The sequence below is a fragment of the Frankiales bacterium genome, from assembly GCA_016125335.1.
In the GTDB taxonomy this organism is placed as follows: Bacteria; Actinomycetota; Actinomycetes; order S36-B12; family CAIYMF01; genus Longivirga.
This window is the reverse complement of record WGLY01000017.1, coordinates 229,985-343,069: the sequence shown is the minus strand read 5'-3', so window position 1 is coordinate 343,069 and position 113,085 is coordinate 229,985. Positions and strand designations below refer to the sequence as shown.

Annotated in this window: 97 protein-coding genes (1 of these 97 running past the window's edge); 39 read left to right on the top strand and 58 right to left on the bottom strand. The window is 73.8% G+C overall.

Annotation, left to right across the window (positions count from 1 at the left end):
* Positions 1-18 precede the first annotated feature (18 nt).
* The 3 genes from GC157_11420 (at position 19) to GC157_11410 (ending at position 1,946) form a co-directional block, all read left to right on the top strand.
* Positions 19-333, top strand: coding sequence for a hypothetical protein (locus GC157_11420; protein MBI1378073.1), 315 nt, complete (start codon positions 19-21; stop codon positions 331-333).
* Between the two features lie 509 nt (positions 334-842).
* A complete protein-coding gene (locus GC157_11415) occupies positions 843-1,166 on the top strand; it encodes a hypothetical protein (protein ID MBI1378072.1) in 324 nt (107 codons plus the stop codon).
* A gap of 87 nt (positions 1,167-1,253) precedes the next feature.
* Positions 1,254-1,946: a hypothetical protein gene (locus GC157_11410; protein ID MBI1378071.1), complete on the top strand. Its 693-nt coding sequence runs from the start codon at positions 1,254-1,256 to the stop codon at positions 1,944-1,946.
* 749 nt (positions 1,947-2,695) lie between these two features.
* On the opposite strand, the gene GC157_11405 is transcribed toward GC157_11410, so the two are convergent.
* Together GC157_11405 and GC157_11400 are read right to left on the bottom strand one after the other, a co-directional pair.
* A complete protein-coding gene (locus GC157_11405; GenBank protein MBI1378070.1) occupies positions 2,696-3,007 on the bottom strand; it encodes a hypothetical protein in 312 nt (103 codons plus the stop codon).
* A 32-nt stretch (positions 3,008-3,039) separates the two neighbouring features.
* Positions 3,040-3,681 carry a dihydrofolate reductase gene (locus GC157_11400; GenBank protein MBI1378069.1) on the bottom strand — a complete coding sequence of 214 codons (642 nt, stop codon included), beginning with the start codon at positions 3,679-3,681 and terminating at the stop codon, positions 3,040-3,042.
* 304 nt (positions 3,682-3,985) lie between these two features.
* On the opposite strand from GC157_11400, the gene GC157_11395 reads away from it, so the two are divergent.
* Entirely contained in the window at positions 3,986-5,512 is a 1,527-nt protein-coding gene (locus GC157_11395) for an amino acid permease (GenBank protein ID MBI1378068.1), read from the top strand.
* A gap of 68 nt (positions 5,513-5,580) precedes the next feature.
* Here the strand turns inward: GC157_11395 and GC157_11390 are convergent, their stop codons facing one another.
* The 4 genes from GC157_11390 to GC157_11375 form a co-directional block, all read right to left on the bottom strand.
* A complete protein-coding gene (locus GC157_11390; GenBank protein MBI1378067.1) occupies positions 5,581-6,519 on the bottom strand; it encodes a TIGR03619 family F420-dependent LLM class oxidoreductase in 939 nt (312 codons plus the stop codon).
* 31 nt (positions 6,520-6,550) lie between these two features.
* Entirely contained in the window at positions 6,551-7,429 is an 879-nt protein-coding gene (locus GC157_11385) for an FAA hydrolase family protein (GenBank protein ID MBI1378066.1), read from the bottom strand.
* A gap of 62 nt (positions 7,430-7,491) precedes the next feature.
* Entirely contained in the window at positions 7,492-8,388 is an 897-nt protein-coding gene (locus GC157_11380) for a catechol 1,2-dioxygenase (protein ID MBI1378065.1), read from the bottom strand.
* A 1-nt stretch (position 8,389) separates the two neighbouring features.
* Positions 8,390-9,859 carry an aldehyde dehydrogenase family protein gene (locus GC157_11375; GenBank protein ID MBI1378064.1) on the bottom strand — a complete coding sequence of 490 codons (1,470 nt, stop codon included), beginning with the start codon at positions 9,857-9,859 and terminating at the stop codon, positions 8,390-8,392.
* A gap of 98 nt (positions 9,860-9,957) precedes the next feature.
* On the opposite strand from GC157_11375, the gene GC157_11370 reads away from it, so the two are divergent.
* Positions 9,958-10,662 (top strand): gamma-glutamyl-gamma-aminobutyrate hydrolase family protein, encoded by a 705-nt coding sequence (locus tag GC157_11370; protein MBI1378063.1) that lies wholly within the window; start codon positions 9,958-9,960, stop codon positions 10,660-10,662.
* Positions 10,663-10,692: 30 nt separating this feature from the next.
* Here the strand turns inward: GC157_11370 and GC157_11365 are convergent, their stop codons facing one another.
* Together GC157_11365 and GC157_11360 are read right to left on the bottom strand one after the other, a co-directional pair.
* Positions 10,693-11,130, bottom strand: coding sequence for a MarR family transcriptional regulator (locus GC157_11365; protein ID MBI1378062.1), 438 nt, complete (start codon positions 11,128-11,130; stop codon positions 10,693-10,695).
* Between the two features lie 248 nt (positions 11,131-11,378).
* Positions 11,379-12,086 (bottom strand): aminotransferase, encoded by a 708-nt coding sequence (locus GC157_11360; GenBank protein ID MBI1378061.1) that lies wholly within the window; start codon positions 12,084-12,086, stop codon positions 11,379-11,381.
* A gap of 185 nt (positions 12,087-12,271) precedes the next feature.
* Between GC157_11360 and GC157_11355 the strand changes: the two genes are divergently transcribed.
* Entirely contained in the window at positions 12,272-13,615 is a 1,344-nt protein-coding gene (locus tag GC157_11355) for a glutamine synthetase (GenBank protein MBI1378060.1), read from the top strand.
* Between the two features lie 120 nt (positions 13,616-13,735).
* Here the strand turns inward: GC157_11355 and GC157_11350 are convergent, their stop codons facing one another.
* The 3 genes from GC157_11350 to GC157_11340 form a co-directional block, all read right to left on the bottom strand.
* The gene (locus GC157_11350) at positions 13,736-14,107 is read right to left on the bottom strand and encodes a hypothetical protein (protein ID MBI1378059.1); all 372 of its coding nucleotides are present in this window, start codon (positions 14,105-14,107) and stop codon (positions 13,736-13,738) included.
* Between the two features lie 271 nt (positions 14,108-14,378).
* The gene (locus GC157_11345; protein MBI1378058.1) at positions 14,379-16,019 is read right to left on the bottom strand and encodes a DUF222 domain-containing protein; all 1,641 of its coding nucleotides are present in this window, start codon (positions 16,017-16,019) and stop codon (positions 14,379-14,381) included.
* 160 nt (positions 16,020-16,179) lie between these two features.
* Positions 16,180-17,040 (bottom strand): bifunctional 5,10-methylenetetrahydrofolate dehydrogenase/5,10-methenyltetrahydrofolate cyclohydrolase, encoded by an 861-nt coding sequence (locus GC157_11340; protein MBI1378057.1) that lies wholly within the window; start codon positions 17,038-17,040, stop codon positions 16,180-16,182.
* Between the two features lie 279 nt (positions 17,041-17,319).
* Here GC157_11340 and GC157_11335 point away from each other — a divergent pair, with 279 nt between their 5' ends.
* Complete coding sequence (locus tag GC157_11335; protein ID MBI1378056.1) at positions 17,320-17,937, top strand: hypothetical protein; 618 nt, start codon at positions 17,320-17,322, stop codon at positions 17,935-17,937.
* A 261-nt stretch (positions 17,938-18,198) separates the two neighbouring features.
* On the opposite strand, the gene GC157_11330 is transcribed toward GC157_11335, so the two are convergent.
* From GC157_11330 to GC157_11310, 5 genes are all read right to left on the bottom strand, one after another.
* Positions 18,199-18,567: a hypothetical protein gene (locus tag GC157_11330; protein MBI1378055.1), complete on the bottom strand. Its 369-nt coding sequence runs from the start codon at positions 18,565-18,567 to the stop codon at positions 18,199-18,201.
* 73 nt (positions 18,568-18,640) lie between these two features.
* On the bottom strand, positions 18,641-19,441 hold the full coding sequence (locus tag GC157_11325; GenBank protein ID MBI1378054.1) for an acetoacetate decarboxylase: 801 nt from the start codon (positions 19,439-19,441) through the stop codon (positions 18,641-18,643).
* A 63-nt stretch (positions 19,442-19,504) separates the two neighbouring features.
* Positions 19,505-20,560 (bottom strand): Rieske 2Fe-2S domain-containing protein, encoded by a 1,056-nt coding sequence (locus GC157_11320; protein ID MBI1378053.1) that lies wholly within the window; start codon positions 20,558-20,560, stop codon positions 19,505-19,507.
* Between the two features lie 10 nt (positions 20,561-20,570).
* Positions 20,571-21,545, bottom strand: coding sequence for a 2Fe-2S iron-sulfur cluster binding domain-containing protein (locus GC157_11315; protein MBI1378052.1), 975 nt, complete (start codon positions 21,543-21,545; stop codon positions 20,571-20,573).
* 1 nt (position 21,546) lies between these two features.
* Positions 21,547-22,809 (bottom strand): cytochrome P450, encoded by a 1,263-nt coding sequence (locus GC157_11310; GenBank protein ID MBI1378051.1) that lies wholly within the window; start codon positions 22,807-22,809, stop codon positions 21,547-21,549.
* Positions 22,810-23,054: 245 nt separating this feature from the next.
* Between GC157_11310 and GC157_11305 the strand changes: the two genes are divergently transcribed.
* The 4 genes from GC157_11305 (at position 23,055) to GC157_11290 (ending at position 26,989) form a co-directional block, all read left to right on the top strand.
* Complete coding sequence (locus GC157_11305; protein ID MBI1378050.1) at positions 23,055-23,474, top strand: hypothetical protein; 420 nt, start codon at positions 23,055-23,057, stop codon at positions 23,472-23,474.
* Complete coding sequence (locus GC157_11300) at positions 23,471-24,502, top strand: phosphotransferase (protein ID MBI1378049.1); 1,032 nt, start codon at positions 23,471-23,473, stop codon at positions 24,500-24,502. The genes GC157_11305 and GC157_11300 overlap by 4 nt, the downstream gene beginning before the upstream one ends.
* Positions 24,503-24,603: 101 nt before the next feature.
* Positions 24,604-26,208 carry an MFS transporter gene (locus GC157_11295; GenBank protein MBI1378048.1) on the top strand — a complete coding sequence of 535 codons (1,605 nt, stop codon included), beginning with the start codon at positions 24,604-24,606 and terminating at the stop codon, positions 26,206-26,208.
* A 166-nt stretch (positions 26,209-26,374) separates the two neighbouring features.
* A complete protein-coding gene (locus GC157_11290; protein ID MBI1378047.1) occupies positions 26,375-26,989 on the top strand; it encodes a hypothetical protein in 615 nt (204 codons plus the stop codon).
* A 7-nt stretch (positions 26,990-26,996) separates the two neighbouring features.
* Here GC157_11290 and GC157_11285 read toward each other — a convergent pair whose 3' ends face one another.
* The 12 genes from GC157_11285 to GC157_11230 form a co-directional block, all read right to left on the bottom strand.
* Positions 26,997-27,734: a hypothetical protein gene (locus GC157_11285; GenBank protein ID MBI1378046.1), complete on the bottom strand. Its 738-nt coding sequence runs from the start codon at positions 27,732-27,734 to the stop codon at positions 26,997-26,999.
* 71 nt (positions 27,735-27,805) lie between these two features.
* Positions 27,806-28,300, bottom strand: a complete 495-nt coding sequence (locus GC157_11280; GenBank protein ID MBI1378045.1) for a MogA/MoaB family molybdenum cofactor biosynthesis protein — start codon at positions 28,298-28,300, stop codon at positions 27,806-27,808.
* A complete protein-coding gene (locus GC157_11275) occupies positions 28,297-29,523 on the bottom strand; it encodes a molybdopterin molybdenumtransferase MoeA (protein MBI1378044.1) in 1,227 nt (408 codons plus the stop codon). Before GC157_11275 ends, GC157_11280 begins: the two co-directional genes overlap by 4 nt.
* 21 nt (positions 29,524-29,544) lie before the next feature.
* Positions 29,545-30,864, bottom strand: coding sequence for a VWA domain-containing protein (locus GC157_11270; protein ID MBI1378043.1), 1,320 nt, complete (start codon positions 30,862-30,864; stop codon positions 29,545-29,547).
* A gap of 13 nt (positions 30,865-30,877) precedes the next feature.
* On the bottom strand, positions 30,878-31,804 hold the full coding sequence (locus GC157_11265; GenBank protein MBI1378042.1) for an AAA domain-containing protein: 927 nt from the start codon (positions 31,802-31,804) through the stop codon (positions 30,878-30,880).
* 11 nt (positions 31,805-31,815) lie between these two features.
* Complete coding sequence (locus GC157_11260) at positions 31,816-32,745, bottom strand: YHS domain-containing protein (GenBank protein ID MBI1378041.1); 930 nt, start codon at positions 32,743-32,745, stop codon at positions 31,816-31,818.
* A gap of 3 nt (positions 32,746-32,748) precedes the next feature.
* Positions 32,749-35,142, bottom strand: a complete 2,394-nt coding sequence (locus GC157_11255) for a carbon-monoxide dehydrogenase large subunit (protein MBI1378040.1) — start codon at positions 35,140-35,142, stop codon at positions 32,749-32,751.
* Positions 35,139-35,624, bottom strand: coding sequence for a 2Fe-2S iron-sulfur cluster binding domain-containing protein (locus GC157_11250; GenBank protein MBI1378039.1), 486 nt, complete (start codon positions 35,622-35,624; stop codon positions 35,139-35,141). The genes GC157_11255 and GC157_11250 overlap by 4 nt, the downstream gene beginning before the upstream one ends.
* A gap of 1 nt (position 35,625) precedes the next feature.
* Positions 35,626-36,495: a xanthine dehydrogenase family protein subunit M gene (locus GC157_11245; protein ID MBI1378038.1), complete on the bottom strand. Its 870-nt coding sequence runs from the start codon at positions 36,493-36,495 to the stop codon at positions 35,626-35,628.
* A 189-nt stretch (positions 36,496-36,684) separates the two neighbouring features.
* The gene (locus tag GC157_11240; protein MBI1378037.1) at positions 36,685-37,350 is read right to left on the bottom strand and encodes a hypothetical protein; all 666 of its coding nucleotides are present in this window, start codon (positions 37,348-37,350) and stop codon (positions 36,685-36,687) included.
* 185 nt (positions 37,351-37,535) lie between these two features.
* On the bottom strand, positions 37,536-38,549 hold the full coding sequence (moaA, locus tag GC157_11235) for a GTP 3',8-cyclase MoaA (protein MBI1378036.1): 1,014 nt from the start codon (positions 38,547-38,549) through the stop codon (positions 37,536-37,538).
* Complete coding sequence (locus GC157_11230; GenBank protein ID MBI1378035.1) at positions 38,546-38,968, bottom strand: molybdenum cofactor biosynthesis protein MoaE; 423 nt, start codon at positions 38,966-38,968, stop codon at positions 38,546-38,548. Before GC157_11230 ends, moaA begins: the two co-directional genes overlap by 4 nt.
* Before the next feature lie 80 nt (positions 38,969-39,048).
* Between GC157_11230 and GC157_11225 the strand changes: the two genes are divergently transcribed.
* From GC157_11225 to GC157_11215, 3 genes are all read left to right on the top strand, one after another.
* A complete protein-coding gene (locus GC157_11225; GenBank protein MBI1378034.1) occupies positions 39,049-40,155 on the top strand; it encodes an XshC-Cox1 family protein in 1,107 nt (368 codons plus the stop codon).
* Positions 40,156-40,187: 32 nt separating this feature from the next.
* Positions 40,188-40,751 (top strand): NTP transferase domain-containing protein, encoded by a 564-nt coding sequence (locus GC157_11220; GenBank protein MBI1378033.1) that lies wholly within the window; start codon positions 40,188-40,190, stop codon positions 40,749-40,751.
* Positions 40,752-40,973: 222 nt separating this feature from the next.
* Complete coding sequence (locus GC157_11215) at positions 40,974-41,381, top strand: helix-turn-helix domain-containing protein (protein MBI1378032.1); 408 nt, start codon at positions 40,974-40,976, stop codon at positions 41,379-41,381.
* 92 nt (positions 41,382-41,473) lie between these two features.
* On the opposite strand, the gene GC157_11210 is transcribed toward GC157_11215, so the two are convergent.
* The gene (locus GC157_11210) at positions 41,474-42,526 is read right to left on the bottom strand and encodes a hypothetical protein (GenBank protein ID MBI1378031.1); all 1,053 of its coding nucleotides are present in this window, start codon (positions 42,524-42,526) and stop codon (positions 41,474-41,476) included.
* A gap of 238 nt (positions 42,527-42,764) precedes the next feature.
* On the opposite strand from GC157_11210, the gene modA reads away from it, so the two are divergent.
* Genes modA through GC157_11195 form a run of 3 tightly spaced genes read left to right on the top strand, consistent with a single transcriptional unit; the run spans position 42,765 to position 45,459 of the window.
* Positions 42,765-43,568, top strand: a complete 804-nt coding sequence (gene modA / locus GC157_11205; protein MBI1378030.1) for a molybdate ABC transporter substrate-binding protein — start codon at positions 42,765-42,767, stop codon at positions 43,566-43,568.
* A complete protein-coding gene (gene modB, locus GC157_11200; GenBank protein MBI1378029.1) occupies positions 43,565-44,374 on the top strand; it encodes a molybdate ABC transporter permease subunit in 810 nt (269 codons plus the stop codon). The genes modA and modB overlap by 4 nt, the downstream gene beginning before the upstream one ends.
* A 35-nt stretch (positions 44,375-44,409) precedes the next feature.
* The gene (locus GC157_11195) at positions 44,410-45,459 is read left to right on the top strand and encodes an ATP-binding cassette domain-containing protein (protein MBI1378028.1); all 1,050 of its coding nucleotides are present in this window, start codon (positions 44,410-44,412) and stop codon (positions 45,457-45,459) included.
* Positions 45,460-45,538: 79 nt separating this feature from the next.
* On the opposite strand, the gene GC157_11190 is transcribed toward GC157_11195, so the two are convergent.
* The 4 genes from GC157_11190 to GC157_11175 form a co-directional block, all read right to left on the bottom strand.
* Entirely contained in the window at positions 45,539-46,396 is an 858-nt protein-coding gene (locus tag GC157_11190; protein ID MBI1378027.1) for a xanthine dehydrogenase family protein subunit M, read from the bottom strand.
* Positions 46,393-48,771, bottom strand: a complete 2,379-nt coding sequence (locus tag GC157_11185) for a molybdopterin-dependent oxidoreductase (protein MBI1378026.1) — start codon at positions 48,769-48,771, stop codon at positions 46,393-46,395. Before GC157_11185 ends, GC157_11190 begins: the two co-directional genes overlap by 4 nt.
* A gap of 4 nt (positions 48,772-48,775) precedes the next feature.
* Positions 48,776-49,246 (bottom strand): 2Fe-2S iron-sulfur cluster binding domain-containing protein, encoded by a 471-nt coding sequence (locus tag GC157_11180; protein MBI1378025.1) that lies wholly within the window; start codon positions 49,244-49,246, stop codon positions 48,776-48,778.
* A 177-nt stretch (positions 49,247-49,423) separates the two neighbouring features.
* Entirely contained in the window at positions 49,424-50,662 is a 1,239-nt protein-coding gene (locus GC157_11175; GenBank protein MBI1378024.1) for an NAD(P)/FAD-dependent oxidoreductase, read from the bottom strand.
* A 104-nt stretch (positions 50,663-50,766) separates the two neighbouring features.
* Between GC157_11175 and GC157_11170 the strand changes: the two genes are divergently transcribed.
* Positions 50,767-51,723, top strand: coding sequence for an HD domain-containing protein (locus GC157_11170; GenBank protein MBI1378023.1), 957 nt, complete (start codon positions 50,767-50,769; stop codon positions 51,721-51,723).
* Between the two features lie 18 nt (positions 51,724-51,741).
* On the opposite strand, the gene GC157_11165 is transcribed toward GC157_11170, so the two are convergent.
* From GC157_11165 to GC157_11155, 3 genes are all read right to left on the bottom strand, one after another.
* Entirely contained in the window at positions 51,742-54,204 is a 2,463-nt protein-coding gene (locus tag GC157_11165) for an FdhF/YdeP family oxidoreductase (GenBank protein ID MBI1378022.1), read from the bottom strand.
* A gap of 80 nt (positions 54,205-54,284) precedes the next feature.
* The gene (gene rsgA, locus GC157_11160; GenBank protein ID MBI1378021.1) at positions 54,285-55,337 is read right to left on the bottom strand and encodes a ribosome small subunit-dependent GTPase A; all 1,053 of its coding nucleotides are present in this window, start codon (positions 55,335-55,337) and stop codon (positions 54,285-54,287) included.
* A 242-nt stretch (positions 55,338-55,579) separates the two neighbouring features.
* Positions 55,580-56,071: a MarR family transcriptional regulator gene (locus tag GC157_11155; protein MBI1378020.1), complete on the bottom strand. Its 492-nt coding sequence runs from the start codon at positions 56,069-56,071 to the stop codon at positions 55,580-55,582.
* Positions 56,072-56,133: 62 nt separating this feature from the next.
* On the opposite strand from GC157_11155, the gene GC157_11150 reads away from it, so the two are divergent.
* The 8 genes from GC157_11150 to GC157_11115 all read left to right on the top strand — a co-directional run bounded on the left by GC157_11150 (position 56,134) and on the right by GC157_11115 (position 66,002).
* Complete coding sequence (locus GC157_11150; protein MBI1378019.1) at positions 56,134-57,075, top strand: ATP-binding cassette domain-containing protein; 942 nt, start codon at positions 56,134-56,136, stop codon at positions 57,073-57,075.
* Positions 57,068-58,660: an ABC transporter permease gene (locus tag GC157_11145; GenBank protein ID MBI1378018.1), complete on the top strand. Its 1,593-nt coding sequence runs from the start codon at positions 57,068-57,070 to the stop codon at positions 58,658-58,660. Before GC157_11150 ends, GC157_11145 begins: the two co-directional genes overlap by 8 nt.
* Positions 58,661-58,858: 198 nt before the next feature.
* Entirely contained in the window at positions 58,859-60,697 is a 1,839-nt protein-coding gene (locus GC157_11140; protein MBI1378017.1) for an acyl-CoA dehydrogenase, read from the top strand.
* Between the two features lie 257 nt (positions 60,698-60,954).
* A complete protein-coding gene (locus GC157_11135; GenBank protein ID MBI1378016.1) occupies positions 60,955-61,416 on the top strand; it encodes an AraC family transcriptional regulator in 462 nt (153 codons plus the stop codon).
* An 86-nt stretch (positions 61,417-61,502) separates the two neighbouring features.
* Positions 61,503-62,471 (top strand): threonylcarbamoyl-AMP synthase, encoded by a 969-nt coding sequence (locus GC157_11130; protein ID MBI1378015.1) that lies wholly within the window; start codon positions 61,503-61,505, stop codon positions 62,469-62,471.
* Positions 62,472-62,534: 63 nt separating this feature from the next.
* Entirely contained in the window at positions 62,535-62,981 is a 447-nt protein-coding gene (locus tag GC157_11125; GenBank protein MBI1378014.1) for a MarR family transcriptional regulator, read from the top strand.
* Between the two features lie 5 nt (positions 62,982-62,986).
* Positions 62,987-64,249: an MFS transporter gene (locus GC157_11120; protein MBI1378013.1), complete on the top strand. Its 1,263-nt coding sequence runs from the start codon at positions 62,987-62,989 to the stop codon at positions 64,247-64,249.
* Between the two features lie 22 nt (positions 64,250-64,271).
* Positions 64,272-66,002, top strand: a complete 1,731-nt coding sequence (locus tag GC157_11115) for a hypothetical protein (GenBank protein MBI1378012.1) — start codon at positions 64,272-64,274, stop codon at positions 66,000-66,002.
* 233 nt (positions 66,003-66,235) lie between these two features.
* Here the strand turns inward: GC157_11115 and GC157_11110 are convergent.
* From GC157_11110 to GC157_11100, 3 genes are all read right to left on the bottom strand, one after another.
* A protein-coding gene (locus tag GC157_11110) for an IS3 family transposase (protein MBI1378011.1) occupies positions 66,236-67,515 on the bottom strand; the annotation gives its coding sequence in 2 pieces (ribosomal slippage) (positions 66,236-67,242 and positions 67,242-67,515; 1,281 coding nt in all).
* A 56-nt stretch (positions 67,516-67,571) separates the two neighbouring features.
* The gene (locus tag GC157_11105) at positions 67,572-68,018 is read right to left on the bottom strand and encodes a DUF2019 domain-containing protein (GenBank protein ID MBI1378010.1); all 447 of its coding nucleotides are present in this window, start codon (positions 68,016-68,018) and stop codon (positions 67,572-67,574) included.
* Positions 67,934-73,540 carry a hypothetical protein gene (locus tag GC157_11100; GenBank protein ID MBI1378009.1) on the bottom strand — a complete coding sequence of 1,869 codons (5,607 nt, stop codon included), beginning with the start codon at positions 73,538-73,540 and terminating at the stop codon, positions 67,934-67,936. Before GC157_11100 ends, GC157_11105 begins: the two co-directional genes overlap by 85 nt.
* Positions 73,541-73,595: 55 nt before the next feature.
* On the opposite strand from GC157_11100, the gene GC157_11095 reads away from it, so the two are divergent.
* Positions 73,596-73,853 (top strand): hypothetical protein, encoded by a 258-nt coding sequence (locus tag GC157_11095; protein MBI1378008.1) that lies wholly within the window; start codon positions 73,596-73,598, stop codon positions 73,851-73,853.
* Positions 73,854-74,551: 698 nt separating this feature from the next.
* Here GC157_11095 and GC157_11090 read toward each other — a convergent pair.
* From GC157_11090 to GC157_11065, 6 genes are all read right to left on the bottom strand, one after another.
* The gene (locus tag GC157_11090; GenBank protein MBI1378007.1) at positions 74,552-75,058 is read right to left on the bottom strand and encodes a hypothetical protein; all 507 of its coding nucleotides are present in this window, start codon (positions 75,056-75,058) and stop codon (positions 74,552-74,554) included.
* Entirely contained in the window at positions 75,055-76,311 is a 1,257-nt protein-coding gene (locus GC157_11085; protein MBI1378006.1) for an AI-2E family transporter, read from the bottom strand. The genes GC157_11090 and GC157_11085 overlap by 4 nt, the downstream gene beginning before the upstream one ends.
* Before the next feature lie 49 nt (positions 76,312-76,360).
* Positions 76,361-78,229 carry a redoxin domain-containing protein gene (locus tag GC157_11080; protein ID MBI1378005.1) on the bottom strand — a complete coding sequence of 623 codons (1,869 nt, stop codon included), beginning with the start codon at positions 78,227-78,229 and terminating at the stop codon, positions 76,361-76,363.
* A gap of 44 nt (positions 78,230-78,273) precedes the next feature.
* Entirely contained in the window at positions 78,274-78,882 is a 609-nt protein-coding gene (locus GC157_11075; GenBank protein ID MBI1378004.1) for a hypothetical protein, read from the bottom strand.
* A 129-nt stretch (positions 78,883-79,011) separates the two neighbouring features.
* Positions 79,012-79,785: a carbon-nitrogen family hydrolase gene (locus tag GC157_11070; protein ID MBI1378003.1), complete on the bottom strand. Its 774-nt coding sequence runs from the start codon at positions 79,783-79,785 to the stop codon at positions 79,012-79,014.
* 67 nt (positions 79,786-79,852) lie between these two features.
* Positions 79,853-81,304, bottom strand: coding sequence for an AMP-binding protein (locus GC157_11065; GenBank protein ID MBI1378002.1), 1,452 nt, complete (start codon positions 81,302-81,304; stop codon positions 79,853-79,855).
* Between the two features lie 45 nt (positions 81,305-81,349).
* Between GC157_11065 and GC157_11060 the strand changes: the two genes are divergently transcribed.
* Together GC157_11060 and GC157_11055 are read left to right on the top strand one after the other, a co-directional pair.
* Positions 81,350-82,225 carry a maleylpyruvate isomerase family mycothiol-dependent enzyme gene (locus tag GC157_11060; GenBank protein ID MBI1378001.1) on the top strand — a complete coding sequence of 292 codons (876 nt, stop codon included), beginning with the start codon at positions 81,350-81,352 and terminating at the stop codon, positions 82,223-82,225.
* 179 nt (positions 82,226-82,404) lie between these two features.
* Positions 82,405-83,151: a DUF805 domain-containing protein gene (locus tag GC157_11055; protein ID MBI1378000.1), complete on the top strand. Its 747-nt coding sequence runs from the start codon at positions 82,405-82,407 to the stop codon at positions 83,149-83,151.
* 16 nt (positions 83,152-83,167) lie between these two features.
* Here GC157_11055 and GC157_11050 read toward each other — a convergent pair whose 3' ends face one another.
* The 5 genes from GC157_11050 to GC157_11030 all read right to left on the bottom strand — a co-directional run bounded on the left by GC157_11050 (position 83,168) and on the right by GC157_11030 (position 89,114).
* Complete coding sequence (locus GC157_11050; GenBank protein ID MBI1377999.1) at positions 83,168-84,271, bottom strand: serine hydrolase; 1,104 nt, start codon at positions 84,269-84,271, stop codon at positions 83,168-83,170.
* Positions 84,272-84,353: 82 nt separating this feature from the next.
* Positions 84,354-85,823: a 2-oxo acid dehydrogenase subunit E2 gene (locus GC157_11045; GenBank protein ID MBI1377998.1), complete on the bottom strand. Its 1,470-nt coding sequence runs from the start codon at positions 85,821-85,823 to the stop codon at positions 84,354-84,356.
* Between the two features lie 86 nt (positions 85,824-85,909).
* A complete protein-coding gene (locus GC157_11040; protein ID MBI1377997.1) occupies positions 85,910-86,893 on the bottom strand; it encodes an alpha-ketoacid dehydrogenase subunit beta in 984 nt (327 codons plus the stop codon).
* The gene (gene pdhA / locus GC157_11035) at positions 86,893-87,975 is read right to left on the bottom strand and encodes a pyruvate dehydrogenase (acetyl-transferring) E1 component subunit alpha (protein ID MBI1377996.1); all 1,083 of its coding nucleotides are present in this window, start codon (positions 87,973-87,975) and stop codon (positions 86,893-86,895) included. Before pdhA ends, GC157_11040 begins: the two co-directional genes overlap by 1 nt.
* A gap of 155 nt (positions 87,976-88,130) precedes the next feature.
* Positions 88,131-89,114 (bottom strand): LysR family transcriptional regulator, encoded by a 984-nt coding sequence (locus GC157_11030; GenBank protein MBI1377995.1) that lies wholly within the window; start codon positions 89,112-89,114, stop codon positions 88,131-88,133.
* A 147-nt stretch (positions 89,115-89,261) separates the two neighbouring features.
* Between GC157_11030 and GC157_11025 the strand changes: the two genes are divergently transcribed.
* The 5 genes from GC157_11025 to GC157_11005 all read left to right on the top strand — a co-directional run bounded on the left by GC157_11025 (position 89,262) and on the right by GC157_11005 (position 93,977).
* Positions 89,262-90,668 (top strand): FAD-binding protein, encoded by a 1,407-nt coding sequence (locus tag GC157_11025; GenBank protein ID MBI1377994.1) that lies wholly within the window; start codon positions 89,262-89,264, stop codon positions 90,666-90,668.
* A gap of 370 nt (positions 90,669-91,038) precedes the next feature.
* Entirely contained in the window at positions 91,039-92,493 is a 1,455-nt protein-coding gene (locus GC157_11020; protein ID MBI1377993.1) for an MFS transporter, read from the top strand.
* 124 nt (positions 92,494-92,617) lie between these two features.
* On the top strand, positions 92,618-93,163 hold the full coding sequence (locus tag GC157_11015; GenBank protein MBI1377992.1) for a hypothetical protein: 546 nt from the start codon (positions 92,618-92,620) through the stop codon (positions 93,161-93,163).
* A gap of 88 nt (positions 93,164-93,251) precedes the next feature.
* A complete protein-coding gene (locus GC157_11010; GenBank protein MBI1377991.1) occupies positions 93,252-93,659 on the top strand; it encodes a hypothetical protein in 408 nt (135 codons plus the stop codon).
* Between the two features lie 114 nt (positions 93,660-93,773).
* Positions 93,774-93,977, top strand: coding sequence for a hypothetical protein (locus GC157_11005; protein ID MBI1377990.1), 204 nt, complete (start codon positions 93,774-93,776; stop codon positions 93,975-93,977).
* 13 nt (positions 93,978-93,990) lie between these two features.
* On the opposite strand, the gene cydC is transcribed toward GC157_11005, so the two are convergent.
* The 4 genes from cydC to GC157_10985 are packed head-to-tail and all read right to left on the bottom strand — an operon-like array spanning position 93,991 to position 99,846.
* Positions 93,991-95,688, bottom strand: a complete 1,698-nt coding sequence (gene cydC, locus GC157_11000; protein ID MBI1377989.1) for a thiol reductant ABC exporter subunit CydC — start codon at positions 95,686-95,688, stop codon at positions 93,991-93,993.
* Complete coding sequence (gene cydD, locus GC157_10995) at positions 95,685-97,346, bottom strand: thiol reductant ABC exporter subunit CydD (GenBank protein ID MBI1377988.1); 1,662 nt, start codon at positions 97,344-97,346, stop codon at positions 95,685-95,687. The genes cydC and cydD overlap by 4 nt, the downstream gene beginning before the upstream one ends.
* Before the next feature lie 9 nt (positions 97,347-97,355).
* On the bottom strand, positions 97,356-98,417 hold the full coding sequence (gene cydB, locus GC157_10990; protein MBI1377987.1) for a cytochrome d ubiquinol oxidase subunit II: 1,062 nt from the start codon (positions 98,415-98,417) through the stop codon (positions 97,356-97,358).
* A 19-nt stretch (positions 98,418-98,436) separates the two neighbouring features.
* Entirely contained in the window at positions 98,437-99,846 is a 1,410-nt protein-coding gene (locus GC157_10985) for a cytochrome ubiquinol oxidase subunit I (GenBank protein ID MBI1377986.1), read from the bottom strand.
* A 391-nt stretch (positions 99,847-100,237) separates the two neighbouring features.
* On the opposite strand from GC157_10985, the gene GC157_10980 reads away from it, so the two are divergent.
* Positions 100,238-101,158: an EamA family transporter gene (locus GC157_10980; protein ID MBI1377985.1), complete on the top strand. Its 921-nt coding sequence runs from the start codon at positions 100,238-100,240 to the stop codon at positions 101,156-101,158.
* A gap of 22 nt (positions 101,159-101,180) precedes the next feature.
* Here the strand turns inward: GC157_10980 and hisC are convergent, their stop codons facing one another.
* On the bottom strand, positions 101,181-102,302 hold the full coding sequence (hisC, locus tag GC157_10975; protein MBI1377984.1) for a histidinol-phosphate transaminase: 1,122 nt from the start codon (positions 102,300-102,302) through the stop codon (positions 101,181-101,183).
* A gap of 126 nt (positions 102,303-102,428) precedes the next feature.
* On the opposite strand from hisC, the gene GC157_10970 reads away from it, so the two are divergent.
* Together GC157_10970 and GC157_10965 are read left to right on the top strand one after the other, a co-directional pair.
* Positions 102,429-103,601 carry a SpoIIE family protein phosphatase gene (locus tag GC157_10970; protein MBI1377983.1) on the top strand — a complete coding sequence of 391 codons (1,173 nt, stop codon included), beginning with the start codon at positions 102,429-102,431 and terminating at the stop codon, positions 103,599-103,601.
* Positions 103,553-105,100 (top strand): DUF2510 domain-containing protein, encoded by a 1,548-nt coding sequence (locus GC157_10965; protein MBI1377982.1) that lies wholly within the window; start codon positions 103,553-103,555, stop codon positions 105,098-105,100. The genes GC157_10970 and GC157_10965 overlap by 49 nt, the downstream gene beginning before the upstream one ends.
* A gap of 87 nt (positions 105,101-105,187) precedes the next feature.
* Here GC157_10965 and GC157_10960 read toward each other — a convergent pair whose 3' ends face one another.
* The 3 genes from GC157_10960 to dnaB all read right to left on the bottom strand — a co-directional run bounded on the left by GC157_10960 (position 105,188) and on the right by dnaB (position 111,068).
* Positions 105,188-108,016, bottom strand: coding sequence for an HAD-IC family P-type ATPase (locus GC157_10960; protein MBI1377981.1), 2,829 nt, complete (start codon positions 108,014-108,016; stop codon positions 105,188-105,190).
* 130 nt (positions 108,017-108,146) lie between these two features.
* Positions 108,147-109,622: a cryptochrome/photolyase family protein gene (locus GC157_10955; GenBank protein ID MBI1377980.1), complete on the bottom strand. Its 1,476-nt coding sequence runs from the start codon at positions 109,620-109,622 to the stop codon at positions 108,147-108,149.
* 90 nt (positions 109,623-109,712) lie between these two features.
* Complete coding sequence (gene dnaB / locus GC157_10950) at positions 109,713-111,068, bottom strand: replicative DNA helicase (protein MBI1377979.1); 1,356 nt, start codon at positions 111,066-111,068, stop codon at positions 109,713-109,715.
* Between the two features lie 408 nt (positions 111,069-111,476).
* Here dnaB and GC157_10945 point away from each other — a divergent pair, with 408 nt between their 5' ends.
* Both GC157_10945 and GC157_10940 read left to right on the top strand, forming a co-directional pair.
* Positions 111,477-112,916, top strand: coding sequence for an MATE family efflux transporter (locus GC157_10945; GenBank protein ID MBI1377978.1), 1,440 nt, complete (start codon positions 111,477-111,479; stop codon positions 112,914-112,916).
* Positions 112,913-113,085, top strand: partial view of a low molecular weight phosphotyrosine protein phosphatase gene (locus GC157_10940; protein MBI1377977.1) — the 5' end (the start) only. 331 nt of this gene lie beyond the right edge of the window; 173 of the gene's 504 nt are visible here — the first part of the coding sequence; it begins with the start codon at positions 112,913-112,915; the stop codon falls past the right edge of the window. The genes GC157_10945 and GC157_10940 overlap by 4 nt, the downstream gene beginning before the upstream one ends.

Genomic DNA, 113,085 nt, shown 5'->3' with positions numbered 1-113,085 from the left:
TCGTGCCAGACTCGAGCTGTGACCTGGGCTGAGTTGTTGGACGAGATCGAACACCGCCCCGGCATGTACACCGGCAGGCCCACCTACGAGCGGACAGTCTTCCTCGTTCAGGGGTTCGACCTGGCCGAGGGCCGCAATCGGCTTGCTGTCCTCGAGGAGCGGGTGCGGAGGCAGTACGACTCAGGACCGATTGCCTGGCCGTGGGTGCTTCTGCGCCAGGTCATTGGCGGCGAGTCGAGTGCCGATCTTGGACCGCTCACACCGGAGCAGGACGCGGCCGCCATCGCCTTCTTGGTAGGCAACCTCCGCGGTCTCGACTCCGTCGAGGAGTGACCTAGCCCGAGCAGATGTGCCGTTCTGACTCGCGCTGACAGGTCCATCTGAGTTCTGGCATGGAACCTACTGCGGCAGGATGTGGGCGTGCCAATCTCTGTCGTCGTCCGCGCCGAACGGGGCGATCGCGTCGCGTCGATCCGTGACGTGCAGGAGCAGTTGTCGCCGTCCCAGCGAGTGGCCCCAGATCGACCAGAGGTGCCTTTCCCTCTTGTGATTGGCAACGGGGACGACTCTCCCATGCTGGCGAGCGTCGACCCTTACGGGGATACGTGCTTTAACCGACAGCAGGTCCCGAGGCTGCTGGCCGAACTCGATCGTCTACAGAGTGCGGACGCCTCCGATGAACGAGGCGCGCTCCTCGCTGGACTCCGAGTCCTCGTGGCAGAGCACATGAGGCGCCCGCACACCTACCTATGGTTCCTGGGCGATTGACCCAGCGGAAGTGCCGATCGCGCTCGCCAGCCGCAGGCGCGATGACGCATCCTTTCCTCGTGCGAGATCGCGTCATGTACGTCGAGCTGAAGACCGGCTACGACGTCGACCGGGGGCCGGCGTGGATCAGCCGGGTCTCCTTCTCGAAGTCCGGTCGGACGGTGTACTTCAAGGGGCGCACGCTTCGACACTTTCGCTCTTTCGACGCCAATCACTACGACGTCGAGACCGGCGAGAACTTCTGGGTCTCTGGGCCCCACCGGGACGGGCAAGATCGCAGGTACTCGGGGCTGCCGGTCGAGATTGACCCGGACGTCGCTGAGGCTTACTGGGCGTTCCGCAAGGGAGCATCACTCGAGTTGTCCCCGGGGCCCGCCCCCGCCGGCGAGGGGTCCTGAGCGCGCGTACGTACCGAGAGTGCTCGACTGATCGTCGGGAGCGGCCATGGGATTGCCCGTGGTCGTGAGGTAGGTCAGGGTGGTCGGGTGAGCGACCGCGACGTCATCGAGTCGAGCTGGCGGGCACTGACGTCCTCGGCCGCACGCCGTGACCCGAGCCTCTGCGCGCGGCCCGTAGCCGGTGGAGTCGACGTCGGCCTGCTGCAGGCCTCCGGCCCGGCCGGGATCATCGCGCTCGACGCCGGGCCGGACGGTGCCGCCGCGACGGCACGGCTGATGGACGCGCTGAGCGCGCGTTGCTGGACCGGCGATGATGTGCTCGTCGAGCTGCTCTCGGCATTGTCCGCCGGCACCTCGACGGGCCGGGCCGCTGCCGCGATCGACCTCGACATGCTGGCAGACGTTCTAGGCGATCCCCGCGGTGGCTACCTTGACCTGACGACGGGCGACGTCTGGCCGATGGAGGTCGTCGATGACGGGCAGGTCGACGATCTCGACCCGGAGGGCGACCCCGACCCCCACCGGTGGCTCGACGTGGACGGCGACGGGAGCCGCGCGGCCTACCAGGACATGGTCGACTTCACGGCCACCGTGACCGACCGCTCCGCTCGGGACGACCTCACGCTGGCCCTCCACGGGCGGGGTGCGTTCCGACGCTTCCAGTCCGCCCTCGACCGGCACGAGCAGTACCGCGTCCACTGGAGAGTCCTGTCCGCAGAACGGCGACTCGGACGCGCCAGAGCGTGGCTCGCCGACGAGGGGTACGACGCCCTCCCGTGATCCGCGCGCCGAGACACGGTCCGGCATCGGACGTCTCGGGCTGGTGATGGCGCAGGCTCTCAGCCGTCGCGCATCCGCTCAGGTGTGGGTCATCAGGCTGTCGACGATGGCCTGCGCCTCCGCCGTCGTGAAGTCGCCCGTGATAATCATCGAGCCACCTTCGATCGCACTGCTGACGTAGGGCGCGCTCTGCACCCGGCCGTGCACGTAGATCGCCAGTTCCGTCCGGGGCTCCGGCAGCTGGGAGACCTCGCCGGTGACGGCGGCCAGGGCCGCTGCGCCCGCCGCGTCGAGGTGATGTCGATCTCCGCAGTGCCGGGCACCGATCCACTTCCCACGGCGATGGTCTGCACCTGGGAGCCCGTGACGGCCGCCGGACCGAGGGTGTACTGGATCGTCCCGTCAGCCGCGCACGCCCGGATCGGGCTCGCCGACACGGGGGCGGGCGTCGATCCCGGTGTGCAGTGCGCGGACTCCAACGTGAGCACCGGCCGCAGCTGCAGGTCGCGGTCGGCCACCGGACCCGGCGCGGCCGGCGGCTGCGACGAGCCGACGGAGGGGGGAGCCGGTGCGGCGGTACAGGCAGCCATGGCCGACGCGGCGATGAGCACTGCCGCTGCCTTGATCACGTGCATCGTGCCCCCGTCCGACGCCGCACCCCTCGTCTCCCGAGGATGGCAGATGATCCAGGCCCTGCGCAGTGCTGCGGGATGCGTGCTGCGCGGGCGAGCCCGCGCGGTGAGGTGAGGTCAGTGCCAGCCGGTGAGGTGCAGGGCGCGGTCGCCGTCGTCGCTGTCCCAGACGTGCGCGATCCAGCCCTCGTGCACCGAGGGCAGCCGGCGCCTGACCACCAGAGGCGAGACCTCGGCCCACCGGGCGAGGGCGTCCTCGCCGTCCCACCACAGCAGGCCGTCCGGGTAGACGTCGGTCATCAGCGGAGCCCCGGCACGGACCAGCTCGTCGCACTCCCGGCGCGTCAGGGTGCGCGGCATCCGGCGCAGCACCGCTCCGGTGGGCGAGCGCACGGACCCGTCCGGGAGCGTCGTGGGTCGGCACAGCACGCGCCCAGTGTCGCGTGAGACGGGGTTGGGCGTCAGCGGGTGAAGGTGAGGTGGGTGACGCCGCCGGGCGAGGAGACCACCTCGACGCGGTAGCCCTGCTCCCATCCCTCGAGCCCGTCCCAGAGGCGCACGCCGCGACCGAGCAGGATCGGCACCTGCACCACGTGGAGATGGTCGACGAGCCCCGCGGCGAGGAAGGAGCGCAGCATGGTCGGGCCGCCGCCGATGCGCACGTCCTGACCCGCCGCGGCCTCCCGTGCGACGGCGAGGGCCTCCTCGGGGGAGGCGTCGAGGAAGTGGAACGTCGTGCCCCCCTGCATCGTCAGCGACGGCCGGGGGCGGTGGGTGAGCACGAACGTCGGGGTGCCGAACGGCGGGTCCTCGCCCCACCAGCCGCGCCAGTCAGGGTCGTCCTGCCAGCCGGGCGGGCCGAACTTGCCCGCGCCCATGATCTCCGCGCCGATCCCCGGCCCGTACCGCTCGGCCAGGGCGTCGTCCACCCCCTCGCTGCCGCCGGGCTGCCCGAGCACGGTGCTGCGGCCGAACCGGGTGGCGAACATCCACTCGTGCAGCCGGTGGCCCGCGTGGCCGAAGGGCGCGTCGAGGGACAGGTCCTCGCCGGTGCCGAAGCCGTCGAGCGAGATCGTGAAATTGTGGACGCGGACTCGCGACACGGTGTGCCCCCTCGGTGACGCCGCCGACCGGTCCCTGGCGGACCGGACCCGGCGGTTCGAGCACGGCGCCCGGCCGGCCGAGCCACCACGACGGACCGTACCCAGGGGCGGGGACGACGGCCCCACCCCTGCCCGGCCGCCGGACTGGGCACGCTGACCACCGCAGGTGGTCACAACTTCTTCGCAACCGAACAAAACTGACCCGAAACCCTTGACGGCCGTGGTGACGCGCGCCACTCTTACGGATCGTTCGTATCCGTACGATCATGCCCGCCCCCCGACCAGGCCCCGCGAGGAGAGCCGCATGACCCAGCTCCAGCCTGCGCCGCAGGAGACCCCCGAGACGGCACTGCACCGAGGACGGCTCGGCATCCTCGGCATCGTCTTCTTCGTCGTCGCCGCGGCGGCACCGCTCGTCGGCATGACCGGCGCGGTGCCCGTGGCGATCGTCCTGGGCAACGGCGCCGCCGCGCCGGGTGCCTACGTCGTCGTCGGCATCATCCTGCTGCTGTTCTCGGTGGGCTACGCCGCGATGGCCACCAAGGTCACCAACGTGGGCGCGTTCTTCGCCTTCGTCGGCCGCGGCCTCGGGATCATCCCCGGTGTCGGGTCGGCGTTCGTGTCGCTCGTCGCCTACCTCGCCGTCCAGCTCGCCGTGTTCGGCTTCTTCGGCGGCGTGGTGTCCGGCCAGATGAACTCCACGTTCAGCGTCGACTGGCCCTGGTACGTGTGGACCCTCATCGCCTGGGTGCTCGTCACCGGCCTGTCCGCCCTCTCGGTGGACGTCGGCGCGAAGGTGCTCGGCGTGCTCATGAGCCTCGAGCTGCTCTCCCTCGTGGTCACGGCGTTCGCCGTGCTGTTCTCCGGCAGCAAGCCCGAGGGCATCGACCTCGGCGCGTCGTTCCTGCCCTCGAACATCTTCTCCGGCGGCCTGGCCAGCACCGCGGGCATCGCGCTCGCTTTCGCGTTCGCGTCCTACATCGGCTTCGAGGCCACCGCGATCTACGGCGAGGAGTCGCGCGACCCGCACCGCACGGTGCCGCGGGCGACCTACCTCGCCGTCATCACGATCACGGTGATCTTCGGCTTCACCGCGTTCGCCATCGTCACCGGCCTCGGCGCCTCGACCGTGATCGACAAGACCGTCGAGCTCTCCACGGTGGACGGCGCTCCCCTGGCCGACCCGGCCAACGTGCTGTTCACGGTCGCCGAGACCTACGTCGGCTCGTGGATGCGCGACGTCATGAGCTGGCTCGTGGTGAGCTCGCTGTTCGCCGGCCTGCTGGCGTTCCAGAACTCCGCCGCCCGGTACTTCTACGCGATGGGCCGCGCGGGCGTGCTGCCGAAGGCGCTCGACCGGGTCAACCGCCGCGGGGCCCCGTGGACCGCGACGATCACGACGTCGGTCATCTCGCTGATCGTCATCCTGATCTTCGCCTTCGACAACCTCGACCCGATCGTCAACCTCTTCTACTGGACCTCCGGCCTCGCGGTGCTCGCCATCGTGTTCGTCGAGATCCTGGTGTCGGTCGCCGTGATCGCGTTCTTCTCCCGGCACCGGGGCGAGGCGTCGATCTGGGCCTCGATCATGGCTCCGCTGCTGTCGATCTTCGGTCTCGGCATCGGCCTGTGGCTGCTGGCCTCGCGGTTCGGCCTGCTGGCCGGCACCGTGCAGGACGGCGTCGACCCCACCACCGAGCCGTGGGGCCTCAACACCACGGGCTGGGTGCTGGTGCTCCTGCCGTTCGTGATGTTCGTGGTGGGCACCATCGTCGGCAAGCTGCGGCTGTCCGGCGAGAACGAGGACGCTGTCGCCGACCTGGTGACCTGAGTCCGCACCGCACGTCGAAGGAGGCCCCGGGGACACGTCCCCGGGGCCTCCTTCCGTGTGTCGCGGGATCAGCCGCCGACGAGCCGCCGGCCCTCGTCGACGAGGTGGCGGCACAGGGCCGGCACGTCGTCGACGCTGCGGCAGAACATCGCCGGCTTGAAGCAGATCGTGGTGAACCCCTGCTCGACCTGGCGTGGGAGGTCGCGCAGCGCCTCGTCGACGTCGGCGACGTCGTCGGGGCCGGTGAAACGGCCCCGGATCCCCCCGACGAGATCGAGGTCGGACAGGTCGCGCCCGGCCTCGCGCATCCCCGCGGCGAGCGCCGCCATGTCGTCGTCGGTGAGCGCGCCGAAGGGGTTGAGCCCGCTGCCGTAGCGGGCGATGCGGCGCACGACGTGCGGGGGCATGCCCTGCCCGCCGAACCACAGCGGAGGGCCCGACGCCGTCCACGCGCCCGGCTCGAGCCACACGTCGCGGAAGGGGAACCGCGGCCCGTCGTGGCTGATCGGGTAGGGGCCCCAGGCCTTCGCGAGCACCTCGAGCTGCTCGTCGAGGATCTTGCCGCGCTCGGCGAACGGGACGCCGAGGGCGGCGTACTCGTCGCGGCTCCAGCTCACCGTGGGCAGCACCACGAGGCGGCCCTGGCTGAGCAGGTCGAGCGTGCCGAGCTCCTTGGCCAGCAGCAAGGGGTGGCGCAGCGGCGCGATGATGGCGCCGGCCACCAGCCGCAGCGACGACGTCGCCTGCGCGATGGCCGAGAGCAGCACCACGCTGTTGGGCCACGGGTACGCCGGCGACTGGTTGCCGGGGGCCGCGTAGTCGCGCGGGTTGGCCATCGTGCCCGCCGCCCCGGAGTCCGGCCCCAGCAGCACGTGCTCGGAGAGCATCACGCCGTCGACGCCGTTCGCCTCGGCCACGCGCGCGACCTCGACCAGGCCGCCGAGGTCGCGGGGGTCGAGGATCGCCTCGTTCTCCGTCAGCACCATGAGCCAGCGCAGCTCGGTCATCGGCACGCCTCCGCCGGCAAGTGCCGGCCCATCAGGCCTTCTCCTCCACGGTGGAGGGGTAGAGGTCCTTGCTCGGGGTGCGGATGCCGCGGAACTCCCAGTCGCCGCCCAGGGCGGTGGAGACGACCTCCTCGCTCTCCGTGGGCTGCGCGCCGACGTCGGTGCGGATCGGCGTGGGGCCGGTGACGATGTGGTTGGTCAGCCGGCCGAGGCCCTCCACCTCCACCTCGACGACGTCGCCGGGCTGCACGGGCCGCGAGTTGGCCGGCGTGCCGGAGAACAGCATGTCGCCGGGGAGCAGGGTGATCGTGCGGGCGATGTCGGCGACGAGGTAGTGCATGTCCCACTCCATCTCGTCGGTGCTGCCCTCCTGCTTCACCTCCCCGTTGACCAGCGTGCGGATGCCCTTGCCGCGGAAGTCCCAGTCGGTCACCAGGCCGGGGCCGACCGGGGCGAGGGTGTCCGAGCCCTTCACCCGCAGCATCGATCCGGCGTCGGTGTCGCGGAAGTCGTGCAGGCCGTAGTCGTTGCCCACGGTGTAGCCGGCGATGTAGTCGGCCGCCTCGGCCGGCGAGACGTTGCGGCAGGTGCGGCCGATCACGATGACGATCTCGCCCTCGTAGTTGAGCCACTTGCAGCCCTCGGGCCGCACCACCGCGCCCTTGTGCGAGTTCAGCGCGGTCGTCGGCTTGTGGAAGTACGTCGGCGCCGCGGGCAGGCGGGTCATGAACTCGCGCGTGCGGCTGTCGTAGTTCAGGTGCACCGCGACGATCTTGGTCGGCTCGCTCGGCGGCAGGTGCACGGCGTCCTCGACGCCCACCTCGCGGCCGTCGGCGGCGACGAGGGTGTCGCCGTGGCGCACCACCTGCACGGCGGCGCCCTCGAGCAGGATCCGGCGGTACTCGGTCACGGGAGGTCTCCTGGGATCGGGCACGACGGACCGGCGGCGGGCACGGCGTGCGGGGCGGGAGGTCAGGCGGCCGAGCGCGGGGTGGTCCAGCCGGTCTCGGGCCGGTCGAACCACACGTGCACCTGGCTGGTGCCGATCGAGTTCTCGTAGTCGCCGTACTGGACGCCGGGCGCCGCGAAGTCACGCTCGCCGAGGGCCGCGGCCATCATGAGGTAGTGGGCGAACATGCCCTCGGGCCGCACGGTGAGGAACTCGGGCATCGTGTCGAGCACGCGGTCGTGGCGGCCCTCGAAGAACCAGCCGAGCCGCTCGTGGTCCATCTCGCGCGCCTTCGCGCTGATGATGTGCGAGGGGTCGCTGGACTCGTGCTTGCGCAGCTCCTTGAGCTTGTAGAACGTGTGCGAGAGCGAGCCGGTCGCGATGATGATCACCTTGCGGTCGACCTTGGCGACGGCGTCGCGGATGGCGCGGCCCACGCGCAGGAAGTCGTCGGTCTCGCCGGTCTGGCAGACCGAGATCGAGATCCACTGCTTGTCGAGGCCCTTGCCCAGGTACGACCACAGGTTGATCGAGGGGTAGTAGAGCGGCAGGTAGGGGTCGTCGATGGGCGTGATCCAGGTGCCGTTCGGCTCGCCCTCCGCCGCGATGGCCTCCGCGAGCTCGCGGTCGCCGCGCCACTCGTAGGGGATGCGGCACATGCCGCGGGGCAGCTCCTCCGCGGTGAACAGCCCGGCGCGCATGTCCTGCGAGGTGACGACGAACTCCACCGTCGTGAACCAGTGCGAGTCGAGCACGATCACCGTGTCGTAGTCGAGCTGCTCGAACTTCTCCGCCCGGATCCGCCGCAGCGCGGGCACGAGCGAGATCTCCTTGCCCTCGTTGAGCTCGAGCCGGGTGGCCTCGGGCAGCATGATCGTGGGGACGTGCGAGAGCAGACCCGCACCGACGACCTCACCCATGTCAGCTCCATCCCTTGGGGGCGAACACCGAGTTCTTCACGTCGCAGTAGAAGTCGAACGACCAGTCGCCGCCCTCGCGACCGATGCCGGAGCGACCGCTGCCGCCGAACGGCGCCGACAGGTCGCGGACGAAGAAGCAGTTGACCCACACCGTGCCGGCGCGCAGCTGCGCCGCGACCCGCTCGGCCCGCTCGTGGTCGCCCGTGACGAGCGTGGCGGCGAGGCCGTACTCGGTGTCGTTGGCCATCGCGACGCCCTCCTCCTCGGTGGAGAAGCGCTGGAGGGTGAGCACCGGGCCGAAGACCTCCTGGCAGGTGATCTCCATGCTGCGGTCGACGCCCTCGAACACCGTGGGCTTGTAGTAGAAGCCGCCGGTCGCGTTGTTGAGCTCGTGGTTGGGCTCGCCGCCCAGGATCACCTGGGCGCCCTCCGCGACGGCGCGCTTGACGAAGCCGTCCACGCGCTCGAAGTGCGTGCTGCCCACCAGCGGACCGATGTCGACCGTCTCGTCGCGCGAGTCGCCCTGCCTGATCGACGCCGCCCGCTCGAGGAACCGGGCGCGGAACTCGTCGTAGACGCCGTCCTGCACGAGCATGCGCACGGCCGCGAGGCAGACCTGGCCGGAGTTGTCGAACTGCTCGACGGCGAGGTCGACCGCGAGGTCGAGGTCGGCGTCGTCGAGCACGAGCAGGGGCGACTTGCCGCCGAGCTCGAAGCTCACCGGCGTCACGTTGCGGGCCGCCGCCTCGCCGATGCGGATCGAGGTGGGCACCGAGCCGGTGAAGCAGATGCGCCGCACGTCGGGGTGGGCGACCAGCGGAGCCCCGGCCTCGACCCCCATGCCCTGCACGACGTTGAAGACGCCGTCGGGCAGCCCCGCCTCGTGGGCGATGTCGGCGAACAGCGACGCCGTGAGCGGGGCCCACTCCGGGGGCTTGGCCACCACGGTGTTGCCGGCGGCGAGCGCGGGGCCGATCCGCCAGGTGGCGAGCATGAGCGGGGCGTTCCACGGCGTGACGATCGCGGTGACGCCGGCCGGGTCCCACGAGACGTGGTTGCGGTGGCCGCGGGTGTCGAAGTCGGGGTGCCCGAGGGTGAGCAGGTGGTCGGCGAAGAAGCGGATGTTCATGGCCACGCGCGGCATGACGCCGCGGCGGTGCGAGCGCAGCAGCGAGCCGTTGTCGCGGGTCTCCACCTGGGCGAGGTCCTCGATGCGGGCCTCGACGCCGTCGGCCACGCGGTTGAGGATCGCGGCGCGCTCGGCCGGGCTGGTGCGCGACCAGCCGACGAAGGCCTCCTTGGCCGCGGCCACCGCGGCGTCGACCTCGGCCTGGCCGCCGCGGCTGACGTGCGCGATCACGGTGCCGTCGAGCGGCGAGACGTCCTCGAACGTGGTGGCGCTCTCGACGCGCTGCCCGCCGATCCAGTGGCGGGTGTCGACCTCGACGCCCGCGACGACTGCGGTGGTCACCGGCTCGGCCCTCCGGGGGTGTGGGGTGGTGACGGGCGGCGCCGCGTCCGATATCGTTCGGGACCAAACGTATTGCCGTCGCCGGGAGGCGTCAAGACATGTCGCACCGCCCGATCGTGGCCGTCCCCGGCCGGTTCTCGGCGTCCGCGTCGGCCCACCGCCATCGTGCCCTCACCACGGCCCGCGCGCTCTCCGAGGGCGTGCTGCTCGCCGGCGGCGAGCCGGTCACCGTGCACCCGTGGGCTCCGGGCGGGTCGGTGACCCCCGAGGAGGTCGGCGAGCGGCTGGCCTTCGCCGACGCCGTGCTGCTGCCCGGGGGCGGCGACCTGAGCCCCGCGACGTACGGCCAGCCGGTGGCCTCCGACGACGTCTACGACGTCGACGACGAGCAGGACGCGTTCGACCTCGCGGTGGCCCGCTGGGCGATCAGCAGCGGCACGCCCCTGCTCGCGGTGTGCCGCGGGTGGCAGGTGGTCAACGTCGCCCTCGGCGGCACCCTCGAGCAGCACATGGCCGAGCCGCACCGGCACGTGGTGCACACCGTCGCCGTGGTCCCGGGCACCCTGCTCGGCGACGTCGTGGGCCCCACGGTGCAGGCGTCGTGCTACCACCACCAGCGCGCGGACGTGCTCGGCGCGGGGCTCGTGCCGGTGGCGAGGGCGGCCGACGGCACGGTGGAGGGTGCGGTGCTGCCCTCGGCGGCGGGCTGGTTCCTCGCGGTGCAGTGGCACCCGGAGGACACCGTCACCGACGACCCCGCCCAGCTCGCGCTGTTCCGGGCGCTGGTGGACGCCGGGCGCTGAGCCGGGCCGGTGCCGGACCGCGCCGTCGGCTCAGTCGGCCTCGACGTGCTGGGCGACCTTGCGCAGGCTGCGCGCCAGGCCCAGCTTCTCGGCGTCGGTGAGCGTCTCGGTCACGTACGCCTCCTCCGCGTTGAACAGCGGGAAGAGGGTGCTCATGAGCTTGCGGCCCTTGGGCGTGAGGGACACGAGCACGCGGCGGGCGTCGTCCGGGTGCGTGCGCCGGCGCAGGAGGCCGCGCTTCTCCAGGGTGCCCACCACGCCGGTGAGCGTGCCCTTGGAGATGCCCGCCTCGGCGGCCACGTGGCGGGTCTCGATGTCGCCCCAGATCCACACGACCCACAGCACGACCCAGCCGGTCCAGGTGAGGTCGTGCGGGGCGAGCACGGTGCGCTCGAGCCGGTTCCGCACGGCGTTGGCCGCGCGGTAGACGTTCTGCACGGCGGCCATCGCCGTCATGTCGACGGCCATGCCCTCGAGCAGGCGCGAGACGGCCTTCTCGGTCTCGGCGAGGGTGTGGTGCTGGTCGCCCCGGCTCTCGCCCGTGGTCCGCACGTACTTGCTCAAGGTGCAGGTCCCGTCGTCGCAGGGGCAGGTGTCCGGGTCGCACACGTGCGGGTCGGCGACCTGCTCCACGCCTGCGTCGTCCGGCACGGGCCGAGCGTAGTGCCGGGTCGCGGCGCCGCCACCGCGGCGCCCCGCCGCGACGGGGTAGCGGCTCACGACGGGAAGGCCACCTGGTCGAGGAAGCGGTGCACGAGGGCGCGGCTGCGGGCCTGCGCCTCGTCGGCGGTGCGCTCGGTCTCGGCGACCAGCAGGGCCGGGTCGAGGTCGTGGGCCTCGAGGTAGGCGGTGCCGCCGTTGTCGAGCCAGCCCTTGAGCTGCGCGGGGGTCAGCTCGGGGTGGAACTGCACGGCGAGGCTGCGGCCGATGCGGAAGGCCTGCTCGGCCGCCCCGGTGCGGGCGAACGTCCTGGCGCCGGGGGGCGCGCTCCAGCGGTCGTGGTGCCACTCGAACCAGGGGCCGGGCTCGACCAGTCCGGGGTCGTCGGTGTCGACGGTGACCCAGCCGATCTCGGCCTCGGGCGCCCGCTCGACGGCGCCGCCGAGGGCGGCGGCCAGCGCCTGGCCGCCGAAGCAGATGCCCAGCACGGGGATCCCGGCGTCGTGCGCCCGGCGCAAGAAGGTGAGCTCCTCGAGCACCCAGGCGCCGATGGTCTCCTCGTCGTACACCGACCAAGGCGCGCCCATCGGCACGATCACGTCGTACGCCGAGGCGTCCGGGAAGGTCACCGCGACGTCGGGGGCGTGGAACCGGTGCTCCGGGACGACGAGGAACTCCTCGACCTCGAAGCCGCGCTCCTCGAAGGCCGCGCCCACCGGGCCGACGGGTGAGACGTGGTCCTGCTGGACGAACAGCGCGCGCACGACGGCTCCTCTCGTTCGGGTCCGAACGTATGTGCCGCGCGCGCGGAAGGCAACGGCCCGTGACAGATTTCCTCCAGGGTCTTCCCTGGCGGGCGCGCCGGGGTCTATCTTCTCGGACACCGAGGTTGTTCGGACCCGAACGACCTCTTTGGCAGGCGACACCGGACGGGCGAGGAGCACCCCGCATGCAGAACGTCGACGTGACCGATGTGGTCGAGGACCTCCGCGCCAAGGGGGTCGACGTCATCCGCGTCTCGTACCCGGACCTCATCGGGGTCGACCGCGGTCGCGACGTGCTCATCGACGAGCTGGACAGCGTCATGCACCACGGGATCGCGTTCTGCCGCGCGGTCTACCACACCTCGCCGATGGGCGACGTCGTCCCGGTGCAGGGCGGCATCGAGAACGGCCTGCCCGACATCAGCGCGAGGCCGGACCTGAGCACCCTCACCAACCTGCCCTGGGAGCCCGGCGCCGCGTGGTGCCTGGCCGACACCTCGGTCCTCGGCGGCGCGGCGGCGCAGGAGTCCCCCCGCGAGGTGGCCCGTCGCGTGTCGCAGAAGCTGGGCGAGCTCGGCCTCGGCGCCGTGATCGGGCCGGAGCTGGAGTTCTACCTCCTGGAGGAGGACCCCACCACGACCACGGGCTACCGGCGCTACGCCGACCAGCCGGGCAACGTCTACGTCGTCGGCCGCAAGGGCGACCCCCGCGGGATGCTGCTCACGATGCTGCGCCACCTGCGCGACGCCGCGCTCCAGGTGACGGCGGCGAACCACGAGTTCTGTCCGGGGCAGTTCGAGATCAACCTGAACCACTCCGACCTGCTCGACGCGGCCGACCGCGCCTTCCGGATGAAGTCGGCCGTGCAGGAGATCGCCCGCCACGAGGGCTTCCTGGCCACGTTCATGGCCAAGCCGTTCAACGACGAGGGCGGCAGCGGCTTCCACCTGCACGTGTCGCTCGTCGACGGCGAGGGCCAGAACGTGTTCGGCGACGAGTCCGGCCCGGACGGGCTGTCCGAGACCGGGCGCTCCGCGATCGCCGGAGTGCTCGCGCACGCGCCCGCGCTCGCCGCGATCCTCAACCCGACGATCAACTCCTACAAGCGCTTCGGCCCGGACACCCTCGCGCCGTGGCTCATCGACTGGGGCCTCGACAACCGCAGCGCCATGGTGCGGATCCCGCCGGAGCGCGGTGGCGCCGCGCGCATGGAGGTGCGCCTCGGCGACGCGACCGCCAACCCCTACCTCGCGATGGCCGCCGTCGGCGCCGCGATCTACCTCGGCGTGCGCGACAAGCTCGAGCCGGCCGCGCCGCTCGAGGGCTACGGCTACGACCCGGAGAGCGCGCCGATGCTGCCGCAGTCGCTGCCCGAGGCGCTCGACGCGCTCGAGGCCGACACGGCGCTCGCCGAGGTGCTCGGCGAGTACTTCGTCACCTCGTTCCTCACCTACAAGCGCAACGAGGTCGAGCGCTTCTCCCACCACGTCACCGACTGGGAGTTCCGCGAGTACGCCTACCACCTGTAGGCCGCGGCCCCGAGGGAGTCGCGGGCTGCCGACGCCGATCCGTCGAGCCCAGGCACGCGACACCACCGCGCGGGCCCTGCGCCGCACGGTGCACGTCGTCGCGCTCGGGGGGCGTCGGGGTCACATGCCGAGCAGGACTGCGGTCAGCCACGCCACGGCGATCACCAGGTTGACCACCACGGCGACCATGGCCGCCAGCCCGCCGCCGATCCGGTACGCGTGCTGAGCGATCCAGGCGCCGATCCAGCTGGGCAGGCCCACGACGAGCCCGTAGCCGAGGGCAGCCAGCCACCCTCCGGCGCCGGCGTCGGACAAGGCCGAGCTCGACGGGTCGAGGCCGAACCACGAGTAGACCCAGTAGCCGGCCGCGAACATCACCCAGAACCAGACGACGTAGCCGAGGTTGACCACGTAGGACACCACAGTCAGCCGACGGGCCTCGGGAGCGGTCTCGCCGCCTGCTCCGGCGGAGTGGTGCAGCGGCATCGTCATCGTCCTCACCCCCCTCGGAGGGAGAACCACGAGGGACGGACCTCCCTCACTTCGAGGCTACGCGCGGGGTCGGGGCAATGCGCCCCGGCGAGGTCGCCGACGGCGGCGCGGCCACGAGGGCGGCTCGCTCCCGTCGCGACCGCCGTTCCCGCGCATGGCCCGGCCGGGGTGCACAGTCCGGCGGGCATCCACGGCGTGCCCTCGCGAGGACGGCGCGGGACGAGCGGAAGCGGGTGACGGGTGGTGCGCCCTGAGCCGTGGTGGTGGCGGGTCAGGGCGGTGGTGGGGGTGGGGGGTGGAGCTGCCAGTAGCCGGTGTGGCCGGGGCGCAGGCCGGGGGTGGGTCGCAGCTGCCAGTGGCCTTCGTGGACGAGGTGGTGGTGGGCGGAGCAGAGCAGGGCGAGGTTGGGCAGCTCGGTCGGGCCGCCGTGCTCCCAGGGCTGGACGTGGTGGGCGTGGCAGCGGGAGGGGTCGACGTCGCAGCCGGGGGCGATGCAGCCGTGGTCGCGGGTGGCCAGGGCGCGGCGCAGGCGCGGTGGGGCGGTGCGGGCGGTGCGCCCGACGTGGAGGACCTCGCGGGCCTGCTCGCGCAGGTCGGCGAGGAAGGTCTCGAGCAGGTCGCGACTGCGCGGGGCGGTGCGGTGGTGCTCGCCGTCGGGGTGGACGCCGTCGCGGTGCGCATGGCGGCCGGTCTCGCTGCCGAAGTCGCTGCCGCGGTCGCTGCCGCGGTGGTCGCCCTGGTGGCGGGGGCCGCGGGGGTCGTCCTCGCCGAGGCCCGTGGTGGTGGTGATGACGGGGGTGACGTCGGCGTCGCAGAGGATGCGCGCGGCGGTGGAGCGGGGCGCGGGCAGCGAGCCGAGGCCGGGGATCTGCCAGGCGGGGCCGGGGCCGGTGGGGTCGCCGGCGAGGTCGGCGGCGTCGACGGTGAGGGTGAGGTGGGGGCGCTGGCGGTGGCGGGTGCCGGCGCCGCCGTGGTCGAGCAGGCGTTCGCACAGCTCGCCCAGGGCCAGTGCCTGAAGGTGCGTGCGGGTGGGGCGGCGGGGTGCGCCGACGGCGGCGGCGAGGTCGGACACGGCGGCGGGGACGGGCGCACCGGGTCGGTCGGGGGTGTGCTCACCGGTGCGGTACCAGCGGTCGATGGTCTGCTCCAGGCAGGTCGCCAGGGCGGCGGCGGTCTGGGCGGTGAGCCACCCGTCGACCACGACGCCGTCGCCCACCGGGGTCAGGCGCAGGTGCTGCTCGGTGTACGCGGCGACGGCGCGGGCGTCGGCGGTGTCAGGGTCGAGGGTGAACCGCAGCCGGGCGGTCTTGCGCCCGATCGCCGCCACGCTCGCCGTGCGGGCGTACTCGACCAGCGGACCCTCCACGGCCGCGACCGCGGCCGCGCGGTCCTGCGGGCGCAGCGGGCGCAGCGCGGCACGCAGCCCGACCGCGACCGCGCGGGCCCGGTCCGCCGAGAGGCGCCCGGACAGCGCGGCGATGCGGGTGAGGGGGAGCTCACGCTCGGCGTCGGACCGGCCCCGGGCCAGCAGCGCTCCGGCCGCGGGACGCGACAGGCCCGCCTCGGCCTGAAGCCACCGCGAGGTCGACACGTGCCCGCCGGGCAGCACCCCGCCCGCGTGGACCACCCCGACCCCGGCCGCCGCGACCGCGTCCAGCACATCGCGCGCCGCGAGCAGCGCCGCCACCAGCTCCCCGGCCGCTGCGGCCGGCACCGTCGACCACGCCCCCGCCTTCGTTCCCGAGGCCAGCTGCGCCGCCATCGCCCGCACCTGCGCGACCGCCCCGGCGAACCCCGCCGACGACGAGGCCGCCGCCAGGGACGAAGCGGCGGACCGGGACTCGCGGACCGACGCCCACTCGTCCCGCGGCGGCGGAGCGGCCACCTGGCGCGAGTCGATCGTCGAGGTCATGCCAGCACGCTAGCGACCACCACCGACAGTCCGCCCCGCCCGGAAACCGTTGGCGCACAACTACTTTCCGCGGTTGCGCCGTCACGCGACGCAGCCTCGCGACCCGTGCGACGCCGAGCCCAGGGGGCACCGGAGTCCCAGCACGGCGCGGTCGTGGCGCTCAGGCGGCGCGACGCTCGGCGATGTCGACGAGGTTGCGGAACAGCATGGCAATCGTCGTCGGACCGACCCCGCCGACCCGCGGCGTGATCGCCCGCGCGACCTCCTCGCACGCGACGTCGACGTCCGGGAGCAGCCGCCGGCCCTCGTAGCGGACGCCGCCGCCCACCACGACTGTCTGGCTCGTGATGTGCTCCGGCCGCAGGATGCCGGGCACCCCGGCGGCGGCGATGACGACGTCGGCGCTGCGCGTGTAGTCGGCCCAGTCCGGCACCCCGGTGTGGACGACGGTGACGGCGGCGTTGGCGGTGGGCCGCTTCTGGGAGAGCAGCAGCGCGAGCGGGCGGCCCAGCGTGGCCCCGCGCCCGAGGATGCAGACGTTGCGGCCGGCGACCGGGATCTCGTAGTGCGCGAGCAGCGCCTCGATCCCCGCGGGCGTGCACGGCACCGGGCCCGGGATCGAGAGCGCGAGCCGGCCCATGTTGACCGGGTGCAGCCCGTCGACGTCCTTGTCCGGGTCGAGCTCCATCAGCGCGGCCTCGAAGTCGATCTGGGGCGGCGGCGGGTACTGGAAGAGGACGGCGTCGACCGCGTCGTCGTCGTTGAGCGTGTGGATGGCGTCGAGCACGTCCTGCTGCGTGCAGTCGGCGGGCAGGTGCACCTGGACGGAGTGGCAGCCCAGCTCCGCGGCCTTGGTGTGCTTCATCCCGACGTAGCGGGCGCTCGCGTCGTCGTCGCCCACCAGGAGGGTCGCGAGCCCGGGCACACGGCCCGCTGCGCGCAGACGCTCGATGCGCGGGCGGAGGCCGGCGAGCACGGCGTCCGCGACCGGACCGCCGGGCATCATCAACGGGCCGGTCATGCGTCCTCCTCGACGGCTGCGCGGACCACGGACTCATCGTGCCGCACCTCGACGCCGCAGCCGTGGCGGGCGGCCACCGACGTGAGGCGAACGTGCGTGCCGCCGCGCCGTCATCGTCCGCAGCCGCTCTCGCCGAGGACGAACGCGGATCGGTCCCCGGACTCTCGGTGCTCTCAGTGACTTCACACCGCGGAGTCGAACGCGGATCAGGGAGCGCCGCTAGCGTCGCGGCGGCTCGTCGTGCCGGCGAGCGCAGTGACCGGAAGGGGACGGCCGGCTGTGACGACGACCAGGTCCGCAGTGGTGGAGGACACCGGCTCGCTGGGCGTGCGACGCAACGCCCGGCTCACCTCGCTGACGGGGTTCGTCCTGCTGCTGGCGCTGTTCGCCGAAGGTGTCACTGTGCTCAGCGTCGGCTCCCTCGTGGTGCCGCACATCGTCATCGGCACGTTCCTGCTCGCGCCCGTCGCGCTCAAGCTGGGCACCACCGGCTGGAAGATCCTGCGGTACTACACGGGCGCCCCGGCGTACGTGCACGCCGGACCGCCGCCGTTCCTCCGCCGGCTGCTGGCACCGGTCGTGATGCTCTCCACGGTGGGTCTGCTGGGGACGGGCGTCGTCCTCATGCTGCACGGCCCGGGCTCCACCGATCGCATGGCCTTCCTGCACAAGGCGTTCTTCGTCGTCTGGTTCGCGGCCATGACACTGCACGTCCTCATCCACGTCGTCCGCAGCGTGCGGTCCGTCGCGACCGAGTACGCCGCGTCGCGGGAGGCGGTCGTGCCGGGCCGCGGCGTCCGGCTGCTGGTGCTCGCCGCGTGCGTCCTCGTCGGCCTCGGGCTCGCGGCCTGGTCGACCGGGTACACGGCCCCGTGGACGCACCTCTTCGGGCACTGATCCCCGCGCCGCCCTGCGGACACGACGAGGCAGGGACCTACGCGCGGACGGCCGACCTGATCTTCGCCACCAGGGACCCGACGTCGACAGACCGGTCGGTGGCGACCCGGACGACCGGACCCAGCCCGAGGGGCTGCGCCGTCGCGATCACCGTGTCCAGGTCCGGCAGGAGCGCCTGGTCGAAGTGGCCCGGGTGACGTCGCCGGCCCGGCAGGACTGCACCGGGGACGTCGCCACGGAGGAACGTGCTCCGCTCCCGCATCACGGGCGCATCGTGGAGGGACACCCCGTCCCGCTGGTGGCATACGCCCGACTGCCCGCGGACACCGTGAGAGTACCCACTCGGACGTCGTCCACGTACACCTCGACCGGGCCGGGCGTGACGCCCACCGCGGACGTTCCGGTGACGACGTTGCCGACGAACCCCAGGGTCTGATCGCCGCGACGGAACGACACCGTCACACGGGCGTCCGCCGGGTGCTGCTCGTCGACACCGACGCAGTACCCCACTGTGGCGTCGGGCAGCGGTGTCGTCTCCTGCGCACATGCGGCGAGGCCGCACGCGCACACCGCGGCGACGAGGACTCCCGCGGGCACCCGGGCCCGCGACGCGGATTTCTGCATCCCCACGAGGGCAGTGTGCTCCTCATGCGTCCCCGGCGGGACGGGTCACGCGGATCCGGGACGCCGGACTTCAGCGGGGTCAGCGGTGGGCGAGGGTGGTGCCGCCGTCCCAGCTGGTGCCCACCTGCAGGTAGTAGCCGCTGATCACCTCGCGGACGGGCAGCGTGGACGCGACGTCGTCCCACGGCGAGTCGAAGAGGTCGAGCGTGGCCTCGGCCTTCCAGGCCTGGCCGTGCTCGAACCCGACGCCGCTCATGGTGAGCACCTCGTCGAGCGCCCAGCCGTCCGCGCCGCGCTCGATGGGGCGCACGCGGCGGTGGTGCAGCATCGGCAGGGCGTTGACGAAGCCGTTGGTGTCGCTGGGCTCGGTCAGCGTGATGACGGCCTGGGCCAGCCGGTGGTCGTACGCCGCGAGCGTCGCGCCGAACCGGCCGCCGGCCTCGATGCGCGGGGCGCCCTTGCCGTAGGGCATGGGCCGGGTCTGGTGGATCGAGCCGAGCTTCTTCGGGTAGCCCTGGTGCACGCCCCGCGCGATGGCGAAGTCGGTGGTCACCCAGATGAGCACGCACCGCGAGTACGTGACGCCCTCGTAGCGGCAGCGGACGACCGCGAAGGCCTCCTTGTACTGCGACCTCGCGGGGTCGAGCAGCTCGGCGCCGCCCGAGGAGCACGACTGCCAGTCGGCCCAGATGAACGCGACCGCGCCCGGGTCCTCCTCGGCGAGCTCGACGTCGTCGGGCAGGATCGCGCGCACCTTCTCGACGTCGGTGCGGTACTCCACCGTGAGCAGGTCGCCGCTGTAGAACCACGGCGGGTCCGGGATCAGCGCGCTGCGCCCGCTCTGGGTGTACGGCGGCGCGAAGCCCTGGAGCTCGGGCACGGTCTCTCCTCGTTCTCGGTCGGACGACGGACGGTCACGGTGCGGCGAACCGGCCGCACCGGCTCACACGCGGGCGCGCCTGGTGCGCACGACGGAGTACGGCGTCTCCTCGGCCAGCATGCCGGTGACGATCTCCCGCACCTTCACCGCGGCGACGTCGGCGCTGACGTTGACCTCGGGGCCGGGGCCGTCGACGTCGAGCACGCGCTGGGCGGTCTCCATCGCGGACATCACGCGGCCGTAGTAGTCGCGGAACATCGCGGCGACGGTGCCGTCGGCCTGGGCGTCGCCCACGGCGAAGTCGCGGCTCACCCGCCACATCACCCGGCTGCGTCCGGCGCCCAGCGGCGTCACGAGCTGGGTGAACCGCAGACGCGCCACCCGGCCGTCCGGACCGGTCACGTCCCAGTGGTCCACCCACGCGGCGGGCGAGAGGAAGAAGCCCTCCTGGGACGTCGCGAACGGCACGTCGGCGGCCACGCCGAGCATGGCGGCCTGCCACTGCGGCAGCGGCGCCGGGGCGAACTCGCGGTGCAGCGACACCGTGGTCTCGGTGACGACGACGTCCAGCGGCGGAGGCTGCGAGCCCAGCACGGTCGGCGAGATCTCGGGCGCCACGAACGGCACCTGGGTGACGTCGGCGAAGCTCTCGTGCAGCAGCAGGTAGCCCGCGGCGACGTCGGCCTCCCCGGAGACGCTCGCCCAGCCGTCCGCGCCGAGCCACGGCAGCTCCGGCACGCGGTGCAGCCGCGAGCGTCCCGGCTCGCCGAACCACACCCACACCACGCCCGCGCTCTCCTGCACCGGGTAGGAGGACACCGAGGCGCCGAACGGCACGCGCGACTGCGTGGGCACGCCCACGCACTGGCCGTCGACGTCGTAGACGAAGCCGCACAGGCCGCAGCGCACGTCGTCGCCCACGAGGGCTCCGGCGCTGAGGGGGTAGGCGCGGTGCGCGCACCGGTCCTCGAGCGCGACCGCGCGGCCGTCCTCGGTGCGGTAGAGCACCACCGGCCGGTCGAGGGCGCGCAGGGCGGTGAGCGAGCGGCCGACGGCCGACGACTCGGCCACGGCGTACCAGCAGTCGGTGGGGACGGACGCCGTGCGTCGCTGGGTCATGTCCGCCTCCTCACAGGTCCAGGGTCAGCCGGTCGGAGAAGCAGCGCGAGACGCAGATCATCATCGCGTCGTTGGACGCCCGCTCCGACTCGCTGAGCACGGAGTCGCGGTGGTCGACGTCGCCCTCGAGCACGATCTGCTCGCAGGTGCCGCAGATGCCCTCGTGGCAGGAGCCGAGCACGCTGATCCCGGCGTCCTGGATGACGTCGAACACCGAGCGGTCCGGCGGCACGGTGAGCGTCATGCCGGAGCCGGCGAGCACCAGCTCGAACGAGCGCTCGCCCCCCGCCGGCGCCTCGGTAGCCTTGGCGGCGAACCGCTCGAGGTGCAGGGCGCCCTCGGGCCAGTCGGCACCGCAGCGCTGCTCGACCGCGGAGAGCAGGCCCTCGGGCCCGCAGCAGTACACCAGCGTGTCCGGCCGCGGCTCGCCCAGGATCGCGGCGAGGTCGAGCATCCCCACCTCGTCCTGCGGCACGAGCGTCACCTTGTCGCCGTAGCGCGCGAGCTCGTCGACGAAGGCCATCGACGCGCGGCTGCGGCCGCCGTAGTAGAGGTGCCACTCGGCGCCGCTGGCCTCGGCCTCGGCGATCATGGGCAGCAGCGGGGTGATGCCGATGCCGCCGCCGATGAACACGTAGCGCGCCGCGGCCATGAGCGGGAAGTGGTTGCGCGGCCCGCGCACGCGCACGGTGGCGCCCTTCACCAGGTTGTCGTGGACGTACGTCGAGCCGCCGCGGGAGTCCGGCGCGCGCAGCACGGCCACGCGGATGGTCCGGCTGTCGGCCGGCTCGCCGCACAGCGAGTACTGGCGCACCAGGTCGTCGCCCAGGATCAGGTCGACGTGCGCCCCTGGCGTCCAGGGCGGCAGCGAGGCGCCGTCCGGGTCCACCAGGGTGAGGGCGACGACGTCCTCGGCGACGAGGTCCGCCGACTCCACCACGAGGTCGCCCTCGTGCTCGCGGATCGTGGTCTGCGTGCCCGCCATCTCAGGCCCGCTTCGCCTCGATGCGCACCGGGAAGCGCTTGATCCCGTTGACGAAGTTGCTGCGCACGCGGTCGATCTGGCCGTTCATCTCGATCTCGGCGATGCGCGGCAGGAGCGTCTCGAACAGGATGCGCATCTCGAGCCGGGCCAGGTTGGAGCCCATGCACGTGTGCGGGCCCTTGCCGAAGGTCATGTGGTCGTTGGGGAACCGGGTGAGGTCGAGACGGTACGGGTCGTCGAACTTGGTCTCGTCGCGGTTGCCCGAGGCGAACCACATGACGACCTTGTCGCCCTCCTTGATCTTCTGCCCGTGCAGCTCGACGTCGCGCGTGGCCGTGCGGCGGAAGTGGTAGACGGGCGAGGCGAACCGCAGCATCTCCTCGACGGCCTGCTGGGTCTTGTCCGGGTTGTCGACGAGCCACTGCATCTGGTCGCGGTTGTCCATCAGCGCCTTCATCGAGTGGCTGATGGCCTGGCGCGTGGTCTCGTTGCCGGCCACGACGAGCAGCAGGAAGTAGTTGTCGTAGTGCTCGTCCGAGAGCGGGACGCCGTCCTCGGGGATGCGGTTGACGAGCTTGCTCACGAGGTCCTCGCCGTCACCGCCGCGGCGCTCCGCGGCGAGCTTGCGGCCGTACTCGAAGATCTCCTGCGAGACCGGCGAGCTGAACGGCAGGTGCCGGTACTTCTGGCTCTCCTCGGAGTTGATGAGCACCCGGGCGAACTCGGGGTCGGAGAAGCCGACGATCTCGTTGCCCCACGCGATGAGCTGCGGCGTCATCTCCTCGGGGGTGTCGAGCAGCCGCGCGAGCACCTGGATCGGGTAGTCGGCGGCGATGGCGTCGACGAAGTCCATCTCCTGCTGCTGGAGCGCGGTCTCGACGGTGAGCAGCGCCAGGCCGCGGAGGAAGTCCTCGTAGCGGCGCAGCTGGCCGACGGAGAAGTCACGCATGAGCAGCTTGCGCAGCGCGAGGTGGCGGGGGCCGTCGGTCTCGAGGATCGAGCGGCGCCGCTCCTGGAACTCCTCGGGCGGCTCCTCGAGGTTGGTGAACTTCATCGAGGTGAAGCTCTCCGGGTCCTTGTCGATCATCTCGATGTCGTCGTAGCGCGTGACCGACCAGAAGCCCGAGCCGCCGTCGTGCTCGGGGTTCCAGTGGACCGGCGCCTCACGGCGCAGCGTGTCGAACATGCCCCATGCCTCGTTGCGCTCGAACACGTCGAGGTCGGCGAGGTCCACCTGGTCGAGCGGGACGGGGGTCGGCTGCATACGGGGCTCCCTGGGGCGATCCGGTGAGGTGACCCAAAATTCGTTTGGGTCCGAACGTCAGGCTAGGGGCGCGCCCCAGCACCGTCAAGGGATTCCGTCCGACGAGTCGCCGGGCGAGTCCGACGGACCCGTCCCGAACCTCCGCATCAGCCGGCACGGCGCCCTGGCCCGGGTGCACACTGGCCGCAGCCGGACGGACGGGGGCGGGACCGGAGCGGAACCCCAGCCCACAGCCGGAGGGCACGATGAGCGCGACCCCGTCGCAGGTGGTGGACCAGTTCCTCGGCGCGGTGACCGGCGCCTCGATCCCGGAGTGCTCCGTGTGGGCGCAGGACGCCGTGCTGGACGCCACGGTGCCGAACTGGCGCTTCCGGGTCGTCGGGCCCGACGCGATCCGGGCCGAGTACCGCGGATGGTTCGCCGACCCCGGCGAGCTCGACGAGCTGGAGCGGCACCCGGTGCCCGGCGGTGAGGTGGTGCGCTACCTGCTGCGCTGTACCGAGGACGGCGTCCCGCACGTGGCGCACCACGTGCACGTCCTGGAGATCGGGGACGGTCTGGTGCGGCGGGACACGGTCGTCTGCGGCGGTCGCTGGCCGCAGTCCCTGCAGGACGAGATGGCGGAGGCCCAGGCGGCCGCGGACGCCGCCGTCGACGCGTCGTGAGCGGTCACCACCCGCCGAGCCCGGCCCGCGGTCGCGAGGTGTCGCGGCTCGACGACCTGCTCGCGCGCACGTCGGACCGTCGCGTGATCGAGGACGCACCCGGCAAGTCCGGCGCCCTGCTCGAGCGGGTGATCGTCGACGGCGCCCCGCACATGCTGAAGTTCCTCGACCTCGGGCGGGACTGGACGATGCGCGCGTCCGGCGTCCTGCGAGGAGCCACCTGCGAGCTCTGGTGGCGCTGGCTGCTCGACCGGCTCCCCGGGTGCCTCGACCAGCCCGTCGTCGACGTGGCCGTCGGCGAGGTCGAGCCCGGCCGGCGGGTCACTGCCGTGCTGATGCGCGACGTGGGCGCGTCGCTCGTGCAGGTGGGCGAGGAGCCGATCGATCTCGACGTGCACCGGACGCTGCTCCACCACGCAGCGGCGCTGCACGCGGCCTTCTGGGACGCGGGCCCCGAGATCGACGTGGTGACCCCGCTGGCCCGGTTCCTCGAGCTGTCGCCGGTGATGGCCGAGACGGAGGCCGCTCGGGGCGGCGACCCACTCGTGCCGCGCCTGGTCGGCGAGGGCTGGCCCCTGCTGGCCACGGTCGCGCCCCGGGCCGCCGCGGTGGTGGGCCCGCTCGCCCGCGACCCGTCGCCGCTGGTGACCGCGCTGGCCGGCACCCCGCAGACCCTCGTGCACGGCAACCTCAAGCTCGACAACCTCGGGATCGACGCCGAGGGCCGCACGGTGCTCCTGGACTGGGAGACGTCCGGCCGCGGTGCCCCGACGTTCGACCTCGCGTGGTACCTCGCCATCAACTGCCGTCGGCTGCCCGAGTCGAAGGAGGACACGATCGCGGCGTACCGCGCGTCGCTGGAGGAGCACGGCGTCCCCACCCAGGGCTGGTGGGACGAGCAGCTGGCGCTCAGCCTGCTCGGCGGCCTCGTGCTCTTCGGCTGGGAGAAGGCGTTCGGGGGTCTCGACGACGAGCTGCTGTGGTGGCAGGAGCACGCCATCGCCGGCGCCGCGCTGCTGCATCCGTGAGCGGGCCGGCCGGCGTCGTCCTCCGCGGCGGACCGCTGCGCCGGACACCGGGCCCGGCGTCCCGCTAGCGTCGGCGCCGACCGGGACCGCGGGAGGGCGACGTGCAGCGCTGGTGGCCGATGGTGGCGCTGGCCACCGCGCAGTTCGTGATGGTGCTCGACCAGTCGGTGATGAACGTGTCGATCAGCCAGCTGGTCGCCGACTTCGACACCAGCGTGACGACGATCCAGGCCGTCATCACCCTGTACTGCCTGGTGATGGCGATGCTCATGCTCACCGGCGCGAAGGTCGGCGACATCATCGGGCGCCGCCGCGCGTTCGTGGTCGGTCTGGTGATCTACGGCTGCGGCTCGGCGCTCACGGCGGCGTCGCAGAGCGTGCTCGTGCTCGCGCTCGGCTGGTCGGTGCTCGAGGGCATCGGCGCGGCGCTCGTGCTCCCGGCACTGGCCGCGCTCATCGCGGGCAACTACGAGGGCCCCTCCCGGAAGGCCGCCTACGCCGTGATCGGCGGGGTGGCCGGCGCGGGCATCGCCGTCGGCCCGATCCTCGGCGGCTGGGCCACCACGGAGCTCACCTGGCGGGTCGTGTTCGTGGGTGAGGTGGTGCTCGTCGCGTTCATCCTCGTGATGACGCCGAAGGTGCACGACGCGCTGCGCGAGGGCACGGCTCCGCGCCTCGACGCGGTGGGCGCCGTGCTCTCCGCCGTCGGCCTGGGGCTGCTGGTGCTGGGCACCCTGCAGTCGAGCACCTGGGGCTGGTTCCTGCCCGCGGACTCCCCGGTGGAGCCGTTCGGGCTCGCGCTGACGCCGTTCGTGCTCGCCCTGGGCGCGTTCCTCCTGTGGGCGTTCGTGCACTGGCAGCGGCGCCGCGAGGCGGCGGGCACGGACCCGCTGGTGCACCTCGACCTCGTGGCCGTCCCGCCGCTGCGCGCCGGCCTGCTCGGGCTGTTCACCCAGAACCTGATCCTCATGGGCGTGTTCTTCGTCGTCCCGCTCTACCTGCAGATCGTGCTGGGGCTCGACGCGCTGCAGACCGGCCTCAAGATGCTGCCGATCTCGATCACGATGTTCGTGGCCTCGGCGGTGGGCAGCCGGCTCTCGGGCCGCTTCCCGGTGCGCACGATCGTGCGGACCGGTCTCGTGGTGATCATCGTGGCGGTGCTCGTGCTGCTGGCCACGGTGAAGCCCGAGCTGTGGGACGCGATGTTCGCGACCGCGATGGCGCTGCTCGGCGTCGGGATGGGGCTGATGGTGTCCCAGCTCGGCAACGTGGTGCAGTCCTCCGTCGACGCCTCGGGGCGCTCGGAGGCTGGCGGCCTCCAGTACACCGGTCAGCAACTCGGCTCGTCGTTCGGCGTCGCGCTCATCGGCGCGATCGTGCTGTCCGGGCTCGCGAGCGCGTTCGTGACCACGGTGCAGGACGACGCCCGCATCTCGGCCGAGGTGTCGCACCAGGTGGGGATCCGGCTCGAGTCCGGCGTGGACTTCCTCTCCCTCGAGCAGGTGCACGCGGCCGCGACGCAGGCTGGTCTCGACACGGCCACCGCCGACGCCCTCACCGAGGACTACGCCTCGGCCCAGCTGACCGCGCTCAAGGTGGGCCTGCTCGCCGCGGCCCTGCTGGCCCTGGCCTCGCTGCCCTTCACCCGCCACCTGCCGCACGCACTGCCGGCCGCCGCGCCGGAGCCCGAGCCCAGCGCCGCCTGACCGGCCCGGGCGTGACGCCCGACCAGCCCGTGCGTCCGGGGTCGCGTCGCGGTCACGACCTGGTTGCGACCGGCGTCGCGGGTCTGTCCGGCGTCGGACCCGCCGCCTAGCGTGGGGAGGCACCGGCACGTGCGGTGCCGGCCCGGACGACGAGGCGAGGTGCCGGGTGCGCCAGCAGCGCTCCGCTCCCCCACGACGTCGCAGCACACGGCGGCGCCGGGTGCTCACCTGCCTCGCGGCGCTGGCCGCCGCACCGCTCCTGGTCTCCGCGTGGGGCACCGACGACCTCGTCGTGCAGGGGCTCCTGCTGCTCACGGCCGGCACCTGGACGGCGCTGCGGCTGCGCCGTCTGCGCGAGCGGCGCCGCCGTCCGCTCACCGACCCGGAGGCCATGCGGCTCTCCTCGGCGATGCACGTGCACCTGCGCGGGGTCCGGGTGGCCGACGTCCACGTGCGCGACGAGGAGGTGCGCGTCACCTTCACCTGGCGGGCGGCGTCCACCATGCTGCTCGACGACGACGGCCGCCCGGTGGCCGAGCTCGCCCGCAACGCGCTCACCTCGGCGTACACGATCGGAGTGCCGGTGCGCGACACCGACGTCGCCGAGCGCCTGCGCGACGACCACGACCTCGGCGAGCTGTCGATCTACGGCACCACCGACGTCGCCGTGCACCCGGAGGGCAACGTGCTCGAGCACGGGCTGCGCATCGACCAGTACGACCTGGCCTTCGCGTCGTGGTCCGGCAGCCTTCCGGCCGGCCGCGCGCTCGCGGACTGGTAGGCGCCGCTCAGCCGCAACCGGGCGTGCCGGTGACCCCGAGGCGGCCGTAAGAGGTCGGCAGCCACGCGCCCACCGAGGCGACCGTGGGGTCGGCGTACACGAGCTGGGAGTCGTACGCGCCGGGGTCGCTGCCGTCGGTGGGGGTCGGCGTGGGGGTGATCATCCACAGCGAGGCGCGCACCGCGATCGTCACCCGCGAGGCGGTGGTGCCCGCCCAGCACATCCGCGCCGCCGTGGAGGCGTACGCCGTGGAGTCACTCACCGCCGCGCCGACCGCGACGCCCTGGTACTGCATCACGACCACCATCCGCTTGCCGTCGACGTCCGCCCCGGACAGGTCCTGGTAGCGCCACCACATCCCGCGCGTCATCGAGGTGGGCACCCGCCACTCCAGCGGCCAGTCCGAGAGCTGGCTCTGGCTGCCCAGGCTGCGGGTGACGCCGCCCGCGGTGGTGAAGGCCACGAGGATGCAGTCGCGGCAGCCGGTGCCGCTGATGCTGATCCGCACGGTGGTCATCGGCGTCGGGGTCGCGGTCGGAGTCGCGGTCGGGGTGGCGGTGCGCGTGGGACTGCTCGTCGCCGTGGAGGTCGGCGTCGACGACGTGGTCGAGGCGCTCGGCGACGCGCTCGAGCTGCTCGGGGTCGGGGTGGTGGTGCCCGAGCCCGACGTCGAGGGTGCGGCCGGGTCGCCGCCGCAGCCCGCGAGGGCGAGGAGAGCGGCGGTGAGCACGACGGTCGCGCGCATCCGCACGGCTCCATCGAACCGCCGGCGACCTCAGGGATGCACGGCGAGCGCGCCCGGAAGGGCCATCCGCCCTACTCCGAGCGCGCCCCGTGGTCCGAGCCGGGGATCTGGTCGAGGGCGTGCGGCACGACGTCGGCGAGGACCGCGAGACCGTCGCGCACGCCGCCCGTGGACCCGGGGAGGTTGACCACCAGCGTGCGCCCCGCCGTGCCCGCGATACCGCGGGAGAGCACGGCCGTCGGCACGCCGTGGGCCGCGCCGTAGGCGCGCAACGCCTCGGCGATGCCGGGGATCTGGCGGTCCACCACGCGCGCGGTCATCTCCGGGGTGAGGTCGCTCGGCGTGAGCCCGGTGCCGCCCGTGGTCACCACGAGGTCGTAGCCGGCGGTCACGGCGTCGCGCAGCGCGGCCTCGACCGGGTCGCCGTCGGCCACCACGAGCGGACCCTCGACGTCGAGGCCCATCGCGAGCAGGCCCTCGCGCAGGACGGGGCCGGACCGGTCGTCCCAGACCCCGGCGCTGGCCCGGGTGGACACCGTGACGACGAGGGCGCGGCGCGCGCTCACGGCTGGGCCCGCGTGAGGTCGATGACGCCGACGGGGTCGCCCGCCTCGACCCGCGTGACGTCGGCGGCCACCACCACGAGGCAGTCGGACTGCGCGAGGCCGCCCATGACGTGCGAGCCCTGGCCGCCCACGGGCGCCACCGCGCGGGTGCCGTCGTCGCGCACCGTGAGGACCCCGCGGGCGAACTGCGTCTTGCCGGCGGGGGAGTCGAACGCGGCCAGCGACACGGCCGGCTCGGTGGGGCGCACGAGGTCGCGCTTGCCCATGAGCCGACGGATCAGCGGGCGCACGTAGAGCTCGAAGGAGACGAACGAGCTCACCGGGTTGCCCGGCAGCGTGACGATCGGGACGCCGCGTTCGCCGAGCCGCCCCGCCCCCTGCGGCATGCCCGGGTGCTGGGCGACCTTGACGAACTCGACCTCGCCGCTGCGCGCCAGCACCGCCTTCACGGTGTCGTAGGCGCCCATGCTCACCCCGCCGCTGGTCACCACGACGTCGGCCTCGCGCAGCGCGGCCTCGAGCACCGCGCGGAACTCGTCGTCGTCGTCGGGCGAGCGGGGCGTGCGCCAGGCGCTCGCGCCGGCCGCGCGCGCGAGGGCCACGAGCATCACGCCGTTGGAGTCGATGATCTGGCCGGGCCCGGGCTCCTGACCGGCCTCCACCAGCTCGTCGCCTGTGCTGATGACGACGACGTGCGGGCGCCGGACCACGTGCACGTGGCCGCGCCCCACCGACGCGATGACCGGCACCGAGCGCTCGGTGACGACGTCGCCGCGCGCCGCGACGACGGCTCCGGCCGCGACGTCCTCGCCGGCGCGCCGCACGTAGGCACCCGAGTCCACCGGCGCAGTGACCGCGACCCGCTGCGTGCCGCCGTCGGTGCGCTCGACCGGCACGACGGCGTCCGCGCCCGGGGGCAGCGGCGCGCCGGTCATGATGCGCACGCAGCGCCCGGGCGAGACGGTGAGCGCGAGCGAGGTGCCCGCCGCGAGGTCGCCGTCGACGTCGAGCACCACGGGGGTGTCCGGCGCCGCGCCGGCGACGTCGGCGGCCACCACGGCGTAGCCGTCCATCGAGCTGTTGTCGAACGACGGCAGCGGCCAGGGCGCGGCGACGTCCTCGGCGAGGGTCTGGCCGAGGGCGTCGAGCAGCGCGACGTCGATGGGCTCGAGCGGCTCGACGCCGGCGAGCACGGCCGCCCGGTGCTCCTCGACGCCCCTCACCTCGATGCCTCCACCCCGCGACTATCCCGCATACAGCTCGTCCTCGGGACGCGGGACCCCCGGGTGCGGCAGCGCCGCGTGCCGGTGGTGGCGGCCGTCGTGCGCGGCGTCGCGGATCGCCTCGAGCACGTCCTCGATGGCGCGCATCGAGTGCCCGCTCACGAACGTGTCGACGTAGGGCATCGCCGCCGCCATCCCGCCGACCACCGGCTGGTAGCCGCGGGCCGCCTTGCGCGGGTTGACCCAGATGACGTGGAAGGCCAGCCGCGAGAGCTGCTCCATCGCCCGGCCGACGAGGGCCGGGTCCTCGATCTCCCAGCCGTCCGAGACGATCACCACCACGGCGCCGCGGGCCAGGCCGCGACGGCCGTGCTGGTCGAGGAACGTCTTGAGCGCGCTGCCGATCCGGGTGCCGCCGGACCAGTCGGGCGCGGCCGCCGCCGCGCGGCGGTAGGCGACGTCGGGGTGCGTGTGCTGAAGCGGGCGGGTGAGCCGGGTGAGCCGCGTGGCGAACACGAACGCCTCGGCGCCCAGCGCCTTCACCGCGCCGCGCATCAGGTGCAGGTAGACGCGGGCGTAGGGCTCCATCGAGCCGGACACGTCGGCGATGAGCACCACGCGCCGCGGCCGGGTGGTGGGGCGCCGGTGCACGCGGTGCACCGGGTCGCCCGCGGTGCGGTGCATGCCGCGCAGGGTGGCCCGGACGTCGAGCACGCGGCCGCTGCTGTGCCGGCGCTTGCGCCGCGCGGTGAGCAGCGGCGCGACGAACGGCAGCGCCGCGATGAGCGCGTTGAGCAGCGCGAGCTCCTCCTCGGAGCAGTCGGCGAAGTTCTTCTCCCCCAGGCGTTCCTCGACGCTCACGGCCGCCAGCACGGACTCCTCGTCGGACTCCGGCTCGGTGCCGCTCTCCCCGGGCAGCCCGCTGGAGCCGGACGGCTGCACGTCGTCGTCGCCCTCGCGCTCGGGCTCGCCCGCCGCGCGCTCGCCCTCGGGCCGCGCCGAGGGCGGCGGCGGGTGCGCGCTGTCGCCGCGGAAGTCGGCCTGGTCGACGACGCCGCCGAACACCTGCGCGAAGACGCGGTCGAACACCTCGAGCTGGTCGCGGCCGCTCACCAGCGTGGTGCGGCCGAGCGCGGCGAGCTCGGGCAGCGTGGTGGGCGCCGCCAGCACCACCACCTGGGCGAAGCGCGAGCTGCGCTCCGGCGTCACCGGCACCCCGGCCTCGTGCAGCAGGTGCCCGAACGCGCCAGCGATGCCGGCGAGGTCCGCACCGGCCGGCAGCCCGAGCGCCTCCCCCTTCCGCGGCGCCCCGCGGTCCGGCGCCCCCTGGTCCGGCGTCATGACGGCGTCCGCCTCAGCCGTGCCGGGCCGGCGCGTCGCGCACCGCCTCGGCGGCCTCCTGGGCCGAGCGCGCCGGGTCGGCGATCCAGCGCAGCCCGGCGGCCCGCGCGACGTCGTGGTCCTCGCGGTACTTGAGCACCGAGCCGAGCGTGGCGCCGACGCCGTCCTCGTCGAGGTGGTCGAGTCCCATGAGCGTGGCGGCGTGCACCCAGTCGATCGCCTCGGCGACGCCGGGCGGCTTCTGGATGTCGAGGGTGCGCAGGCGGGCCACCGCGCCGGCCACCTGGGTCGCGAGGGCCTCGCTCGCCTCGGGCACCCGCGCGCGCACGATGGCGACGGCCTGCGCGAGCGGCGGGTAGTCGATCCAGTGGTAGAGGCAGCGGCGCTTGAGCGCGTCGTGCAGGTCGCGCGTGCGGTTGGAGGTGAGGATCACGATCGGCGGGTGCGTCGCGGTGAGCGTGCCGATCTCCGGGATGGTCACGGTCGACTCGGCGAGCAGCTCGAACAGGAACGCCTCGAACTCCTCGTCGGCGCGGTCGACCTCGTCGATGAGCAGCACCGCCGGCCGTGGCCCCGGGTGCTCGAGCGCCTCGAGCAGCGGCCGCCGGATCAGGTAGCTCTCGCCGAACAGCGACTCCTCCGCGAGGTCGTCGCCGCGCGCCTCGGCCAGCCGGATCCCGAGCAGCTGGCGCGGGTAGTTCCACTCGTAGAGCGCCTCCGCGGCGTCGATCCCCTCGAAGCACTGGAGCCGGATCAGCGGGGTGTCGAGCAGCTCGGCGAGCGCCTTGGCCGCCTGGGTCTTGCCGACGCCGGCCTCGCCCTCGAGCAGCAGCGGCTGCGGCAGCCGCACGGCGCAGAACAGCGCCGTGGCGAGCCCCGGGTCGGCGAGGTAGCCGACGTCGGCGAGTCGCTTCGTGAGGGTGGCGGTGTCAGGGACCAGCTCGGCGAGGCTCACGAGCGCGGGTACTTCCCGGGATCCGCGAGGAAGGCGCGCCGGCAGCCGGGGCAGCAGAACCACACGCGCTCGCCGTCGACGTCGGCGTGGAGGGCGTCGTCGGTGATGGTCACCGTCATGCCGCACACCGGGTCGATCGCGGTCTGCGCCTCGAGGGTGAGCACGCCGAAGCTGGTCACCGGCGGCTCGCCCGGTGCGTGGTGCGGGTCGGCCGGGGCGCGCGGCACCCGTGGCCGCTCCGCCACCATCTGCGCGAGCACCGAGAGCGCGATCTCGGCCGGGGTGCGCGCCCCGATGTCGAGCCCCGCCGGGGTGCGGATCCGCGCCTTCTCCTCCGCGTCGAGGTCGAGCGAGGCGACCACGGCGCCGCCGCGCTTGCGGCTGCCGATGAGCCCGACGTAGGGGACGCCGGCGCGCACGGCCGCCTCGAGGGTCTCCTCCTCGCGCTTGCCGTGGGTGGCGACGAGCAGGGCGTCCGCGGCCGAGAGGTCGGCGTCGTCGTACGCCGCCACCTCGTAGCCGAGCGCGGCCGCCACGTCGCGGAGCGCGCGGGCGATCGGGCTGTCGCCGAGCACGGCCACCAGCGGCGGCGGCAGCACGGGCTCGAGGAAGATCTCCAGCGTGCCGCCGGACAGGCACGGGTTGACCACCACGGTCTTGCCCGGCTGCGCCTCCTCCGGGTCCGGCGAGATCCGCAGCAGCATGGAGTCGCCCGAGGCGAGCAGCGCGAGCGCCTGCGTGCGCACGGTGGACTCGGCGCACTGGCCGCCGACGAACCCGTCGATCGTGCCGTCCGAGGTGACGAGCGCCTCGTCGCCGGGCTTGGCCGAGGTCGGCCGCTCGGCCAGCACGACCCGGGCGTGCACGAACGGGACCCGGCTCGCCCGCAGCGAGTCGGCCCGTTCGTGCAGCGCCGGGACGGTCATGGGCTACTCCACCGCCAGGTCGGTGCGCACCGGGCGGCCCTGGATGGCGCGCCAGACGTTGGCCGGGGTGAGCGGCATGTCCGCGTGGCGGACCCCGAAGGGCGAGATGGCGTCGATGACGGCGTTCACCACGGCGGCCGGCGAGCCGACCGTCGCGGACTCCCCGACGCCCTTGGCCCCGATGGGGTGGTGCGGCGAGGGCGTCACGGTCTCGCCGAGCTCCCAGTCCGGGCACTCCATCGACGTGGGCAGCAGGTAGTCCATGAACGAGCCGCCGAGGTGGTTGCCCTCCTCGTCGAAGGCCATCACCTCCATGAGCGCCATGCCGACGCCGTCGGCGAGACCACCGTGCACCTGGCCCTCGACGATCATCGGGTTGATCCGCGTGCCGCAGTCGTCGACCGCGATGAACCTGCGGACCTTCACCTGGCCGGTGCCCGGGTCGACGTCGACGACGCAGATGTAGCAGCCGTAGGGATAGGTGAGGTTGGGCGGGTTGTAGACCACCTGCGCGTCGAGGTGGCCCTCGACGCCCTCCGGGAGCTCGAGGGCGCTGTGCGCGTCCATCGCGATCTCCTGGATGGTGCGGCCGCGCTCGGGGTCGCCCTTGACGTACCAGCGCCCGAGCTCCCACTCGAGGTCGTCCGGCGCGCACTCCAGTGCCGCCGCGGCGATGATGCGCGCCTTGTCGCGCACCTTGCGCGCGACCAGGGCGGCGGCCGCACCGGACACCGGGGTCGAGCGCGAGCCGTAGGTGCCCAGGCCGAACGGGGTGTTGTCGGTGTCGCCGTGGATGACGTCGACGTCCTCCGGCGGGATGCCCAGCTCGTGCGCGACGATCTGCGCGAACGTCGTCTCGTGCCCCTGGCCCTGCGTCTGCACGGACAGCCGCACCTGCGCCTTGCCGGTGGGGTGCACCCGCAGGTCGCAGCCGTCGGCCATGCCGAGGCCGAGGATGTCCATGTGCTTGCGGGGGCCGGCGCCCACGCCCTCGGTGAAGAACGAGATGCCGATGCCCATGTACTCGCCGCGGGCCCGCTTCTCCGCCTGCTCCTTGCGCAGCTCGTCGTAGCCGGCGATGCCCATCGCGACGCGCATCGTCTTCTCGTACTCGCCCGAGTCGTACTCCCAGCCCGTGGGGCTCATGTAGGGGAACTGCTCCGGCCGCAGCAGGTTCTTCAGCCGCAGCTCGGCCGGGTCCATCTTCAGCTCCTGCGCGAGGCAGTCCACGATGCGCTCGATGCAGTAGGACGCCTCGGTGATGCGGAAGGAGCAGGCGTAGGCCACGCCGCCCGGCGCCTTGTTGGTGTAGACCGCCTTCACCGTGCAGTGCGCGGCGGGGTAGTCGTAGGAGCCCGTGAAGATGTGGAAGAACCCGGCCGGGTACTTCGTCGGCTGCGCGGTGCCGTTGAACGCGCCGTGGTCGGCGAGCACGTCCACCTTCACCGCGAGGATCTTGCCGTCCTTGGTCGACGCGATCGAGGTCTTCATGTGGTAGTCGCGGGCGAATCCCGTCGACATGAGGTTCTCGCTGCGGTCCTCCATCCACTTCACCGGCTTGCCGGTGACGATGGAGCCGACGATCGAGCAGACGTAGCCGGGGTAGATCGGCACCTTGTTGCCGAAGCCGCCGCCGATGTCCGGGCTGATGATCTGGATGTTCTGCTCCGGCAGGCCGGCCACGAGCGCGTAGACGGTGCGGTGCGCGTGCGGCGCCTGCGTGGTGGTCCAGAGCTTGAGCTTGCCCGTGACCGGGTCCATGTGGGCGACCGAGCCGCAGGTCTCCATCGGCGCCGGGTGCACGCGCGGGTAGAGGATGTCCTGCGTCACCACGACGTCGGCGGAGGCGAACGCGGCCTCGGTGGCCGCGGCGTCGCCGGCCTCCCAGTCGTAGATGTGGTTGTCGGTCTTGCCCTCCTTGTCGTCGCGGATCACCGGCGCGTCCGGGTCGAGGGCGCGCTTGGCGTCGGCGACGACCGGCAGCGGGTCGTACTCAACGTCGATGAGCTCGAGCGCGTCGCGCGCGATGTAGCGCGAGTCGGCCACGACGAACGCGACCTCCTGGCCCTGGAACCGCACCTTGTCCGTGGCGAGCACGGCCTGGGTGTCGTAGGACAGCGTGGGCATCCACGCGAGGCCGAGACCGGCCAGCGTCTCGCCGGTGATGACGGCGTGGACGCCGGGCAGCGCCTCGGCCGCCGAGGTGTCGACCGAGATGATCCGCGCGTGCGCGAACGGGCTGCGCAGCACCGCGCCGTGCAGCATCCCGGGCAGGTTGAGGTCGTCGACGTAGTTGCCCTGGCCGCGCAGGAACCGCGCGTCCTCCTTGCGGTGCATGCGGCCGAAGCCGATGGGGTTGCCGCCCGCGCTGATGGGGGCGTCCTCGACGGCGGTCATGCGGTCACCTCGCTCGACGTCTGGGCCGGGTGGTCCGCGGCGTTCTGGATCGCCGCGACGATGTTCTTGTAGCCGGTGCAGCGGCAGATGTTGCCGGAGATGCCCTCGCGGATCTCCGCCTCGGTGGGGTGCGGGTTGCGGTCGAGCAGCCAGCGGGCCTGCATCATCATCCCGGGCGTGCAGTAGCCGCACTGGAGGCCGTGGCACTCCATGAACCCGGTCTGCACGGGGTCGAGCTCGCCGCCGGCGGCGAGGCCCTCCACGGTGCCGACCGACTTCCCGTCGGCCTGCACGGCGAGCATCGTGCAGCTCTTCACGGTGTCGCCGTCGACGGTGACCGTGCAGGCGCCGCAGTTGCTGGTGTCGCAGCCCCAGTGGGTGCCGCGCAGCCCGAGCTCGTCGCGCAGGAAGTGCACGAGCAGCATGCGCGGCTCGATGTCGCGGGAGTGCTCGGTCCCGTTGACGGTGATCGTGACCTGCATGTCAGGCTCCCTGGCTCGCGGCGGCGGCGCGCCGCAGCGCGCGGAGGGTCAGCTCGTAGGCGAGGTGCTTCTTGTAGTCGACCGGCCCGCGCTGGTCGGCGCTGGGCTCGACCGAGTCGGCCGTGGCGCGCGCCGCGGCGGCGAGGTTCTCCTCGGTGGGTGCCTGGCCGGTGAGCGCCGCCTCGCCCTCGGGCGAGCAGAAGTGCGTGGCGCCCACCGCGGCCAGGCCGATGCCGCAGTCGCTCACCACGCCGTCGGCGACCACGACGTACACCCCGGCCGTGGCGACGCCCCAGTCGCCGGCGCGGCGCTCGACCTTCTCGTACGCGGAGCCCGCGCCCGGCCGGATCGGGTAGCGCAGCTCGGTGAGCAGCTCGCCGGGGCCCACCACGGTCTCGTAGGGGCCGAGGTGGAACTCGCGCGCCGGCACGGTGCGGGTGCCGCCCGGCCCGGTGATCACCGCCGTGGCGCGCAGGGCGCTGGCCACGGCCGACATGTCCGACGCCGGGTCCGCCTGGCACAGCGAGCCGCCGATCGTGCCGCGGTTGCGCACGATGGGGTCCGCGATGAGGTGCTCCGCCTCGCGGAAGACCGGGTAGTGCTCCGAGAGGATGTCGGAGTCGAGCACGTCGCGGTGGCGCGTCATGGCGCCGACGACGATCTCGCTGCCCTCCACGCGGACCCCGGCCAGCTCCGGGATGTCGTTGATGTCGACCAGCGCGTCCGGCCGGGCCAGGCGCAGCTTCATCATCGGCAGCAGGCTGTGGCCGCCGGCGAGAGCACGTGCCTCCTCCCCCAGCGCGGCGAGCTTGGCCAGGGCGTCGGCGACCGAGGTCGCCTTCGCGTAGTCGACGGGGGCGGGGGTCTGCATGCCATCACCTCTCGAGAACGACGTCGGTCTCGGTGCATGTGCTCGGTGCGTGTGCTCGGTGCGTGTGCTCAGTGCGTGTGCTCCGTGCCTGCGGAGCTCCGTGACGTGTTCGACGAACACGACCGCCCCCGGGTGCCCGCCGCGCCAGTGTCCGTCAGGCCACGACCGTCGCGGGGCGAATTGGGGGAATCAGCGACGTCGGACGATCCAGATGATCACGCCCACCACGACGGCCACGCCGATCACGACCGGGATCGCGCGCTTGAGGACCGGGGCGCCGGCGGTGCCGAGCAGGTCGATCGCCTCGTCGGCATGGGGGCGCGGCGGCGCGGCGACGGGCGCGGGCGCGGCCGGTTGGCCGCCCTCGGCCCCCTCGGCGGCCGGGGCCGCGGCCTCGGGCTCGCCGGCCCCGCCGCCCATCGTGGCGGCCAGGTTGTCGGCGAACTGGTCGACGATGCGGCCCGCGACGTCCTGCATCACGCCTCGGCCGAACTGCGCCGCCTTGCCGGTGATGGAGAACTCCGTGGTGATGTCGACCCGGGTGCGGTCCGGGGCCTCGGCCACCAGCACCGCCGTGACGGTGCCCTTGGCCGTGCCGGTGCCCTTGGTCTCCTTGCCCGACCCCTCGATCACCAGCGTGTGGCTGGCCTCGTCGCGGCTGACGAAGTGCGCCTGGCCGGCGAAGGTCATGGCCACCGGTCCGAGGCGCACCTTGACGTTGCCGGTCATGTCGTCGCCCTCGTGCGAGGTGAGCGTCGCGCCGGGCATGCACGGGGCGAGGCCCTCGACGTCCTGGAGCGTGGTCCAGGCGGTGTCGATGTCGGACGGGACGACGAACGAGTTCTGCAACTCCATGGGTGCGCTCCGAGGCAGGGGTCGTCGGGCCGGACCGGGGTCGGCGCACCGGTCGTCGGGATGGGGGCGACGCTAGACCGCGGCGGCACGGGCCGCCACCGGACCGGGAGCGCCCGGCTGGTCGCGCGCCGGGCGTCGGCACCGGCGCAGCCGCGGCGTCCCGCAGAGCAGAACCGCGGGCGGGCTCAGCCGCCGATGGCCGACATCGGCCGGCTGGGCTGGATGAACCCGATGTCGTTGATGCCGTGGCCGGGCAGCTTGTCGGCGATCACGCGCCGCAGCCGGCGCTCGATCTCGGCGCGCAGCGCGTCGGGGTCGGCCGCGAGCGTCTCGTCGCGCAGCGCGGTGCGCAGGTCGAGCTCGTCGCGGGCGAACAGGCAGTTGCGCAGCTGGCCGTCGGCGGTGAGCCGCACGCGGTCGCACGCGGCGCAGAACGGCCGCGTGACGCTCGCGATGATGCCGACCGTGGCGGGGCCGCCGTCGACGTAGAACTCCTCGGCCGGCGCGGAGCCACGGGACGGCACCGGGGTGAGGGTGTGGTGCTCGGAGAGCCGCTCGAAGATCTCGTCGGCGGTCACCATGGTGGAGCGCAGCCACACGCCGCTCGGGTCGAGGGGCATCTGCTCGATGAAGCGCAGCCGCCAGCCCTCGTCGAGCGCGCGCCGCAGCAGCGCGGGGGCCTCGTCGTCGTTGACGTCGCGCATGAGCACGCTGTTGACCTTGACCGGCGCGAGGCCGGCGTCCTGCGCCGCCTTGATGCCGGCGATGACGTCGTCGAACCGGTCGCGGAAGGTCATCGCACGGAAGCGCTCGCGGTCGAGCGTGTCGAGGCTGATGTTGACGCGGCGGAGACCGGCGTCGGCGAGCGGCCGCGCGAGGGTCGTGAGCTTGAGGCCGTTGGTGGTGACGCTGATCTCCGGCCGGTGCTCGAGCCCGTTGATGCGGCGCACGACGTCCACGACGTCGGCGCGCAGGAGCGGCTCGCCCCCGGTGAGCCGGATGCCGGTGATGCCGAGCGAGGTGGCGACGTCGAGGACGGCGATCAGCTCGTCGGTGGACAGGAGCGACGGCCCGGGCAGGAAGTCGGCGAAGTCGTTCGGCATGCAGTAGGTGCAGCGCAGGTTGCACCGGTCGGTGAGGGAGACGCGCATGTCGCGGTGCACGCGGCCGTAGGTGTCGAGCAGCGGCTCGGGGCTCATGCGCAGTTCACCCACTCGTCGCTGCCGTCGGTGAAGACCTGGTGCTTCCACACCGGGAGCCGGTGCTTGACCTCGTCGACGAGGTCGGCGCACGCGGCGAACGCCTCCTTGCGGTGCACGCCGGCGACCGCCGCGACCAGGGCGGCGTCGCCCACCTGGAGCAGCCCCACCCGGTGCAGCACCGCGATCGCGAGCACGTCGTGGCGCTCGGCCACCTCGCGCGCGACCTCGGCGATGACCGCCGCGGCCGTGGGGTGGCCCTCGTACTCGAGGTGCCGCACGTGCCGGCCGTCGTCGTGGTCGCGCACGTCGCCGGAGAAGGTGACCACCGCGCCCGCCGTGCGGCCGGCGACGAGCTCCTCGACGTCGCGGACGCTCACGGGGGCGTCCACGACGTCGGCACGACGCACAGCGGTCATGGAGGCATTATGTGACCGATGCCGTGCCGCCGCGCCTGCGGTTGCCGAACGGCGGACGCGACTCGTGAGCAGGAGCAGCCGTGCGCGAGGTCCTTCCGGCACTGATGGCCGCCTACGAGCGCGGCGAGGCCGTCGCGCTCGCCACCGTGGTGCGCACCTGGCGCTCGGCCCCGCGTCCCGCGGGCGCGTCCATGCTGGTCACCGAGGGGGGCGAGGCGGTCGGGTCGGTGAGCGGCGGCTGCGTCGAGGGGGCCCTGTTCACCCTCGGCGAGGAGGTCCTCGAGACCGGGGAGTGCCGGTTCGAGACCTACGGCGTCAGCGACGACGACGCCTTCGCCGTCGGCCTGACCTGCGGCGGGATCCTCGAGGTGTTCGTCGAGAAGGTGACGCCGCAGAGCTGGCCCGAGCTGCCCGGCATCTCCCGCAGCATCGCGGCCGAGGAGCCGGTGGCCGTGGCCGTCGTCGTCCGCGGGCCGGCGCACGTGGGCCGCCACCTCGTGGTGCGCGCCTCGGGCACGGAGGGGAGCCTCGGCACCCCCCGGCTGGACGACACCGTGGGGGCGGACGTGCTCGGGCTGCTGGAGTCCGGCCGCACGGGGTTCCTGCACTACGGGCCGGACGGCGAGCGGCTCGGTGACGAGCTCGAGGTGTTCGTGGCCTCGTTCGCGCCGGCGCCGCGCATGTACGTCTTCGGCGCGATCGACTTCTCCGCCGCCCTCGCGCGGGCCGGCAAGCTGCTCGGCTTCCACGTCACCGTGGTGGACGCCCGCGAGGTCTTCGCCACGCGCAAGCGGTTCCCGGAGGCCGACGAGGTCGTCGTCGACTGGCCGCACCGCTGGCTGTCCTCGGCCCCGGTCGACTCGCGCACCGTCATCTGCGTGCTCACCCACGACCCGAAGTTCGACGTCCCCGCGCTCAAGGTGGCGGTGGGCACGCCGGCGGCCTACATCGGGGCCATGGGCTCGCGGCGCACGCACGAGGACCGGCTCGTGCGGCTCAAGGAGGCCGGGCTGACCGACGCCGAGGTGGCCCGCATCCACTCGCCCATCGGCCTCGACCTCGGTGCCCGCACGCCCGAGGAGACCGCGGTGTCGATCGCCGCCGAGATCGTGCAGGAGCGGTGGGGCGGCACCGGAGGGCGGCTCACGCACTCCGACGGCCCCATCCACGCGGGCGCCCCGCGCTGAGCACGGGACAGCCGGGTCGCCGGGACGCCGTCATGGGTGCGACCGCGGGTCTGGTGCTCGCCGCCGGCGAGGGCCGGCGCTTCGGCGGACCCAAGGCGCCCTACGAGCTCGACGGCGTCCGGCTCGTCGACCGTGCCGTGGCGGTGCTGCGCGAGGCCGGCTGCGACCCGGTGGTGGTGGTGCTCGGCGCGTGGCTCGGCGAGGTGCCGGGCGCGCAGGTTGTGCGCAACGACGACTGGGCCACCGGCATGGGGTCGTCGCTGCGGGTGGGGCTGGACGCGGTGGCTCGCCACGACGGGGTCGAGCGCGTGGCCGTCACCCTCGTGGACCTCCCGGGCCTCACGGCCGAGGCGGTGCGGCGGGCGCTCGCGGGAGCGGCCGGCACCGCCGACGGCGCGCCCGCACGTGCGCTGGCGGTCGCGACCTACGACGGGCGGCGCGGCCACCCGGTGGTGCTCGGTCGCGCGCACTGGGCGGGCGCGGCCGCGAGCGCCGCGGGCGACCGCGGGGCGCGCGACTACCTCGCCACGCACGCCCCGGTGCTCGTGGAGGTGGGCGACGTCGCCTCGGACGACGACCTCGACGAGCGCCCCTGACCGTGCCGCCGCCGGCTGCTCGGGGCCGGGCCGGTCGTCGTGGGCGGAGCGCGCCTCGCCGTCGCAAGGCGACCACCTCGGGGCCGGGCCGGTCGTCGTGGGCGGAGCGCGCCTCGCCGTCGCGGGGCGGCGTCCGCACTCCCGGCGCACGACCCAGCGCGGTCCGCCGCGGACGTCGTCCTCGCCGGGCGCCGCGGCCCCGGCGCGGCCTACGCTCCCGGCATGACGCAGCTGCGGATCAGCGAGGTCGCCGCGCTCCTCCAGGTGAGCGACGACACCGTGCGCCGCTGGGCCGACGCCGGCCGGTTCGCGACCACGACGGACGACGCCGGCCGCGCGGTGGTCGAGGGCGCGGAGCTCGCGCGGTTCATGGCCGCCCGGGCCGCGGAGGAGCCCGCGCTGGAGTCGCCCGTGGTGAGCGCGTCGGCGCGCAACCGCCTGGTGGGGATCGTCACGCGCGTGGTGCGCGACACCGTGATGGCGCAGGTGGAGCTCCAGGTGGGCCCGCACCGGATGGTGTCGCTCATGAGCCGCGAGGCCGCCGACGAGCTCGGGCTCGAGCCGGGCGTGCTCGCCGTCGCCACGGTGAAGTCGACCAACGTCGGCATCGAGATCCCCGCCCACCGCTGAGCACCCGACCCCCTCGTCGTTACTGCCGGAACGACCGGATTCCGCGCCGGTTTCCGGTCGTTCGGGCAGTAACGACGGGGTCTGGCGGGTGGTCAGGGGCGGCCGGCGTTGAGGTGGCCGGTGGTGTCGCGCAGGGCGGCACCGCTGGTGGAGGCGCGCACGCTGAGCATCTCGGCCACGATCGCCACCGCGATCTCCGCCGGCGTGCGCGACCCGATGTCGAGGCCCGCGGGGCCGCGCAGCCGCTCGATCGACGCCTCGTCCACACCGATCGCGCGCAGCCGCTCGCGCCGCGCCGCCTGGGTGCGGCGCGAGCCGAGGGCCGCGACGTAGCCGACGCCGCCACGCAGCGCGCGGGCGAGCACCGGGCCGTCGACGTCGGCGCTGTGGTCGACCATGAGCACGCCGTCGCCGGGGCCGAGGGCGTCGACGGCGGCGAGGGCGTCGTCGAGGCCGGTCACCTCGGCCGAGCTCCACCCCAGCAGCGCGAGCTGGGCGCCGAGCGCGGTGGCGAGCGCGCCGCTGCCCACCACCACGAGGTGCGGTGCCGGCACGTAGACGCTCACGAGCATCCGGCCCGACGCCGTCTCGGCCACCGCGTCGGCGGGCTCGCCGCGCTCGAGCAGCGAGCGGGCGAGCGAGTCCGGCGAGTCCGGGTCGCCGTAGGCGGGGTCGCCCGGCGGCGCCGGGGCCCGTGTGGGGAGGGCTGGGTCGTCGAGCCGGGTGAGCACCGCGGTGGGCCGCCGATGGGCGAGCGCGGAGAGCACCTCGGGCGGCAGCGCCCCGATCGGCTGCACCAGGATGCTCGCGCGGCCGCCGCACGCGAGCCCCGCGCGCACCGCGGCGGCGTCGTCGAACTCGACGTCGACGAGGCCGCCCGCCGCGCTGCGGTCGAGCACCGCGGACAGGTCCAGCGACGCGGGTTCCACCGCCCCGCCGAGCAGCGACCCGGCCGCCGCGCCCGCAGCGCCGGGCCCCAGCAGGGCGACCTGGCCGGGCCAGCGCGCCCCGAGCCCGGCGGCCGCGGCCACCCGGGCGAAGGCGACGACGTCCCGCGCGCCCGACGGGTCGGACGGGTCGGACGGGTCGGACGGGCCCGGCGCGCCGGCGTCGGCGGGCCCGGCGAGGTCGTAGAGGGACGACACAGCGACCACCTCCGCAGTCGGTCCGAGCCTCTCACCGCCGGTCGCCCGGCGCTCGACGGCCGTCCACCACCGCCGACCCGCCGACCACCGATGCTCTCCGGAGAGCGCAGGTGCGTCCTCTCGTACGTTGTCGAACCGCAGATCAGGACGTACTCTCGGGAACCACACTCGACTGCGCCCCGCCCGCCGCGAGCTCCACCCCCCGCGCTGCGGCCCGGTCCGCGACCCGGGAGGACCCGTGGACGTCCGCCGCCCCCTCGCCCTGGGCCTGGCCGCCCTCACCCTCGCCGCCTGCTCGACGGGTTCCTCGACGTCGGCCTCGCCGGGGGCCGGCGGCTCCTCGGCGGGAGCGGCCCCGTCCGGGGCGCCGACCGGCACGATCACGGTGTTCGCCGCCGCCTCGCTGACCGGCTCCTTCACCACCCTCGGCCGCCAGTTCGAGGCGGCCCACCCGGGCACCACCGTGCGGTTCAACTTCGGCGGCAGCAGCACGCTGGCCGAGCAGATCACCCAGGCGGCCCCGGCCGACGTGTTCGCCGCCGCGAGCCAGACGACGATGGACACCGTCACGGGCGCCGGCCTGGCGAGCAGCCCGACGACGTTCGCGACGAACTCCCTCGAGGTGGCCACCCCGACCTCCCCGCACGTGCCGGTCACCTCGCTCGCCGACCTGGCCAAGCCCGGTCTCAAGGTCGTGGTGTGCCAGCCCGCGGTGCCCTGCGGCGCGGCCGCCCTGAAGCTGTTCGCGGCCAACAAGCTCACCGTGACCCCGGTGAGCGAGGAGGCCGACGTCAAGGCGGTGCTGTCCAAGGTGGCGCTCGGCGAGGCGGACGCCGGGATCGTCTACGTCACCGACGTGAAGGCGGCCGGCGGCAGCGTGGTCGGCGTGAGCATCCCGGCGGCGTCGAACGTGACCACCTCGTACCCGATCGCCACCATCGGCTCGAGCCAGAACCCCGCCCTGGCCCGGGCGTTCGTCGACTACGTGCTCTCGCCCGACGGCCAGTCCGTCCTGAACGCGGCGGGGTTCGGCTCGCCGTGAGCCGACGCGGGCGCCCGGTGACCGCGCCGCCGTGGCCGGTCGCGGTCCCGGCGGCGATCGCGCTCGCGTTCCTCGCGCTCCCGATCCTCGGCCTGCTGGTCCGCGCCCCGTGGGGCCGGATGGCGCAGATCCTCACCTCGCCGGCCAGCCTCGACGCGCTGCGCCTCTCGCTCGTGACCTCGACGTCGGCCACGGTGCTGGCGGTGGTCGTCGGCGTCCCCCTGGCCTGGGTGCTCGCGCGCGGCACGTTCGCCGGACGCCGCCTCCTGCGCGCACTGGTGACGGTGCCCCTGGTGCTGCCGCCGGTGGTGGGCGGCATCGCCCTGCTGCTGGCTTTCGGGCGCGCCGGCATCGTGGGGCAGTACCTCTACTCGTGCTGCGGGGTGTCGCTGCCGTTCACCACGCCGGGCGTCGTGGTGGCCCAGACGTTCGTGGCGCTGCCGTTCCTCGTGATCACGCTGGAGGGCGCCCTGCGCTCGCTGGACACCGGCCTCGAGGACGCCGCGGCCACGCTGGGCGCGGGCCGGCTCACCGTGTTCCGGCGGGTGACCGTGCCCCTCGTGCTGCCCTCCATCGCGGCCGGCGTCGTCCTCACCTTCGCCCGCGCCCTCGGCGAGTTCGGCGCGACCATCACCTTCGCCGGCAACCTCCAGGGCGTCACGCGCACGCTGCCGCTGGCCGCCTACCTCGGCCTCGAGACCGACCCCAGCGAGGCCGTGGCGCTGAGCCTGGTGCTGCTCGCGGTGTCGGTGGCCGTGCTCGTCGCGCTGCGCGACCGCTGGCTGCGCACGGGGGTGGCGTCGTGAGCGCCCGCCCGGCCGGGTCCGCACGCACCGGCGGCCTGGAGGCGCGCGCCGTCGTGCGGCGTCCCGCGTTCACCCTCGACGTCGACGTGCGCGTGGCGCCCGGCGAGGTCGTCGCGGTGCTCGGGCCGAACGGCGCGGGCAAGTCCACGCTGCTGCGCACGGTGTGCGGCCTGGTGCCGCTCGACGAGGGGTCCGTGCGGCTCGGGGAGGACGTCGTCGACGACCCCGCGCGCGGCGTGCTCGTGCCGCCCGGCCGCCGCCGGGTCGGCATCGTGTTCCAGGACTACCGCCTCTTCCCGCACCTGTCCGTGCTGGACAACGTCGCGTTCGGGCCGCGCTGCGCGGGGCGCGGGCGGGCGCAGTCGCGCGCGACCGCGCTGGCGTGGGTGGAGCGGCTCGGCCTGGGCGAGCTGCGCGACCGGCGGCCGGGCCAGCTCTCCGGCGGGCAGGCGCAGCGGGTCGCCCTCGCCCGCGCGCTGGCCGGCGACCCCGCCGCCCTGCTGCTCGACGAGCCCCTGGCCGCGCTCGACGCCGGCACCCGGCTGGACGTGCGGTCCGAGCTGCGCGACCACCTGCACGCCTTCGACGGACCCACGCTGCTGGTCACCCACGACGCCCTCGACGCCCTCGTGCTCGCCGACCGGCTCGTGGTTCTCGAGCACGGCGCGGTGACGCAGCAGGGCAGCGCGCTCGACGTCGCGCGACGCCCGGCCAGCGACTACGTCGCACGGCTCCTCGGGCTCAACCTGCTGCGCGGCACGGCGCACGACGGCGACGTGACGGTGGAGGGCGGCGGCACGCTGCACGTCGCCGACCGCGCCGTGCGCGGGCCGGTGCTCGTGGCCGTGCGGCCCTCGGCGGTCGCGCTGCACCTGCGCCAGCCCGAGGGCAGCGCGCGCAACGTCTGGGAGGGCACGGTCGAGGGGATCGAGTCGATCGGCGACCGGGTACGCGTGACGGTGGCCGGGCCGCCCACCGTGGTCGTCGACGTCACGTCCGCCTCGGTCGCGGAGCTGCACGTGCGACGCGGCGAGCGGGTGTGGCTCTCGGCCAAGGCGACCGAGCTCGAGGTCTACCCGGGCTGATCCCCCTTCGGGCCCCGGCAGCACGACGCCGCGACAGCCCGAGAGCCGTCGCGGCGTCGTGCCGTCCCCTGTCCGGTGGCTACAGCCCCGCCGCCTTGCTGACCGCGCGCTTGGTGAGCACTGCCGCGAGGTGACGCCGGAAGTCGGCGTCGGCGTGGGTGTCGCTGGTGGGCGCGGTGCCCTCGGCGGCCGACGCGGACGCCGCCGCGATGGCCTCGGCCGTGGCGGGCCCGCCGGTGAGGGCGGCCTCGACCGACGAGGCGCGCACCGGGCTCGGGCCCATGTTGGTCAGGCCCACGCGCGCCTCGGTGATGGTGCCGCCCTCGACCTTCACCGCGGCCGCGGCGCCGACGATCGCCCAGGCCTGGGCGGTGCGGTGGAACTTCTGGTAGTCGAAGCCCCAGCCCGCGCCCAGCTTGGGCACGCGGACCGCGACGAGCACCTCGTCCGGGCCGACCGCGGTGGTGAAGAAGTCGACGAAGAAGTCCGCCGCCGCGACGGTGCGCCGGCCGCCGGCACCGGCGACGACGAACTCGGCGTCGAGCACCCGCGCCACCGTGGGCAGGTCGCCCGCCGGGTCGGCGTGGGCGCAGGAGCCGCCGAACGTGCCGCGGTGCCGGATCGCGGGGTCGGCCACCTCGGCCGCGGCCTGCGACAGCAGGGGCGCGCCCGAGCGCACGAGGTCGTGGTGCATGACCTCGTAGGTGGTCACCGCCGCGCCGATGACGAGGGCGTCGCCCTCGTCGCTCACCTGGCGCATCTCGTCGACCGAGCTCACGTCGACGAGGACGGACGGCTGGTTGAGGCGCAGGCGCAGCACCGGCAGCAGCGACTGGCCGCCGCCGAGCACCTTCCCGTCCTCGCCGGCCGCCGCGAGCGCGGCGACCGCCTCCTCGACCGAGCCGGCCCGGACGTAGTCGAACGCTGCGGGGATCATGCCGCGCCTCCGTTCTTGGCGGCCTGCAGCGCACGCCATACGTTCTGCGGACTCGCCGGCATGAAGACGTCGTTGACGCCGAGGTGGCGCACCGCGTCGACGATGCCGTTGATGATGGCGGGAGTCGAGGCGATGGCGCCGGCCTCGCCGATCCCCTTGGTGCCCAGCGGGTGCGTCGTCGACGGCGTGACCGTGCGGTCGGTGTCGAACGACGGCAGGTCCGCCGCGCTCGGGAGCAGGTAGTCGCCCATGTTGCCGGTGAGCAGGTTGCCCTCGGCGTCGTAGAGCGCCCCCTCGTAGAGGGCCTGCGCGATGCCCTGCGCGAGGCCACCGTGCACCTGGCCCTCGACGATCATCGGGTTGATCTGCACCCCGCAGTCGTCGACGGCGACGTACTTGCGCAGCGTGACCTGACCGGTCTCGGTGTCGACCTCCATCGCCGCGAGGTGCGTGCCGTGCGGGTAGGAGAAGTCCATCGGGTCGACGGTGGACTCGCCGGACAGCGTGGGCTCCATGCCGTCGGGCAGGTTGTGCGCGGTGAACGCCTCGAAGGCGATCGCCTGGATGGTCGTGGACTTCTCCGGGTCGCCCTTCACCGCGTAGGTGCCCTTGTCGAACTCGATGTCGTCCGGGCTGACCTCGAGCTGGTGGGCCGCGATGAGCTTCGCCTTCTCGACGAGCCGCTCGCCCGCGGCCTTGATCGCCTGGCCGCCGACCGCGAGCGAGCGGGAGCCGTAGGTGTCCATGCCGTAGGGGGCACGCCCGGTGTCGCCGTGCACGACCTCGATGTCCTCGACCGGGACGCCGATGATGTCGCTGGCGATCTGGCTCCACGCGGTCTCGTGGCCCTGGCCGTGCGGCGACGTGCCCGTGATGAGCTCGATCTTGCCGGTGGGCAGCGCGCGGATCGTGCAGTGCTCCCAGCCGCCGGCGACGTACTTGAGCGCGCCCAGCGTGCGCGACGGCGCGAGCCCGCACATCTCGGTGAACGTCGAGATGCCGATGCCGAGCTGCACCGGGTCGCCCGCCTCACGGCGGCGGGCCTGCTCGGCGCGCAGCTCGTCGTAGCCGAAGAGCTCCATGGCCCGGGCGGTGGCCGCCTCGTAGTTGCCGGTGTCGTACGTGAGCCCCGCGATCTGCGTATAGGGGAATTCCTCGTGGGTGATCCAGTTCTTCTTGCGGAACTCCATCGCCTCCATGCCGAGCTCGGCCGCGGCCTCCTCCACGATCCGCTCGATCGCGTAGGTGGCCTCCGGGCGGCCGGCGCCGCGGTAGGCGTCGGTGGGCGTCTTGGTGGTGTAGACGCCCGTGCAGGTGAAGTCGAGCGCCTCCATCTTGTAGATGCCCGAGTACATGAACATCCCGAGCAGCGGCGTGCCCGGCGTGATGATCTGCAGGTACGCGCCCATGTCGGCGAGCAGGTCGACCTTCATGCCGAGGATGCGGCCGTCGTTGGTGACGGCGAGCTCGATGTCCTGGATCTGGTCGCGCCCGTGGTGCGTGGCGAGCATGTGCTCGGTGCGCGTCTCGGTCCACTTCACCGGCCGCTGGAGCTTCTTGGCCAGCACCACCGCGAGGACATCCTCGCGGTAGATCTGCAGCTTCGCCCCGAAGCCGCCGCCGACGTCGGGCGCCACCACGCGCAGGTTGTTCTCGGGGATGCCGGTGAGCAGCGCGAGCAGCACGCGCAGCACGTGCGGGATCTGGGTGGCCGACCACAGGGTGATCTCGTCGCTCATGCCCATCGGGGCCGCCACCACGGAGCGGGGCTCCATCGGGTTGGGGATCAGCCGCTGGTTGATGAAGCGGCGCTTCACCACGCGGTCGGCTTTGGCGCGCACGGCCTCGTAGTCGCCGCACGGCATCTTCGCGACGTAGCACTCGTTGGTGCCCATGTCGGCGTGCACGAGCGGCGCGCCCGGCTTGAGCGCCTCCTCCATGTCGACGACGGCGGGCAGCGGCTCGTAGTCGACGTCGATGAGGTCGAGGGCGTCGGTGGCGAGGTACTGCTCGGTGGCCAGCACGACCGCGACGACGTCGCCGCCGTACTTGACCTCGTCGACGCAGATGGCCGGGTAGTGGCTCATCTTGATGTCGTCGGTGACCGGCCACACGCAGGTGGAGCCGGCCAGCTCGGGGAAGTCCTGCCCGGTGAAGACGGCCACGACGCCCTCCGCGGCGCGGGCCGCGGTGGTGTCGATGCCGAGGATCTTCGCGTGCGCCATGGGAGCCCGCAGCGTCGCCATGTGCAGCGTGCCGGGCAGCTGGATGTTGTCGGTCCAGTTCGTCCGGCCGGTGAGCAGCCGGGTGTCCTCCTTGCGGCGGTCGGCCCGCCCGATCGCGGGGCCGTCCGTGCGCATCGTCGTCTCGGTCATGTCCTCACTCCCCCCGCATCTCGGCGGCGGCGGTGGCGACCGCCTTGACGATGTTGTGGTAGCCGGTGCACCGGCAGAGGTTGCCCTCGAGGCCGTGCCGGATCTCCTCCTCGGAGGGATCGGGGTTCTCGCTGAGCAGGTCGACCGACGCCATGACCATGCCCGGGGTGCAGTAGCCGCACTGGAGGCCGTGGCACTCCTTGAACGCCTTCTGCACCGGGTGCCACTCGCCGTCGGAGGTCAGGCCCTGGATGGTGGTGACCGACTTCCCGTCGACCTGGACGGCGAGCACGCTGCACGACTTCGCGCTGCGGCCGTCGATGAGCACGGTGCACGCACCGCAGTTCGAGGTGTCGCACCCGATGGGGGTACCGACCAGGCCGAGGTCCTCGCGCAGCCAGTGGACGAGCAGGCGGCGCGGCTCCACGTCTCCGTGGCGCAGGACTCCGTCGACCGTCACTCCGATATGGGTCATCGTCGACTCTCCGGGATGGGACGGATGGGGAACGGGCCGACCACCCGAGCGGTCGCGCCGTGCGGCGCACGGTACCCCCCGGTCGCGCACGCCGCGCGGCAAACGACGAAGGGTCGACACGTGCGGACGCCGCCGTCCCGCGCACCGGGACCCCGGCGACACCCGGGCCGGCGGGCGCTACGCCGAGACGCCGGCCCGGCCGCGACCGAGCCGCTCGCGATAGCCGAGGAGCACGCGCATCATGCCGAGCCCGACGACGCCGACGAGGTCGTCGCCGCGGCGGTAGCCCACGACGCACTCCGCGCCGAGGTCGCCCTCGAGCAGCACCGCGCCGTCCGGGTCGGCCAGCCCCGGGTAGCCGAAGGACTGCAGGTGCACGTCGTACTGGTCGGACCAGAACGACGGCAGCGGTGCCCACTCCCGCGCCACCACCTCGTCGTAGGACCGCCCGGCCAGGTAGGCCGCGAGCACCTCGCCCGCGCGGCGGCCGCTGTCCGTGGGCAAGCTCCAGTGCTCGACGCGGTGGGCGTCGTCGTCGAACCGAGTGTTCGGGAAGCGCGCGATGTCGCCGACGACGGCCACGCCGTCGAGCGGTGCGCCGTCGCGCAGGGGCCGCAGCGCGGCGTCGGTGCGCACGCCGTCGGCGAGGTCGAGGCCGTTGCCCGCGAGCCACTCCACGTTGGCGCTCGTGCCGACCGCCTCCACCACGACGTCGGCGGGCACCTGGGTGCCGTCGCCGAGCTCCACCCCCTCGACCACGTCGTCGCCGAGGAACGCGGCCACGGTGACGCCGAGGCGGAAGGCGACGCCCCGCATCTCGTGCCGGCGGCGCAGCTCGGCGCCCAGCACACGGCCGAGGGGCCGCTGCATGGGGACCTCGTCGAGCGCCACGCACGTGACCTCGCAGCCGAGGCCGCGCGCCGACGCGGCGACCTCGCAGCCGATGAACCCGGCGCCGAGCACCACCACGCGCGCGCCGGGGGCGAGGGCGACGCGCAGCGCGATCGCGTCGTCGAGGGTGCGCACCACGTGCCGGCCCGCGGCCGCGCTGGGCGGCGGGCCCGGCACCTCGAGCCGCCGCGCCCGCATACCGGTGGCGGCGACGAGGACGTCCCAGCCGAGTCGCTCCCCGTCGGCGAGGACCACCGTGCGGCCGTCGAGGTCGGCCGCCACCGCGCGCACGCCGTGGCGCCAGGTGATGTCGGCGGCCTCGCGGCGCACCCGGAAGGCTAGGCGCTCGTGGTCGAGCTCGCCGGCCAGCGCCTCCTTCGACAGCGGCGGCCGGTTGTAGGGCGCCCAGTCCTCCTCGCCGAGCACGACGAGCTCGCCGTCGAACCCGGCTCCGCGCAGCGCCTCCGCGGCGCGCAGGCCGCCGAGGCCGGCGCCGACGACGAGCGCGCGCGCAGCCCCGGTCACCGCGCGATCCTACGGAGCCGGCCGGCGCGGCCCTCGGGCACGGGGCGAGCACGCCATGACGCAGGGACGCGAGGACGCGCTCCGTCCGCTGCCGGGGGACCCTCCTGACCCTGCGACCGCTCTCCGGGCGTGGGACCCCCAAACTGGCGGGTCGACACCGGAATTCCCTTGCATGCGTCCCGCTGAGGGCTAGCGTCGAGCCCTGGCGGTGCTCGCTCGGGGACGCCGCCGACAGGGGGCGGTTCGACGTGGACGGTCGCTGGGCGCCGTCGCCCGCCGCGCGGGTGGCGCTGTACTACGTGGCGTTCGCCGCCGTGTGGATCCTGCTCTCGGACCGCGTGCTCGAGTGGGCGGTGCGCGACGCCGGCACGCTCAGCACCATCGGGTCGGTCAAGGGCCTGGGGTTCGTGTGCGTCACCGGCGGGGGGCTCTACGTCGTCGTCCGCCGCTACGTCCGCGACGTCGAGTCGGCCACCGACCACCTGCGGGCGGCGTACGACGAGACCCTCGCCGGGTGGGCCACCGCTCTCGACATCCGCGACCACTCCACCGCGGAGCACACCACGCGGGTCACCGAGCTCACGGTGGCCCTGGCCGAGCGCTTCGGCTTCGACGGCGACGACCTCGAGAACGTGCGCCGCGGCGCGACGCTGCACGACATCGGCAAGATGGCCGTGCCGGACAGCGTGCTGACCAAGCCGGGCCCGCTCGACGACGACGAGTGGGCGCTGATGCGCCGCCACCCGGAGCTCGCGGTGGAGATGCTGCGCAGCATCGACTACCTGACCCCGGCGCTCACCATCCCGTGGTGCCACCACGAGAAGTGGGACGGCTCGGGCTACCCCCGCGGCCTGGCCGGGGAGCAGATCCCGCTGGAGGCGCGGCTGTTCGCGGTGGTGGACGTGTACGACGCCCTCACCTCGGACCGCCCCTACCGCGAGGCGATGACGCACGAGGCCGCGATGCGCATCATCGACGAGGGCACCGGCAGCCACTTCGACCCCGCGGCGGTGGCGGAGTTCCGCCGGCTGCCGGCCGGGGGCACCCGGCCGGGGGACTGACCGCCCGGCGGCCCGGCCTCAGCTCAGGTGCACCGGCTCGACGCCGCTCTTGTGGCCGTCGTCGGCCCCGACGCCGGCGGCGCTGCGCACGGACGTGCGCCGCGCGGGGTCGTGCGGCAGCACGCGCACCACGGTGGACTTCGAGGTGGGGCAGTTGCTCCCCCGCGCCGTCGAGTCCAGCGGCACGAGGGCGTTCATCTCCGGGAAGTACGCCGCGGCGCACCCGCGGGGGGTCGGGTACTCCACGAGGCGGAAGCCGGCGACGATCCGCTCGGACCTGTGCTCGTCGACATGGACGACGTCGACCAGCGCACCCGCCTCGAGGCCGAGCGCGCGGATGTCGTCGGCATGCACCATCACGACCTCGCGGCTGCCGCGCAGGCCCCGGTAGCGGTCGTCGTGCCCGTAGATCGTGGTGTTGAACTGGTCGTGGCTGCGCACGGACTGCAGCAGCAGATGGCCCTCGGGCACCTCGAGCACGTCGATGGGACTCACCGAGAACTCCGCCCGGGACGACTCCGTGTCGAAGGTCCGGGAGTCGCGCGGCGGGTGGGGCAGGACGAAGCCGCCGGGGCGGGCCACCTTCTCCCCGTAGGCGGCGCAACCCGGGACGACGTGCTCGATGTGCTCGCGGATGCGCCCGTAGTCCGAGCGCATCGCCGGCCAGTCGATGCGCGTCCCGTCGGGCCGGGCGCCGAGCACGGCCTCGGCGAGGCCGCAGACGATCGCGACCTCCGAGCGCAGGTGCGGGGAGGCCGGGGCCAGCCGGCCGCGCGAGAGGTGCACCGAGGACATCGAGTCCTCGACGGACACGGCCTGCTCGCCGGTGGCCTGCACGTCGCGCTCGGTCCGGCCGAGCGTCGGCAGGATGAGCGCGGTGCGCCCGCACACGACGTGCGAGCGGTTCAGCTTGGTGGACACCTGCACGGTGAGCTCGGCGCTGCGCAGGGCGGCGTGGGTGACCTCGGTGTCCGGCGTCGCGGAGGCGAAGTTGCCGCCGAGGCCCATGAAGACGCGGGCCCGGCCGTCGCGCAGCGCCCGGATCGAGTCGACGACGTCGAGCCCGCGCTCGCGCGACGGCTCGAACCCGAACTCGTCGCGCAGGGCGTCGCCGAAGTGCTTCGGCAGCTTCTCCCAGATGCCCATCGTGCGGTCGCCCTGCACGTTGGAGTGACCGCGCACGGGGCACAGGCCGGCACCGGGCTTGCCGATGTTGCCCTGGAGCAGGGCGACGTTGACGATCTCCTTGATCGTGGCCACGGCGTTGCGGTGCTGCGTGATGCCCATCGCCCAGCACACGACGGTGCGGTGCGACTCGGCGAGCATCCGCGCCAGCTCCTCGATCCCGGCGCGCTCGAGACCGGTCGCGCGGCGCACCTCGGCCCAGTCGAGCGAGCGCACGTGGGCGGCGTAGTCCTCGAACCCGTGCGTGTACCTCTCGATGAAGTCGTGGTCGAGCACCGGGTCGCGGCCGGCCGCGAGGGCCTCGGCGTCGGCCTCGAGAAGCAGGGCGCCGAGGGCCTGGAACAGGGCCAGGTCCCCGTTGACCCGGATCGGGAGGTGGAGGTCGGCGAGCTCCGTGCCGATGCCCGACAGGCCCCGGGGGGTCTTGGGGTTGCGGAACCGGAACAGTCCCGCCTCGGGGAGCGGGTTGACCCCCACGATGCGCGCGCCGCGCTTCTTGGCCTCCTCGAGCGCGAGGAGCATCCGCGGGTGGTTCGTGCCGGGGTTCTGACCGCAGATGACGATGAGCTCGGCCTCGTGGATGTCCTCGAGCGACACGCTGCCCTTGCCGATCCCGATCACCTCGGCCAGGGCGACCGAGGTGGACTCGTGGCACATGTTCGAGCAGTCCGGCAGGTTGTTGGTGCCGAAGGCGCGGGCGAAGAGCTGGTAGGCGAACGCGGCCTCGTTCGACGTGCGGCCGCTGGTGTAGAAGACCGCCTCGTCCGGCGAGGCGAGCGCGTGCAGGTGCTTCGCGATCAGCGCGAAGGCGTCGTCCCACGAGATCGGCCGGTAGTGGGTGTCGCCCTCCCGGCGCACCATCGGCTCGGTGAGCCGGCCCTGCTGGCCCAGCCAGAACTCGTCGCGGCCCTCGAGGTCCTCGAGGGGGTGCTCGGCGAAGAACTCGCGCGTGACCCGCGCGCGGGTGGCCTCCTCGGCGACCGCCTTCGCGCCGTTCTCGCAGAACTCGACGACGCTGCGGTCCCCCGGCCGGGGATCGGCCCACGCGCAGCTCGGGCAGTCGAAGCCGTCCGCCTGGTTGAGCCGGCGCAGCGTCCGGGCGGTGCGCGTGACGCCCATGGACCCGACCGCGCGCCGGGTGAGGAGGGCGATCGCGGGGATGCCGACCGAGTCGTGCTTGGGCGGCTCCTGCTGGACCTGCGGTCCGGGGCCGTCGGCTCCGTGGTCGGCCCGGGGTCCGTCCGCCCCGTGCCCGTCCGCCCCGTGCCCGTCCGTCCCGTGCCACTGGTCCGCCATGGGCGCGCGCCTACCCGGCGCGAGGACGACGAAACCGGAGGAACCGGACGGATCGCCCGGCGGGCGGCCGCCGGTTCGGTTCAGGGCCGGATGCGCGGTCGCGCCTCCCGGGCCAGCCGGGCCCAGCGGCGGCGCTCCTCCTGCGCGAGCCGCACGTCCTGCTTGCGGGCCAGGAACGCCAGCTCGCGCTGGAGCTTGCGCCACCCGGCCAGCCGCGACTCCTCCACGAGGCCGGCGTCGATGGCGGCGAGCACGGCGCAGCCGGGCTCGGTGTCGTGGCGGCAGTCGCCGAAGCGGCAGTCGCGGGCCAGCTCCTCGAGGTCGGCGAAGGCGGCGTCGAGGGCGTCCTCGTCGGCCCACAGCGCCAGCTCGCGCATGCCGGGGGTGTCGAGCACGAGCCCGGCGTCGGGCACCCGCACGAGGTGGCGGGCGGTCGTGGTGTGCACGCCGCGGTTGTCGTCGCGCACGGCCGTGGTCGCAAGCAGCTCGTAGCCCACGAGCGCGTTGACGAGGGTGGACTTGCCGGCGCCGGAGGGGCCGATCACGGCCAGGGTGACGCCCTCCGGCACGAGGGCGCGTACCGCGTCGAGGCCGTCGCCGTCGTACGACGACACAGCGAGCACCTCGGCGCCCACGGCCACGCCGTGCACCGTGGCGAGCACCTCGTGCACGTCGTCGGCGAGGTCGGACTTGGTCACCGCCACGACGGGCGTGGCGCCGGACTCCCAGACGGCGGTGAGCTCGCGCTCGAGCCGGCGCGGGTTCACCGAAGGGACGGGCGCGCACACGAGCACGACGTCGACGTTGGCCGCGACCACCTGCTCCTCGGTGCGCTCGCCGGCGACCTTGCGCACCAGCGACGTGCGCCGGGGCAGCACGTGCTCGACGACGGAGTCGTCGCCGTCGCGCCCGGAGAGCAGCACCCAGTCGCCGGCGACGGGCAGGGTCGAGGCGGCGCGGAGGCGGCCGCGCACGCCGACGACCCACTCGTGGTCGCCGTCGTGGACGCGCCACGCGTCGCGGCCCTGGAGGGTGACGCGCGCGGGGCGCAGGTGCAGGTCGGGGTCGGGGACGGCGCGGACGTCGTCCCAGGAGAGGTCCCACCCGAGGGCGGGCAGAGCGAGGGACACCATGACTCCAGCACGGCAGGGCGTCCGGGGACGCCGAGGGAGGGGGACGGGCCGGAGTCGGGCGCCCGGGCGCGGACCGCGGAGGGTCAGGCGCCGTACTGGGCGGGGACGCCGGCAGGCTCGAGGACGGTCATCGCAGCCTCCCGGGGATCCGTGGCACGGCGTCGCACCGTGCGTCCGTCGCCGACGCTACGCCCGGGGCGGCCGCGCCGTCGCGCGCGTTTACGGTCGTCGCTTCGGTCGGGTCAGCGCGGACGGGCGCGGCCGGCGTGCCAGCGCTCGACCAGCGCCGGCACCTCCACCTCGAGGTAGGCGAAGAAGTCGCGCATCTCGGCCAGCCGCGCGCCGGCCTCGGTGCCCGGCCCCCCGACGGCCCGGACGCCGTCGGCCGCCATGCCGGCGATCTGCCGGTAGAGCGGGTTCTTCGTGGCTGTGGCGACGTACCACGCGTCGTCGGGCAGCACGTAGCGGTCGCGCCGCGACCCGGGCACCCGCACGCGCTGCACCAGGCCGAGGGCCACCGGGTACTTCAGCGACGTCGAGATGGCCGCGGGGCTGACCTGGAGGCTCTCGGCCAGCTCGGCCGCGGTGAGCCCCTGCTGCTCGGTGACCATGAGGGCGGTGATGATCCGCCCGCTCATCCGGGGGAAGCCGTAGGTCTCGAACAGGGCCGCGAACTGCTCCACGACGTGGGCCACCTGCGCCTCGTCCCGGCGCGCCCGACGTGGTCCGGCCATCCTGGAGACCCGCCCCTTTCATGGAATTAACACAGTTGTGAAGCGAGTGTAGCGTGGCCCTCATGGCTGCGGTGGTCGAGATCTCGGGTCTGGTCAAGCGGTACGGCACGACGGTGGCCCTCGACGGGCTGGACCTGTCGGTCGAGGAGGGCGAGGTCCACGGTTTCCTCGGCCCCAACGGCGCGGGGAAGACGACGACGCTGCGGGTGCTGCTGGGCACCGCGCGGGCGGACGCCGGCCACGTCCGCGTGCTCGGCGGCGACCCCTGGACCGACGTCTCGTCCCTGCACGCCCGGCTCGCCTACGTGCCCGGCGACGTCAGCCTGTGGCCGTCGCTGACCGGCGGCGAGGTGATCGACCTGCTCGGCCGGCTCCAGGGCCGCCACGACCGGGCCCGGCGCGACGAGCTGGTCGCGCGGTTCGACCTCGACCCCACCAAGCGGTCGCGCTCGTACTCGAAGGGCAACCGGCAGAAGGTCGCCCTCGTCGCGGCGCTGGCCGCCGACGCGGAGCTGTACCTGCTCGACGAACCCACCAGCGGGCTCGACCCGCTCATGGAGGAGACGTTCCGCGAGTGCGTGCGCGAGCTGCGCGACCGCGGCCGGTCGGTGCTGCTCTCGAGCCACATCCTCAGCGAGGCCGAGGCGCTCTCGGACCGCGTGAGCATCATCCGTGCCGGCCGCGTGGTCGAGACCGGCGACCTGGCCGGCCTGCGCCACCTCACCCGCACCTCGGTCTCGGCCACGGTCGACCGGGTGCCGGACGGGCTCGCCGGGATCGACGGCGTGCACGACCTCGCTGTGCTCGACCGCACCGTCACCGCGCAGGTGGAGCCGCACGGGCTCGCGCCGCTGCTGGCGGCGCTCTCGGCCGCGGGACTGCGCTCGCTCACCAGCCGGCCGCCGACGCTCGAGGAGCTGTTCCTCCAGCACTACGGCGTGGGCGCGGCTGCATCGGCGGGGCAGGGCGGCACGGACGGGGCCGGGGTGGACGACCGTGCGTGACGAGCTCGCGGGCTGGCTGACGCTGCTGCGCCTCGCGCTGCGGCGCGACCGGGTGCTGCTCAGCGCCTGGGTGCTCGGACTGGCCGCCATGGCCGGCTTCTCCGCCGCCGCCACCGTCGACCTCTACCCGACGGAGGAGTCGCGGGTGCAGGCGGCGGAGACCATCAACGCCTCGGCCGCCGTCGTCGCCCTCTACGGCCGGATCTACGACCCCACGTCGCTGGGCGCCGTCTCGATGGTGAAGCTGACCGCCCTCGGTGCCGCGATCGTGGGCATCGTCATGCTGTTCGTGGCGATCCGCCACACCCGGGGCGAGGAGGAGCCGGGCCGCCTCGAGCTGCTCAGCGGCGGTCGGCTGGGCCGGCTCGCGCCGCTCACGGCCGCGCTGGTGCTGATCGTCTCCTCCTGCCTCGTGCTCGGGGTGCTCACGGCGCTGTTCAACACCGCCGCCGGGCTGCCGTTCTCCGGCTCGCTGGCGTTCGGCCTGGGCTGGGCCGCCACCGGCATGGTCTACGGCGCGGTGGGCCTGGTGACCGCGCAGCTGGCGACCGGCGCGCGCGCCGCCCGCGGGCTCGGGCTGGTGGTCGTGGCGGTCACGTACGCCCTGCGGGCCGTGGGCGACCTGGCCGAGCCCGGGCCGTCGTTCCTGTCGTGGCTGTCCCCGATCGGGTGGAACCAGCAGCTGCGCGCGTACGCCGGCGACCGCTGGTGGGTGCTGCTGCTGCCGCTGCTCGCCGTCGCGCTCCTGGTGCCCGCGGCGTACGCGCTGCGCTCGCGCCGCGACCTCGGCGCCGGCCTGCGCGAGGACCGGCCCGGCCCGGCGACCGGCCGGCTCGCGAGCGTGGAGGGTCTGGCCTGGCGGCTGCACTCGCGCGTGCTGCTGGCGTGGGCGGTCGCCTTCGTCGTGTTCCCCGCGCTGCTCGGCTCGCTCGCCGGCAGCGTCGACCAGCTGCTCACCTCGCAGGCGATGCGCGACTTCTTCGCCTCCCTCGGGGGCACGGCCGCCCTCGTGGACGTGTTCCTCGGCGCCGAGATCTCGATCATGGCCGCGATCGCCGCGGCATACGGGATCAGCGCCGCCGACCGGATGCGCGCGGAGGAGTCGGAGGGCCGCGCCGAGCTGCTGCTCGCGACGCCGGCGACCCGGGTGCGGTGGGCCACCGGCCACTACGCCGTCGCCCTCGGCGGGTCCGCCCTGCTCCTGGTGCTCGCCGGCCTGTTCGCCGGCGTCACGGCCGCGGCCAGCGTGGGCGACCGCACGCTGGTGGGCACCGTGCTCGTGGCGGCGCTGGCCCAGGTGCCGGCCGCCTGGGTGGTGACCAGCCTGGTGATGCTGGCCTTCGGCTGGCTGCCGCGCGCGACCGTCGCCGTGTGGGGCCTGCTGGCCGCCTTCGTGGTGGTGGGCGAGTTCGGCTCGCTGTGGAAGCTGCCGGAGTGGGTCATGGACCTCTCGCCGCTGCGGCACGCGCCCTCGCTGCCCGTCGGGGCCGACGGCGTGGCCCCGGTGCTCTGGCTGCTGCTGGCCACCGTCGTGATCTCGGCGCTGGGCTACGTCGGCTGGCGCCGGCGAGACCTCGTCGCCTGACCCCCGCCGGCACCCCGGGCCGACGCGCGGGACCCGCTGCCCTTGCGCTTGTTACCGACCGGTAGCATCATGAGTTACCGGTGGGTAACCACCGGACCGGGCGGGAGCCCGCGGCCGACCGCCCGACGGCGGACGGGCGTGCCGGCGTCGTCACGGATCGACGGCGCACCGACACCGCACCAGACGAGGCGAGGAGCCATGGGTCACTACAAGGCGAACCTGCGGGACATCGAGTTCAACCTGTTCGAGGTCTTCGGCGCGCAGGACCGGCTCGGCACGGGTCCCTTCGCGGAGATGGACGTCGACACCGCGCGCGAGATCCTCGCCGAGGTCGAGCGCCTGGCCGAGGGTCCGCTCGCCGCGTCGTTCGCCGAGGCGGACCGCACGCCGCCGGTCTACGACCCGGTCACGTGCACCGTGACGATGCCCGAGGGCTTCAAGGCGTCCTTCCGGGCGCTCATGGACTCCGGCTTCTGGAACCTCGACCTGCCGCGCCACCTCGGCGGCCCGGGCGCCCCGGCGTCGCTGCGCTGGGCGGCCAGCGAGATGCTGCTCGGCGCCAACCCGCCCGCGTTCATGTACATGTCCGGCCCGGGCTTCGCCGCGATCCTCGACCACCTCGGCAACGAGGAGCAGAAGCGCTTCGCGCGCGTCATGATCGAGCGGCAGTGGGGCGCCACGATGGTGCTCACCGAGCCCGACGCCGGCTCGGACGTCGGCGCCGGCCGCACCAAGGCCGTGCAGCAGCCCGACGGCTCGTGGCACATCACCGGCGTGAAGCGGTTCATCTCCTCGGCCGAGCACGACATGGCCGAGAACATCGTCCACCTCGTGCTGGCCCGGCCCGAGGGCGCCCGCGGCGGCACCAAGGGCCTCTCGCTGTTCGTCGTGCCGAAGTTCCACTACGACCTCGAGACCGGCGAGCTCGGCGCGCGCAACGGCGTCTACACCACCAACGTCGAGAAGAAGATGGGCATCAAGGCCTCGACCACGTGCGAGCTCACCTTCGGCGAGAAGGAGCCCGCGATCGGGTGGCTCGTGGGCGACGTCCACGACGGCATCGCGCAGATGTTCAAGGTGATCGAGTACGCCCGGATGATGGTGGGCACCAAGGCCATCGCCACGCTCTCCACCGGCTACCTCAACGCGCTCGACTACGCGAAGAACCGCGTGCAGGGCGGCGACCTCGCCACCTTCTCGGACAAGGACGCCCCGCGGGTCACCATCACCCACCACCCCGACGTGCGGCGCAGCCTCATGCTGCAGAAGGCGTACGCCGAGGGCATGCGGGCCCTGGTGCACTTCACCGCCTACTACCAGGACCAGGTGGAGCTCAACCTCGCGGGCGCTCCCGCGGAGGTCGACCTCGACACCGCCGAGCGCATGAACGACCTGCTGCTCCCGATCGTCAAGGGCGTGGGCTCCGAGCGGTCGTACGAGCAGCTGGCCCAGTCGCTGCAGACCCTCGGCGGCTCCGGGTTCCTCCAGGACTACCCGATCGAGCAGTACCTGCGCGACTCCAAGATCGACACCCTCTACGAGGGCACCACCGCGATCCAGGGCCTCGACCTGTTCTTCCGCAAGATGGTGCGCGACCAGTTCTCCTCGCTCACCCGGCTCGCCGGCGAGATCCAGGACTTCGCCAAGGGCGACGCCGGCAACGGCACGCTCGCGCGCGAGCGCGAGATGCTCGGGCAGGCGCTCGAAGACGTGCAGGGCATCGTGGGCGCCATGGGCGGCTACGCGATGAAGTCGCAGTCGGACCCGCGCGAGCTCTACAAGGTGGGACAGAACACCACCCGCCTCCTGCTCGGCCTCGGCGACCTCATCCTGGGCTGGCTGCTGCTGCGCCAGGCGGCCGTCGCCGTCACCGCGCTCGGCGGCTCGCCGTCGGAGTCCGACCGCGCCTTCTACCAGGGCAAGATCGCGGCGGCCCGGTTCTTCGTCGCGCAGCGCTTCCCGGTGCTGGCCGCGGAGCGCGCCGTGGCCGAGGCCACCGACAACGACCTCATGGACCTCGACGAGGCCGCGTTCTGACGCGGCGCACCGACGCGCGGCGCGCGACCCCCGCGGGCGCACAGCCGCACCACGACGAGGACCGTCCCGGGAGGGCGGTCCTCGTCCGCGTCCGGGGCGAACGCACGTCACTGGTGAAACGGTCGCTTCCAGCGCCGGGAAGCGACCGTTTCACCAGTGACATCGCGGACGGGCGCCGGCCGGGCGACGCGGGGCGCCGGCGGCCGATACTGGTGACGCCGGCCCGCGCCGGCCGGCCTGACGCCGAGGAGGTCGCCATGACCGCCGCCGAGATCGTCGAGCTCGCCCCCGGCACCGCTGCCGGCGTCGAGGCCCACGTGCCCGTCCCGGAGCTGCCGGCGTTCTTCGCCCGGGCCCTGCCCGAGGCGATGGCCGTGGCGGCCGAGCAGGGCGCCGCCGTGACCGGCCCGCCCTTCGCCCTCTACCCCAGCCCTCCGGGCACCCTCGTGCACGTGGTGGCCGGGATCCCGGTCGACCGCGCCGTCACCCCGCAGGGCGACGTGGTGCCGGTGGAGATCCCGGGGGGCCCGGCGATCGAGGGCGTCCACGAGGGCAGCTACGACACGATCGCCGCCACCTACGAACGGCTGCTCGACGCCGCGCACCGCGAAGGCCGCGAGCCCGCCGGCCCCATGTGGGAGTACTACCTGACCGACCCGTCCCGTCAGCCCGACCCCGCCGACTGGCGCACCCGCGTCGTCGTCGCCCTCCGCCCCTGAGCGGCGGGCCGGCCTCCCGGAGCCCCGTCGCGGCTCCAGGTGATCGGAGCGGCTGGGAGGATGGCGGGGTGGACGACCCGGGCGGCCTGCTCACCGACGACGTCGGGCACTGCGTCGACCTGCTGCGCGCGGGAGGGCTGGTCGCCCTGCCGACCGAGACGGTGTACGGCCTCGGCGCCGACGCGGAGAACCCGGACGCCGTGGCGCGCGTGTACGCGGCCAAGGGGCGGCCGGCCGACCACCCGCTGATCGTGCACCTCGCGGACGCCGCGGCCGTCGACGACGGGTGGGCGGTCGACGTGCCGCCGTGGGCCCGGCTGCTGGCGGCCGCGTGCTGGCCGGGTCCGCTCACGCTCGTGCTGCCGCGCGGGCCGCGGGCGGGGCTGCACGTCACCGGCGGGCAGGGCACCGTCGGCCTGCGGGTGCCCGCGCACCCCGTGGCCCATGCACTGCTGAGCGCCTTCGGCGGCGGGGTGGCCGCGCCGAGCGCCAACCGCTTCGGGCGCGTGTCGCCCACCGACGCCGAGCACGTGCTCGACGAGCTGGCCGGCGTGCTCGAGCCCGGCCGCGACGCCGTGCTCGTCGGCGGCCCGAGCGAGGTGGGCGTGGAGTCGACCATCGTCGACTGCACCGGGCCAGCACCGCGGCTGCTGCGGCCCGGGGCCGTCGGCGCACTGGAGGTGGAGGCGGTCACGGGCCTCGACCTGGTCGCACCGGACGCCGGCGTGCGCGCCCCCGGCACGCTCGCGGCGCACTACGCGCCGAGCGCCGAGATCGTGCTCGCCGACGCCGCAGCCGCAGCGGGGGCGGTCGCCGCGGCCGCGCCGCCCGTCGGGCTGCTCGCGCCGGCGGACGTCGACGCGCCAGTGGGAGCCGTGCGCCTGGCCGCGCCCGCGGACGCCGCGGCGTACGCGCGGGCGCTGTACGCCGCGCTGCGCAGGGCCGACGTCGAGGGCCTGCGCACCGTGGTGGCCGTGGCCCCCGAGGGGGGTCCGCTCGCCGCCGCGGTGCTCGACCGGCTGCGCCGGGCGGCCGTGGGCTCCGCGCGCCACTGAGCCCGTGAGCCGCGCGGGCCCGTCCGGGGGAACCCCGTGTGGGCGGGAGTCAGATCGTTAGTTATGCTAACGGTCGTGTCACCGAGCCCCTCCGTCACCGCCGACCTGGCGCACGACCTGCGCCTGGCCGTGATGCGGCTCGCCCGGCGCCTGCGCCAGACCCGCGCCGACCACGGCCTCGGCCTCGGCCAGCTCTCGGTGCTCGCCACCCTCGACCGCGGCGGCCCCATGACCGCGGGCGCGCTCGCCGCGCTCGAGCAGGTGCGGCCGCCCTCGCTCACCCGCACGCTCACCCACCTCGAGGACGCCGGGCTCGTGGTGCGCAGCCCCGACCCGGACGACGGCCGCCAGGTGGTCGTCTCGCTCACCGACGAGGCGCGCCGGCTCGTGCACGAGGACCGGCGGCGGCGCGACGAGTGGCTGGCCTCGCTGATGCGCGACCTGACCCCCGAGCAGCGCCGGGTGCTGGCCGAGGCGCTGCCCCTGCTCGAGGGGATGGCCGACTCGTGACGCCGATGTTCCGCGCCCTCTCGGTGCGCAACTACCGCCTCTACTTCTCCGGCCAGGTGCTCTCGAACGCCGGCACGTGGATGCAGCGCGTCGCGCAGGACTGGCTGGTGCTCGACCTGTCGGGCTCCTCCGGCGTCGCGCTCGGCATCACCACCGGCCTGCAGTTCCTGCCCTACCTGCTGTTCTCGCTGTGGGGCGGCACGCTGGCCGACCGCTTCGACCGCCGGCGCCTGCTGCTGACGACGCAGGCCGCGATGGGCGCGCTCGCCGTCGTGCTCGGTGTCATCACGCTGCGCGGCAACGCCACGGTCGAGCTCGTCTACCTGCTCGCCTTCCTGCTCGGCGTCGCATCGGCCATCGACAACCCGGCGCGGCAGGCGTTCGTGAACGAGATCGTCGGCCCGGACTCGCTGCACAACGCGATCTCGCTCAACAGCGCGTCGTTCAACCTCGCCCGGCTGGCCGGCCCGGCCCTCGCCGGGCTGTTGGTGGCCCTCATCGGCAGCGGCTGGGTGTTCGTGCTCAACGGCGCGTCGTTCGTCGTCACCATCGCCGCGCTGCTGCTCATGCGCCCGGCCGAGCTGTTCCCCCAGGTGCGCCAGCGCGGATCGGTGCGCTTCGTCGAGGGCCTGCGCTACGTGCGCGAGCGGCGGCACCTGGTGCTGGTGCTCGTGATGCTGTTCGGCGTCGCAACGTTCGGGCTCAACTACCAGCTCACCATGGCGCTCATGGCGCGGCAGCAGTTCCACCTCGGGGCCGCCGAGTTCGGCCTCATGTCCACGGCCCTGGCCGCGGGCGCGCTGGTCGGGTCGCTGCTGGCCGCGCGGCGCCACCACGTGTCGCTGCGCCTGGTCGTCGGCGCGGCGCTGGCCTTCGGCGGAGTCGAGGTCCTCGTGGGCCTCTCGCCGAGCTACCCCGCGATGCTGCTCTCGCTGCCGTTCGCCGGCGCGCTGGCCATGACGTTCACGACGTCGTCGCAGAGCTACCTGCAGACGCACGCCGACTCGTGGGTCCGCGGACGGGTGATGGGGATCTTCACCCTCGTGTTCTTCGGCGGGACTCCGCTGGGCGCACCGGTGATCGGCTGGGCCGCCGACGCGTTCGGCCCTCGCTCGGGCCTCGTGGGCGGCGGTCTGCTCACCGTGGCCTGGGTGGTGCTCGGCGCCCTCTACTACCGCGGCAGGCGTCCGGGCCCCGGCGTCGTCGACGACCCGCCCGACCTCGTCGGCACCGGCGCGGCGCCCGAGGGCACCGGCTCGCCGGTCTGAACCGGCGGCATACAGTTCCGGCGTGGCCCAGACGAAGTCGCGCAAGCCCCGCCCCACCCTCCCGGCTCCGCCGGAGGCGATCGACCCCGGTCCCTCGCGCTCCGTGCGCGTGCGCCGGTGGCTGCGGCGCCGTCGGCCGAACTGGCTGGGCCTGGTGGGCGCCGTCCTGGCCTTCGGTGCGGCGCTGACCCCGTCGCTGCTGCCGCGGCCGTGGCTGTTCGAGGGCGTCATCGCCGGCGTGGGCGCGGCCATCGGCTACGGCACCGGGGTGCTCCTCAGCTGGCTGGTCCGCAAGCTGCCGCTGCCCGAGCCGTCGGCCACGGTGCGCACCTGGGCCTGGCGCGGCCTCGCGGTGCTGGGCACCGCCTTCGCGGTCTACTTCCTGCTCCTCGGCGTGGGCTGGCAGAACGAGGTGCGCGAGCTCGTCGGCGAGCAGGACGAGGGCCTCGACACCGCGCTCGTGGTGGGCGTCGTCGCGGTGCCGGTGGCCATCGGCTGCGTGCTGCTCGGCCGCGCACTGCGCCGGCTCACCCACGGCGTCGCCTGGCTCATCGACAAGCTGCTCCCGCGCGCGGTGTCCGTGGCCCTGGCCGTCGTCCTGGTCGCGCTGCTGGTGTACGGCGCGGTGGCCGGCGTGCTGTTCCGCGGCTTCGTCTCGGTGATGAACAACGTCTACGCCTCGGACAACGCCGCCACCGCCGACGGCGTGACGGCGCCCACCTCCCCGATGCGCTCCGGCGGCCAGGGCTCGTTCGCGCCGTGGGACACGCTCGGCTCGCAAGGCCGCAGCTTCGTCGCGGGCGGGCCCACCGGTCAGCAGATCGCCGACTTCTCGGGGACCACCTCGAAGACGCCGATCCGCATCTACGTCGGCCTGGACACCAAGCCGACCGCGCAGGAGCGCGCCGCGCTCGCCGTGCAGGAGCTCGAGCGCACCGACGCGTGGTCGCGCAAGGTGCTCGTCGTCGCCGGCACCACGGGCACCGGCTGGATCGAGCCGCAGGCGGTCGACTCCCTCGAGTACGAATGGAACGGCGACACCGCGACCGTCGCGATCCAGTACTCCTACCTGCCGAGCTGGATCTCCACCCTCGTCGACGTCGACAAGGCGCGCGAGGCCGGCCAGGCGCTCTTCGACGCCGTGTACGCGGCGTGGTCCAAGGAGCCCGCCGCCACCCGGCCGATGCTCGTCGCCTACGGGCTGAGCCTCGGCTCGTTCTCCAGCCAGTCGGCCTTCACCGACGCCGCCGACATCACCTCGCGGACCCAGGGCGCGGTGTTCGTCGGCTCGCCCAACTTCAGCCAGCCGTGGGGCCAGATCTCCGCGGACCGCGACCCGGGCAGCCCCCAGTGGCAGCCGATCTACGCCGCCGGGGCCAACATCCGGTTCGCGAGCTCGCCCCCGGACCTCGACCAGCCGACCACGCCGTGGGCCGACCCCCGCGTCGCCTACCTGCAGCATGCCAACGACCCCGTGGTGTGGTGGAGCCCGGCGCTCATCGCCCAGCAGCCGGACTGGCTCGCCGAGCCGCCCGGCCCCGGCCGCACGCCGACGATGCGCTGGTACCCGGTGCTGACGTTCCTGCAGGTGACGGTGGACCAGTTCGTGGGGGTCGACGTCCCGCAGGGCCAGGGCCACAACTACGGCACGGCCATGCCGGCGACCTGGGCCGCGGTGACCCAGCCGCCGGGCTGGACGCAGGCCAAGACCGACAAGCTCACCCAGCTCATCGCCGGGATGCCCACCGGCTGACCGGAGTGGTCACGCGGCCTCGCGCGAGGGTTTCCGGTCCACCCCCGGGCATCCGCACTGCGTCGAACGGGACTACGACGGCGGGAAGCCGTTGTGGGAGCGACGAGGACGCCGGGCCAACCGCAGCCTCCAGGAACTCACAACCACCCTCTCACTTGAACCGAGACTCTCAAGCGACATGGCCCGATAAACGGGGGGCCGGACATTGAAGCGCCCCGGGTTCTCTGCCGCTCCTATGCGGGTTGCGGCTCTCGGGTGAGGGCCGTGTAGTGGGCTTGCTCGAACTCTTCGGGGGTCAGGTAGTCGAGGCTACTGTGCAGGCGCCGGTTGTTGTACCAGTCGACCCAGCCGGCGGCGGTCCACTCGACGTCGGCGATGGTGCGGTAGGCGCCGGGGTGGAACACGGTGGTGCGGATGGCCTCGGTCTTGAACAGGCCGATCACGCACTCCATCAGGGCGTTGTCGTAGGCGTCGCCGACGCTGCCGATCGAGGGTCGCAGGCCCTCGAGGTCGAGGTGGTCGGTGAACTTGATCGAGGTGTACTGGCTGCCGGCATCGGAGTGCCCGATCAGCTGACCGGGCTCGACCGGGTGGCCCTCGCGGCGGCGAGCCCAGGTCGCCATCCGCAGCGGGGTCATGACCAGCTCGACGTCCTTGCTGGGCGCGCAGTGCCAGGCCACGATCTTCTGGGCGAACACGTCGACGACGAAGGAGACGTAGACGAACCCGGCCCAGGTCCGGACGTAGGTGAAGTCCATGACCCAGGTCCGGTTCGGGGCCGCCGCGGTGAAGTCCCGGTTGAGCAGGTCACCGGCGCGGCGCCCGTCCTTGCCCGGGATCGTGGTCCGCACCCCCTTGGACCGCCGGACTCCCCTGAGACCGAGGGCTTTCATGGCCCGGTCCACCGCCCCACGCGACACGGTCGGCATCGAGCGGCGGACCAGGCGGGTCATCTTCCGACGCCCGTAGAGGCCCTCCGGGGTCAACCGGCGCACTCCCTCGGCGTCGAGGGTCCAGGCCAGGTCACGCACCAGGTCCATCACCTGCGCGTCCGAGACGGTGCGGGCCGCGACGACCTGAGTGGGGCTGGCCCAGGACCGGTAGGTCCGTGCGGCGACCTGGCAGCCCTGCTCGCGCAGGACCCGGCAGATCGACTCGACCGCATGACCAGCCTCGCGGCACTCGTCGACGAACGCGACGATCAACGATTGCGGGGGTCGAGCTCCCCCGCGAAGAAAACCGACGCCCGACGCAGGATGTCGTTGTCCTCCTCGAGCCGGCGGACCTTGGCCTTCAGCTCCCGGATCTCCGCCAGCTCCTCACTGGTCGCACCGCGACGCTGCCCACCATCAACCAGCGCCTGGGCATACAACCGGCGCACGGTCTCAGCGCCCACCCCGTTGCGCTTGGCGATCGCCTCCGCCGCCGCGGTCGGGTTCGGATACTCCGAGACGTGCTCCAGCATCTGCTGGAGACAGCGCTCCTTCACCTTCGGATCGATCTTCTTCGGCACGAGGCCATCCTCCTGGACTCAGAAGGAGACGGCATCAAACCTGGGGCGCTTCATGATCACCAGTCCAGGTTCAACTTGCCGGCTCGGTAGGAGCGCAAGGTGTACTTCGCACTGACGGCATGGAGGCCAGAGCCCGATTCGAGCGATTCCAAGATTGGGACTGCCCGGTCTGGAGCCCACGCCAACGTGTCCGAAGCGGCGATCAGTTGCACTCCGGGACGTGGGTGCTCCATGAGCGCCTGGATGCCCGCTCGTCCCTCCTTCGTCTGCCTCAGCTGCTTTGCCAGGCCATGTGCGGCATCGAACCGGGCGTTCGCCTCCGTGGGGTTGTCCTGTGACTCGTCCCAGTCCTCGAGGGCGCGCTGGTAGCGGGCCAGAAGCACCTCGACCTCAGGACCGTTCGATGCCGTAGGCGGGGTCACTGCAGCACTCCGGACGCGATCTGGCGGAGAACGTCCATGCCGAACTGGTACTGGTCCTGGAAGCTTTGGCCAGTGAGCCAGTCGCGCACCGTGCCGCCCTCGGTGAACGGCTGCTTGGTCGAGTAGTAGTTGGCCTTGAGCTGGTTCGCTCGGGCGCTCACGGGGTTCATGTTGAACGGGTTGTGGATCTCCTCAGGAGCAAATCCGCTGCGGCCGATCTGTGACTGTTCAACCACGTGATCGAAGACATTCCCCTCGCCGGGTGAACCCATCGCCCGCTTGGCCGCGCTGAAGGACGAGTAGCCCTCGGGGAGCTCGGCTGCGGTTTCTGCGGCAGCGTCGGCCGATGCGGCGGACCGGGCTGTTGCCGTGAAGTCAATGGCCTCCGTCGAGATGGCTTCACCTGCTACAACGGCGCCGGCGCCGAGGCTCAAGATGGATCCGAGGGCGATCCCCGCGTCGGTGCCGTTCTGGTAAGCCGAGGAACTGGTGTCGGCTCCGCCCCACTGCTCGAGCGCAGCGTGCGCCTGGTCGATGAGGTCCGCTTCCCAGTGATTTATCGGAGTGGGGAACGCGTGGTTGATCATCGCCAGGAAGCCAGGTCCAAGTTGCCAGGCGCCGTTGGCCATGCCCTTCAAGTAGTCGCCGAGGCTGCCGCCGTAGATGGACTTGTGGTAGGAGGTGTCCGTCAGCACCAGCGACGGCATTTGAGACCTGGTGAGGAAGTCCTTCTGATTGGCGCCGTCCCCGTGCTCGATCCCAGCGATCATTAGCCCCGTCGGGTCGGAAAGGGTGGCGGGTGAGTCTCCTCCGTAGGCGTAGGCCGAGGCGGATGACGCAGGGGCGGAAGCCGCCATGGGGTCGGGTGCGAGGAAGATCCCGAAGCTGGGGCTGTAGGTGCGGGCGGAGTCGCTGAGGAGACCGGTGGGGTCTTCGACTTGTCCGAGGAAGCGCCGTTGTCCGCTGAGGGTGTCGCCGGTGCTGGTGATTTGGGCGCCGTAGGGGGTGGTGTAGCGGCGGGTGATGGTGTTGGCGCCGTTGATGTTGATGGCGGGGGTGTTCTGGATGTCGGAGGCGGAGATGACGGCGGTGGTGTTGGCGGTGCGGACCGCGACGGTGGCGCCGCCTTGGTGGATGTAGCGGACGTAGCTGAGGGTTCCGCTGCTGTTCTTGCTGATCTCTTGGTCGGGCAGGAACAGGGTGGTGTTGGTGGTGCCGTCTTGGCGTTGGATGCGGCTGCCGTCGACGGCGTAGGAGTTGGTGCTAGTGGTTCCGCCGGCGGTGGTGGTGGCGGCCATGCCGAACGGGTCCCAGGTCAGGGTGGTGGTGCCGAGGGTGGTGACGCGTCCGGCGGCGTCGGGGGTGACGGTCTGTCCGCCGATGGTCGTGGGCAGGTTCGGGGTGCTGCCGCCACTCGGATAGGCGTAGTTGGTGGTGGTGCTGGTCTGGTAGTTGGCGAGGCTGGTGATGTCGCCGGCGTCGTCGTAGGTGTACTGGTAGCTCCAGGGGACGGGTCCGGTGCCGGCGGTTCCGTAGTTGATGCCGTTGCAGGCTGTTCCGCTGGTGGAGCTGGTGGTGCGTGCCCCGGTCAGGCGCCAGTAAGCGTCGTAGCCGTAGCAGGCGGTCTGGTTGGTGGTGGTGTCGGTGACGGAGGTGAGGTTGCCGACGGAGTCCCAGTGCAGGGTGTCGTGTTCGGCGGTGGTGCTGGCCGAGGCGAGTTGGATGTCGGAGACTCGCCGGTCCCCGGGCGTGTACTGGTAGGTGCGGGTCCAGGCGGTGGCGTTGGGCTGGTAGGTCCGCGTCGCGAGCTGGCCGGTGTTGGTTTGGCTGGTGGCGGTGACGTAGGTGGTGGTGTTGGCGCCGAGGGTTCCGGTGACGGTGGTGGGGTCGCCGTAGGCGTCGTAGCCGTAGGCCACGGTCTCGCTGGCCGCGCCGGTGGTGTCGGGGTAGGTGACGGAGGTGGTCTGTCCGGCTTCGCCGGTGGTGTAGCTGGTCGGGTAGCTGGTGGCGAAGCCGCTGCCGCTGGGTGGTGTGACCGTGAGGGTGGCAAGGCGCCCGGCATTGTCGTAGGCATAGCTACGGTTCCAGTCGCCCCCACCCGAGGTGCTCTTGTCTGTGGCCAGGAGGCCAACCGCGCCGGTGGCGTCATAGGTCCAGCTGCGCACGGTCGACGAGCCTGCCTTCACGTCCGTGGGGCGACCGGCCTTGTCGTAGTCGTAGGTCAGCGTCGAGGTGGGGCTGGTGACGGTCTCGTAGTGCGTGCCGTCCGGGGTGCTGGGGGTCTGGTCGTAGACGGTGGTGGTGGTGCCGGCGTCAGCGCTCTGCACGGAGACGGGTCGCCCGGTCCAGTCCGACTCGGTGGTCGAGGACGGGGTGGCTCCTGCGGTGGTGGCGGGGGTGGTTCGGGTGACGCGCAGGTCCCCGGCGGAGTTGTAGTTGTAGGTGTAGGTGACGTGCAGCGCGGATCCGGTCCCGTCGGGCTGGGCGTAGGTGTCGACGGGGCGTCCGAGGGCGTCGGTGTAGGACGTGCTGCCGCCGCCGGTGGCGGGGGTGCTGGTGGATCCGACTGCGGTGTAACTGGTGGTGGTGGATTCGGGTTGGCCGTCGGACCCGGTGACGATGGCGTTGGAGGAGTAGGTGGCGACCAGGGTGGGGCGGCCGAACTCGTCGTAGCTGGTGCGGGTCTCGTCCAGGGCGTTGGAGGCGACGAGGGCGAGGCTGAAGTAGCCGCCGGGGGTGCCGTTGACGTTCGCGGGAGCGATGCTGTTGGACACCAGCCCGTCCGCGTTGTACCAGTTCTTGGTGACCAGGGCGTGGGTGGTGGCGCCGGGGTTGACCTTCTGGGTCTCCAGGGGCTTCCCGAACCCGGTGTAGAAGTCCCACTGGGCGACCATGGTCGGGGTCGACCCGTCGGTGATGCGGGTATCGGTCTCCACCCTAGCGGGGTCGCTGCCGGCGTTGGTGTAGGTGTAGCGCATGTTCGGCGCCGCGGTCGCGGTCTGACAGCCGGGGGCGTCGAGGATGCTGCTGGGGTTCTGCGGCAGGTAGACGCACAGCAGCCGGCCGAGGTTGTCGTACTTCAGCGTGGTCACGTGCCCGGCCTGGTCGGTCACGGTGGCGGGCTGGTTGACGTGGGTGTCCAGGGTGGTCGAGCTGGTATGGGACAGCGGGTCGGTGACCGTGACCGAGTTCGGCCAGCCGCTGGTGGGGCTGTAGGCGGTGGTGGTCGTGGCGCCGTAGGGGTTGGTGGTGCTCGTGGCGCGCCCGTGCACGTCGTAGGCGGTCGTGGTGGTCAGTTTCGCGCTGCTGGCCTTGTAGGCGTCGACCTTGGTCGGGTCGCCGGCCGTGGCTGCGGTGAACAGGCTGGTGTGCCCGTCGTAGTAGGTGTCCGATTCGCCGATTAGCGTGCCGCCGGCGGAGCCGACGGCGCAGGTGGACCCGACGGTCTGCTTGAACGACTTCACCCGAGCCGGGTCGTTGAAGTCTCCCGAGGGCAGGAGCGCCGCGCCGGTGGCGTACTCGGTGGTGGTGCACATGTAGTTCGCGGTCCCGTCCGCGGAGTACGCGGGGGACAGGCTCGACCCGGACACCGACGCGTTGGTGCGCTCGCTGGTCAGGCGCCCGTCGACGTCGTAGCTGCGCACCAGGGTCGTGTCCCGTGAGGCGAAGCCTTCACTGGTGGCGGTGTCGGCCACGGTGTTGACCATCAGGTAGGCGACGTGGTCGTACTGGGTGCAGTAGTTCGGGTCGTTGGGGTCTCCATGTGTCGCCGCGGTGGCGTACTGGTAGGTGACCGTGCTGTTCGCGACGCCGTTGCTGCGCAGCTGGCTCACGACCGCGGTGCGGCCCTCCAGATAGGGGTAGTCGGTGTAGCCGTTGACCAGCGGCGCGGAGTAGGTGCAGCCGATCCCGGTCTTCTTATCGCCCTGCATCCCGCGGAACACCTGGTAGGAGGTGGAGTGGCTGCCGGTGTCCACGCGCACGTTGCGGTAGCCGCGCCAGTCGCTCCAGGTCCGCTTGTCCGCGTACCCGTTGCTGGCGTCCTTGGGGCCGAGCGCGGCCGGGATGTCCTGGAAGTGCCAGGCGGCGGAGTCGTTGTAGGTGTAGGTCGAGACCACGTCCGGGACCGACCCGGCCGCGGTCGTCGACTCCGAGACTGCGACACGGCTCACCGTGTACTTGTAGAACACCCCGTACCCGGGTGCGACGCCCGGCGGGGACCACCACGTCGGGTAGCAGCGTGTGGCCTGGGTGTCCCACGTCGTGATCGCATCCGGACAGCTCGTGTCCGTGTCATAGGTGATCCAGGTCCGGCCACCGAGCTCGTTCTGGATCTCCCGGACCCGGTAGTGGTTCATCGGCGGGACGCTGGTCGTGGTGTCACGCCGGTTGGCCAGCAGACCGGTCGACCCGTCCTCACCCACGCTGTAGAACTTCACCGCCGGCAGCGCGATCTGCCCGGTGACCGCGTTGTAGTCCGCCGCCGCCCACGTGCTCTTCCACGTGAACGTGGACGGGACGCCGATGTGCTGCACCTGGGTCAGCCACAGCGACGCACCCGTCCCGTCACCCGGGTCGGGGAAGGTGTAGAAGAACCGCTCCAGCCACACGGCCTGCGTGCCGCTGTGGGTGGTGAACGCCCCGATCTGCCGCAACAGCTTCTGCGTGAAGAACGTCGGCGCCTCCTGCGAGGTGGAGCAGTAGGTCTGCGTCGACCAGCACAGCTGATCCGTCGGCACGTCAGGTTCGTCGGTGGCATCCGATGCGCAGTTGTTCCAGTTCGTCGTCGAGGTACCTGCCTGGTTGGAGCAGCGCTTCTCGTAGTCGAACTTCACCGACACCTGCACCGTCGTCCCGGGCGAGGAGGAGTCCTGCCCGTAGTCGATGCGGTTGAGCTGCGCGGCCCGGTCATAGATCTGGTGGAAGTGGTTCTGCCCCATCGACCGGTAGTAGCCGGCTTCGTTGTCGTAGTAGTACGTCGCCTGCACCCCGTGGGTGTCCACGACCCGGTCCAGGTACCACCGGTAGGCAAGCGTGCACCACGTCGCCCCTCCCGAGCAGGCCGACGACCCACCATCGACCGGGACGGTCAGCACCGAGTTCGTCGCCGCACCCGGTGTTCCACCCGGCTTCTCATGCCCGAACCCGTACCAGTACTGCACACCATTGGGATCAGTGACGATCCAGTACTCGCCCTTGTCGTCGGTGTTCGACGTGCCGTTGCCGCTATCGGTCGAGCGGCGCTCCACAGTCCAGCCCTGATCGCTCTGCAGGCGCCAGTCCGTCCCGGTCTGCAGCTGCACCATCGGCGTGGAGGACGCACCGTTCACCAGGTGCACCACCTCCAGCCCCGGGTAGCACAGATCCCCATTCGAGGGGTTACTGCTCAGATAGGAGTTGCACGGCGCGAAGCTCCGCTCGATATACGGGGCACCCAGCTCCCAACCCACCCCGACCGTGCTCGACTGCTGATTCGCCGCGAACGTCATCCCGTCGACCTCAGCACTGGAGTACTGCAACGACAGGGCCGGCGCGGACCCATACGGCGGCGCCGGCATCGGCACCGGACGCGACCAGTTGTAGTCGCCCGACCCGATCCCCACCGTCCAATCACCCGAGGCCTGCAGCGATGTTGCCGTGTACCCACCGTTCGGACCCGTGCCCGACGCCTGCGTCGCGTACACCGTCGTCTGCGTCAAGCTCGATGACGTCGACGGGTCCGACGGCAGCGACGCCGGTCGCAACGCCGCCGGAAGCCGGTCACCCACACCCGACACGGCCGTCGCGGACGGATCGGCATCCACCGACCCATCCACCGTGATGACACCCGCAGTCGTGTCATTGCTCACGATCGGGACCGGCGTCCCCTCCGAACACGCCGGATCGTCCGGCGTCGTCAACACACACCCCGGATAGGCGAACACCTGCAACCGCGACGCCCACCCCGCACCCCACCGAGCACGGAACGCCGAATAGTCGATCGACAGATCCGCACTGCCCCGTGCTGCAACGCCGTCCGTGCGATGGACCATGAACGCCAGGCCCTGAGCACCCGTCAACGCCGCCTTCGCCTGCGTCAACACCTGCACCGCAGCCGAACTCACCGCAGTCCCCGGCGCAGCCGCCTGCGGAGGCATCACCGACACCACACCGGGCTGGCGAGACGCAATCACCACCTGCGCGAACGACCCCGCAGCAGGCAACACCCACGAACCAGGCCGCGCAGACACCGACGCCGGATCCACGGGCTGAGACGGCACCACCGGGGTCTCAGGTATCGCGGCAGGTCCACCCGACACGGACGACCCCGCAGATGCAACTACAGAAGCCGCTACCGCGTATCCGTCGTCGCCCACGAACGACCACATCAGCGCCAGCGCCACACCCAGCGCCGTCGCCACCAGCATCCGCGAACGAGCCCAACGAACCAGCCAGCCGTGCCATGACGCCATGAGATCCCCCGAGCTCGCGTGCGCTGATGCTGCTGAGCGAACACAACCAGCGCTCCGGCCAAGGGTCAAGCACGTGCGAGCCGTTGGACGGGGAGCCGCTCGAAGTCGCGCGGTGGGTGGCTGCGTGTCGAGCGAGCCGGCATCGTCGGAGCGGCGCTGCGCTCAGTGGCCGACGAGCAGCTTGACGCCGATGACGGCCGACGCGAGCACGAGCACGCCCACGACGTAGCCGAGCGCGCGCACCCGGCTCGCGGTGACCCGCGCGGACCGGTAGCCCACCGCCGCGACGATGAGCACGAGCAGCAGCTCGGACACGAGCAGGCCAGGGTCCTGCCCGAGCAGCAGCACGGGGAGCGCCGCGAGCACCGCCACGGGCAGGCCCCCCGTCGCCTGTGCCGTCAGCACCTCGACGCTCTCCGGCGTGAGCAGCCCGCCGTCGACCAGGCGCGAGGACATGCGGAACGCGAGGTGGTGGGCCAGCACGAGGCCGATGCCGGTGCCGAGCACCACCGCGGCGGCGTGCAGCCGCTCGTCGGTCGCGGCGACCGGCAGGGCGAGCAGCACCGCGAGCAGCGAGAGGCTGATGTAGAGCGCCATCGTGGTGGCCTCGAGCACGACCTCGCGCCGGGGGCGGCCCCGCGGCGCGGCGACGTCGGCCTCCTCGCTCACGCCGGCGCCTCACCCGCAGGCGCGTCGGCGGGCGCCTCGGCGGCAGGCGCGATGTCGGCTGGCTCAGTGTCGTGCCGGTCGGAGCGCTTGCGACGCTTGGGCACCAGGCCCATGGGCGGTGCCAGGGCCGGCGGTTCGAGGGCCTTCGGGTCGACGCCGTGGCGCAGGCGGAAGCCCTCGCTGAGGCTGATCACCATCGCGATCACCGGGATCGCGAGCAGCGCGCCGGCGGCACCGAACAACGCCGCGCCGAGCATGACCGATCCGAACGCCACCGCAGGATGGACGTCGACGGCGCGAGCGCTGATCCTCGGCTCGATCGTGAGGTTCTCCACCTGCTGGTAGAGCAGCGCCCACACCAGGGCGATGACGCCGACGATCGGGGTGGGGCTGAGCAGGCCGACGATCACCGGCAGGATGATCGAGATGTAGGTGCCGATCGTGGGCACGAACTGCGCGACGACTCCGGTCCAGATCGCCAGCGCGAGCCAGTAGGGCATCCCGATGATCACGAACACGATGCCGGTGGTGACGCTGTTGATCGTCGCGAGCACCACACGGGCGGCGACGTAGTTGCCGGTCTTGGTGGCGGTGACGTCCCAGACGTCGATGACGGCGCGCTGCACCCGCAGGGGGAACAGCGTCGCGATGTAGGTGCGCAGCCGGAGGTAGTCGGCGGAGATGTAGAACGTGAACAGGCCGAAGGTGAACAAGCCGAACACGGAGCTGAGCACCGCGCCGGCCAGCGTGAGCACCGCGGCGAGGATGTTGCCGGCGTAGGCGGCGAGGTCGTTGGGCGCGATGTTGAGCGAGGCGAGCAGGTCGTTGAGCGAGAGGGTGGAGCCGGTCCACCCGCTCACCGTCGTGAGCAGGTGGTCGACCAGCCCGGGCAGCGCGGTGACGATCCCCTTGATCTGCGAGACCAGCAGCTGCCCGAAGACGAGCACGAACAGCACGGACAGCACGACGAAGCTGACCATCACGATCCCCGTGGCGGCGCCACGGCGCATGTGCCGCGACAGCGGCCGCACCGCGGGCTCCATGGCCACGGCGGCGAACCACGACATCAGCACGGTGAAGATGACCGCACCGCCGTCGCCCACCACGAAGTTCACGAACAGGCCGACCGCCACCACGGCGACCACGACCCACGCGGAGCGCCAGACCGCCCGCGAGGTGGGGAGGCGGTCGGCCGGATCGGGTGGTGCGGTCACCGTCGCCGGCACTCCGGCCGCACCCGTGATGTCGGTCATCCCGCTCCCTCCGCACCGCACGCGGGGCCGCGCCGGCCGGACGCCGGGGTCAGGCCTCCAGTCCCGCGAGCACGAGCGCGAGCCGTCGCGCTCCGTCCGGCGTCAACCGTACTGGGACGCCCCAGTCCTGCTGGTGAACGTGGCACGCCGGGAACTCCGCGGCGCCCGGCGCGTCCGGGTCGTCGCACGACGCCGCGCGCACCGAGACGTGCAGCACCCCCTCCTCGACGCCGGACTCGGCGGGGTCGGCCAGCACGAGCGGCGCGCGCAGGTCGGTGCCGCTGCCGGCGCCGTCGGAGAGCAGCGCGGGCGGCGAGGCCGACACGACGAGGTAGGTCGACGGGCCGTACCGGTCGTCGAGCTTCTGGCCGGGCGGCGGCGTGAAGAGCACCTCGAGGTCGAGCGGCCCGGGCGCGACGTCGGTGGGCGGGCGCCGGGTGCGGTAGGACGAGCCCTCGACCCGCAGCGCGGCCTCCGGTAGCGCGACCCGGGTGAGGCGGTGGGCCGCGGACTCCACGACGAGCAGCACGTGGCCGCGGTCGGCGTCCGGCACGACGACGACGTCGCTGGGCTCGGCCAGCCCGGTGGCCAGCGTGCTCACCTGACGCGTCGCCGGGTCGAACCGCCGGATCGCGCCGTTGTAGGTGTCGGCCACGGCGACCGATCCGTCCGGCAGCTCGCAGACGCCGAGCGGGTGCTGGAGCAGGGCGTCCTCGGCGTCGCCGTCCATGAGCCCGAAGTCGAACAGGCCACGTCCCACCTCGGTGGTGACGAGGCCGTTGCGCACCCGGCGCAGTGCGGAGGTCTCGCTGTCGGCCAGCCACAGGGTGTCGCCGTCGGCGCTGACGGCGAGACCGGAGGTCTGGGCGAACCAGGCCGCGGGCAGCTCGCCGTCGACGAGGCCCTCGTTGGTGGTGCCGGCGTAGGGCGCGACGGCGCCGGCGCCGGGGTCGACGCGGTCGAGCCGGTGCACACCGGCCATCGCCACCACCAGCGCGTCGTCGAACCAGGCGAGGTCCCACGGGCTCGACAGCGACACCGCGCGCGCGTGGCCGGAGGACGCCTCGCCCTGCATCCACTGCGCGCCCGTGCCCGCGAGCGTGCGCACCGTCCACGTGGCGGTGTCGAGAGCGCGGACCGCGTGGTTGACCGTGTCGGCCACGACCACGTCGTAGCCGAGCCGCGCGGCCACGTCGTCGGGCAGCACCGCGACGCCGTTGGGCTCGCTGAACCGTGCCGTGCCGGCGTCGCCGTCGACGAATCCGCGCACGCCCGTGCCGACGCGGCGCAGCAGCGTCTCGCCGTCGGCGGCCAGGTGCACCAGCGAGTGGTGCGCGGTGTCGCTCACCAGGAGCGTGCCGTCGCCGAGCACCACCGCCTTGCCGGGGAACGAGAGCAGCCCGGGCCGCGGCGGCGGGGGCACGAACGGCCCGGTGCCGCGGTGCAGCGTGCCCTTCGCCTCGTGCTCGGTGACGAGGTCGGCCACCAGCGCGTCGAGGGCGTGCGCGTGGCCCTCGCCCGACATCTGCGCCACGACGTAGCCCTCGGGGTCGACGACGGTGAGCGTGGGCCACGCGCGCACGGCGTACTGCTGCCAGGTGGCCAGCTCGGGGTCGTCGAGCACCGGGTGGTCGACGCCGTAACGCTCCACCGCGGCGACCACGGCGGCGTGCTCGGCCTCGTGCACGAACTTCGGCGAGTGGACGCCGACGATCACCAGGACGTCGGAGAAGCGCTGCTCGAGCGGGCGCAGCTCGTCCAGCACGTGCAGGCAGTTGACGCAGCAGAACGTCCAGAAGTCGAGCAGCACGATCTTGCCGCGCAGGTCGGCGAGGGAGAGCTCGGCGCCGCCGGTGTTGAGCCAGCCGCCCCGACCGACGAGTTCGGGGGCGCGCACGCGGGCACGGGAGGTCGTCACCGGCGCAGCCTATGCGCGGCCGGTCGCGGCGCGACCCGGCGTCGTCAGGCCGTGGCCATCGCGGTGCGGGTGGCCGCCCGGCCGAGCTCCCACCGTCCGTCGGCCGCCCCGATCGCTGCGGCGACGACGACGGCCACCACCGACCACGTCCATCCGGGCTTGACGGCCATGAGGAACACGACGCCGAGGAACCCGCCGGTGAGGGTGTGGCCCACGATCCACGCGCGCGGCGCGAGCGCCGCCCCGCGCAGGGACGGGGTGACCGGGGCACCGGGGCCCGACGCCGCGATGGCGGCCTGCAGCTCGTCGGCCACGCCGCGGCCCCACGGCGTCATGACCGCGCCGCTGAGCCCCATGAGCACGACGACGGCGGCCACCGACACCACGACCCAGCTCGACCCCCAGGAGAAGTCGTCGTCGGCGGGCGCGGTGCCTAGCAGTGCCCCGCCGGCGACGAGCACGGCGAGGATCGCCCACGGGATGGTGCGCGAGCCGCGTCCCATCGCCATCGCCCACGAGCCGAAGACGCCGAGGCTGCCCGCCTTCGGCAGCGCGGCCTGGGCCACGCGCAGCAGGCCCGCGATCATGAAGGTGACGATCACCAGGGCGATGTGCAGGAAGAGCAGCACGTCGTACACGGTCTGGGAGTCCACCGGACTCCTCCTGTCGTGGTCGGGCCCCCGCTCCCGCGCAGTATCGACGCCCCCAGGCCCGATGTCACTGGTGAAAGGGTCGTCTCCCGGGCTGGGAAGCGACCCTTTCACCAGTGACGTCGGACGGGGTCAGAGCCTCCGGTCGGTGAGCGCGGGGAACGAGCGGCGCCACTGCACGGCGAGGTCCGGGTCGACGTCGGCGAGCAGCACCTCCTCGGCCTCGCCGGCCTCGGCCACCACCTCGCCGCGCGGGTCGACCACCACCGAGCGCCCGCCCATCGCGACGCCGGCGTGACGGCCCGCGCTGTTGCAGGCCACCACCCACGCCTGGTTCTCGATGGCCCGGGCCCGGGTGAGCACCGACCAGTGCTCGATCCGCGGCGTGGGCCAGCCCGAGGCCATGAGGTAGGTCTCCGCGCCGGAGTCCACCAGCCGCCGGAACAGCTCGGGGAAGCGCAGGTCGTAGCAGGTGGCCAGTCCGGTCGCGCCCAGCGGCGTCGGGAGCACGACCAGGTCGTCGCCCGCGGTCATCACGGACGGCTCGCCGTCCTCCCAGCCGAACAGGTGCTGCTTGCGGTAGGTCGCGACGACGTCGCCATCCGGGTCGACGACGACGCTGGTGTTGTAGCGCCGGTCGCCCGCGAGCTCCGGGTAGGAGCCGGCGTGCAGCCAGATCCCGGCACGCCGCGCGGCCTCGCGCATCCGCGTGACGACCGGGCCGTCGAGCGGCTCGGCGTGCTCCCGCGCGGCGGCGAGGTCGAACGCGCCCACGGTCCACAGCTCCGGCAGCACCGCGAGCTCGACGCCGGACAGGCCCTCCACGAGCGCGGCCGCGCGCTCGACCCGGTCCGCGACCGGCTCGGTGTCCGAGGAGTCGAGCTGCACGAGGGCGACACGCGTCATGCCCCCATCCTCGCCGAGGGGACGCCGTCCCCGCACACCCCGGCCCGGGCCGCCCGCCGGCGGCCGGTCAGCCGGGGGCGGCGCGCAGCTCGCTGCGGACGACCTTGCCCATCGGGTTGCGCGGCAGGTCCGGCACGACCGTCCACGCGCGCGGGCGCTTGTACGCCGCGAGCCGGCCCGCCGCGTGCTCGTCGAGCACCCGGGCGACGTCGGCACCCATGCCGTCGGCGAGCGCGTCCCCGAGCACCACGAACGCCACGACCCGCTCGCCCCAGGTGGGGTCCGGGACGCCGACCACGGCGACGTCGACGACGCCGGGGTGCTCGCGCACGGCGTCCTCCACCTCGCGCGGGTAGACGTTGTAGCCGCCGGTGATGATGAGGTCGCTGGCCCGTCCCACCAGGCGCAGGCAGCCGTCGTCGGAGAGCTCGCCGACGTCGCCGGTGCGGAACCACCCGTCGTCGGTGAACGCGGCCGCCGTCGCCTCCGGGCGCTCCCAGTAGCCGCGGAACACCGACGGGCCGCGCACGAGCACGGCGCCGTCGTCGTCGAGCCGCAGCGCCACACCGGGCAGCGGGTGCCCCACCCAGCCGGCGCGGCGCTCGCCGTAAAGGGGGTTCGACGTGAGCATCACGGTCTCGGTCATGCCGTAGCGCTCCACGGGCGGCTGCCCGGCCAGCCGCGCGACGTCGTGGAAGAGCACGGGGTCGAGCGGGGCCGAGCCGGAGACCAGCAGCCGCAAGCCGGCGAGGCCGGGCAGCGTGTCGGCGTCGCGCAGCCGCGCGTACATCGTGGGGACGCCGAAGAACATCGTGGCGGCGTGGTCGCGCACGGCGTCGAGCACCGCGGCGGGCTCGAAGCGCGGCAGCACCACCATCGACGCACCGGCCGTGAGCGTGCCGTTCACGCCGGCGCCGAGGCCGTGCATGTGGAACATCGGCAGCGCGTGCACCAGGCGGTCGGACGGCGTCCATCCCCACGCCGACACCAGCGCCTCGGCGCCCGCGCGCAGGTTGCCGTGGTCGAGCATCGCGCCCTTGGGCCGGCCGGTGGTGCCGCTGGTGTAGCCGATCATCGCGAGGGCGTCGTCGCCCGCGCGGTCGAGCCCGGGTGCGTCGGTGCCGCCGGCGTCCGGAACACCCGCGAGCCGGTCCGCGGTCAGCACCCGCTCCGGCGGCAGCGGCACCCGCGCCGGGTCGTCGACGACGGCGAGCACCGGGCGGGCGTCGCCCACGACGTGCTCGAGCTCGGGCCGCGTGTACGCCGTGTTGGCCGGGACGACGACGGCGCCGAGCCGGAGCACGGCGACGTAGGCCAGCACGGTGGAGGCGCCCGGCGAGCAGGAGAGCAGCACGCGGTCGCCGGGGCGCACGCCGGCGGCGTGCAGCCGTGCGGCCGCGGCGGCGGTCTCGCGCAGCATCGCCGCGCCGTCGAGCCGGACGCCGTCCGCGGCGTCGACGAGCACAGTCGCGTCCGGCCGCGCCCGCCAGTGCGCCGTCCACGCGGAGGTCAGACCCATGGCCTCGATCCTGCCGCAGGACGGTGCCGTCGCTAGCCTCGCGGCATGACCGCACTCGCCGCCGACGCCTACGACCTGCGCACCCTGCTCGACGCGTGGGAGTCCAGCCTCCGCGCCGTCGCCGAGCTCGGACGCCGGCTCGACCCGCAGCAGTGGGACGCCCCCACGGAGTGCCCGGGCTGGTCCGCGGGCGACGTCGTGCGCCACCTCGCCTGGATCGAGGCGTTCCTCGCCGGGCGCGCCGACCCCGAGCACGAGGTGGACTGGTCGCGCTTCCCGCACCTGACAACCGACTTCGGCCGGATGACCGAGGTGGGGGTGGACGTGCGCCGCCCGCACCCGCAGGAGCAGGTGTGCGACGAGCTCGCCGGCCTGGTCGACGTGCGGCTCGCGCAGATCCTCGCCCTCGACCCGCTCGGCCTCGACACCGAGGTGATGGGCGTGTTCGGCAAGCCGGTGCCACTGCAGAACCTGCTGCGCGTGCGCACGTTCGACGCCTGGACCCACCTCCAGGACGTGCGCCGCGCCACCGGGCTGCCCGGCGACCTCGCGACATCGGGTGCGCAGGTGTCGGCGTCGCAGATGGCCCGCAGCCTGCCGTTCGTGCTCGCCCGCAACGTGGGTGCCCCGCCCGGCACCACCCTGCGCCTCGAGGTGACCGGCGACGTCGCGTTCACCCGGTGGGCCGGCGTCGACGACGACGGCCGCGGGGTCGAGATCGACGACCTGGCCGCACCCGGCTCGCCCACGATCTGGCTGCGCACCGACTGGGAGACCTACGCGCGGCTGTGCACCGGCCGGCTCGACGTGAGCGACCCGGCCGTGCTCGCCCGGGTGGAGGTCGGCCACGACGCCGCGGGTCCCGCCGACGCCGCCGAGCTCGCCGCACGCCTGCCCGAGGCGCTCGCGATCACGCCCTGACGCGCCGGGCCTGCAGCGCCGGGGAGCACTGCGCCGACCTCGGCTCACGGGCCGCATGATGGGCACGACCGCGCACCCGCGGCGCGGGCGGCGACCCGGCCTGCGCCGTCTGCGGCACGTGACGGCCTAGGCTCGACCGCAGGCGCTCGTCCGGGCGCGCAGACGTGGAGGGAACCGCGATGACCGACCAGTCCGCCACCCCCAACCCGGCCCCCGGCTGGTACCCCGACCCCGCGGGCAGCGGCGGGCAGCGGTACTGGGACGGCGCGGCCTGGACCCAGCAGGTCGTGCCCCCGGCGGCGCCGCCGGCCGCCACGACGCCCCCCGCCCCGGCCGCGCCGCCCGCCCCGGCGGCTGCGCCGACCCCGCCGCCGGCCGCTCCCGCACCGGCACCCGCGTACCCCGCCCAGCAGGCCCCCGCCTACCCCGGCCAGCAGGCACCGGGGTTCCCGGCGGCGCCGGCGTACGGCGGCGGCGTGCCCTACGAGCCGGTGGGCCCGCGCAAGATCGGCTTCGGCGAGGCGGTATCGCGGGCGTTCTCGCGCTGGACCAACTACTCCGACCGCGCCACCGTGGCGGAGTACTGGTGGTTCGCGCTGTTCATGGTGATCGTCGTCGTGGCCGTCTACATCGTGGCCGCCGTGCTCACGGCCGCGACGTCGACCAGCACCACGAGCGCGAGCGGAGCCATCACCGTGACCTCGATCGGCGCCGGCGGCGTGATCGGGCTGATCCTGCTGGGCGTGACCTACCTGGTCGCATTCCTCGTGGGGCTGCCGCTCTCGGTGCGGCGTCTGCACGACGGCGACCGCAGCGGCTGGTGGATCCTGCTCGGCTTCGTGCCGTTCGGGAGCCTCGTGCTGCTGGTCTTCTACATCCTGCCGGGCACGGCCGGGCCCAACCGGTTCGGCCCGGTGGTGTCCTGACCGCTCGCGCCGCGGGTCAGCCCGCGAGGTGGTGGGCGAGCGCGCGGGCGGCCTCGGCGTTGTCGAGGTGGTCCTCCTCGCCGTCGGGGTGCGACCACGACGACACCACCACCACGACCACCTGGCGCGGGACGTCGACGTAGAGCAGCTGGCCGTGGATGCCGATGCCCAGCGCGACGTCGGCGTCGAGGCCCGGGGTGTACCAGCACGAGCGGTACGCCCCCGTGCCCGGCCACATCGTGGCGAAGTCGCCGCGGGCCCAGTGCTCGCGGCTGCCGGCGCGGAGCAGGTCGTCGAGGAGCGCGTCGTCGACCACGTCGGCACGCCGCTCGGCCAGCAGCAGCCCGAGCCGGGCCACGTCGCGCGGCAGCGCGCTCATGCCGCCGGCCGCGCGCGGCGTGCCCTCGCGGTCCAGGGTGACCGACGCGCCGAGCTCGGTGCCGGCCGGCTGCCACAGGTAGCGCTCGACGGCCTCGGCCCACGTGGTGCCGGCCGCCTCCGCGCACACCCAGCCGAGCACGTCGACCGTCGGCGAGAGGTAGCGGAACCGCTCGCCGTGCGGGCCGTCGGGCTCGCGGGCGGCGAGGTAGTCGCGCAGCGGGGGCGTGCCGGCCGGCGCGGGGTACCAGCCCGACGCGTGCCGGTAGGCGGCGACGTCCGGGCCGGGTGAGTAGTCCTCGACGAACCGGAACGAGGCCTGCATGTCGAGCAGCTGACGCACCGTCGCCGAGCCGAAGGCGCCGCCCGCCACCTCGGGCAGCACGTCGCCGGTGCGCGCCTCGAGGTCGAGCAGCCCGCGCGAGGCCAGCGCCAGCGCCAGCAGCCCGGTGACGGACTTGGTGACGCTGAAGAGCAGGTGCTGCTCGTCGGTGCGCACGCCCGGCGCCTGCCAGTCGAGCACCACGGTGCCCTCGTGCAGCACCACCACGGCGTCGGTCTCGTGGTCGACGAGCAGGTCGAGCAGCGGCCGCCGCCCGTCGTGGGCGTCGACGGGAAGCTCGAGCAGCTCCGGGCGCGGGCGCTCGGGGAGCCGGCGCGGCTCGCGCGCGGACCGGATGCGCTCGGTCGGCAGCAGCTCGCGCACGTGGCGCACCGACCAGCCGATGTGCTCGGGCGCCATCCAGTCGGCGAGGGTGGCCCGGCCGCCCGCGGTGGCGCGGCCGAGGTCGACGAGCCGCCCGCTGGGGTGCGCGAACCGGGTGTCAGCCGAGGGCGAGGTCGACAGCGGGGTCCTCCAGGAATCGGGCGACGTCGGCCAGCACCGTGGAGCCGAGGGCGCCGTCGACGAGGCGGTGGTCGAACGAGAGCGTGAGCTGCATGATCTGGCGCACGCGCACCTCGCCCTCGTGCACCCACGGCTTCGCGACGGCCCGGCCGACGGCCAGGATCGCCGACTCGCCCGGGTTGATGATCGGCGTGCCGCCGTCGACGCCGAACACGCCGACGTTGGTGATGGTGATCGTGCCGCCGCTCATGTCGGCCACCGAGGTGCGCCCCGACTTGGCCGTCTCGACCAGGTCGTGCAGCGCCCGCGCGAGTCCGACGAGGTCGAGCTGGTCGGCGTCCTTCACGTTGGGGACGACGAGACCGCGCGGCGTGGCCGCCGCGATGCCGAGGTTGACGTAGTGCTTGGTGACGATCTCGCGCGCCTCGGCGTCCCAGACGGCGTTGATGCCGGGGTTGCGCCGCACCGCCCGGATCAGTCCCGCGGCCACGAGCAGCAGCGGCGAGACCCGGGTGCCCTCGAGCTCCGGGCGGGCCTTGAGCCGGTCGACGAGCTCGAGGGTGCGGGTGACGTCGACCTCGACCCACTCGGTGACGTGCGGTGCGGTGAAGGCGCTGGACACCATCGCCTCGGCCATGAGCGCGACGACGCCCTTGACCGGCGTGCGGGTCTCGCGCTCGCCCGACGCCGGGCGCGGGCCGCCGAGGGCGCCGCCCGCCCGGGCCGAGGCTGCCGCCGCGCCGCGGCCGCCGGCCGCACGCTGGACGTCGTCGCGGGTGATGACGCCGCCGGGCCCGGTGGGCGCGACGACGGCGAGGTCGACGTCGAGGTCCTTCGCGAGCCGGCGCACCGGCGGCTTGGCCAGCACCACCGAGCGGCGCGAGAGCACCTCCTCGGCGTGACGGCCCACCTCGAGGCCGCCGTGGCGCACCGGCTTGACCGCCTCGCCGGGCGGCCCGGCCTCCGGCGCGGTGGTGCCGTGCGGGTCGCGGGAGAGCACGCGCGCGCGGCGGACCGGGGTGGCCGTCTGCTTGACGCCGTAGCCGACGAGCACGGCCTCGCGCGCCGCCGGGGCGGCAGCCGCGGGTGCGGCAGCCGCGGCCGGAGCGGGCTCGGCAGCAGGCTCGGCCGGCGCGGCCGGCGCGGCGGTCGTCGCGGTGTCGCCCGCGGGCGCGGGGCCGACGTCGCCGGCAGGGGCGGGCGCGTCGGTGGAGATCGACAGGATCGGCGTGCCGACCTCGACCACCTCGCCCTCGGAGACGAAGACCTCGGCCACGACGCCGGCGAACGGGCACGGCAGCTCCACCGCGGCCTTCGCCGTCTCGATCTCGACGATGGTCTGGTTGACCGTGACCGCGTCGCCGGGCTTGACGTGCCAGGACAGGATCTCGGCCTCGGTGAGCCCCTCCCCGACGTCGGGGAGGCGGAAGGTGCGCACCTCGCTCACGCGGCCACCCCCGCGGGGGCGGTGCGGGCGGCGTCGGCGCGGAGGGTCGCGACGGGCAGGGCTGGGGTCGTCATCACGCCACCTCCTCAGAAGGCCAGGGACCGGTCGACGGCGTCGAGCACGCGGTCGAGGTCGGGCAGGTAGTCCTCCTCGAGGCGGGCCGGCGGGTAGGGCGTGTGGTAGCCGCCCACCCGCAGCACGGGAGCCTCCAGGGAGTAGAAACACGTCTCGGTGATCCGGGCCGCGAGCTCGGCGCCGACCCCGAGGAACACCGGCGCCTCGTGCACCACGACGAGCCGGCCGGTGCGGCGCACCGACGCGGCGACGGTGTCGACGTCGAGCGGCGACATCGACCGCAGGTCGACCACCTCGAGCTCGATGCCCTCGGCGGCCGCGGCGGAGGCGGCCTCGAGGCACGTGCGCACCATGGGGCCGTAGCAGACCACCGTCACGCTCGTGCCGGGGCGCACCACCCGCGCCCGGAAGGGCGAGGGCGCCGTCGCGAGGTCGAGGGACTCGTCGACGTCGGCCTTGTCCCAGTAGCGGCGCTTGGGCTCGAAGAACACGACCGGGTCGTCGCAGGCGATCGCCTGCTGCACCATCGCGAACGCGTCGGCCGGGTTCGACGGCGAGATCACGCGCAGGCCCGCGGTGTGGGCGAAGTACGCCTCGGGCGACTCGGAGTGGTGCTCCACCGCTCCGATGCCGCCGCCGTAGGGGATGCGGATGGTGATCGGCATCGGCGTGCGGCCGGCCGACCGGGCGTTGTGCTTGGCCACCTGGGTGACGATCTGGTCGAACGCGGGGAACACGAAGCCGTCGAACTGGATCTCGACGACGGGCCGGAACCCGCGCATCGCGAGCCCGACCGCCGTGCCGACGATGCCGCTCTCGGCCAGCGGGGAGTCGATCACCCGCGCCTCGCCGAAGTCCTTCTGCAGGCCGTCGGTCACGCGGAAGACGCCGCCGAGCTTGCCGATGTCCTCGCCCATGAGCAGGACCTTGGGGTCGTTCTCCAGCGCCTTGCGCAGACCCGCGTTGATGGCCTTCGCCATCGTGGTGACCGCCATCAGTGCCCCCCTCCCACGAACGAGGCGTGGTAGGCCTCGAACTGCGCGCGCTCCTCGTCGACGAGCGCGTGCGGCTCGGCGTAGACGTGGTCGAACATCGAGGTCTTCTCCGGCTCGGGCATCTCGCGGCAGCCGCGGCGCAGGTCGACGGCGAGCGCCTCGGCCTCGGCCTCGATCTCCGCGAACCACTCGTGGCCGGCCCAGCCGTTGCGCGCGAGGTAGACCTTGAGCCGCTCGATCGGGTCCTTGAGCTTCCAGGCCTCGAGGTCGGCGGCGACGCGGTAGCGGGTGGGGTCGTCGGAGGTGGTGTGCGCGCCCATGCGGTAGGTGAACGCCTCGATGAGCGTGGGGCCCTGGCCCTCGCGCGCGGCGGCGAGCGCGGCCTGCGTGACCGCGAGCACCGCGAGCACGTCGTTGCCGTCGACCCGGACGCCGGGGAAGCCGAAGCCGTCGGCGCGGCGGTAGAGCGGGATGCGGGTCTGCCGCTCGAGCGGCTCGCTGATGGCCCACTGGTTGTTCTGGCAGAAGAACACGACCGGCGCGTTGTAGACCGCGGAGAACACGAAGGCCTCGTTGACGTCGCCCTGGCTGCTGGCGCCGTCGCCGAAGTAGCAGATCACCGCGGAGTCGTCGCCGTCGCGCTGCATGCCCATGGCGTAGCCGACCGCGTGCAGGGTCTGGTCGCCGATGACGATCGTGTAGAGCGCCATGTTGTGCTCGTGCGGGTCCCACCCGCCGTTGGTGACGCCGCGGAACAGCCCGAGCAGCTGGAGCGGCTGGACGCCGCGCGACCACGCGACGCCGTGCTCGCGGTAGGTCGGGAACGCGAAGTCGCCGGGGGCGAGGGCGCGGCCGGAGCCGACCTGCGCGGCCTCCTGCCCCACGCACTGGGCCCACAGGCCGAGCTCGCCCTGGCGCTGCAGGGCGGTGGCCTCGGCGTCGACCCGGCGGACCAGCACGAGGTCGCGGTAGAGCCCGCGCAGCTGGTCCGGCGTCAGCTCGACGTCGTAGTCGGGGTGGTGGACCCGCTCGCCCTCGGGGGTGAGGAGCTGGACGAGCTCGGGGCCTCCGTCTGCGGTCATGGGTGGACCTCCTGGCGGTAGCCGTCGGGCGTCGCGGCAGGAGGCTCGCGGGGTCGCCGCTCGCCGGTCGCGCCACGTCGCGCTGTCCCGCCATCCTGGCATCCCACCCGCCGACCCGGTACCGCACGGGCCCGATGTCACTGGTGAACGGGTCGCTACCCCGGCCCGGAGGCGACCGTTCCACCAGTGACATCGGTGGGGGTGAGGCCGACGGCGGCGAGGTCGTCCTCGACGTGGTGGGCCAGCGACGCGCGCCGGCGCTGGACGTAGCGCACGAAGCGCCGGCCGGCCTCGGTCACCCGCGCCGGGTCCCACGCGAGAACCAGCCGCGAGGGCTCGAGGTCGTGGATCGGCAGGAAGGTGAGCCCCGGCCGGACGTAGTCGCGCGCCACCGAGAGCGGGACGACGTCCACCCCGCGGCCGAGGCCCACCTCGGCCAGCCACTCCTCGCTCGTGCCGGCGCGGCTGAGCACCGCCTTGGGCGAGGTGGAGGTGCGCAGGTCGTGCAGGTACCACTGCGCGGCGAACACCGGGTCCGTGACGATCTCGACCTCGAGGAAGCGCTCCTGCACCAGCCGCCCGGCCGACACCGGCTCGCCGGCGCGCGCCAGCGGGTGGTCGGCGGCGAGCAGAGCGAGGAGCGGGTCGCGCTCGAGCTCCACGTGGCGCAGCCGGTCGTGGCCGGTGAACGGCGGCCGGACGAAGGCGACGTCGACCGCGCCGGAGAGCAGGCCGGCCGAGGGGTCGTCCCACTCGTACTGGCGCACCTCGAGCGGCACCTCCGGATGGCGGCGGCTGTAGCCGGCGAGCAGCGAGCGCGAGACCTCCGTGAGGGAGAACAGCAGGAACCCGACGGTGAGCGGGGCGTCGGCGGTGCGCCGGGCCACCTCCCGGGCCAGCCGCTCGAGCTCCTCGGCCCGCTCCAGGGTGGCGCGGGCCGGGCCGAGCAGCTCCTCGCCCGCCGGGGTGAGCCGCACGCCCTTGCTGTCGCGCTCGAAGAGGCGGACGTCGAGCGAGCGCTCGAGCGCCTTGATCTGCTGGCTGAGCGACGGCGGGGTGATGAACAGCCGCGCGGCGGCCCGGCCGAAGTGCATCTCCTCGGCGACCGTCACGTAGGCGCGCAGCAGCCGCAGCTCCATGGCCTGGGACGTTAGCCAACGCCTCACGACCCTGAGGCGGATTTACCTGGTCGGCGCACGGCCCGGGGGTGTTGCCTGCTCGCTGCCGCCCCACCGGGGGGCGGCAGGACCGGCGACCCCGGTCGGACGAGAGAGAGACACACCGCCATGAGCACCCTCACCACCGGGCCGGACCGATCTCCGGCCCCGGTCGCCGCCGACGCGCTCGACGCGCTGCGCGACCAGGTCGCCGGGCCGGTCCTCGACGGCACCACCGCCGAGGCCGACGCGGAGGCCGCCACCTTCAACGTCGCGGTCGTGCACCGGCCCGCCGTGGTCGTGGGCGCCACCAGCGCCCAGGACGTCGCCGCCACGGTCCGCTGGGCCGCGGCGCACGGGCTGTCCGTCGCGGCGCAGGCCACCGGGCACGGCCCGGTGCACCCCGTCGACGGCGTGCTGGTGACCACGCGGCGGATGAGCGCCGTCGTCGTCGACCCGCAGGAGCGCACCGCCACGTTCGACGCCGGCACCCGCTGGTCCGACGTGCTCGAGCGCTCGGCGCCCTACGGCCTGGCCCCGCTCGTCGGCTCGAGCTCGGGCGTCGGCGCCGTCGGCTACACCCTCGGCGGCGGCATGGGCCTGCTGGCCCGGCGCCACGGCTTCGCGGCCGACCACGTGCGCAGCCTGCAGATCGTCACCGCCGACGGCGTGGTGCGCCACGTCGACGCCGACAACGAGCCCGACCTGTTCTGGGCCGTGCGCGGCGGCAAGGGCAACTTCGGCGTCGTCACCTCCATGACCGTCGACCTGTTCCCCGTGGCGACGCTGTGGGGCGGGCCGGTGTTCTACGCCGCGGACGACGCCCGCGCCGTGCTGCACGCGTTCCGCACCTGGTCGGCCGCGCTGCCCGACGAGGCCACGGCCTCCGTCGCGCTGATGCGGTTCCCCCCGATCGAGGAGGTGCCCGAGCCGCTGCGCGGCCGGTTCGCCGTGCACCTGCGCTACGCGCACTGCGGCGACCCGATCGAGGCCGAGCGCGTCCTCGCGCCCATGCTCGAGGTGGCCGCGCCGGTGATGAGCCTGCTCGGCCCGATCCCCGCCACGGGGACCGACGTGGTGCACCAGGACCCGAAGGACCCGATGCCCGTGCACGAGGGCAGCCGGCTGCTGGCCGAGCTGCCCGAGGAGGCCGTGGACCTGCTGCTCGCAGTGGCGGGGCCGCAGCACGACCTGCCCGTGCCGATGGTGGAGCTGCGCCTCATGGGCGGGGCGCTGGCGCGGCAGGCCGCGGTGCCCAACGCCGTGGCCGGGCGCGGTGCGGCGTACTGCCTGTTCGCGATCGGGGTGCTGGCACCGGGCCTCGAGGACGTCACGCCGGCCGTGGTCTCCGGGATCACGACGGCGATGTCGGCCTGGGGAACCGAGGAGACGCTGGTGAACTTCCTCGGCGGCGCGGACGCGACGCCGCAGGGAGTGCAGCGGGCCTGGGCCCCGGCTGCCCGCGAGCGCCTGCTCGCGGTGAAGCAGGCCTACGACCCGGCGAACCTGTTCCGCCACGGGCACGCGCTGCGCTGACGGCGACCGCCCCGCCGCGGCCCCGCGGCCGGCCCCACCGGGTCGGTCGCGGGGCCGCCGCGCGTTGCGGCGATCCCGGGCGTGGGAGCGGCTGGCGTGGCTAGCGTGGTGCCGTGCGGCGGGCGACCCGCCGCCCCGGACCCGGGAGCCCCCATGCTCATCACGGCGATCGTCGTCTTCCTCCTGCTGGTGGCCGCTCTCCTGTGGTGGACCCGGCGCAACGGCAACTCCGGCGCCCGCAGCGTGGACGAGCACGGCGTCCACGAGGGCGGTGCCGGCGGTGCGAAGCGGCCCGACGTCCCGCCCTCGGGCGGCGTGCAGTCCCGCTGACCGCAGGCGGCCGCAGCCGCCCTGCCCTAGGGTCGCCACGGTGGCGACCACCGGCCTGCGGATGGGGACGCCGGCGGGGCGCCTGGCCCTGGCGGCGACCGTCGTCGGCAGCAGCGCCGCCTTCCTCGACACCTCGGTCGTCAACGTCGCCCTGCCGGCCATCGGCCGCGATCTCGGCGGCGGCCTGGCCACCGCGCAGTGGGTCGTCGACGGCTACCTGCTGACGCTCGGGTCGCTCGTGCTGGTCGGCGGCAGCCTGGGCGACCTGCTCGGCCGGCGCCGCGTGTACGAGTGGGGCCTCGTGCTCTTCGTGCTCGCGTCGGTGGCGTGCGGCCTCGCGCCCTCGCCCGCCGTGCTCATCGCCTCCCGCGCGGTGCAGGGGGTCGGCGCCGCGCTGCTCGTGCCGGGGTCGCTGGCGATCCTCGCCAGCTGCTTCGCGCGCGGCGACCGGGGTCGCGCGATCGGCGCGTGGTCCGGCCTCACCACCGTGGTGACGGCGGCCGGCCCGGTGGTGGGCGGCCTGCTCGTGGCGTCGTCGTCGTCCGGCTGGCGCTGGGTGTTCCTGGTGAACGTGCCCGTGGTGGCGGTGGCGCTCGTGCTCTCGCGCCGCGGGATCGCCGACATCCCGGGCACGCGCGAGCCCGGGCCGCTGCGCGGCCAGCTCGACGTGCTCGGCGGCGTGCTCGCCGTCGTCGGGCTCGGGCTGCTGGTGGGGCCGCTCATCGAGATCGAGCGTCTCGACGCGCTGCTCGTGATCCTGCTCGTGCTCACCGGTGCCGGGGTGCTGACGGCCTTCGCCCTCGTCGAGCGCCGCCGCACCCGCACCCGTCATCCACCGCCCATGCTGCCGACGGACCTCTTCGCCGTCCGCGCGCTGACCGTGGCCAACCTCGTGACGCTGGCCGTCTACGGCGCGCTGTCCGTGGGCTTCCTGCTGCTCACGGTGGTGCTCCAGGTGGGGCTGGGCTACACGGCCTGGCAGGCGGGCCTGGCCGGCCTGCCGGTCACGCTCCTGCTCGCGGGGTTCTCCTCGCGCGTCGGCGGGCTCGTGCCACGCGTCGGCGCCCGTCTCCTGCTCACCGCGGGCGGCGCCGTCATCGCCGTCGGCGTGCTGCTGCTCTCGACCATCGCGCCGGGGACGTCGTACGTGACCGGCGTGCTGCCCGGCGTGGTGGTGTTCGGCGCGGGCCTCGCCCTCGTGGTCGCACCGGTGACCACCACGGCCGTGGGCCACGTGTCGGCGCAGACGTCGGGCGCCGCGTCCGGGGTCAACAACGCGGTGGCCCGCGTGGCGGGGCTGGTCGCGGTCGCGTTCGTGCCGTGGCTCGGCGGACTCACGGGTGCGGCGCTCTCGGGCGGGCCGGGCCTGGTCGAGGGCTACCAGCGCTCGATGCTCGTCGTCGCCGGCCTGCTCGTGCTCGGCGCGGCCGTCGCGTGGTTCGGGCTGGCCGGCACCTCGGCCGACGGCCGGGCGCCGGACGACCCCGACGCCTAGCCACGACGAGGCGCGACCATGCAGCGGGCTCTGCGCCAGGGGGACCGACCCGTGCCCGATCCCACCCCGCGCGACAGGGCATTCGCGCCCGCGGGCCCGGCCGGCTCGGCCCTAGGTTGCTGGCATGGACATCGACTTCAGCCTGCGACGCCTCACGGGCCGGATCAGCGTCACCTTCGAGCGGAACGACGACCCGGCGCGCGTGGGTTCGGGGCCGGAGTCAGCGGGGTTCCCGTGGTGCCACGCGGACGTGGACTACCCCGCGCACGGCTACGACGCCGTCCTCGGCTGGATCCAGCTGGTGCGCAGCGACGACAACCGCAGCGGCGGCATGGAGTTCGAGATCGACCCGCTCGCCTTCCTGGGCGACCTGCCGCACCCCTTCTGCTGGATCGGCCTGAACCCCCAGCTCTTCGACGCCCCGTCGCGGTCGCCGCTGCACGACATGAGCTGGCGCGCCCACAGCTTCCTCTGCGTGCCCGACGGCCCGCCCAGCTCGATGGAGGTGCACGCCCTGGCCGGATTCGCCTGGGGCTTCGACGTGAGCGGCTCGGACATCGCGCTCGTCGAGCCCTTCGCCGTCGGGCCCGAGGTCTGGGAAGGCCACCTGGCTGCGCTCACCGCCGGCTACCCGGCATGGAGGTTCCAGCGCGGCTTCCGATCGACCTGAGCAGCAGTACTGCAGGAATGCCGACCAGCATCTTCACGGGTGTCGTTCCAGGGAGTGGGGGATCGAGGCAGTGGCCAGACTTCCGGTGGTGATCGAGGAGCGGGCTGATCACTGGTTGGTCCAGCACAGTGAGGTCAGTCAGGTGAAGATCGACTGGGCCGTGACGCTTCTGTTCCTCGAGGGATTCGAGATCCGGATTGCAGCGCCGTACGTTCTCACCCTCCCTGGACGGGAGCCGCTCACGATCGACCCGGAGGACGATCCCCGTCTGGGCGTGGAGCTGTTGCCACTGTCTCGGCTGGTGGGCGCCGCATGCACCATGTTCAAGTCTGGTGAGCTGACGATCCACTTCGACAACGACATCCACCTGCACGTCCCCCTGTCGCATACGCCGTACGAGGATTGGCAGTTGTCGACCCGTGAAGGGCGTCTGTTCATCGCCGCACCGGGCGGCCAGCTGCAGATCTTCGGTCCCAATGTCGGGCCGGGCGGGTGAGACCCGAGCGGTTCAGCAGCGACCCGCGTCGATGCCGACGTGCGTGAGGGTTCCTCCGCTCGTCGTCGCGTCCGGCACTCTGGAGCGGTCGGTCGCCAGGTCCAGCAGTCGCACATGCGGCTGGCGCGCGTCCCGACCACGTGGCACCCGATCGCGAGCCCGTCGGTGCTGACGGGCATGACGGTCGGGGACGTCCTCGCGCAGACGGCCGGCGACGACCGCGACGCCGCGCTGGCCGACTGGGCTCGATGGGTGTGGTCGCGCTGGGCGGATCACCACGCCGAGGTCGTCGCGCTGTGCGAGGCTCGCGCGCTCTGATCCGGTCCGGTGCTCAGCCGAGGCGGTGGATGCGGTCGAGCCGGTCGAGGCCGTGCGGACGGTGGGCGACCCACAGCACCGTGCGGCCCTCGAGCGCGGCGAGCAGCTCGCCGGCCACGATGTCGGCGGTCGCCTCGTCGAGGTGCTCGGTGGGCTCGTCGAGCAGCACCACGGGATGCCCCCCGAGCAGTACGCGGGCCACACCGAGGCGCTGGCGCTGCCCCGCCGACACCCGGGCGCCGTGCTCGCCCACGGAGGTGTCGAGCCCGTGGGGCGAGGCGTCGAGCCAGGGCCCGAGGCCGACGGCGTCGAGCACGGCGCGCACGTCCTCGTCGGGGGCGCCGGGGCGGGCCAGGCGGACGTTCTCCACCACCGAGGTGTCGAACACGTGCGGCAGCTGCGGGCACCAGCCCACGACCGAGCGCAGGTCCGCGCCGGCGAGGTCGCGCAGCTCGACGTCGCCGAGCCGCACCGAGCCGGTGTACGGCAGGAAGCCGGCCAGCACCGCCAGCAGCGTCGACTTGCCGGTGCCCGAGGGCCCGACGATGCCCACCCGCGCGCCGGCGGGCACGTCGAGGTCCAGGCCGGTGAGCACCTCACCGCCCGAGGGCCAGCCGGCGCCGACGCCGCGCAGCCGCACGCCCACCACCCCGGCCGGGGGCGCGGCCGGCACGGCCGGGTCCGGCACGGGGTCGACGGCGTCGAGCACCTCCACCACGCGCTGCGCCGAGCCGCGCACCCGGCCGAGGGCCAGCGCCGCGACCGGCATCGACACCACGGCCTCGTAGGTGGCCAGCGGCAGCAGCGCCAGCACCGCGAGGTCGACGCCGGGGAGCGCTCCGCTGCGCACCGCCGGGATCGCCACGATCAGCATCGCCACCACGGCGCCGCCCGAGAGCAGCACGCCGAGGCCGGAGGCCAGCCCGCTCGCCCGCGCGCTGCGCGCGGCCAGCCCGCCGATGCGCCGGTCGTCCTCCTCGAGCCGGTCGAGCCAGGTCCCCGCCGCGCCGGACACGGTGAGGTCGCCCATGCCGTCGAGGAGGGTGAGCACGTCGGCGTTGAGCCGGCCGCGCTCGGGCGCGCTCGCGCGATCCGCGTCCGCGGCGGCGCGCGCAGTGATCCACGGGACCACGGTGGCGGCCAGCAGCAGCGACACCGCCAGCACGGCCCCTGCCGCCGGCAGGATCACCACGGCCAGCACCACGGAGCCCAGCGCCACGAGGCCGCCGGCGAGATAGGGCACGAGCACGCGGAGCGGGAGGTCCTGCGCGGCGTCGACGTCGCGCACCAGGCGCTCGAGCAGGTCGCCGCGCCTGTAGGCGGGGACGCCCGCGGGCGCGACGACGGCGAGCCGGTCGTAGACCGCCAGGCGCAGCCGCGACAGCCCGCGGAAGGCGGCGTCGTGGGAGACGAGACGCTCGGCGTAGCGGAACACGCCGCGGCCGATGCCGAAGGCGCGCACCGCGACGATCGCGACCTCGAGCTCGAGCACGGGCGGCTGGAGCGCTGCGCTGGAGATCAGCCAGGCGCTCGTGGCGAGCAGGCCCACCCCGCTCCCGATCGCGAGCGCCCCCAGGAGCACGGCCAGCGCGAGCCGACGGCGCTCGGAGAGGATCCAGGGCAGCAGCCGGCGCACCGGCGAGGCGGCGGACGCAGCACCGGGCGCGACCGGCGCGGTCGCGACGCTGCCGGTCGAGCGGTCGGCGCTCATGCCTGCACCCCCACCGGCTCGAGCGCCACGACGTCGTCGGCACCGGCCACGAGCGACGGGCGGTGGGCCACCACGAGCACCGCGCTGCCGCGCTCGGCCAGCCGGCGCACCGCGGCGACGACGTCGGACTCCGAGACGTCGTCGAGGCCCGCGGTGGGCTCGTCGAGGAGCACCAGCGCGGGCGGGTCGAGCAGCACGCGGGCCAGCGCGACGCGGCGGCGCTGGCCGGCGGAGACGTCCGAGGCGAGGTCGCCGACGCGCGTGGCGGGGCCGTCGGGCAGCGTCGCCGGGTCGATCCCGGCCTCGCGCAGGGCGCGCTCGACGTCGGCGTCGGTCGCCGTCGGACGGCGCAGCCGCACGTCGTCGGCCACGGTGGGGCCGACGAGCACCGGGTCCTGCCCCACGACACCGAGGCGCGACCGCCAGGCCGCGGGGTCGAGGTCGGCCAGGTCGGCCCCGGGACCGGACCCGACCCCGACCTGCACGCGGCCCGAGTCCGGGGCGACGAATCCCTGGAGCACTGCGAGCAGCGTGGACTTGCCCACGCCCGAGGGACCGACGAGCGCCACCACGCGCCCCGGCGACAGACGCAGCGACACCGGCGCCAGCGCGGGCACCGAGGTGCCCGGGTACGTCACGGTCACGGAGTCGACGACGACGTCGCCGTCCGGCACGTCGTGCCGCTCGCCGCGCGAGGGCGGCTCCACCGCGAGCACCTCGAACACCTGCTCCGCGGCGTCGATGCCGTCGGCGGCGGCGTGGAACTGCGCGCCCACCTGGCGGATGGGCAGGTAGACCTCCGGCGCCAGGATCAGCACCACGAGCCCGGTGCGCAGGTCCATCTCGCCGTTGACCAGGCGCAGCCCGATCGACACCGCGACGATCGCGACCGACAGCGTGGCCAGCAGCTCGAGCACGAACGACGACAGGAACGACACGCGCAGCACGCCGAGGGTGGCGGTGCGGTACTGCCGGTCGATCTCGGCCATGCGCTGCGCCTGCGCGCCCTCGCGGCGGAACGCCTTGAGCGTGGGCAGGCCGGCCACGACGTCGAGGAAGTGGCCGGCCAGCACGCCGAGGGTGGACCACTGCCGGGCGGTGGCGCTCTGGGTGTACATGCCGACGAGCACCATGAACACCGGGATCAGCGGCGCGGTGAGCGCCACGATGACCGCGGCGAGCAGGTCCTGCGTGAGGATCGCGACGCCGACGGTGAGCGGGACGACGACGGCCACGACCAGCTGGGGCAGGTAGCGCGCGACGTAGGGCTCGACGCTGTCGACGCCGCGGGTCGCGAGGGTGGCCACCTGCCCGCGGCGCTCGCCGGACAGCCACACCGGCCCGAGCCGCACGACGTGCGCGAGCAGCGCGGCGCGCAGCTGCGCGGACGTGCGGGTGGCGGCCCGCTGCGCCAGGCTCTCGCCCACCGTGGCCAGCAGCGCCCGGCCGAGGACGACGAGCGCGAGCAGCAGCACGACGCCGCGGACGTCGTCGAGCGTCTCGCCCCCGAGGAAGACCCGCGACACGACGTCGCCCAGGCTGAACGCCTGGGCGACGACGAGCACCGCAGTGGCGGCCGAGACCCCGATCGACCCGATCAGCAGCGTGCGGACACCACGGGCGTAGCGCAGCAGCCGGGGGTCGAGCGGGCGGGACACCAGTGCAGGTTAGACCGACACCTCGTGCGGCAGGTCGAGCGATCCCCTGCCCACGTCCGGGATCTGGCTGGGCGAGAGGCGCTTGCGGAACACCCAGTAGGTCCAGGCCTGGTAGGCGAGCACGACCGGCGTCATGATCACCGCGACGATGGTCATCACCTTGAGCGTGTACTCGGTGCTCGAGGCGTTGGTGATCGTCAGCGACGCGGCCGGGTCGATGCTGCTCGGCATCACGTAGGGGTAGAGCGCCGCGAAGAGGAACACGACGACGCCCGCCTGCGTGACGGCCGAGAACACGAACGCCCATCCCTCGCGCCCGACCCGGTTGGCACCGAGCACGGCCAGCCAGGCCAGCACCGCCACCACGAGCGGCAGCCAGCTGATCGCGTTCTGGCTGTAGGCCAGCTGCGTCCAGAGCCCGAAGGCGACCGCGAGCACGGCGGCCACGAGGCCGACCTGGCCGGCGATGCGGTTGGCCCGCACCCGGATCTCGCCGTCGGTCTTGAGGGCGAGGAACACCGCGCCGTGCGTGGTGAACAGCGCCAGCGTGACGAGTCCCCCGAGCAGCGCGTAGGGGTTCAGGAGGGTGAACAGGTTGCCGTCGAACTGGCTGTTGCCGTTGGCGTCGAGCACGAGCGGCGTGCCCTTGGCGATGTTCGCGAAGGCGACGCCCCACAGCAGCGCGGGCAGGAACGAGGCGATGGTGATCGCCCAGTCCCAGCGGTTGCGCCACACGGCAGAGCCGCGCTTGCTGCGGTACTCGAACGCGACGCCGCGCACGATGAGCGCCACGAGGATGAGCAGCAGCGCGAGGTAGAAGCCGCTGAACAGCGTGGCGTACCACTCGGGGAACGCGGCGAAGGTCGCGCCTCCCGCGACGAGCAGCCACACCTCGTTGCCGTCCCACACCGGGCCCAGCGTCGTCACGACCGTGCGCCGCTCGGCCTCGTCCTTCGCGACGACGCGCAGCAGGATGCCGACGCCGAAGTCGAAGCCCTCGAGGACGAAGTAGCCGATCCAGAGGACGGCGATCAGGACGAACCAGATGATCTGCAGGGTCTCCCAGGACATGTCCAGGTCTCCTAGTCCGTCAGTACGAGAAGGTCAGGGGACGGCCGCTGTTGGCGTCCTCGTGGTCGAGGACCTCCACGGTCTCGGGCGGGCCGATCTTCACGGCGCGCACGAGGAGCCCGACCTCGATCACCGCGAGGCCGCCGTAGAGCAACGTGAACACGATGAGCGAGATGAGCACCTGGGCGGTGCTCAGCGTCGGCGAGACGCCGTCGGCGGTCCTCATGAGGCCGAACACGATCCAGGGCTGGCGGCCCATCTCGGTGAACACCCAGCCGGCCGAGATGCCGAGCAGCGGGACGAGCGTCGCGACGATCGCGGTCCACCGCAGCCAGCGGGCGCCGGGCAGGCGTCCCTTGCGGGTGCGCCACCAGACGTAGAGCGCCCACAGGGCGCCGAGGACGCCGAGTCCGATCATCGCGCGGAAGGCCCAGAACACGAGCGGGGTGTAGGGCGCGTAGTTGCCCGGTCCGAACTTCGTCTCGGAAGCCGCCTGGAGGTCGTTGATGCCCTGCACCGTGCTCTCCGGGCCGGTCCAGTGGCCGGTGGCGAGGAAGCTGAGCATCCCGGGGATGTCGATCGACCAGTAGGCCTCGGACCCGTCGAGGTTGCCGATGGTGATGAGGCTGAACGGCGCGTTCTCCTGCGTCGTGTAGAGCGCCTCCGCGGCGGCCATCTTCATGGGCTGCTGCTGCACCATGATCTTGGCCTGCACGTCGCCGGTGTACATGACCGCGAGCCCGGCGAGCACCGTGGCCACGACGCCGACGGTGAGCGTCTTGCGCATCGCCTCGACCGACCGGCCGGTCATCATCACCAGCAGGCTCACCGCGACGACCATGACGCCGGACACCAGGAACGCCGACGCGATGACGTGGAAGAACGTCGCCACCGTCGTGTTCTGGAACAGCACCGCCCCGAAGTCGGTGAGCTCCGCGCGGCCGCTCTGCGCGTTGTAGGTGTAGCCGGTGGGGTGCTGCATGAAGGAGTTCGCGGCGAGGATGAAGTACGCCGAGAGCATCGTGCCGAACGCGGCCAGCCAGATCGTGGCCAGGTGCAGGCCCTTGGGCAGCCGGTCCCAGCCGAAGATCCACAGGCCGAGGAACGTCGACTCCAGGAAGAACGACGCGAGCCCCTCGACGGCCAGCGGCGCGCCGAAGATGTCGCCGACGAAGCGGGAGTAGTCGCTCCACGCCATGCCGAACTGGAACTCCTGGACGATGCCGGTGACGACACCCATCGCGAAGTTGATGAGCAGCAGCTTGCCGAAGAACTTGGTGGCCTTGAGCCACTTCTCGTCGCCGGTGCGGTACCAGGCGGTCTGCATGATCGCGACGAGGAACGACGTCCCGATCGTCAGCGGGACGAACAGGAAGTGGTAGACGGTCGTGATGCCGAACTGCCACCGCGCCAGGTCGAGGGCATTCATCAGGCAGACCCCTTCAGAGGCGAACCGGTACGGGTGCACGCACTCGTGCGCTGGACACTTTGCTCCATGCCCGGGGGGTGAAGGGCAGCCGAACCTGTGAACTGTGTCGCCAAGCCAAGGCTCCCCTGACCGCGCGGCGCTCCTTCTCCGCGGCCCGGTCCGCGACCGAGGTCAGGTCAGCCTCAGTCGTCACTCCTGGTGACCGGCACGCCGTCCACCCCTGCGTGCCCGCGCGTGCCGGCCGGCCGCGCGCGACCGCTCGCGGGACACCGGTGCGACGGACGTCGGAGGGGCCGAGGAGGATGCGCACGTGACGACCGCCGCCGACCCGGGACTCGCCGCCCCGCCCGCCCCGCCGCCCTCACCGGCCGCAGTGTGGACCGCGCTCGGCATCGTCTACGTCGTCTGGGGCTCGACCTACCTCGCGATCGCGTTCGCGATCGACACCATGCCGCCGATGGTCGCGCTCGGCACCCGCTTCGCGGCGGCCGCCGCGGCCATGGCCGCCTACCTCCTCGTGCGCCGGGGCCCGCGCGGGCTGCGGGTCGAGCGGCGCGAGCTCGGCGGCGCCGTGGTGATCGGCGTCCTGCTGCTCGGCGTCGGCATGGGGGTGCTGAGCCTGGCCGAGCGCGTGGTGCCCACCGGGATCGCGGCGCTCATCGTCGCGGTGGTGCCCCTCTACATCGCGCTGCTGCGCGCGCTCACCGGCGACCGCCCGCCGTGGATCACCTGGGTGGGCATCGCGATCGGGCTCGTGGGGATCGGCCTGCTGGTGCTGCCGGGCAACCACGCCGACGGCGGCTCGGACCTCGCCGCGCAGCGCACGCTGTGGTCGCTGCTCATGCTCGGCGGCACGTTCGCCTGGGCGCTCGGCACGTTCCTCCAGCCGCGCATCCGCGTCCCGCGCGACCCGCTCGTGCTCTCCACCTACGAGATGCTCACCGGCGCCGTGGTGCTCACGGGCCTCGGGCTGCTGCGCGGGGAGCGCGTGAGCGACATGGCCCACGCGTCGGCGGCGTCGTGGTGGGGCTGGATCTACCTGGTCACCATCGGCTCTCTGGTGGCGTTCACCGCCTACGTGTGGGTCGCCGGGCACGCCCCCGTGTCGCTGGTGGCCACCTACGCCTACGTGAACCCCGTGGTGGCGGTGCTGCTCGGCTGGTGGCTGCGCGGCGAGTCGCTCTCGCTCGGGCTCCTGGTGGGCGCGGCCGTCGTCGTGGCCGGCGTCGCGCTCGTGGTGAGCGCCGAGCGGATCGCCGGGCGCCGCGCCGAGGCCGACCTGCTCGTCGACCCCTGCCAGGCCGAGCGCTGAGCGCGGGCCGGTCCGACGTCGGCTAGCGCCCCGCAGCGGCGTCCGCCGGGCGCGGGGCAGCAGCGGGCGCGGGGACGAAGCCGCCCGCGACGGACAGGAAGCGGTCGTTGGCCTCGCGCTCGCCGATGGTCACTCGCACGCCCTCGCGCCCATAGGCCCGCACGGAGAGGTTGACCGCGTCGCACGCCGCGACGAAATCGTCGTGGCGCTCGCCGAGGCGCAGCCACACGAAGTTGGCCTGGCTCGGCGGCAGCGCCCAGCCCTGGGCGGCGAGCTCGTCCTGCACGCGCGTGCGCTCGGCCACGAGGGCCTCGACCCGCTCGAGCAGCGCCGCCTCGGCCCGCAGCGACGCGACGGCCGCGGCCTGCGCCACGGTCGAGACGCCGAACGGCACGGCGGTCTGGCGCAGGCCCGTCGCCACGGGAGGATGGGCCACGGCGAAGCCGACCCGCAGGCCCGCCAGCCCGTAGGCCTTGGAGAACGTGCGCAGGACCGCGACGTTGGGCCGGTCGCGGTAGGTGTCGAGCCCGCGGACGGCGGCGTCGTCGCGGACGAACTCGACGTAGGCCTCGTCGACGACGACGAGCACGTCGGAGGGCACGCGGTCGAGGAAGCGGTCGAGGTCGGCCTGGCGCACCGCGGTGCCGGTGGGGTTGTTGGGCGTGCACACCAGCACGAGCCGGGTGCGCTCGGTGACGGCGTCGGCCATCGCGTCGAGGTCGTGGGTCTCGTCGGGGCGCAGCGGCACCTGCACCGGCGTGGCCCCGCCGATGATCGTCATGATCGGGTAGGCCTCGAACGACCGCCAGGCGTAGAGCACCTCGTCGCCCGGGCCGGAGGTGACCTGGACCAGCTGCTGGAGCAGGCCCACCGAGCCGGTGCCCAGCGCGATGTGGTCCTCGGGGACGCCGTGGCGCTCGGCGAGCGCCGCGACCAGGCCGGTCGACGCGGGGTCGGGGTAGCGGTTGGCCGCCGATGCCGCGCGGGCGATCTCGTCGAGGACGCCGGGCAGCGGCGGGTAGGGGTTCTCGTTGCTCGACAGCTTGTAGGGGGTCAGGTCGGCCCGACCCGCGGGCGGCTTGCCGGCCACGTAGGCGGGCAGCCGGTCGAGGGCGTCGCGCAGTCGCGGTCCGGTGCCGGGCATGCCCTCGACCCTATCCGCGGCCCGGGCCCGCCCCGCGCGCGCGACCGGTGCCGGGGCCCGGGGCCCGGACGCCGCCAGGCCGGGCACCCCGGCCCGCGCTCTCGGGCGGGCACTAGCGTGACCGCCATGGAGCCGGGCGGCGTCAGCCTCCGCACGCGGATGACGCTGCTCGCCGTCGCGGGCCTCGTCGCCGTCGTGGTGGTCGGGCTGCTGGTGCGCGCGGCCTACCTCGACGTCTCGACGGCGACCCGCGCCGTGCAGAACGCCTCGCCCGGGGACCGCGAGGCCGCCATCGACGCGCTGGCCGGCGTGGCCCGGCGGATGACCGTCGACCTCGCCGTCGCCGGGGTCGTGATCCTCGCCGTGCTGGTGTCGGCCTACGTGCTCGTGCGCTCGTGGGTGCTCACGCCGCTCGACGACCTGCGCCACCAGCTGCAGGGGGTGGCGCGGGACGGCCGGCGCGACCAGGTGATCGTGCCCTCCGGGCCGCCCGAGCTCCGCGCGGTGGGCCGCGACGCCGAGGCGATGCGCCGGGCGCTCGTGGTGGAGACCGACTCGGCCCGCGCCGCGGAGGGCAGCCTGGCGCTGGAGGGGCCGGTGGTCTCGGCCATCCGCCGCGAGCTCGACGTCGACCCCTCGCCCGAGGTGCCGCACCTCGAGGTGCACGGGCGGCTGCGCCCGGCCGAGGGGGTGCTGGCCGGCGACTGGTGGGGCGTCGTCCCCCTGGAGGACGACCGCACGGCGCTGCTCGTCGTCGACGTCTCCGGCCACGGCGCGGTGGCCGGCGTCATCTCGCTGCGCCTGCGCGCGGTGCTGTCCGTGTCGCTGCGCAGCGGCTTCGACCCCGGCACGGCGCTGGCCCGTGCCGCGACGTCCTTCGTGGACGACGACGGCCGCTTCGCGACGGCGCTCGTCGTGGTGCTCGACCCGCGCCGGGGGACGCTGCAGTGGGCCAACGCCGGGCACCCGGCCGGCTGGCTGCTGCCCGGCGGCCGGGCCGGCGAGCGGCTCGTGCTCACGCAGACCGGGCCGCTGGCCAGCGCCCTGGGCGGCAGCTGGGAGACCCGGCGGGCCCCGCTGCACGTGGGCGACGTCCTGCTCGTGTGGTCCGACGGGCTGGTGGAGACCCGCGACGAGGCCGACGAGGTCGTCGACGCCGAGCTCGCGGAGCTCGTGGGGGCCGTGGAGGACGAGGCCCCCGCTGAGCTCGTCACCCGGATGCTCGCCGCGCTGCGCGAGGCCTCGCCCGAGTGGTCGCGCGACGACGTCACCCTCGTGGCGGTACGCCGCACGTCCTGAGCCCGGCGCACGGCGCCCCGGCGCCCGGCGCGCTCCGCCGTTCGGCCCATGTCCCCCTGGACGGCCGTCCGCGAGTGACCGATCGGCGCAGGTCCGAGCGGGTGCCGCCCTTCAGTTCCCGGCGGCGAGGGCCGAGGAGACAGGTGGGACGAGCCACGACACGCTGCCCCGGCACGGCAGCGCGCACGAAGGGGGCGCAGGTGAGCCCACAGGCCGGCTGGTACGCCGATCCGACCGACCCCGCATCGCTGCGGTGGTGGGACGGTGCGGCGTGGACCAGCGAGACCCGCGGGGCCGAGCTCGCGATGGCGGCTGCCGCCGCCTCGGCCGTCCCGACGCCGACCCTCGCGCCCGCGCCCGCCCCCGTCACGACCACCGTCGCGATGCCGGCGGCACCCGTCGCCGCCGTCGCGCCCGCCGTGGCGGTGCCGGCGGTGGCACCCGCCGTCGCCGAGGCGGCCGTGCCGGCGCTCGCCGGCCACACCGCCACCGCGGTCGCCGTGCTGCCCGACGTCGCCGTCGCCGACGTGCCCACCCCGGCGCTGGCCCCCACTCCGGCGCTGGCCCCCACCCCGGCGCGCGCCGGGACCACCGCGATGACCCCGGCAGCCCCGCGCACCACGACGTTCGAGCCCGAGCCGCTCGAGGTCGACCGCTCCCGGCCCGGCGCCGGCACCGCCCCCGTGCGGGCGCCGCACGCGCCGTCGTCCTCCACGTGGGTGGACGAGTCGCTGCCCCGGACGCCGACCGCGTCGCCCGGCAGCATCATGGGCGGGCACTCGACCTTCGGGACCGGCGGCGGCGCGCGCGGCGGCTTCGCCGTGGGCCCGAGCATGGACTTCTCCCCGGTCGGCACCACCGGCGAGGTGCGGCCCTCGCGGCACGTGGGCCGCACCGTCACGCTGCTGGTCCTCGGGCTCGCGGTGCTCGCCGCGTTCTGCGTCGTCGCCGTCCCCCGCTACATGACCGCACGGGCCCAGAGCATCGCCGCCGAGCAGCCCGACGTGCTGGCGCGCAGCGCACCGGCCACGCTCGCCGGCGCGAGGCGCACCCGTCCGGACGCGACCGTTGCCGCTGCGGCGCGCGACCTGCGCGGGCAGGGCGCGTCGTGGGCCTGGGCCGCGACGTACGCCGCGGGCAGCACCCAGACCCGCTACCTCGCCTCCGACATCCCGGTGGACTCGCGCGGCGACGCGGTGAACGCCCTCACGAGCCACGACGCCGCCGCCGACCTGCTCGCCTCCATGAGCCGCCGGATGCTCCCGGCGTCCGCGCCGGCCGTGCTCGGCACCGCGACCGAGTACGCCAGCCCGGTGGGCGGCAAGGTCTGGTGCATGACCGTCACGGCCGCCGGCAGCGCCAACGGCTACTGCCTGTGGACCAACGGCAAGGAGTGGCTGGCCGTGCTGTCCACCCCGGGGCTGGAGGGCAGCGCCGGCAAGAGCACGCTGGCCGCCCTCGCGCAGCTGGCGAAGATCACCACGAAGTCCGGCGCGTAGCCGCGGTCCGACCCTCCCACGAGCACGGGTCGCGACGTCCGGCCACGGCCCGAGCGGGCGAGGCGATTCCTGGGCGCGGTCCGCGCATCAGCGCTCCCGGCGCCGGCGGGCCCAGCGCACGAGTTCGTCGGCACCCCACACCGCCACGGCGAACAGCGGCAGGACCGCAAGCTGGTGCAGCGGAGGCAGCGCCATCCCGAGCACCTCGCTCACGCCGGGGAGCACGACGACGGCGGCCGCGAACACGAGCTCGAACGCGATCCCCCACAGCAGCAGCGGGTTGGACAGCGGTCCGATCTCGCGCAGGGACGCGCGCTCGGTGCGCGCGGCGAACGCCGTGCCCACCTGGCAGGCCACGATGCCGAGGAAGGTCATGGTGGTGGCCTGGAGGTAGACCTCGTGCAGGGGCGACCCGGCGGCGACGTCCGCGCCCGGCGTCCAGCCGCCCGCCGTCAGGGTCCAGAAGAACGCCGACGTGACCAGCAGCGTGCTCACCCCGCCGAGCAGCAGCCAGGCCCGCAGCAGGAGGTCGCGGCGGATCAGGTTCTCGCTGCGCGGCCGCGGGGGGCGGCGCATGAGACCGGGCTCGGCCGGCTCGCGGCCGAGGGCCAGCGCGGGCAGCGTCTCGGTCCCGATGTCGATGCAGAGGATCTGCAGGACCGTGATGGGCAGCGGCACGCGCCCGCCGGACAGCGCGAACACCAGGAAGGGCACCACCTCCGGCGTGGTGTGGGCGAAGATGTAGAGCACGAACTTGCGCACGTTGTCGTACACCTGGCGCCCGGCCTCGACGGCCTGCGCGATCGTGCGGAAGTTGTCGTCGGTGAGCACCATCGTGGCCGCCTCGCGGGCGACGTCCGTGCCCGTGCCACCCATGGCGACGCCGATGTCCGCGCGGCGCAGGGCGGGTGCGTCGTTGACGCCGTCGCCGGTCATGGCGACGACCTGGCCCTGCGCCTGCAACGACTCGGCCACGCGCATCTTCATCTCCGGCGAGGTGCGCGCGATGACCAGCTCGCGCCCGTGGGCCAGGAACGCGTCGAACTGGGCGTCGGTCAGCCGGTCGAGCTCCTGGGCGTCCCAGGGCCGCAGGTCCGGGCCGCCGATGCCGACCTCCCGCGCGATCTCGCCGGCCGTCAGCCGGTGGTCGCCGGTGAGGACGATCACGCGGATGCCCGCCTCGTGGCACTGCTCGACGGCGGCGCGCACCTCGGGACGGGCCGGGTCCAGCAGCGCGACCAGGCCGGCGAGCACGAGGTCGCGCTCCGCGTCGTCCCGCTCGGCCGGCACCGGCCGGTCGGCCGGCAGGTCGCGGTAGGCCGCGGCGATGAGCCGCAGCCCGTGCGCGGCGTAGGCGGCGACCGCTGTCGCCACCTCGCGCCGGCGCTCGTCGTCGAGCTCGACGACGCGGCCGCAGGAGTCGAGCAGGCCGCTGCACCGGGCGAGCACCTCCTCGGGCGCGCCCTTGGTGTGGACGGCCCGGCGCTGCCCGGCGTCGTCGACCGAGGACATGAGCCGGCGCGCGGGGTCGAAGTGGAACAGCGTGCGCCGCAGCGCGGCCCGCCGGTCGGCGTCGACGTCGGCGCCGAGCCGGGCCGCGACCGCCAGCAGCGCGAGCTCGGTGGGGTCGCCCGTGCCGGCGGGGTCGCGCGCCGGGTCGTCGACGACGTCGTCGGCCAGCTCGGCGGTGTTGCAGGCGGCCAGCACCTCGGCCAGCCGGCCGAGCACCTCAGGCTGCGGGCCCTCGACGTCCCCGGTGCCGGCCCGCGGCCCGGACGTCGAGGCGCCGAGCTGCTGCTCGCCCGCGGAGGACCACACCAGCACGGCGTGCATCCGGTTCTGGGTGAGCGTGCCGGTCTTGTCCGTGCAGATCACGCTCGTCGCGCCGAGGGTCTCCACGGCCGAGAGCCGCTTCACCAGGGCGCCGCGCCGGGCCAGCTCGCGCACGGCCACGGCCAGGGCCAGCGTGATCGTGGGCAGCAGCCCCTCCGGCACGTTGGCCACGATGAGCCCGATGGCGAAGGACCCGGCGTCGGCCAGCGAGAGCCCGGCGAGCAGGGCGCCGATCGGGATGAAGGCCAGCCCCGCGCCGACGCTGACCGCCGCGATCAGCCACGCGACGCGGCGCACCTGCCGCTCGAGCGGGCTCGGCTCGCGCACGACCCGCTGCGACAGCGCGGCGATGCGGCCCAGCTCGGTGTGCATGCCGGTGCGGCTCACCAGCGCCACGGCCTCGCCGCCGGTGCACAGCGTGCCGCTGAACACCAGGGACTCGGCCTGCAGCAGCGGTCCGCCCCGGTCGTGCGCCGCGGCGGAGCGGAACGCCGGGAGGGACTCCCCGCTGATGGTGGACATGTCCACCTCGAGCGAGCCCTCGACCAGCCGGGCGTCGGCGCACACCCGGTCGCCCTCGGCGAGCTCGATGACGTCGCCGGGCACGAGCTCGCGGGCGGGCACTTCGCGGCGGTGCCCGTCGCGGCGCACCACGGCGCGCTGGGGCAGGTACGCCGAGAGCGCCTCCACGGCGCGCTCGCCCTCGCGCTCCTGCACGAACGCGAACAGGGCGTTGAGCCAGACGACGACGAGGATCGCCGCGGACAGCACGGGCGTGCCGATCACCCAGGCGAGCAGCGCGGCCATCCAGAGCAGCAGCGCCAGCGGGTGCAGCAGCTGGTCGAGCAGGTCGCGCCACGGGCTGCGCCGCCCGGCCCGGCGCAGCTCGTTGGCGCCGTAGGTCGCCAGGCGGCGCGCCGCCTCGCGCTCCGAGAGGCCGCGCGGGCTCGAGCGCAGGTCGCGGAAGAGCAGCGCGGCGGGCTCCGTGGGGGCGAGCCGGCCCAGCGCCCGGGTGAGCTCGGCCGCCTGCTCCGCGACGAGCTCGCTCCCGCTCGCGGGGCCCGGCACGGGCTGCTCGGCCATGGCGCTCCCCCCGGGGCGAGGCCATCCGGTGCACGGCACACGGTGCGACGCGCCTGGTGCGACGTCACCCCCAGGATCCGCCGTCCTCGGGCCGCATGCACGGTCGGCGCCGGGGCCGCCGCGGGCGCGGTCAGGGCGGGCCGTCGCCCCGCGCGGACTCCTGCGCGACGAGCGCCTCGCGGTCGGTCAGCCGCTGCAGACCGGCGTAGGGCCGGGCGAGCCGGTGGTTGCCGCGCAGGGCCTCGGCGTGGCGGTCGAGGAACGCCCAGTAGCCCGCGGTGAACGGGCAGGCCCGCGGCCCCACGCGCACCGACGGCGAGAACGGGCAGCTGCGGCAGTGGTCGCTCATCCGGTGCAGGTAGGCGCCGCCGGCCGCGTAGGGCTTGGTGGCCATCCGCCCGCCGTCGGCGTAGAGCGCCATGCCGACGACGTTGGTCACCATGACCCAGTCGTAGCCGTCGGCGAAGCCGTCGCGGAACCAGGCGGCGGTGGCGCGCGGGTCGTAGCCGCGCTGCAGCGCCCAGTTGCCCAGCACCATGAGCCGCACGATGTGGTGGCTCCAGGCCCGGTCGCGCACCTCCTCCAGCGCGGAGCGCAGGCAGGCCGCCCGCACCAGCTCCGGGCGCAGGTCGGCGAACCACTCCGGCAGCGGCTCGCGCGCCCCGAGCGCGTTGCGCCCGGCGTACTCCGGCCCCAGCGCCCAGTACAGCTGCCAGGCCCACTCCCGCCAGCCCACCACCTGGCGCACGACCGCCTCGACGCTCGGCAGCGGCGCCCGTCCCTCGCGGTGCGCCGAGACGGCCGCCTCCACCACCTCGAGCGGCTCGACGAGGCCGAGGTTCATCGGCACGGACAGCAGGCTGTGCGCCATCGCCCAGTCGTCGTGCAGCATCGCGTCCTCGTAGGGCCCGAACTGCACCAGCCGGTGGCGCACGAAGTCCGCGAGCGCGGTCAGCGCCTCGACCCGCGTGGCGGCGAACGTGCGCGGCGCGTCGGCGCCCACGAGCGCGACGCCCTCGGCCGCCCAGGCGTCGAGGTCGCGGCGCACGGCGGCGTCGACGTCGTCCTCCTCCGGCCGCCAGGGGTGCGGCAGGCCGAGCGTGCGCCGCCCGCGCGGCGGCGGCAGGCGGTTGTCGGCGTCGAAGTTCCAGCGGCCGCCGACCGGGCCGCCGTCGGGCTCGAGCAGCAGCCCGAGCCGGCCGCGCTGGTGGCGGTAGAACTCCTCCAGCACGGGGCGGCGCGAGCCCAGCCAGCCCTGGAAGTCGCTCTCCGCCAGGGTGAACCCGCGGGCGGGGAGCACGGTCATGCCCTGCTCGCGCACCCATCGCCGGGCGGCGTACGACGTCGGGTCGACGACGCTCACCTCGCGCGGGTCGACGCGCAGCCGCTCCAGCGCGGCGCCGTACGACTCCGCCCGCACGTGCACGGCCCGCTCGCCGAGCTCGACCGCGAGGTGGCGCAGCGCGGAGAGCAGCAGGTGCGCCTTCTGCCGGTGCGCGCGCCGCCGGGCGAACGCGGCGCGCGACTCCACCAGGAGCACCGGCTCGTCGTCGGCCAGGTCGGCGCGGAAGTGCGGACCGAGCTGGTCGGCGAACAGCAGCCTCACCCGGTGATCGTCGCCGAGCCCGCCCCGGCCCGCACCTCGCGGCCTCGGCCGGCGGCGGAACGCGCCGGGTGGAGCGACGGACCCGGCGCGCTAGACCTGGGCCATGTCGACGAAGCGGCTGTAGTGGCCCTGGAACGCCACCGTGAACGTGCCGGTGGGGCCGTTGCGGTGCTTGGCGAGGATGAAGTCGGCCTCGCCCGCGCGCGGGCTCTCGCGCTCGTAGGCGTCCTCGCGGTGCAGCAGCACCACCATGTCGGCGTCCTGCTCGATCGAGCCGGACTCGCGCAGGTCGCTCATCTGCGGGCGCTTGTCGGTGCGCTGCTCGGCGCCGCGGTTGAGCTGGCTGATGGCGACCACGGGGACGTCGAGCTCCTTGGCCAGCAGCTTGAGCGACCGGGAGAACTCCGACACCTCCTGCTGGCGGCTCTCGACCTTCTTGCCCGAGGTCATCAGCTGGAGGTAGTCGATGACGACGAGGCGCAGGTCGTGCCGCTGCTTGAGCCGGCGGCACTTGGCCCGGATCTCCATCATCGTCATGTTGGGGCTGTCGTCGATGAACAGCGGCGCCTCGCTGACCGCGCTCATCTTGCGGGCCAGCTTCTGCCAGTCGCCGTCGGACATCGTGCCGCTGCGGAGATGGTTGAGCGCGATCTGGGCCTCGGCGGAGAGCAGGCGCATCGCGATCTCGTTGCGGCTCATCTCCAGGCTGAAGATGGCGCTGGCCAGGCCGTGGCGGATCGAGGCCGAGCGCGCGAGGTCGAGCCCGAGCGTGGACTTGCCGATCGCGGGACGGGCCGCGACCACCACCATCTGGCCGCCGTGCAGGCCGTTGGTGACCGCGTCGAGGTCGGCGAAGCCCGTGGGGACGCCGGCGAGCACGCCGCCGCGCGAGGCGATCGCGTCGATCTCCTCCAGGGTGCCGGGCATGATCTCCGACAGCGGGAGGTAGTCGTCGCTGGTGCGGCGGTCGGTGACGTCGTAGACCGCCGCCTGGGCGCGGTCGACGATCATGTCGACGTCGCCCTCGCCCTGGAAGCCCATCTGCACGATGCGGGTGCCCGCCTCGACCAGCCGGCGCAGCACGGCCCGCTCGGAGACGATGTGGGCGTAGTAGGAGGCGTTGGCCGCCGTGGGGACGGAGGCGACCAGGGTGTGCAGGTAGGGCGCGCCGCCGACCCGGCCGAGCTCGCCGATCTTGGCCAGCTCGGAGGAGACGGTGATCGCGTCGGCGGGCTCGCCGCGGCCGTAGAGGTCGAGGACCGCGGCGTAGATGAGGGCGTGCGCCGGCCGGTAGAAGTCGGCCTCGCGCAGCGTCTCGACGACGTCGGCGATGGCGTCCTTGCTCAGCAGCATGGCGCCGAGGACCGACTGCTCGGCGGCGATGTCCTGGGGCGGGGTGCGGTCGGGGACCGAGTCGTCGCGCGGGCTGAGCTCGACGACGCTCACGTGCCCCCCTCCCTCTCGCCCGGGCCCGGCCGGGGCCCGCGGGACCCAGGTCTACGCCCGGGGTCCGACATCCGCCTGCGCGACCGTAGGGGTGTCCGGCCCGGGACTCAACGAGGCCTGTGGACAGACCTGGGGACGACGTGGGGAAACCGCCGAGCGACGCGGTGGTCGGTGCTGTGGACAACTCGGGGATAACCCGGACGATCTTGCGCCTGCAAAGCTGTGACCTGCGACGATGCGGTCCCCACCCTGGGGAGGGAAGAAACTTCGCTCGGGTGTCCGCCAGGTGAACTCCCGCCGACGCCGGACCGCCGGACGCCCCGGCGGGCGCACCGTCCGACCCGACCGCGGACGGCCACCGGACCCGGCGGCGGCCGGGTGGTCGGCCGGGAGCGGCCAGGCACCAGGATGGCCGCCGTGGACGACGCCCGGGACCCGGACCTGCTCGCCGCCGAGCCCCTGGCCGGCGAGCCGCTCCTGGCCGGGGCGCGCGAGTCCGGGGTGCCCGGGCCGGACCCGGGCACCGGGGCGCCGCAGGGCTCGTTGCGCGAGATCGCCCGCCTGGCCGTCCCCGCACTCGGCGCGCTCGTGGCGCAGCCGCTGTACGTGCTCGTCGACGCCGCCATCGTGGGCACCCTCGGAGTGCTGCCGCTCGCGGGGCTCGGGGCGGCCTCGACGCTGAGCTCGCTCGTGGTGGGCCTGTGCGTGTTCCTCGCGTACGCCACCACCGGGTCGGTGGCGCGTCGCCTCGGCGAGGGCCGCTGGGACGCCGCCGTGGGCGAGGGCGTCGAGGGCATGGGCCTCGGCCTGCTGCTCGGCGTCGTCCTGGGCGCGGCCACCTGGCTGTGGGCCGACCCGGTGGTGCACGCGTTCGGCGCCTCCGACGAGGTCGCGCCCTTCGCCGTGACCTACCTGCGCGTGGTGGCCCTCGGCTTCCCGGCGGCGCTCGTGGCGCTGGCCGGCGTCGGGGTGCTGCGCGGCCTGCAGGACACCCGCACCACACTGCTCGTCACGCTGCTGGCCGTGGGGGTCAACGCCGTGCTCGCGGTGACCCTCGTGCTCGGGCTGCACCGGGGCATCGGGGGGTCGGCCGTCGCCACGGCCGTGGCCGAGTGGGTCCAGGCGATCGCCTACACCGTCGTGGTGGTCCGGGTGGCCCGCCGGCACGGGGTGCGCCCGCACCCCTCGGGTGCCGGCCTGCTGGCGGCGGCCCGCACCGGCACCCCGCTGCTGTGGCGCACGGTCGTGCTCCGCGCCGTCTACGTCGTGGCGGCCGCCGTCGCCGCGCGCACCGGCGACGCCGACCTCGCCGCCTACCACGTGAGCTTCCAGGTCTGGATCCTGCTCGCGCTGGCCGCGGACGCGCTCGCCATCGCCGGGATGGCGCTGCTCGGGCGCTACCTCGGCGCCGGCGACGCGGCCGGGGCGCGCGCGGTCACCGGCCGGCTCGTGCGCCTCGGCGTGGTCGTGGGGGTCGGCCTGGGGCTGCTGCTGCTCGTGCTGGCCCCCTGGCTGCCCGACGCCTTCACGGCCGACCCGGTCGTGCGCGGCCTCATCACCGCGTCGCTGCTCGTCGGCGCGCTGCAGCAGCCGCTGGTGGTGCCGGTGTTCGTGCTCGACGGCGTCCTCATCGGCGCCGGCGACGGCCGCTGGCTCGCGATCGCCGGCACGGTGATGCTCGTGGCGTTCCTGCCCGCCGCCTGGCTGGTGCTCCACCTCGGCCTCGGCGTCGTCGCCCTGTGGTGGGCAATCACCTGGTTCATGGTGGTGCGCGCCGCGCTGCTGGGCCTCCGCGCCCGGGGCGGGGCCTGGCTGCGCCCGAGCGGCACGGCAGGATCGACCGCATGAGCGGTGCGGGGCAGCAGGTGCGGGTGACCGTGGTGTGCAGCGGCAACATCTGCCGCTCGCCGATCGGCGAGGTGGTGCTGCGCGACGCCGTCGAGCGCGCCGGCCTCGGCCACGCCGTGCTCGTGGACTCCGCCGGGATCGGCGGCTGGCACGTGGGCGAGGGCGCCGA

Excerpts from the sequence above, each read along its gene's own strand:
- GC157_11415 (MBI1378072.1), top strand. The coding sequence starts at position 843 with ATGTACGTCGAGCTGAAGACCGGCTACGACGTCGACCGGGGGCCGGCG.
- GC157_11395 (MBI1378068.1), top strand. The coding sequence starts at position 3,986 with ATGACCCAGCTCCAGCCTGCGCCGCAGGAGACCCCCGAGACGGCACTG.
- GC157_11390 (MBI1378067.1), bottom strand. The coding sequence starts at position 6,519 with ATGACCGAGCTGCGCTGGCTCATGGTGCTGACGGAGAACGAGGCGATC.
- GC157_11380 (MBI1378065.1), bottom strand. The coding sequence starts at position 8,388 with ATGGGTGAGGTCGTCGGTGCGGGTCTGCTCTCGCACGTCCCCACGATC.
- GC157_11370 (MBI1378063.1), top strand. The coding sequence starts at position 9,958 with ATGTCGCACCGCCCGATCGTGGCCGTCCCCGGCCGGTTCTCGGCGTCC.
- GC157_11365 (MBI1378062.1), bottom strand. The coding sequence starts at position 11,130 with ATGGCCGTCGACATGACGGCGATGGCCGCCGTGCAGAACGTCTACCGC.
- GC157_11355 (MBI1378060.1), top strand. The coding sequence starts at position 12,272 with ATGCAGAACGTCGACGTGACCGATGTGGTCGAGGACCTCCGCGCCAAG.
- GC157_11350 (MBI1378059.1), bottom strand. The coding sequence starts at position 14,107 with ATGACGATGCCGCTGCACCACTCCGCCGGAGCAGGCGGCGAGACCGCT.
- GC157_11345 (MBI1378058.1), bottom strand. The coding sequence starts at position 16,019 with ATGACCTCGACGATCGACTCGCGCCAGGTGGCCGCTCCGCCGCCGCGG.
- GC157_11340 (MBI1378057.1), bottom strand. The coding sequence starts at position 17,040 with ATGACCGGCCCGTTGATGATGCCCGGCGGTCCGGTCGCGGACGCCGTG.
- GC157_11320 (MBI1378053.1), bottom strand. The coding sequence starts at position 20,560 with ATGACCCAGCGACGCACGGCGTCCGTCCCCACCGACTGCTGGTACGCC.
- GC157_11315 (MBI1378052.1), bottom strand. The coding sequence starts at position 21,545 with ATGGCGGGCACGCAGACCACGATCCGCGAGCACGAGGGCGACCTCGTG.
- GC157_11310 (MBI1378051.1), bottom strand. The coding sequence starts at position 22,809 with ATGCAGCCGACCCCCGTCCCGCTCGACCAGGTGGACCTCGCCGACCTC.
- GC157_11305 (MBI1378050.1), top strand. The coding sequence starts at position 23,055 with ATGAGCGCGACCCCGTCGCAGGTGGTGGACCAGTTCCTCGGCGCGGTG.
- GC157_11285 (MBI1378046.1), bottom strand. The coding sequence starts at position 27,734 with ATGCGCGCGACCGTCGTGCTCACCGCCGCTCTCCTCGCCCTCGCGGGC.
- GC157_11270 (MBI1378043.1), bottom strand. The coding sequence starts at position 30,864 with ATGACGCCGGACCAGGGGGCGCCGGACCGCGGGGCGCCGCGGAAGGGG.
- GC157_11260 (MBI1378041.1), bottom strand. The coding sequence starts at position 32,745 with ATGACCGTCCCGGCGCTGCACGAACGGGCCGACTCGCTGCGGGCGAGC.
- GC157_11255 (MBI1378040.1), bottom strand. The coding sequence starts at position 35,142 with ATGACCGCCGTCGAGGACGCCCCCATCAGCGCGGGCGGCAACCCCATC.
- GC157_11250 (MBI1378039.1), bottom strand. The coding sequence starts at position 35,624 with ATGCAGGTCACGATCACCGTCAACGGGACCGAGCACTCCCGCGACATC.
- GC157_11245 (MBI1378038.1), bottom strand. The coding sequence starts at position 36,495 with ATGCAGACCCCCGCCCCCGTCGACTACGCGAAGGCGACCTCGGTCGCC.
- GC157_11240 (MBI1378037.1), bottom strand. The coding sequence starts at position 37,350 with ATGGAGTTGCAGAACTCGTTCGTCGTCCCGTCCGACATCGACACCGCC.
- moaA (MBI1378036.1), bottom strand. The coding sequence starts at position 38,549 with ATGAGCCCCGAGCCGCTGCTCGACACCTACGGCCGCGTGCACCGCGAC.
- GC157_11230 (MBI1378035.1), bottom strand. The coding sequence starts at position 38,968 with ATGACCGCTGTGCGTCGTGCCGACGTCGTGGACGCCCCCGTGAGCGTC.
- GC157_11220 (MBI1378033.1), top strand. The coding sequence starts at position 40,188 with ATGGGTGCGACCGCGGGTCTGGTGCTCGCCGCCGGCGAGGGCCGGCGC.
- GC157_11215 (MBI1378032.1), top strand. The coding sequence starts at position 40,974 with ATGACGCAGCTGCGGATCAGCGAGGTCGCCGCGCTCCTCCAGGTGAGC.
- GC157_11190 (MBI1378027.1), bottom strand. The coding sequence starts at position 46,396 with ATGATCCCCGCAGCGTTCGACTACGTCCGGGCCGGCTCGGTCGAGGAG.
- GC157_11185 (MBI1378026.1), bottom strand. The coding sequence starts at position 48,771 with ATGACCGAGACGACGATGCGCACGGACGGCCCCGCGATCGGGCGGGCC.
- GC157_11180 (MBI1378025.1), bottom strand. The coding sequence starts at position 49,246 with ATGACCCATATCGGAGTGACGGTCGACGGAGTCCTGCGCCACGGAGAC.
- GC157_11165 (MBI1378022.1), bottom strand. The coding sequence starts at position 54,204 with ATGGCGGACCAGTGGCACGGGACGGACGGGCACGGGGCGGACGGGCAC.
- rsgA (MBI1378021.1), bottom strand. The coding sequence starts at position 55,337 with ATGGTGTCCCTCGCTCTGCCCGCCCTCGGGTGGGACCTCTCCTGGGAC.
- GC157_11155 (MBI1378020.1), bottom strand. The coding sequence starts at position 56,071 with ATGGCCGGACCACGTCGGGCGCGCCGGGACGAGGCGCAGGTGGCCCAC.
- GC157_11150 (MBI1378019.1), top strand. The coding sequence starts at position 56,134 with ATGGCTGCGGTGGTCGAGATCTCGGGTCTGGTCAAGCGGTACGGCACG.
- GC157_11140 (MBI1378017.1), top strand. The coding sequence starts at position 58,859 with ATGGGTCACTACAAGGCGAACCTGCGGGACATCGAGTTCAACCTGTTC.
- GC157_11135 (MBI1378016.1), top strand. The coding sequence starts at position 60,955 with ATGACCGCCGCCGAGATCGTCGAGCTCGCCCCCGGCACCGCTGCCGGC.
- GC157_11125 (MBI1378014.1), top strand. The coding sequence starts at position 62,535 with ATGCTAACGGTCGTGTCACCGAGCCCCTCCGTCACCGCCGACCTGGCG.
- GC157_11120 (MBI1378013.1), top strand. The coding sequence starts at position 62,987 with ATGTTCCGCGCCCTCTCGGTGCGCAACTACCGCCTCTACTTCTCCGGC.
- GC157_11085 (MBI1378006.1), bottom strand. The coding sequence starts at position 76,311 with ATGACCGACATCACGGGTGCGGCCGGAGTGCCGGCGACGGTGACCGCA.
- GC157_11070 (MBI1378003.1), bottom strand. The coding sequence starts at position 79,785 with ATGACGCGTGTCGCCCTCGTGCAGCTCGACTCCTCGGACACCGAGCCG.
- GC157_11065 (MBI1378002.1), bottom strand. The coding sequence starts at position 81,304 with ATGGGTCTGACCTCCGCGTGGACGGCGCACTGGCGGGCGCGGCCGGAC.
- GC157_11060 (MBI1378001.1), top strand. The coding sequence starts at position 81,350 with ATGACCGCACTCGCCGCCGACGCCTACGACCTGCGCACCCTGCTCGAC.
- GC157_11055 (MBI1378000.1), top strand. The coding sequence starts at position 82,405 with ATGACCGACCAGTCCGCCACCCCCAACCCGGCCCCCGGCTGGTACCCC.
- GC157_11050 (MBI1377999.1), bottom strand. The coding sequence starts at position 84,271 with ATGGCGCCCGAGCACATCGGCTGGTCGGTGCGCCACGTGCGCGAGCTG.
- GC157_11040 (MBI1377997.1), bottom strand. The coding sequence starts at position 86,893 with ATGGCGGTCACCACGATGGCGAAGGCCATCAACGCGGGTCTGCGCAAG.
- pdhA (MBI1377996.1), bottom strand. The coding sequence starts at position 87,975 with ATGACCGCAGACGGAGGCCCCGAGCTCGTCCAGCTCCTCACCCCCGAG.
- GC157_11030 (MBI1377995.1), bottom strand. The coding sequence starts at position 89,114 with ATGGAGCTGCGGCTGCTGCGCGCCTACGTGACGGTCGCCGAGGAGATG.
- GC157_11025 (MBI1377994.1), top strand. The coding sequence starts at position 89,262 with ATGAGCACCCTCACCACCGGGCCGGACCGATCTCCGGCCCCGGTCGCC.
- GC157_11015 (MBI1377992.1), top strand. The coding sequence starts at position 92,618 with ATGGACATCGACTTCAGCCTGCGACGCCTCACGGGCCGGATCAGCGTC.
- GC157_11005 (MBI1377990.1), top strand. The coding sequence starts at position 93,774 with ATGCGGCTGGCGCGCGTCCCGACCACGTGGCACCCGATCGCGAGCCCG.
- cydC (MBI1377989.1), bottom strand. The coding sequence starts at position 95,688 with ATGAGCGCCGACCGCTCGACCGGCAGCGTCGCGACCGCGCCGGTCGCG.
- cydB (MBI1377987.1), bottom strand. The coding sequence starts at position 98,417 with ATGTCCTGGGAGACCCTGCAGATCATCTGGTTCGTCCTGATCGCCGTC.
- GC157_10985 (MBI1377986.1), bottom strand. The coding sequence starts at position 99,846 with ATGAATGCCCTCGACCTGGCGCGGTGGCAGTTCGGCATCACGACCGTC.
- hisC (MBI1377984.1), bottom strand. The coding sequence starts at position 102,302 with ATGCCCGGCACCGGACCGCGACTGCGCGACGCCCTCGACCGGCTGCCC.
- GC157_10970 (MBI1377983.1), top strand. The coding sequence starts at position 102,429 with ATGGAGCCGGGCGGCGTCAGCCTCCGCACGCGGATGACGCTGCTCGCC.
- GC157_10960 (MBI1377981.1), bottom strand. The coding sequence starts at position 108,016 with ATGGCCGAGCAGCCCGTGCCGGGCCCCGCGAGCGGGAGCGAGCTCGTC.
- GC157_10945 (MBI1377978.1), top strand. The coding sequence starts at position 111,477 with ATGGCCGCCGTGGACGACGCCCGGGACCCGGACCTGCTCGCCGCCGAG.